Source organism: Mycobacterium sp. 1245111.1, assembly GCF_001673405.1.
GTDB lineage: Bacteria > Actinomycetota > Actinomycetes > Mycobacteriales > Mycobacteriaceae > Mycobacterium.
The window spans coordinates 1-86,335 of record NZ_LZLV01000093.1 but is presented as its reverse complement, the minus strand read 5'-3'; the positions used below and the strand labels follow the sequence as shown (position 1 = coordinate 86,335).

Annotated in this window: 84 protein-coding genes and 3 pseudogenes; 41 read left to right on the top strand and 46 right to left on the bottom strand. The window is 65.2% G+C overall.

Features of this window, described 5'->3' with window-relative positions:
- Window positions 1-272 precede the first annotated feature (272 nt).
- The 3 genes from A5658_RS13250 to A5658_RS29200 all read right to left on the bottom strand — a co-directional run bounded on the left by A5658_RS13250 (window position 273) and on the right by A5658_RS29200 (window position 4,160).
- Window positions 273-1,136, bottom strand: a complete 864-nt coding sequence (locus tag A5658_RS13250) for a hypothetical protein (protein ID WP_156751450.1) — start codon at window positions 1,134-1,136, stop codon at window positions 273-275.
- A gap of 256 nt (window positions 1,137-1,392) precedes the next feature.
- Window positions 1,393-2,160, bottom strand: a complete 768-nt coding sequence (locus A5658_RS13245) for a class I SAM-dependent methyltransferase (RefSeq protein WP_067335379.1) — start codon at window positions 2,158-2,160, stop codon at window positions 1,393-1,395.
- A 56-nt stretch (window positions 2,161-2,216) separates the two neighbouring features.
- Window positions 2,217-4,160 (bottom strand): serine/threonine-protein kinase, encoded by a 1,944-nt coding sequence (locus A5658_RS29200; protein WP_067335339.1) that lies wholly within the window; start codon window positions 4,158-4,160, stop codon window positions 2,217-2,219.
- Window positions 4,161-4,585: 425 nt separating this feature from the next.
- On the opposite strand from A5658_RS29200, the gene A5658_RS13235 reads away from it, so the two are divergent.
- Window positions 4,586-5,683, top strand: coding sequence for an FHA domain-containing protein (locus tag A5658_RS13235; protein WP_082993148.1), 1,098 nt, complete (start codon window positions 4,586-4,588; stop codon window positions 5,681-5,683).
- A 55-nt stretch (window positions 5,684-5,738) separates the two neighbouring features.
- The gene (locus A5658_RS13230) at window positions 5,739-6,296 is read left to right on the top strand and encodes a hypothetical protein (RefSeq protein WP_067335338.1); all 558 of its coding nucleotides are present in this window, start codon (window positions 5,739-5,741) and stop codon (window positions 6,294-6,296) included.
- 88 nt (window positions 6,297-6,384) lie between these two features.
- Here the strand turns inward: A5658_RS13230 and A5658_RS13225 are convergent, their stop codons facing one another.
- Entirely contained in the window at window positions 6,385-6,891 is a 507-nt protein-coding gene (locus A5658_RS13225) for a DinB family protein (protein ID WP_067335372.1), read from the bottom strand.
- A 609-nt stretch (window positions 6,892-7,500) separates the two neighbouring features.
- Between A5658_RS13225 and A5658_RS13220 the strand changes: the two genes are divergently transcribed.
- Window positions 7,501-7,911, top strand: a complete 411-nt coding sequence (locus A5658_RS13220) for a hypothetical protein (RefSeq protein ID WP_156751449.1) — start codon at window positions 7,501-7,503, stop codon at window positions 7,909-7,911.
- A 134-nt stretch (window positions 7,912-8,045) separates the two neighbouring features.
- Here the strand turns inward: A5658_RS13220 and A5658_RS28780 are convergent, their stop codons facing one another.
- Window positions 8,046-9,212, bottom strand: coding sequence for a S1 family peptidase (locus A5658_RS28780; protein WP_231997311.1), 1,167 nt, complete (start codon window positions 9,210-9,212; stop codon window positions 8,046-8,048).
- A 43-nt stretch (window positions 9,213-9,255) separates the two neighbouring features.
- Here A5658_RS28780 and A5658_RS28105 point away from each other — a divergent pair, with 43 nt between their 5' ends.
- Together A5658_RS28105 and A5658_RS13205 are read left to right on the top strand one after the other, a co-directional pair.
- On the top strand, window positions 9,256-11,874 hold the full coding sequence (locus A5658_RS28105; protein ID WP_156751448.1) for a hypothetical protein: 2,619 nt from the start codon (window positions 9,256-9,258) through the stop codon (window positions 11,872-11,874).
- Window positions 11,875-12,069: 195 nt separating this feature from the next.
- On the top strand, window positions 12,070-12,513 hold the full coding sequence (locus A5658_RS13205; RefSeq protein ID WP_156751447.1) for a hypothetical protein: 444 nt from the start codon (window positions 12,070-12,072) through the stop codon (window positions 12,511-12,513).
- Between the two features lie 21 nt (window positions 12,514-12,534).
- On the opposite strand, the gene A5658_RS13200 is transcribed toward A5658_RS13205, so the two are convergent.
- Window positions 12,535-12,834 (bottom strand): DUF6247 family protein, encoded by a 300-nt coding sequence (locus A5658_RS13200; RefSeq protein ID WP_067335326.1) that lies wholly within the window; start codon window positions 12,832-12,834, stop codon window positions 12,535-12,537.
- Window positions 12,835-12,913: 79 nt separating this feature from the next.
- Between A5658_RS13200 and A5658_RS13195 the strand changes: the two genes are divergently transcribed.
- The 3 genes from A5658_RS13195 to A5658_RS13185 all read left to right on the top strand — a co-directional run bounded on the left by A5658_RS13195 (window position 12,914) and on the right by A5658_RS13185 (window position 14,264).
- A complete protein-coding gene (locus tag A5658_RS13195; RefSeq protein WP_231997310.1) occupies window positions 12,914-13,234 on the top strand; it encodes a helix-turn-helix transcriptional regulator in 321 nt (106 codons plus the stop codon).
- On the top strand, window positions 13,231-13,734 hold the full coding sequence (locus A5658_RS13190) for a hypothetical protein (protein WP_067335320.1): 504 nt from the start codon (window positions 13,231-13,233) through the stop codon (window positions 13,732-13,734). The genes A5658_RS13195 and A5658_RS13190 overlap by 4 nt, the downstream gene beginning before the upstream one ends.
- A gap of 170 nt (window positions 13,735-13,904) precedes the next feature.
- Window positions 13,905-14,264, top strand: a complete 360-nt coding sequence (locus A5658_RS13185; RefSeq protein ID WP_156751446.1) for a hypothetical protein — start codon at window positions 13,905-13,907, stop codon at window positions 14,262-14,264.
- Window positions 14,265-14,410: 146 nt separating this feature from the next.
- On the opposite strand, the gene A5658_RS13180 is transcribed toward A5658_RS13185, so the two are convergent.
- The 5 genes from A5658_RS13180 to A5658_RS13160 form a co-directional block, all read right to left on the bottom strand.
- Complete coding sequence (locus tag A5658_RS13180; protein ID WP_067335315.1) at window positions 14,411-14,767, bottom strand: hypothetical protein; 357 nt, start codon at window positions 14,765-14,767, stop codon at window positions 14,411-14,413.
- A 28-nt stretch (window positions 14,768-14,795) separates the two neighbouring features.
- Complete coding sequence (locus tag A5658_RS13175) at window positions 14,796-15,131, bottom strand: hypothetical protein (RefSeq protein WP_067335312.1); 336 nt, start codon at window positions 15,129-15,131, stop codon at window positions 14,796-14,798.
- Between the two features lie 59 nt (window positions 15,132-15,190).
- Window positions 15,191-16,408: a PPE domain-containing protein gene (locus A5658_RS13170; protein WP_231997309.1), complete on the bottom strand. Its 1,218-nt coding sequence runs from the start codon at window positions 16,406-16,408 to the stop codon at window positions 15,191-15,193.
- Window positions 16,409-16,493: 85 nt separating this feature from the next.
- Entirely contained in the window at window positions 16,494-16,760 is a 267-nt protein-coding gene (locus A5658_RS13165; RefSeq protein ID WP_067335304.1) for a hypothetical protein, read from the bottom strand.
- 171 nt (window positions 16,761-16,931) lie between these two features.
- Window positions 16,932-17,849 carry an ESX secretion-associated protein EspG gene (locus tag A5658_RS13160; protein WP_067335301.1) on the bottom strand — a complete coding sequence of 306 codons (918 nt, stop codon included), beginning with the start codon at window positions 17,847-17,849 and terminating at the stop codon, window positions 16,932-16,934.
- 128 nt (window positions 17,850-17,977) lie between these two features.
- On the opposite strand from A5658_RS13160, the gene A5658_RS13155 reads away from it, so the two are divergent.
- Window positions 17,978-18,712 carry a hypothetical protein gene (locus A5658_RS13155; RefSeq protein ID WP_231997308.1) on the top strand — a complete coding sequence of 245 codons (735 nt, stop codon included), beginning with the start codon at window positions 17,978-17,980 and terminating at the stop codon, window positions 18,710-18,712.
- A 282-nt stretch (window positions 18,713-18,994) separates the two neighbouring features.
- Here the strand turns inward: A5658_RS13155 and eccE are convergent, their stop codons facing one another.
- The 9 genes from eccE to A5658_RS13110 all read right to left on the bottom strand — a co-directional run bounded on the left by eccE (window position 18,995) and on the right by A5658_RS13110 (window position 31,677).
- On the bottom strand, window positions 18,995-20,830 hold the full coding sequence (gene eccE / locus A5658_RS13150; protein WP_067335295.1) for a type VII secretion protein EccE: 1,836 nt from the start codon (window positions 20,828-20,830) through the stop codon (window positions 18,995-18,997).
- Between the two features lie 64 nt (window positions 20,831-20,894).
- On the bottom strand, window positions 20,895-22,283 hold the full coding sequence (gene mycP, locus A5658_RS13145; protein WP_197503112.1) for a type VII secretion-associated serine protease mycosin: 1,389 nt from the start codon (window positions 22,281-22,283) through the stop codon (window positions 20,895-20,897).
- Window positions 22,283-23,767 (bottom strand): type VII secretion integral membrane protein EccD, encoded by a 1,485-nt coding sequence (eccD, locus tag A5658_RS13140; protein WP_082993143.1) that lies wholly within the window; start codon window positions 23,765-23,767, stop codon window positions 22,283-22,285. The genes mycP and eccD overlap by 1 nt, the downstream gene beginning before the upstream one ends.
- A gap of 36 nt (window positions 23,768-23,803) precedes the next feature.
- Window positions 23,804-24,127, bottom strand: a complete 324-nt coding sequence (locus tag A5658_RS13135; protein WP_067335289.1) for a hypothetical protein — start codon at window positions 24,125-24,127, stop codon at window positions 23,804-23,806.
- A gap of 44 nt (window positions 24,128-24,171) precedes the next feature.
- Window positions 24,172-25,950 (bottom strand): AAA family ATPase, encoded by a 1,779-nt coding sequence (locus A5658_RS13130; protein ID WP_067335284.1) that lies wholly within the window; start codon window positions 25,948-25,950, stop codon window positions 24,172-24,174.
- Between the two features lie 70 nt (window positions 25,951-26,020).
- Entirely contained in the window at window positions 26,021-28,207 is a 2,187-nt protein-coding gene (locus A5658_RS13125) for a hypothetical protein (RefSeq protein ID WP_067335281.1), read from the bottom strand.
- Window positions 28,204-31,008 (bottom strand): hypothetical protein, encoded by a 2,805-nt coding sequence (locus A5658_RS13120; protein ID WP_067335276.1) that lies wholly within the window; start codon window positions 31,006-31,008, stop codon window positions 28,204-28,206. The genes A5658_RS13125 and A5658_RS13120 overlap by 4 nt, the downstream gene beginning before the upstream one ends.
- 7 nt (window positions 31,009-31,015) lie before the next feature.
- On the bottom strand, window positions 31,016-31,324 hold the full coding sequence (locus A5658_RS13115; RefSeq protein WP_067335274.1) for a hypothetical protein: 309 nt from the start codon (window positions 31,322-31,324) through the stop codon (window positions 31,016-31,018).
- Between the two features lie 32 nt (window positions 31,325-31,356).
- Window positions 31,357-31,677, bottom strand: a complete 321-nt coding sequence (locus tag A5658_RS13110) for a hypothetical protein (RefSeq protein WP_067335271.1) — start codon at window positions 31,675-31,677, stop codon at window positions 31,357-31,359.
- Window positions 31,678-32,718: 1,041 nt separating this feature from the next.
- Between A5658_RS13110 and A5658_RS13105 the strand changes: the two genes are divergently transcribed.
- Window positions 32,719-33,348, top strand: a complete 630-nt coding sequence (locus A5658_RS13105) for a hypothetical protein (RefSeq protein WP_231997307.1) — start codon at window positions 32,719-32,721, stop codon at window positions 33,346-33,348.
- Between the two features lie 92 nt (window positions 33,349-33,440).
- Here A5658_RS13105 and A5658_RS13100 read toward each other — a convergent pair whose 3' ends face one another.
- The 4 genes from A5658_RS13100 to A5658_RS13085 form a co-directional block, all read right to left on the bottom strand.
- Window positions 33,441-37,646, bottom strand: a complete 4,206-nt coding sequence (locus A5658_RS13100) for an FtsK/SpoIIIE domain-containing protein (protein WP_067335263.1) — start codon at window positions 37,644-37,646, stop codon at window positions 33,441-33,443.
- Between the two features lie 56 nt (window positions 37,647-37,702).
- The gene (eccB, locus tag A5658_RS13095; RefSeq protein WP_067335259.1) at window positions 37,703-39,220 is read right to left on the bottom strand and encodes a type VII secretion protein EccB; all 1,518 of its coding nucleotides are present in this window, start codon (window positions 39,218-39,220) and stop codon (window positions 37,703-37,705) included.
- Window positions 39,221-39,305: 85 nt separating this feature from the next.
- A complete protein-coding gene (locus A5658_RS13090) occupies window positions 39,306-41,168 on the bottom strand; it encodes an AAA family ATPase (RefSeq protein WP_067335256.1) in 1,863 nt (620 codons plus the stop codon).
- 327 nt (window positions 41,169-41,495) lie between these two features.
- Window positions 41,496-42,758: a hypothetical protein gene (locus A5658_RS13085; protein ID WP_067335253.1), complete on the bottom strand. Its 1,263-nt coding sequence runs from the start codon at window positions 42,756-42,758 to the stop codon at window positions 41,496-41,498.
- A gap of 54 nt (window positions 42,759-42,812) precedes the next feature.
- On the opposite strand from A5658_RS13085, the gene A5658_RS13080 reads away from it, so the two are divergent.
- Window positions 42,813-43,742, top strand: coding sequence for a conjugal transfer protein (locus A5658_RS13080; RefSeq protein WP_067335249.1), 930 nt, complete (start codon window positions 42,813-42,815; stop codon window positions 43,740-43,742).
- 377 nt (window positions 43,743-44,119) lie between these two features.
- Here the strand turns inward: A5658_RS13080 and A5658_RS13075 are convergent, their stop codons facing one another.
- The 5 genes from A5658_RS13075 to A5658_RS13055 form a co-directional block, all read right to left on the bottom strand.
- Window positions 44,120-44,896, bottom strand: coding sequence for a hypothetical protein (locus A5658_RS13075; protein WP_067335246.1), 777 nt, complete (start codon window positions 44,894-44,896; stop codon window positions 44,120-44,122).
- A 65-nt stretch (window positions 44,897-44,961) separates the two neighbouring features.
- Window positions 44,962-45,975, bottom strand: a complete 1,014-nt coding sequence (locus tag A5658_RS13070; RefSeq protein ID WP_067335243.1) for a transglycosylase SLT domain-containing protein — start codon at window positions 45,973-45,975, stop codon at window positions 44,962-44,964.
- 37 nt (window positions 45,976-46,012) lie between these two features.
- Window positions 46,013-48,424, bottom strand: coding sequence for a hypothetical protein (locus A5658_RS13065; protein ID WP_231997306.1), 2,412 nt, complete (start codon window positions 48,422-48,424; stop codon window positions 46,013-46,015).
- A 19-nt stretch (window positions 48,425-48,443) separates the two neighbouring features.
- A complete protein-coding gene (locus A5658_RS13060) occupies window positions 48,444-49,430 on the bottom strand; it encodes a hypothetical protein (RefSeq protein ID WP_067335236.1) in 987 nt (328 codons plus the stop codon).
- Complete coding sequence (locus tag A5658_RS13055; RefSeq protein WP_067335233.1) at window positions 49,420-49,734, bottom strand: hypothetical protein; 315 nt, start codon at window positions 49,732-49,734, stop codon at window positions 49,420-49,422. Before A5658_RS13055 ends, A5658_RS13060 begins: the two co-directional genes overlap by 11 nt.
- A 306-nt stretch (window positions 49,735-50,040) precedes the next feature.
- Here A5658_RS13055 and A5658_RS13050 point away from each other — a divergent pair, with 306 nt between their 5' ends.
- The 3 genes from A5658_RS13050 (at window position 50,041) to A5658_RS13040 (ending at window position 51,396) form a co-directional block, all read left to right on the top strand.
- Complete coding sequence (locus A5658_RS13050; protein ID WP_067335229.1) at window positions 50,041-50,352, top strand: hypothetical protein; 312 nt, start codon at window positions 50,041-50,043, stop codon at window positions 50,350-50,352.
- 37 nt (window positions 50,353-50,389) lie between these two features.
- Window positions 50,390-50,680: a hypothetical protein gene (locus A5658_RS13045; protein WP_067335227.1), complete on the top strand. Its 291-nt coding sequence runs from the start codon at window positions 50,390-50,392 to the stop codon at window positions 50,678-50,680.
- 338 nt (window positions 50,681-51,018) lie between these two features.
- Complete coding sequence (locus tag A5658_RS13040; RefSeq protein ID WP_082993141.1) at window positions 51,019-51,396, top strand: hypothetical protein; 378 nt, start codon at window positions 51,019-51,021, stop codon at window positions 51,394-51,396.
- Window positions 51,397-51,686: 290 nt separating this feature from the next.
- Here A5658_RS13040 and A5658_RS13035 read toward each other — a convergent pair whose 3' ends face one another.
- The 5 genes from A5658_RS13035 to A5658_RS13015 form a co-directional block, all read right to left on the bottom strand.
- Window positions 51,687-52,562, bottom strand: a complete 876-nt coding sequence (locus tag A5658_RS13035; RefSeq protein ID WP_067335222.1) for a DUF2637 domain-containing protein — start codon at window positions 52,560-52,562, stop codon at window positions 51,687-51,689.
- 128 nt (window positions 52,563-52,690) lie between these two features.
- The gene (locus A5658_RS13030) at window positions 52,691-53,065 is read right to left on the bottom strand and encodes a hypothetical protein (RefSeq protein WP_067335219.1); all 375 of its coding nucleotides are present in this window, start codon (window positions 53,063-53,065) and stop codon (window positions 52,691-52,693) included.
- A 16-nt stretch (window positions 53,066-53,081) separates the two neighbouring features.
- Complete coding sequence (locus A5658_RS13025) at window positions 53,082-53,864, bottom strand: ParA family protein (protein WP_067335216.1); 783 nt, start codon at window positions 53,862-53,864, stop codon at window positions 53,082-53,084.
- Between the two features lie 975 nt (window positions 53,865-54,839).
- Window positions 54,840-55,700 carry a helix-turn-helix domain-containing protein gene (locus A5658_RS13020; RefSeq protein WP_067335214.1) on the bottom strand — a complete coding sequence of 287 codons (861 nt, stop codon included), beginning with the start codon at window positions 55,698-55,700 and terminating at the stop codon, window positions 54,840-54,842.
- Window positions 55,697-56,968: a helix-turn-helix transcriptional regulator gene (locus A5658_RS13015; RefSeq protein WP_231997304.1), complete on the bottom strand. Its 1,272-nt coding sequence runs from the start codon at window positions 56,966-56,968 to the stop codon at window positions 55,697-55,699. Before A5658_RS13015 ends, A5658_RS13020 begins: the two co-directional genes overlap by 4 nt.
- A 576-nt stretch (window positions 56,969-57,544) precedes the next feature.
- Here A5658_RS13015 and A5658_RS13010 point away from each other — a divergent pair.
- The 11 genes from A5658_RS13010 to dnaB all read left to right on the top strand — a co-directional run bounded on the left by A5658_RS13010 (window position 57,545) and on the right by dnaB (window position 65,464).
- Window positions 57,545-57,808 carry a WhiB family transcriptional regulator gene (locus A5658_RS13010; protein ID WP_067335357.1) on the top strand — a complete coding sequence of 88 codons (264 nt, stop codon included), beginning with the start codon at window positions 57,545-57,547 and terminating at the stop codon, window positions 57,806-57,808.
- A complete protein-coding gene (locus A5658_RS13005) occupies window positions 57,805-58,149 on the top strand; it encodes a hypothetical protein (protein ID WP_067335210.1) in 345 nt (114 codons plus the stop codon). Before A5658_RS13010 ends, A5658_RS13005 begins: the two co-directional genes overlap by 4 nt.
- 247 nt (window positions 58,150-58,396) lie before the next feature.
- Window positions 58,397-58,942, top strand: coding sequence for a helix-turn-helix domain-containing protein (locus tag A5658_RS13000; RefSeq protein ID WP_156751445.1), 546 nt, complete (start codon window positions 58,397-58,399; stop codon window positions 58,940-58,942).
- 153 nt (window positions 58,943-59,095) lie between these two features.
- Complete coding sequence (locus A5658_RS12995; protein WP_067335205.1) at window positions 59,096-59,341, top strand: hypothetical protein; 246 nt, start codon at window positions 59,096-59,098, stop codon at window positions 59,339-59,341.
- Window positions 59,338-59,697: a hypothetical protein gene (locus A5658_RS12990; RefSeq protein ID WP_067335202.1), complete on the top strand. Its 360-nt coding sequence runs from the start codon at window positions 59,338-59,340 to the stop codon at window positions 59,695-59,697. Before A5658_RS12995 ends, A5658_RS12990 begins: the two co-directional genes overlap by 4 nt.
- Before the next feature lie 15 nt (window positions 59,698-59,712).
- The gene (locus A5658_RS12985) at window positions 59,713-60,339 is read left to right on the top strand and encodes a DUF1643 domain-containing protein (RefSeq protein ID WP_067335199.1); all 627 of its coding nucleotides are present in this window, start codon (window positions 59,713-59,715) and stop codon (window positions 60,337-60,339) included.
- Window positions 60,336-61,256 (top strand): DUF5131 family protein, encoded by a 921-nt coding sequence (locus A5658_RS12980; protein ID WP_067335196.1) that lies wholly within the window; start codon window positions 60,336-60,338, stop codon window positions 61,254-61,256. Before A5658_RS12985 ends, A5658_RS12980 begins: the two co-directional genes overlap by 4 nt.
- Window positions 61,253-61,864: a hypothetical protein gene (locus A5658_RS12975; RefSeq protein WP_156751444.1), complete on the top strand. Its 612-nt coding sequence runs from the start codon at window positions 61,253-61,255 to the stop codon at window positions 61,862-61,864. Before A5658_RS12980 ends, A5658_RS12975 begins: the two co-directional genes overlap by 4 nt.
- Window positions 61,861-62,328, top strand: coding sequence for a hypothetical protein (locus tag A5658_RS12970; protein ID WP_067335190.1), 468 nt, complete (start codon window positions 61,861-61,863; stop codon window positions 62,326-62,328). Before A5658_RS12975 ends, A5658_RS12970 begins: the two co-directional genes overlap by 4 nt.
- A gap of 437 nt (window positions 62,329-62,765) precedes the next feature.
- Window positions 62,766-63,623, top strand: coding sequence for a hypothetical protein (locus tag A5658_RS28100; RefSeq protein WP_156751443.1), 858 nt, complete (start codon window positions 62,766-62,768; stop codon window positions 63,621-63,623).
- Entirely contained in the window at window positions 63,620-65,464 is a 1,845-nt protein-coding gene (gene dnaB / locus A5658_RS12965; protein ID WP_082993138.1) for a replicative DNA helicase, read from the top strand. The genes A5658_RS28100 and dnaB overlap by 4 nt, the downstream gene beginning before the upstream one ends.
- Before the next feature lie 218 nt (window positions 65,465-65,682).
- Here dnaB and A5658_RS27550 read toward each other — a convergent pair whose 3' ends face one another.
- On the bottom strand, window positions 65,683-65,970 hold the full coding sequence (locus A5658_RS27550; RefSeq protein WP_082993137.1) for a hypothetical protein: 288 nt from the start codon (window positions 65,968-65,970) through the stop codon (window positions 65,683-65,685).
- Between the two features lie 131 nt (window positions 65,971-66,101).
- On the opposite strand from A5658_RS27550, the gene A5658_RS27545 reads away from it, so the two are divergent.
- Both A5658_RS27545 and A5658_RS12955 read left to right on the top strand, forming a co-directional pair.
- Entirely contained in the window at window positions 66,102-66,461 is a 360-nt protein-coding gene (locus A5658_RS27545) for a hypothetical protein (protein ID WP_156751442.1), read from the top strand.
- Window positions 66,461-66,688 (top strand): hypothetical protein, encoded by a 228-nt coding sequence (locus tag A5658_RS12955; RefSeq protein WP_067335184.1) that lies wholly within the window; start codon window positions 66,461-66,463, stop codon window positions 66,686-66,688. The genes A5658_RS27545 and A5658_RS12955 overlap by 1 nt, the downstream gene beginning before the upstream one ends.
- A 55-nt stretch (window positions 66,689-66,743) precedes the next feature.
- Here A5658_RS12955 and A5658_RS28440 read toward each other — a convergent pair whose 3' ends face one another.
- Window positions 66,744-66,905 (bottom strand): hypothetical protein, encoded by a 162-nt coding sequence (locus tag A5658_RS28440; RefSeq protein ID WP_197503111.1) that lies wholly within the window; start codon window positions 66,903-66,905, stop codon window positions 66,744-66,746.
- Between the two features lie 130 nt (window positions 66,906-67,035).
- Window positions 67,036-67,479, bottom strand: coding sequence for a hypothetical protein (locus tag A5658_RS12950; RefSeq protein WP_082993151.1), 444 nt, complete (start codon window positions 67,477-67,479; stop codon window positions 67,036-67,038).
- Window positions 67,480-67,815: 336 nt separating this feature from the next.
- Between A5658_RS12950 and A5658_RS12945 the strand changes: the two genes are divergently transcribed.
- The 5 genes from A5658_RS12945 (at window position 67,816) to A5658_RS12925 (ending at window position 71,011) form a co-directional block, all read left to right on the top strand.
- The gene (locus tag A5658_RS12945; protein ID WP_067335181.1) at window positions 67,816-68,046 is read left to right on the top strand and encodes a hypothetical protein; all 231 of its coding nucleotides are present in this window, start codon (window positions 67,816-67,818) and stop codon (window positions 68,044-68,046) included.
- 232 nt (window positions 68,047-68,278) lie between these two features.
- Complete coding sequence (locus tag A5658_RS12940; RefSeq protein WP_067335177.1) at window positions 68,279-68,527, top strand: hypothetical protein; 249 nt, start codon at window positions 68,279-68,281, stop codon at window positions 68,525-68,527.
- A gap of 93 nt (window positions 68,528-68,620) precedes the next feature.
- Window positions 68,621-68,968 carry a hypothetical protein gene (locus A5658_RS12935; RefSeq protein WP_231997303.1) on the top strand — a complete coding sequence of 116 codons (348 nt, stop codon included), beginning with the start codon at window positions 68,621-68,623 and terminating at the stop codon, window positions 68,966-68,968.
- Between the two features lie 128 nt (window positions 68,969-69,096).
- Window positions 69,097-69,327, top strand: a complete 231-nt coding sequence (locus tag A5658_RS12930; RefSeq protein ID WP_067335171.1) for a hypothetical protein — start codon at window positions 69,097-69,099, stop codon at window positions 69,325-69,327.
- Window positions 69,314-71,011 carry a DEAD/DEAH box helicase gene (locus tag A5658_RS12925; RefSeq protein WP_067335168.1) on the top strand — a complete coding sequence of 566 codons (1,698 nt, stop codon included), beginning with the start codon at window positions 69,314-69,316 and terminating at the stop codon, window positions 71,009-71,011. The genes A5658_RS12930 and A5658_RS12925 overlap by 14 nt, the downstream gene beginning before the upstream one ends.
- 5 nt (window positions 71,012-71,016) lie before the next feature.
- Here A5658_RS12925 and A5658_RS12920 read toward each other — a convergent pair whose 3' ends face one another.
- Entirely contained in the window at window positions 71,017-71,220 is a 204-nt protein-coding gene (locus A5658_RS12920; RefSeq protein ID WP_067335165.1) for a hypothetical protein, read from the bottom strand.
- A 140-nt stretch (window positions 71,221-71,360) separates the two neighbouring features.
- The gene (locus A5658_RS12915; protein ID WP_156751440.1) at window positions 71,361-72,239 is read right to left on the bottom strand and encodes a GNAT family N-acetyltransferase; all 879 of its coding nucleotides are present in this window, start codon (window positions 72,237-72,239) and stop codon (window positions 71,361-71,363) included.
- 216 nt (window positions 72,240-72,455) lie between these two features.
- Between A5658_RS12915 and A5658_RS12910 the strand changes: the two genes are divergently transcribed.
- The 5 genes from A5658_RS12910 (at window position 72,456) to A5658_RS12885 (ending at window position 76,364) form a co-directional block, all read left to right on the top strand.
- Window positions 72,456-72,668 carry a hypothetical protein gene (locus A5658_RS12910; protein WP_067335158.1) on the top strand — a complete coding sequence of 71 codons (213 nt, stop codon included), beginning with the start codon at window positions 72,456-72,458 and terminating at the stop codon, window positions 72,666-72,668.
- A 259-nt stretch (window positions 72,669-72,927) separates the two neighbouring features.
- A complete protein-coding gene (locus A5658_RS12905; RefSeq protein ID WP_082993150.1) occupies window positions 72,928-73,281 on the top strand; it encodes a hypothetical protein in 354 nt (117 codons plus the stop codon).
- Between the two features lie 42 nt (window positions 73,282-73,323).
- A complete protein-coding gene (locus tag A5658_RS12900; RefSeq protein ID WP_067335152.1) occupies window positions 73,324-73,668 on the top strand; it encodes a hypothetical protein in 345 nt (114 codons plus the stop codon).
- A gap of 722 nt (window positions 73,669-74,390) precedes the next feature.
- Window positions 74,391-74,789, top strand: coding sequence for a metalloregulator ArsR/SmtB family transcription factor (locus A5658_RS12890; RefSeq protein WP_067335145.1), 399 nt, complete (start codon window positions 74,391-74,393; stop codon window positions 74,787-74,789).
- Window positions 74,790-74,966: 177 nt separating this feature from the next.
- Complete coding sequence (locus tag A5658_RS12885) at window positions 74,967-76,364, top strand: MFS transporter (protein ID WP_067335142.1); 1,398 nt, start codon at window positions 74,967-74,969, stop codon at window positions 76,362-76,364.
- A gap of 229 nt (window positions 76,365-76,593) precedes the next feature.
- On the opposite strand, the gene A5658_RS12880 is transcribed toward A5658_RS12885, so the two are convergent.
- A complete protein-coding gene (locus tag A5658_RS12880) occupies window positions 76,594-78,597 on the bottom strand; it encodes a heavy metal translocating P-type ATPase (protein WP_067335139.1) in 2,004 nt (667 codons plus the stop codon).
- Window positions 78,598-78,698: 101 nt separating this feature from the next.
- Here A5658_RS12880 and A5658_RS12875 point away from each other — a divergent pair.
- A pseudogene (locus A5658_RS12875) lies at window positions 78,699-79,008 on the top strand (ArsR/SmtB family transcription factor).
- Window positions 79,009-79,411: 403 nt separating this feature from the next.
- On the opposite strand, the pseudogene A5658_RS12870 reads toward A5658_RS12875, so the two are convergent.
- Window positions 79,412-79,684 (bottom strand): annotated as a pseudogene (locus A5658_RS12870) (DUF1490 family protein); the annotation flags it as partial.
- A 229-nt stretch (window positions 79,685-79,913) separates the two neighbouring features.
- Between A5658_RS12870 and A5658_RS12865 the strand changes: the two are divergent.
- On the top strand, window positions 79,914-80,243 hold the full coding sequence (locus A5658_RS12865; RefSeq protein ID WP_082993134.1) for a zf-TFIIB domain-containing protein: 330 nt from the start codon (window positions 79,914-79,916) through the stop codon (window positions 80,241-80,243).
- 303 nt (window positions 80,244-80,546) lie between these two features.
- Here A5658_RS12865 and A5658_RS28095 read toward each other — a convergent pair.
- Window positions 80,547-80,667, bottom strand: a pseudogene (locus A5658_RS28095) (IS481 family transposase); the annotation flags it as partial.
- Window positions 80,609-80,758: a hypothetical protein gene (locus tag A5658_RS28435; protein ID WP_197503113.1), complete on the bottom strand. Its 150-nt coding sequence runs from the start codon at window positions 80,756-80,758 to the stop codon at window positions 80,609-80,611. The gene A5658_RS28435 and the pseudogene A5658_RS28095, both read right to left, overlap by 59 nt.
- A gap of 583 nt (window positions 80,759-81,341) precedes the next feature.
- On the opposite strand from A5658_RS28435, the gene A5658_RS12855 reads away from it, so the two are divergent.
- The gene (locus tag A5658_RS12855; RefSeq protein WP_067335133.1) at window positions 81,342-81,704 is read left to right on the top strand and encodes a metalloregulator ArsR/SmtB family transcription factor; all 363 of its coding nucleotides are present in this window, start codon (window positions 81,342-81,344) and stop codon (window positions 81,702-81,704) included.
- A gap of 432 nt (window positions 81,705-82,136) precedes the next feature.
- Here the strand turns inward: A5658_RS12855 and A5658_RS28775 are convergent, their stop codons facing one another.
- The 3 genes from A5658_RS28775 to A5658_RS12845 all read right to left on the bottom strand — a co-directional run bounded on the left by A5658_RS28775 (window position 82,137) and on the right by A5658_RS12845 (window position 85,265).
- Window positions 82,137-82,409, bottom strand: coding sequence for a DUF732 domain-containing protein (locus tag A5658_RS28775; protein WP_255361335.1), 273 nt, complete (start codon window positions 82,407-82,409; stop codon window positions 82,137-82,139).
- A 352-nt stretch (window positions 82,410-82,761) separates the two neighbouring features.
- Complete coding sequence (locus tag A5658_RS12850; protein WP_067335128.1) at window positions 82,762-84,981, bottom strand: cation-translocating P-type ATPase; 2,220 nt, start codon at window positions 84,979-84,981, stop codon at window positions 82,762-82,764.
- An 8-nt stretch (window positions 84,982-84,989) separates the two neighbouring features.
- Window positions 84,990-85,265, bottom strand: a complete 276-nt coding sequence (locus tag A5658_RS12845; RefSeq protein WP_067335125.1) for a DUF1490 family protein — start codon at window positions 85,263-85,265, stop codon at window positions 84,990-84,992.
- Window positions 85,266-85,670: 405 nt separating this feature from the next.
- Between A5658_RS12845 and A5658_RS12840 the strand changes: the two genes are divergently transcribed.
- On the top strand, window positions 85,671-86,096 hold the full coding sequence (locus tag A5658_RS12840; protein ID WP_067335122.1) for a metalloregulator ArsR/SmtB family transcription factor: 426 nt from the start codon (window positions 85,671-85,673) through the stop codon (window positions 86,094-86,096).
- Window positions 86,097-86,335 lie beyond the last annotated feature (239 nt).

The window sequence follows — 86,335 nt, the reverse complement described above, 5'->3', positions numbered from 1 at the left end:
CGGTCATCAGGCGACCTTTCCGGCCCCGACACACCGGGGCCGATCAGGCCGTTTACACCCTTATTGCGACAGTCCCCGCCCAGATGGCGTAGAGCGCAAAGTTGATGCCTCTGGTCGTCAGTTGAGCTGCGAAGGCGTTGTAATGAGCCCGGCGCCGGCCAACCTCGACCTGTCCCTAGAAGAAAACTCAACGGCCGCCTTGCAGCGCAGCTGATTTAGGTGTGCGCAAGTCGTGAGCGGCTGGTGATCGACCAGCCGGCGAGCTGATGCTGCTACTTGCCGGCCCCCGGCTTTTCACCGTGAGGGTCGTCAGGTGCGCTCCAGCAGTGTTTCCGGGCGATCAGGATGGCGAGTTCTTCGAACTCCTTGCAGAAATAAGGATCGTATGGGGTCGCGTTTTCGCGTTGATACTGCACAAAGGTATGCATCATTGCCCAGTAGTCCCAGATGACGAAGCCCCACACTTTGCTCACGACCTCGAACGTCAACGCGTCTTGTTTCCTGAGCACCGCAACTGTTTCGAAGAAGTTGAGCGCTTCCATACACAACCAGTAATTGTGCTTGTTGCTCTGGTGCAAAAGACCTAGCAGGTAATCCTTTACGGCGTCGGGGTTTTTGGTGGGGCAGTACACATCGCGGATCTCGATCCGCGTGTTGCGGAACTGGTCGTTGTTCCAGCGTTGCGAGACCTCAAGGAACGTCTGGCTGCGCTGGACCTTTCGCGTCAGCATTACCTGGCCTCTAGCGACAAAGGCCGCGATGATCGCGATGCCACACAACCCGAGCGTGGCGTAGGCCGTCCACCACTCCGCCCAGTGGGAGCTGTCAGGCGTCAGGCTCTTCGTAATCAGGGCAAGGTGGTCTGGGAAGCTGCCGGGTAACCAATGCGCTTCGTAGATACCGAACACCGCCAGCGCCGCGGATGCCAGACCGGTTTTGACGATAAACCGCATCAACGGGGACCAGGGACGCATGAGCCAAGCCCTGAATATCTTTGCGTGTGAGGGCTTTTCCGGCTTTTTGGACGTATCGCGCGCGAGATTACTCGGCGAGGAGTCCAAGGTGCCTGCGGCGGCGAGCAACGTCACGAGGAGCAGCCATATCGCACGCATACAGCGCGCAGGCGCGTCGGCCATTCAGTTTTCCTCTTCTACAGGCCCATTTGCCGGCGGCGTCGACCCAGCGGGCGTTTGCTGGACGACGGGTTGGCGGGACCCCACGGAATTTAACTGGTTGACCGATAGCGGGTGCGCTAATTCGCGCATGTCCGCCGAACGGGCGACATCTGAAGCTCGTGGCCTGCAGTGTTCGCCACCACTGCATACAGCAGCGTCAGCGCCGTGGTTGCTGGCGGCTAATTCACCCAGCCCGAAACGCGAGCCTGTCTGAGACTCAGTGTGGTTTGCGTGCGTCGACAAGAAGTCGCGAGCTGTGGGTGATGAAGCTGCCGTCGGCGCCGATCTGGTCGTGCAGTTCGCGAAGTTTGTCGCGGTACTTGGCGACGCTGAAATCGGGGACCACCCAGCTGAGTTTGCGCAAGAAGTACACGATTGCGCCGATGTCGAAGAATTCCTCTTTGATCTCTTCGTGGCGCAGGTCGACGAGTTCGAGGCCTGCGGCAGCGATGTCCGCGCCGACTGTGTCGACGTTCAGCTGGCCGCGGATCTGTCGATCCTTGGGTTGCGGGCCCAGGAAGAATTCGCGCAGCGTGCGTAGGTAGATGATGCCGACGTGCTGGGCGAAGTAGGAGCCGCCCGGCTTGAGGACGCGGGCGAATTCGTCCCACCACACATGCGAGGGGTGGCGGCTGGTAACAAGGTCAAATGCGTTGTCCCCGAACGGCAGTGGCGGCTCTTCGGTGGTGGCCACCAGGACCGCGCCGAGGGGATGCAGCAGCTGGGTGGCTGGGTTGATGTTCGGCGGCCACGGCTCGGTGGCCACCATGGTCGGCGGGAACGGTTGAGCACCGGCGAGCACTTCCCCACCGCCGGTGTACAGGTCGAGCGCAGAATGCACCTGCGGGAGCCGCTCTTTCAGCAGCCGCTGATATCCCCAGGATGGACGTTGCTCGGTGGCTCGGCCGTCGAGCCACGAGAAGTCCCACCCTGAGACATCGACCGCGTCTGCTTCGGCGACCAGCTCGTCAAATGTGCGTTCCACACCGTCAATCATGCCGAACGGCTCCTCTCATTGGTGTTCTCGGTCCCCGTGGCCCATTAGTGTGCAGGCTCGATGACCGACATGGTGTTGTTGCTGTTAGCGGTGTAGCCGGTGTGCGTTCTCGGGTCGATGGCGATGTCCCACAGACGATTTCCGATTTTGATGTCAGTTGTGACAGCGCGCGACGTGGTGTCGATCGCCGCGACGGTGCCGTCGCTGCTGTTGGTGACGTAGGCGGTGTGGGCACTCGGGTCGACGGCGATGCCCCAGGGGTTGGTGCCAGCCCGGATAGTTGCTGTCACGGCGCGGGCTGTGACGTCGACGACCGCGATGGTGTTGTCGGCGTAGTTGGCGACGTAGGCAATGTGCGCGGCGGGATCGACGGCGACACCGAGCGGTCCGTTACCGACGCTGATCGTGCTCGTCGTGACCGCGCCGCCGTTGGCGTCGATTACTGAGAGCGTGCCGTCGCTGTTATTGGTGACATAAGCGGTATGGGTGAACGAGTCGACAGCGACCATTTCGGGGTGCTTGCCGACCTGAACGGTCGACGTCACGGTGTGATTTTCGGTGCTGATGACCGCGACGGTGTTGTCCCAGTTGTTGGCCACGTAGGCGGTATGGGTGGCCGGGTCGACAGCGATGCCCCACGGGTTGGTGCCGACGTCGATCGAGGCGGTAACGGACCCGGCCACCGGGTCGATAACCGACACGCTGTCGTCGCGATTGTTGGCGGTGTAAACCGTGTGGGCGACCGGGTCGACGGCGATGCCGATCGGCCCACGGCCGACCGGGATCTTGGCGGCAACCGTGTGGGTGGCGGTGTCGATAACCGACACCGCGTTGTCGCCGTAGTCAGCGGTGTAAGCGCGATGCAGGGCCGGATCTACCGCTACCCCCTCGGGGTGCTTGCCGACCGGGATGGTGGCGCCGATGCGGGCGAAAACCGTACTCGCGGCTGGGGCTGGCGGGCTGGGACGCTGCCCCTTCCAGAACGGAATCGACGCGACCCCCGCGACCACGACCAGCAGCGCGGCGCCAGCAACGAACACTGCGCGGCGCCGCCGGGATCGCGGTACCGCCCGCTTGGACTCCTCCACGGAATCCGCGACCCGAGACGACTGCGGTGCGCCGGTCAGCACTTCGCGTGCGGCGGCGGCCAGGTCGCCGGCGCTGACGTAGCGCTGGTCGGGCTGTTTGGCCATGCCGCAGGCGATGACCGCGTCGAAGCCAGCCGGCACACCCTCGTGGAGGCTTGGCTGCGGAATAGGGGTGGCCAGATGGGCGGCGATGAGGCCGACGTTGTCGGATGCTTGATAGGGCTGCGCCCCGGTCAGACACTCGTGCAGAACACAGGCCAGAGCGTAAATGTCGACGCGGTAGTCGACTTCGAGCCCGCCGAATCGCTCGGGAGCCATATAGGCGAACGTGCCCAGGGTCGCACCGGCGCTGGTGAGTTTCGCGTCGGTTGCGGCGTTGGCCAAGCCGAAATCGACCAGACAGGCGTAATCGTCGGGGGCGAGCAAGATGTTCGCGGGTTTCACGTCGCGGTGCACAATCTGCTCGGCGTGTGCGGCGTCAAGGGCTGAGGCGATCTGACTGGTAATCGATACGGCGCGGTCGACACCAAGTGGACCGCTACCGGCCAGCACGGCTCGCAGGTCGGTGCCGGGGATCAGGCGCATGTCGATGTAGAGCTGGCCGTCGATTTCGCCGTAATCGTGGATGGGCACCACATGGGATTCGTTGAGCCGGCCGGCGGTCGATGCCTCACGGAACAGGCGCTGCCGGAAACTCGGATTCGCGGTACAGGATGGCGGCAGCACCTTTAGCGCGACCGTTCGGTTCTTGCTGTTGTCGACGGCTTCGTAGACTTCACCGAACCCGCCGCTGCCCAAGAGTCTTTTCAGCAGGTAGGGGCCGAATTGCGAGCCGGTGCGCCACTCAGCGGTCTCACCGCCACGCGGCGGCGCCTCGTCCCCGGACAACAGCAGTCCCATCTCTCATTCGTCAACGAAAGTTTAAACCGTAAACGCGAGACGCCTCCGTCCTGTACTCACGTAATCGAAGTTGTGTGTACGCCACACCCAGGCGATACTTCGTCGCCGACTGAGCATGCCATTAAGCGCCGCGGCGAAGCCCTGCTACACATTTAGTTAAGTACAGGTATGGCACGCCAAGGGGCATGTGACGGCAGAGACGGCAACCTGACCGGCGAGCCGATCCTCACCGTCACGCACCACCATTTCAGCAGGTTGAATTACTGATTTGCGGCCGGTAGGGCAGCTCGGCAACGCCGATCTCTGCAGAACTCACTCCGACCTGTCCCTGGATAGAGTGAAGCAGCCTGGATGACCCGCGCTAGGTTACGCACTCCCTTAGTTGTAGCATTAGGCGGCGAGGCAACCCCGGGAGCGTGATCACTATGCAAGCCATTCAGGGACCGTCACCTTCCCCGGAGACGGCGGCGATGCGCACCACCGCCGCTCTCAAGATCCGCGCCGGGACCCAATCCCGCACGTTCGAACCCTCCGACGCCCCGATCATCATCGGCCGCGACCAACCGGCCCACATCATCGTCGGCGACGAGCACATCTCCCGAACCCACGTACACATCGACCACGATCCCGTGAGTGGATGGGTCGCGCACGATCGCAGCAGAAACGGAATCTTCGTCGACGGAGAACGCCAATCCACCATCACCATCCGCGACAAACTCGCCCTCAACCTGGGCAGCCCCACCGGGGTCGCGGTGACCATCGAGCCCGCCCTCGACGCCAACAGCGCCGAGGATGTTGAGGTCACCGACCCCGGAGTCGCATTCGCCGGCGCGGCAGTCGCCGCACGCCGCGACGAACTCAACGTCTCACAACGCAGCCTGGCGCGCGCCGGCATCGTCAACGCCGGCGGCCTGGCCGCGTTCGAGAAAGGCCGCCGATGGCCGCGGCCCGCGACGCGCACACAACTCGAACACGCGCTCCAGTGGCCGCAAGGCCACATCAGCGACTTGCGGCGGCAAGGTACCGAAAATGCGACCGCCCGAATCGAATCCGACAACGGCGCGTCCGCGGACAGCAGCACGGTGCGAACTTCTCTGCTGACTGACGCCGCCGAATTGGCCCTGGGCACAATCAAATCAGCAATCGCCACACTGCCTGAGCCCAACGATCCCGCGTTCAAAGACCGCGTTGCGACTCTGCTGGGCGACCTGCGCCGGCTCGAAGCTGTCGCCGCCAACGCTGCGCAAAGCGCCAAAGGCGCTCCCGACGTCACCCTCACCCTCAGCGCAGTCCGCAAGACCTACCGCGAACTCATGCTGCGCGCTGCGCGAGCCCCCAGCGCCACACTCGGCCAGCAGCTATATGCGGCCAGGCAACGCCACGAGCTGAGCACGGAAGACGCCGCGAACGCGGCCGGCGTGCCGACGAGCGCAATCGAGGCTGTCGAATCCGAGATCGGGGTCGACGCCAACACCCGTGACGCAATCAAAGCGGCCCTTGCCGCACTCAACCGCCGCCGATAGCCGGACAATTCGGCAACGCTCATCAACGCCGGGCCCCTGCGGTTAGCGTTGACCTATGCGCCTGTGTCTGACCATCCCGCTGGCCTTGGTGACGCTCGTAGCCGCAGCGTGCTTGTCGACCCCGACGGGTGTCGCGGATCCAGAGAAGCCGCCCTTCCCCGTCGGCCAGATCGGCAAACCGGTGCACGCCAAATCAGCCAACGGCGCCACGGCCGACATCACACTCGACAGCGCGTCCTGGTTTCCCGCTGGCTGCGCGGGTGGATGGTCGTGCAATGTCATCGAACTGACGATCATCGGGACATCGCCGAAGCCGTTCGACTACAACGCCATTGACATCGTCGCCGGTTACGGCGGCGGTGACCAACCCTTCACCCACCCGAACGACGCTCACTGGCTGGGCGCCGATTTCAACGTCGACTACACCAAGATCAACAAGCTGCCGCCGTTGCGCCAGGGCAGTGTCACCACCGGCCAGACCGCCCACGGGTTCATCGGGTATGGCCTGCAGAGCCAAGGCGATGTCTACGTGAAGTTCATCGACCCGGCCACGGACAGTCCCAACTCCACTTCGCCGGCGCTGACCGTCGCCGGCTGGAAAGTTCACACCTGACGGCCGGCGCAGACCACCCCGCCTAGCCGATGACTCGCCTGTCGACCGCGACATCTGGCAAACCACTGTAATGGCTTGCCAGCGCGAGTCATTCGGACCTCGCAAACGAACGGAGCTGCTCGGCGAGGATGTCGGCGTGGCCAGCGTGGCGGGCAACTTCCCCGATCATGCCGAGGTAGATGAAGCGAAGGCTCACCTGGCCGACGAGTGGATGCACAGCGGTGTCGTCAAGGCCGTGTTCTGCAGCGATCGCATCGGACCGCGCGCATGCCGCGGTGTACTCGGCGATGACATCGCGCAAAGTTTCATCCGCGGCGACATGAAAGCTGCCGTCGCCGCCCACGGCGTGGCCATCGCATTCGCCGACGGGTATGCCGGCCATCGTGCGTTGAAACCAAATCCTCTCCGCGGCAGCGCAATGCTTGATCAACGAGATCGGGGTGGTCAACGAGGGCACCAGTCGCCGGCGCGCCTGCTCATCGGACAAACGGTCCACAGTGGCCACGAGTTCGTCGCGGTGGAGCTGCAAGGTGTTCTCCAATATTTGGCGCTCGGATCCGGTAAACGGTCTTCCCGGGTTCAGTGCAGCGGTCATCGAGATCTCCATTCGCATCAAAGGGGTTGTGGGTTAGCGCTTTTGGATGCCAGCGCCTGCAATCAGGTTGGCTGTTGCCGACTACGCGCGCGATGTCCCCGGGCGGTGCTGGGAGAGGTTTGCGCGGTTCTCGAGGCCAACCTATGGGCAGGTTGCCGTATTTCGCACTCGAGGAAAGGCTCGCGGAGACCGAGAAGGTCAATCCTGAGCCGTGTCGGTGACGCTACCACGCAGAAGAAGGGCTCGACGTGCGCCGAGATGAGCCGCAGAAGGCAATCTCTCAACGAGTCAACTCACGTCCGGATGATGATGGTGATGGTGGTGGTGGTGGCGGCGCTGCTGCTGCTCCTCCTCGTTCTTCTTCTTCTTCGTCGTCGTCGTCGGTGGTCCGTACTACGGCACTGCTACAACTTGGACCAAGCTGTATCGCGGCCCGGCAGGTATCAATCATTCCTCAGTACGAGGGCTGTCATTTTCGATTACTGCATGTCAGAGCTGTATTCGCGGCTGCGAACAGGCGAGTGTCCAAAAATGGTCGAAGTAGTTGCACTGCTACATATTGATATGCTTTGATGTGTAGCACCTACTGATGGATGAGAGGTGCGGCACATGACGACGAATCGGACGCATGACGCCAACCCGGCGAATCAGGTCAGCGACACCGAACGCGCCGCCGCAGACCCCGCACCGAACAACAGCGGGCCAGACATTCAGGTTCATATGAAATGTGAACTGTCCCAAGAAAATCCAGAGCAACCATTCGAAGCCACGCTGATCCGCGAAGAGACCCGGTACTGGGACGACGACCCGAAACCCGAGATCGTCGAGACGATCATCGCCGAAACTGAACTCGACTCACCGCTACCCGCCGTCTTCGCAGCAGTCGATCTATGGCTCACCGCGAGCCACCACTTGCGCATGGTGCCCTCGTCTTGGCGGCCTGGCATCACCGGCCCCAGCACCGGCTACGTCGTCCTCCTCGAAGGTCAGGCAGCACCCACCGACGCCATCCCCGCCTGACCGTGTAACCAACCTCATGAGACAGCACACCTAACCGGCAATTCGCTTGTCTCAGCACTACACGCGCGAAACGACCGGGCCTGAACACCAGTCCGACCCGGCCGTTTCTACCGCCGCGTTTGGAGGTTAGGGGCTTACCGACCGAATGCGGCGCGCTGTGCCGTGGGCGATGGCCTCGTGTCAAGCGTCAGCCGCATATCCCTCAGCCACGGCTCGATCAGCTCCGCTGCGGAAATCTCGCTGTCGCCACGAACGGTGACGCCCACCGCGACTGCGTTCCCGTCGGGCCGGATGAGGTACACCGGACCACCGGAGTCGCCGCCTTCGCCAGCGGTGGCGAACACGACTTCAGAAGGCGTCACTTCGGTGACAGGGCCACAACGTCTCTGCGTCAGGCTGCCGTACTTGCACAGAACGTCTCCCACCGCCACCTTGCTCGTCGCTCCGACAACGGGGCGACGATCCAAGATGCGAGTGTCGACTGGAATGGCGCTGTCCAGAGCAATCACGCCGAAGTCGCGATCTGCGCCGAAAGCACCTTCATTCACAGCAGATGAGAAGGCGCCGATCTTTTCGTATGCGCCCGTCACTGAATACTTGATCGAGACAGCGCCGCCACGGGTGCAGTGGCCCGCGGAAAGCATGACCTCGCGGCCAGCACTGTCGCGCGCCAACCAGCCAGCGGTGCAGGTCGTGCCTTCACTTCCTGCGGCGTTGGTTGACACCAGTCCCGCGCCGGGCGTGATAGCGGGCGAGGCCGGCAGCGGCGGCGTGGCCGCGGCCAGAGGCGCGACGGCGACAGCAATGGTCGCCAGCAGCGCGGAGAACGCTCCGCCGGTCATGGTCTTCTTCATCGTTGTCACCTCCGTCTGGTAGTGGCTATAAGTCAACCTAATTGTATCCGCCGCCGAGGCCGGTCGGAAGGCGTGCGGACGCGCAAGAAGCGTTATTCGCGTGCAGATGGCCACGCCACGCACCAGTTCGCGCGTCGTCGACTCCGAATCGAAGAAATTCGGTTCGCTCGATCGCCGAGAGGCAAACCAGTTCTTCGCCCAGCTCAATTGCGCGTCTCTGTTTGCCAGCTCGGCGTCTCGTTTTTCAAATCCTTCGCAAAGAACGGTATTTCCCGCGTTGGGCCAGGTCATAGCCATTTGCTGGCGATAGGATTGGGGCGAATCGAAGCAGATGATTACGCCGGGGGTAATGATGGCGATCGACAAGTCAACTGGGGACTGCGCGTCTGAGGTGATCGGCGATAGCTGGCCGACCGAGAGCGAGGATTCGTATTCGAACCTTGCCAAGGACCTTTTGCAGAACGCGGGGAAGGCGCAGAAGGCTGCGCAGGTGCATCGCGATGGGCAGCAGTACGCGGAGTCGGAGACCGACAGCAAGACGACCGAGGAGCTGCAGAGGCAGTCGGGGTTGCATATCACCAAGCATTTGCAGCAGGCTGAGGATTTCGCGAAAGCGTCTGGCTGGGCGAAGTATTCGGCTGAGGCCGTCAAGACGGCTAAGTCCGCGATGAACGCCGCGGTTGAGGCCCATGAGTTGATTCATAGCTTGCCGACGATCACTGAGCAGCAGGAGGCGAAGGGGGCGGCCGGGGCGACCCAGAAGGCCAAGGATGCTGATCTTCAATCGAGCAAGGACATGGTCAGTACCGCAAAGCGCACGCTGGATTCCGCGCTCTCGGCGGCCGATCGCGCGGTGACCTCCGATTCCATTCCCGCGCCCTTCGCCGGCACTCCGGAAATCCCTGATGCGGATGCTCCGAAGCAGGACGACTTCGACGGCTCAGGGGCCGCCACCGACGGCGTCCCGGAACTCTCACCTCCGCTACAGCTCCCCTCAGAGATGAGCGACGGAGCCGCTGACTCCCCTTACCTCGGATCCGGGTCCGGCTTGGACGGGACCACCACTATCGGCGACGGCTTCCGCGATCCAGGCATCTTCGGTTCCGGCAGCTTCTCCGAAGACGGCGTCCCGTCCCTTTCCGGCGAGGTGCCGCCCCAGGTTTCATCCGGTGGCCTTCCAACGGACTTCGCGCCGCCTGGAACGTACTCGCCGGGGAACATGAACCCGGGTTTGACGCCGCCGGCGCCTGGTATGCCGGCGGCGCCTGCGGCTCCGGCCGCCCCTGCTGCGCCGGCGCCGCCGGCGTCCACTCCCTCGTCCGCTCCCTCGTCGTCGTCGATGCCGAAGTTCTCCGCTCCGGACCCTGCGGGTGCGGGTGCTGATGGCGGTGGTGGGCAGAAGCCGGGCGGTCTGCCGGCGAGCGGACAGGGGCTGGGTTCTGCGATGCCTGCGGGAATGGGTCAGCAGCAGATGCCGATGCAGCCGCCGCAGGCCCCGCAAGCGCCAGGCGGCGGCAGCGGCCTCGGTGAGATGACCAAGCCGTTTACGGATGCTATGGGCAAGATGGGCGGCGGGGGCGAGCATGGCGGCGACCACGGTGGTGGTGTGCCGGTGTCGGAGCACCAGATGGACAAGTTGCTGGCCGCGCAGAACGCGGACAACGGGAGCGGTAACGGCGGCCAGGGCCCCGATGGCGGAAACGGCAACGGCGACAACGGGACTGGGAACGGCAACGGGCCCGATGGTGGTGGTGACGGTAAGCACGATGGTCATGATGGTGACAGCAAGGACGGTAAGCACGATGGCGTCCACACGCAGTTCGATGGGCCGCGGCACATGGATCCGTATTCGTCGGCCAACACCAACCCGGGCCTGAACAATCCGTCGTCGTCGTTTAGTGGGGCTCCGTCGCCGGCGGCGCCGGTGACGACTGGGGCGCCGGCGGTGTCGGCTCCGGTTACTGAGTTGTCGGCCGACCCGGCCCCGCCGGGCGCTCCGGTTTCGCAGCAGGCCGGCCTGGTGCAGCCAGCGACTGTTGAACAGCCTGCTGCGCACGGGCATAACGGTGCGGCGGCGAATTCGCTTGCCCCGTCCCCGGTTGCGGGTCAGCCGCCAGCTGGTGGGGCGCTTGCTGAGTATCCGACTGGCGGGCCGGCACCCGCGGGGGGTATGGGCGGTATGCCGATGATGCCTCCGATGAGTGGCGGGGGTGCTGTGGGTGGTGGCGCGGGTTCGGTGTCGCCGGTGCTGGCTGCCGTGCCGGCGACGGTGGGTGGGGCGATCGTTGCCCGCGAGGTGTCGTCATCGAAGGGCCGTACGGTGCCCAATGATTCTGCGGTGGAACGGATTCTGGGTCTGCCACCCGAGTATGCGGCGGCGGAGAATCAGCTCGCCGGTTTAGTGAAGGTGTTCCGGCAGCGCGGCTGGGAGTCGACGCGGCTTGCGGTTGGCGTGTTCGCGGTTGGTGATGTGCTGCAGCCGCGGTTGCGGTACATCTTGGCGACCAGTGACGCGTTGTCGTTGCTGCCGTTGGGCATGTCGGCGCCGGCCGGGATGGAGTTGTTGTCCGCGCAGCCCGTGCGGGACACGTTCGCGGCGGACTGGAACGGTAACCAGCATGCGGGCCGGAAGTTGGCGGCGTTGGCCAATAAGTACGAGAGCGTCGCGGGCCGGTTGGTGTATCTGGTGTCGAATGATCCGGATGCGATCTTGTTCCCGGGGCAGAGCGGGGACGTGAAAGAGGTTGTGCAGGGTACGGATGAGACGTCGGCGTTGATTGCGCAGCATCGGGCGGCGCCGGCGGTGTCGCCGCGGGTGGAGATCGCCCGGAATCTTCCAATTCGGGAGGACGATGCGGTCGCGGCGTTGACGTCGTTTGGTGAGCTGTGGGGCTTTCGGGACGCGACGGCTGATGACTTGAGTCAGGCGACCGCGATGTTGTGGGCGATGCGGTGGGGTCGCGGCCGTGACCGTAAGGACGAGCTTCCGGCGGTCACCGCCACGTATCTGTATGTCGAAGGGTTGCAGGCGATTCGAGACAATCGTCCCGCTGATGTCGCCTACGCGGCGTCGGCGATGCTCAGTGTGCGACCTGACAGCTGGCGCTGAATGCGGCACTCATCGTGGGATGCCCTGACCCTGTTCTGCTTTGAGCAGGCGACGCTGGATCGACCCGACGCGGCGATGGCGCGCGGAGTTGGTGCGCGCTGCTATTTGTGGTTGACGACGTTGTGGGCGGCCCGCACGGGTGAGTTGCGTAGTGGGTGGCGCCACGACCTACCGGCCGCTGGCGAGACGAGTTGTGTGGCGATCGCTGCAGCGGCAATGGATTTGGCTGGTATCGAGATTCAGCCGTGGGAGCATTCTGCTGGCGGCGCCGGCGGCGTTCAGGAATCGGTCAATTCTTGGTACCAGGCAACCACCGTGATGCTCTTCGACGTAAGTTTTATGCTGCGCGACGCTATCGCTGAGGGCCGCTGCGAGAACGACGACTGGCACCGGTACACGCTGCCCAATGCGTTGCAGCAGGCGGTGTACAGCACGCAAATGTCGTTCAATGCAGCCATTTTCGATGAGCCTGCACGTCTGGCTTTTGTTCGGGACTGTGGTGCGTTGGGGTGGCCCGCTGACGCGCCGTTGCTGGCGGCCGCGCCGGAGAGTTGGCGGCGGCGAGCGGTGGCCGACGTCCCGCCCGGGGTGCGGCCGGCGTTCGTCGAGGCGCTGCGTACACGCCTCACTGACTGCTGAAAGCCGCTACTCGCCAACTGATTAGAGCTTCACCCAGTTTCCGTCGTCATCTTTTGACCACAGGCCCGTGTAGTCGCCGGCTCGGACTCGGGTGACCGTTTCGCGTTCCTCTTCGGTCAGCGGGTGCAGCCTCAGATACGCGATCGGCCACCACTTGTCGATGACGGCTTGCGCTGGGCGCAGGTCGAAATTGTCGTCGGCGGTGGCCAAGGCGATGCGGAACTGCGCGGCGAAGTCGGCGAGCTGCTCGGGGGCGTGCTGCGCCAGGACCGCGCGAATGGCAGGGCCCGTGCGTTCGATTCCGGTCGGCGCCGACAACATGGGGTCGAGTGTCGCATGCGCCCGGCTACGGGTTACCGCACCAGCGTCGGTGATATACCAGATCAGGTATACTGCGCTTGTGACGTCGTACGGCGGGGATTTGATACGGGAAGCTCGCCTCCGTGCCGGTCTCACCCAGGCCGAGCTGGCGGCGCGCGCTGAAACTGGCCAGCCTTCCATTGCCCGTTGGGAATCAGGGACGACTGCGGTCAGCCTGAACGACGTGATCCGGTTGGTGCGGCTCTGCGGGCTGGACCTCGAGCTGCACCTGGTGCCGCGTGACGACAGCGACATGGCCCAGGCCGCTCGCCTGGTGGAGCTGTCCGGTGAAGAGCGGCTGGACCGGCATGCCCGGGTGGCGCGTCAGTTCCGTGCGTTGCGCGGGGCGGGTGAGCCGTGATCGAGCTCGACCTGCCTCGACTGTTGGCAGCTCTACACGCCGGCGGGGTGGACTATGTCGTGATTGGCGGGATCGCGGCGGTTTTTCACGGATCACCCTTTCCGACAGAGGATCTCGACATCACACCGGAGGCTGACCAGGACAATCTTGAGCGCCTGGCGGGCGCTCTTCGCGGGCTCAACGCCCGCATCCGTACTGAGGGCGTTCCGGAAGGGGTGCCGTTACCGTGTGACGGGGCGTCGCTTGCTGCGGCCGAGACGTGGAATCTGGTGACCGACGCCGGCGATGTTGATCTGTCGTTGCGGCCGTCGGGGACAGCTGGCTATCCGGATTTGTTGCGGGCGGCTGTAGCGACGGACCTGTATGACAGCCCGGTGCTGATCGCCTCGCTCGGCGACGTGATTCGCTCCAAGCAAGCCGCGAATCGACCCAAGGACCAGCGGATTTTGCCGACGCTACGTGAGCTTCTCGCGCAACGTCCTCCCCCGCGGCCGCGTTGAAGTCTGCGCGGTTGCTATCCAGGCTGTTCGATCCGGCCCACTGCCGTAGCCGCCGGGGCTAGCATTCGGGAATGATCTCCAGGCCCGCAGGCAGCGTCGACGGAGGCCTACGCTTGGCGAGGCTTGGGCTCGCTGCTGTCGCGGCGCTAGTCGCTGGTTGCCCGATTGCGGTGGCTGATCCGTCGAATGCTCAGCCGTCGCAGCTCTTTCCCGGTGTACGCGTGCCTGCCGGCGCGAAGCTCGAGCCGGCCGACGATACGGCGGCGGGGGCCGAGCGGTGGGACACCCACCTGTCTTTTAACGACGCCGTAGCTCAGGAGTCCGCGCTGCTGCCGCTTGAGAAATCGTTGAGCGGATTGCCTTGGTGCAGAACGCAATCCAACGATCACAACATCAGTTGGATCTGGGGTCGGGGAGCCAAAACGATCATTGTGCTCGTCGACGGCGATATCAGTGGGATGTCGGCGATCGTCATTCGGGGCGGCGAGAACGTCGGCGGGTCCGCCTACGCCTACGACTGCCCGTCGTAGACCGGTCCCGACGCCCGCACCCGCGTTCCGTCACTGTGACGCACCGTGGGGGCGTTGCACGGCGTTTATGCAGCCGACCCGGCCGAGCGTTACATGCTATACGCGCTATGTTCGCTAGTCATGCAATCGCCGCTTTACAGCTGAGGTCAGGTGGTGACGATGCCGGCGATCTGCGCGCCGTGGGAGTGGTCGGTCCCCTCCATGTCGTCGGCGAGTTTCTTGAGCGCGGCGGCGTCACCGGAGACGTTGGCGTGGAGCTGGCCCACGTTGTCGCCGACCTTCTTGGTGACGCTGGATAGCGATGCCAGCAGTGGGGAGAAGATCGGTGACACGCTGCCGTCAACTGTGTTGGCGGCAGCGCTTTTTCGTGCGGCGGCTTCGATCTCTTTGAGTTCGGGTAGCAGTGCTGCGAGGTCGTCGGCGACGCCGCCGAGGCGGGTTGAGACGTCGCGCAGGGTTGGGACGTTCGCGGCGATGTGGCCGTTTTTACCTGTGTCGGTCATGGTGTTCTCCCCCGGTTGGTGGTGGTGGTCAGGGCCGCGGTGGCGGTGGTGTGAGTGTGGTCGGGAGTTCTGGCGTGAGGGCTGGGGCCGGCGGGGTGTGGCGCTCGAGGTAGCTGATCCAGCGGGTGGCGGCGGCGACCATGATGAGGATGCCGGCCAGTGAGCACAGGGTGTGGCCGTCGATCCCGACGGCGGGATAGTCGTAGGGGAATGCGGCCAAGTGGGGTTGGCCGGCGGGGGTGATGAGGTTCAGTTCAACCCACAGGTTGGCCACCGGGGGTAGGTAGGCGCCGATGAGCCAGGCAAGCAAGGTCGCGGCGGCTGTGATCAGCCACCAGATGCGTCCTCGTTGCGCGGTCTCCATAGCTGCAATTCTAAAAGTCGATCCAGTGTTTCCTGGTGACCAAATGCTTTTGGGGGCGGTTAAATTCGCTCTTCTTCTTCGGCGGGCCTGTCGGGTACCGCGTAGACCGTGTCGCCGGTGCGGCCTTTGGAGGACGATGATCCGCCGGCGCCGTGCATCATGGGCGACATTCCCCCGCCGCCGCCGGCGCCGCCTGGTCCTGGGCCGCTGGCCGCGACGGTTTCGACCATGCTGGGTTTGGCGCTGACACCGTTGAAGACCGGTTGGCTGCGGGCGGGCCCGCCAGATGCGCCCATGTAGTTCTGGCCGAGCATTCCGCCGCCGAGGCCACCGCCGATCGGCACTCCCCCGCCTCCCATGCCGGATCCGCCTCCGGCGCCGTCGCCGGCTCCGCCGGTGAATGAGGCGAGGGTGCTGCCGGGGCCCATGCCGAATCCTGCTGCGTCCGAGGTGTTTCCACCCATACCGCTCATCATCGACATGAAAGGTGACATCAGCGAGTTCATCGGCTCGGTGAGAGTACTCCCGAGGCTGCCGACCGAACTGAAAGCTGATGAGGGTGCACTGAGCAGGCTTCCAGCCGAGCCCATGACGCTACCCATCGAGTCGGATGCTCCGGCGCCATCGGTGGCCGCAGAAACGGTGTCCCCCATAGCATTTGTGGTCGCCTGGGTGCTGGCGCCGAGGGCGGCCTGGGCCGCGGCTTGCGCGGTGGCGTCGCCGATCTGTCCGGCGGCGCCGGCGGCACTGGCCAGCGGGGGTGGCGGCATCGCGGGCGTGGGCATAGTGGCGGCCTGGACCGCGTCGTCGTAGGTTTCCATGACGGCGCCGTTGTTGCCCCAGAAGTCGCCGTACTGGGCGTTCAGCGCGAGGATGATCCCGGAGTTCACGCCGAGGAAATTCGTTGCCTCCGCGATGGCTTCGCTGAGGCGGTTGGTGGTGACGGCGGGCAGCGGGATCATGCTGCCGGTGGCGATCGCGAATGCCTCGGCGACAGCGAAGCAGGCTAGTGCGTTGGTCGCGGCGGTGGCCTCCATTGTTGCCAGCCATGCCATGAAGGGTCCGACGGCGGCGGTCATCGCGGTCGGGGCAAGGCCTTGCCAGTTGATACCGAGCGCGGCCAGCTCGGCGGTCATCACGCCCATGGCTTGACTGACCAGGGCGGCGAACTCTGTCCACATCGCGCCGGAGGCCAGCCATGTCGAGGGGCCGGCGCCTGTTTCTTGGCGGCCGGCATTGATTTCCGGCATGTAGCCGCCCCACGGTTCAGTCGCCAAAGTCGTTCACCTCCAGTGTTTTTGGCGTGCGCCGTTACCAGATCGGCCGGGGTGACCGGCCGCGCTGGTTGGGTAGTCGGCTGGTTTAGAAGGCTGCAGCGCTGCCGACGTCGGTGATGACGTGGGCCACCGACGCCGCCTGGATGGTGGTGCTGAGTTCGATCATCTGCTCGATGCCCGCTCCGAACTGAGCGGCGAAGTCCGCGGCCGTGGCGTGGTGCTTGGCCATCGCGAGGGTGGAAGCCCCTTCGTTGCCGGCCGGCAGCACAGCCATCGCGGCTCCACTGTTGGCGGCCGTGGCCGCGCCGAGCTCGGCCTGGATGCCCTGCAAGACTCCGACCGTGCCTCCCATGGCTGGGACGCTGTTAATTCCGACGATTCCCGACATTTCTCTTTCCTTCCCCCGGATGGGCAGCAAACTTGCCATTCAGAATAGACGACTCGGGGTGTTGGTTCGACGCCAATCTTTGCGCGTTCGGCGTTTCGGTTTTATTTGTCGGCGTCTCGTTTTTTCGGTGCTTTTCTATTTAACAGTGACGCTTGCGGGCGGCGCGCTGGCCAGGCCCCTGTGTAGCTTGCCGATGGCTCGGCCCAGTGCGGTCGGCGTTGCCGACTCGTAGGTGATCCACTGTCGGCCGTCGAGTCCGCGGGTCGGGTAGCTGACCACGACACCGGTGTGTTTGCCGGTGAAGAACATCAGGCCCGCCGCGTTGTTGCTGGCCGTTTTCTTCCCCTGCGGGGTGCGCTGCGTGAGCGTGATCTGCGCCAGCGCCACGTTGTCCTCTTTGAGCAGCTCAGACAGTGCCCGAACTGTGGTACGGGCCATACCGGCGTCGCAGAGGCCTTCCTGGGTCTCCTCGGCGACGTCGTCAGGGTTGGCGCTGCGGTCGCGCTTGAGTGCATCGGCGGTCGCGGCCGGAATGGAGAACTCCTCGAGCGGATACGGCTCCCACCCCTGCTTGGGGTCGACGATCGCGGAGATAATCGATCCCGCCGTGGTGTTCAGGTAGTCGGGATCGGTGCCGCGCGCCCGGTCGCTGGCGATCGACAGATGGCCGCCGGCCATTGTCGCGGTCGTGAAAGTCCCTTGCCGATAGCCGATAAGGAACGTGACACGGGGAATGTCACGGAGCGCGTATTGGACGCCGTATTGGAGAAATTCTTCAGGCAGATCAACATCAATGGGTGTGCGTTCGTTGTAAAGCAACACGATGCCCCACACGGCCCATTCGTAGTTCGTCACTCCCCCGAGAAGCTCGCTCGCGGGCTCGCTGAGCTGGCCGGTCTTGGCGTCGATGACGTTCCACCGTTGCAGGTCGGCGCCGATCGACGGGCCGAGGTCGAAGATGGGCATCGGTCCGAGCTCAAGCGGGAGTTCGTTGATTAGTCCGCGTTTGTACAGCTCGATGAGGTGGCGCTGATCGAAAGCGTTGCCGCCCACCTTGCTCTCCCCTTCTATGTTGCTGCTGAGCCGCCCTGTGGCCGTATTGCGTTCGGCGCGTACAGGAAACGCGGTCCGTCAACGCGCTGGTAGCCGTGTTGATGTACGGCGAAGTTTACCGTTGGGGCATGCAACGAACACTTATGCGAGCCGTTCGCGGCGGTGTTTCTGCGGCGACAGGCGGCGTACCCGGTGTCGCGGTCGGTATGGCCGCCGGCATGGTGCGCCGCGGGCGCCGAAAATTTGCCGTCATCGGAATCTGCGCGCTGATCGCGATGGCGTTCATGAGCGTTGCGGCCGTGGCGCAATTCCCGATCACCATCGCAGATACCGCTGTGGCGTGGATCTTCGGCGGGCGCGGCGGTCAACCCGGGACGGCGACTGTTCCGGATATCTGCGCCGCACCGTCACCGACGCATTCAGCACCGGTGACCCCGCAGCCCGATTCCAGCAAGACTGCCACGCCCGGGCCCGCGTCATTGCCGGCCGCGCTGGGTGGCGACGGGAGGCCGACCGAGCAGGCCCGCGCGGCGCTCGCCGCGATCCCCGCCGGGACTGACCTCAACGTCGCGCAGGGATGGGTCCTCTACGACCTCTCCCACCCACGCGACGGCGGCGCAGACTTCTTCGCCAAGTTCTCGGCGGCCTTTGAGGCGACCGCGGGCCGGCTGACCAGTCAAGCCACCGCGCTCGACGTCGTCTCAACGATGGATCCGCGCGCCGACTACTCCCCCTACCTGTTGTTCGCGCAGGCCGGTGGCTACCAGATGATGCGGCAGGGCGCAGTCACCGCCACCGACATCCAACGTGAAAAGCTCGTCGAGGCGCTGGCAGCGACGTGCGAGGGTGCCGTAGCCCGATGATTACAAGGCGCGGTTTCGGTTGCACGACTGATGATTTGGGCTATTTCGCCCGGTAGTTTGTCGGCTGCAGGTACGACAGGTCTATCTCTTGCCCGGTGATTGGTCGAAACGGTTCATAGGTGACGTGCTGCAATTCGCAGGTTGGGTCGGTGCAGAACCGCCAGTGCGGGCCTTTCGCGTAAACCTTGCTGCCCGGTTCCGGATGTAAACGCCACATGCGAAAAACCTCTCTCGACCAGCCGATAGGCGGTGGTCTGTGCTCTCGACGTTTTCAGTCGCTGCTCATGGCCGGCGGGGCTGCGCGGAGTGCCGGCCGCCGGAGGAGGGCGGTTCCGGGGTTGCGGGCGTGGCTGGGCGGCGGATCGTTGCCGGGCGCTTGGGCTGCTGGCCGCTGGTGGGCTGCTGGCCGCTGGCCGGAGGTTCGGGGGTGGCTGGTGCTGCCGCGCGGCGGCGGCCGGTGACCCGCGCCGGCGCCGGTGGCGTGCGCTGGGCGCCGGACTGCCCGTTGCCTGGTTGTGGTTGTGCTGCAGCGGTGTTCGGCGCGGGTGTGGCGGTGCGTCGGGTGCGGCCGAGGGTGAAGAACGCCTCTTCGGCGCTGGACACTGACCAGCGGTAGCGGATCTGCCGTGTGGGTGTGTGCAGGGTGCATTCGTCGGGGCCGGCGATAAGTGCGTAGGCCGGTGGGGTGTCTGGGGCTGTGGTGGTCCAGACGAGGCGCACTTGGTTCGGGTGGGCGGCGGTGGGCAGCCCTTGTGGTGTGGTGATCACGATGTCGGCGTCGCTGTTGCTGGAGTGGGTGACGCCGAGGCGGGTGGCGAATTCTTTCCATTCGTCGCCGGGTAGCGCGATGTCGATGCTGCGGCCGCTGGTGGACAGCCATACGAAAAGTTGTTGGCACATGGCTGCGGGGCCGAAGATGTAGAACGGTTCGGCGCCGACGGTGAAGTTGACGAACACCTGGGAGCGGTTGGCGGTTTGTCCGATGTAGGTGCCGATTCCGCCTGGTACCAGTGGAATTGGGAACGGGCTGGCTTCGGGGAGTGCTTTGCCGTGGATCGCGGTGGGGCGGACGGTGCGGGCCAGTGGCAGCGCGGCGGTGAGGATGTCGCCTTGCTGGCCGTGTTCGCGGCGCAGGCCTAGCGCTGTCACGGTGTTCAGGGCGCGGGGGTCGGAGGTCAGTAGGCCGATGAACATTTCGGCGTGGTCGGCGCCCTGGCGGCGTTCGAGGCGCGCGATGTGGATTTGGCGGTGCGGGTTGAGTCGGCACCATTCGCGGTAGTTCTCGGTGGTCCATGCGCCCGGGCCCGGGGTGTAGGCGATCGCTTGCATCGATTTAGGTCCGCAGGCGCTCCAATGCTCCTGTGTCAGCGCAGGGTTCAGCTGTGCGGCGATCGCGGCATGGAGTTCTTCGAGGTTCGATTTGGTCAGGAGTTGAGTTTTCCAGCCGTCGTGGGCGACGCGGCGGCGGATGCGTTCGGCGGCGATCGTGACGGTGCGGCTTATGCCGGCGGGTACATCGTCGGTGCCGGTGCGGGCGTAGATGCTGTCGAGGGATTCTGAGAGGGTGATGCCCACCTCGATGAAGGTTCGGCCGTAGAGCAGTGCGGTGGTAGGGCCGATGCTGGCTTGGTAGGCGGTTGCGGCCTTGTTGGGGCGGTCGTAGTTGTGGCCGATGGTGACGAAGGTGACTGCGTCGCAGTGGATGTCGAATTGGACGAGTTCTTCGCGGATGTCGTCGATCGGCAGAGCGGCGATGACGGAGTCGCGGGTGCCGGTGAGGATGGTCGTGGCGTAGGGCTGCGGTAGTACTTCGATGTAGGTGCAGGCTCGGTGGCCGTCCCAGGTGATGCCTGCGCCTTCGGCTTCGTAGACGGCGATGGTGTCGCGGGAGCTGCGGCGGTAGGTCATTCGGCGGTGCATCCAGCCGGCCAGGGTGCGGCTCCGGTAGGTCAGGACACCGATCGTGATGGCCGCGACGGCGGCGGCGGCCCAGGCCTCCCATTCGATGGGCGGCTGGACGCCGAGTAGCGCGGTGGTCAGGGCGGTCGCGATAGCGACAATGACCAGGAACATCAGGTTTGGCAGTCGTAGCGCTAGCCCGAGGCGGCCGTCGTTCATCAGTGATCTCCTGTTGCGGTTCGGGGTTAGGTTGTCGCCGTAGGCGATTCAGGCGAGGGAGGTGTCACGCGACGGTCTTCCTCCGGAAAGCGAAGAGGGTCAGGAACACTGCTGCCAGCACGGAGGCTCCGACGCCCAAGCTGATCAAGGCGATGTTGCGGCCGGTGTTGTCCGCCGGTGGCGCCGGCTGCGGGGTCGGCGCGTACACGCTGGGCACGCCGGGGGCGAATGGTTCACCGGCGGGAACGCGTGCGGTGAGGGCGGCTACCGGGTCGACGACGCCGGCGCCGAGGGTGTTGTTCATTCCGACGGCGGGCTGGTGGGCGGTGGCCATGATGCGGTTAATGACTTGGTGCGCAGTGAGGTTTGGGTATTTCTCCCGGATCAATGCGGCCAGCCCGGACACGTAGGCAGCGGAGAAGGATGTGCCGTTTTCGGGGACGGGCACGCCTTTGACGAGGGCAGCGTTGGTGAGCGCTCCGGGTGTGGGTTGGGTGGGGTCGAGGGACACGATGTTCATCGCGGGGCCTGCGACACCGACCCAGGGGCCCGGCATGGTGTTGACGTAGGGGTCGCCGGTCAGTTCGGTGCCGCCGACGGAGAGCACCATGTTGGAAAAGTAGGACGGCAGGGAGATGCTGCGCACCCCATCCCAGTTCCGGGTGTCGGAGGCGTTGGCGGGGTCGAATCCTGGGTTGGAGTGGCAGGTTTGGTGGCCGATGTTGCCGGCGGCGGCGATGATGGCCACATTTTTGACGGTAGACGCGTAGTAGATGGCGCCGGCTAGTGCGCGCAGGTCGACGGGGCTGCCGGCGTCGACGCAGGCGGTGACCGACAGGTTGATGACGGTGGCGCCGAGGTTGGCGGCGTGAACGATAGATTTAGCGAGGGAGGAGAGGTTGGCCGCTGACTTGTCGGCGTCTGACCACCCTGGGGGCGGGTTGTCCTCATGGAAGGCGGCGCTGGTTTGGCGGATCGAGATGATGTCCGCGCCGGGTGCCACTCCAATGAATCCATCTGTGGGTTGTGGTGCGCCAGCGACGATTCCGGCGACCAGGGTCCCGTGGTGATCGCAGTCGGACAGTCCATCACCGGGCATGATGTAGTCGCCGCCACCGCGCAGGCGAGGCAGCCGGACGTTGGGCTGAACACCGGAATCGATGACGGCGACCGTTTGGCCGTCTCCGCGCGCGAAGTTGTGCAGGTCATCGACTTGGAAGACCGCGTTGGCGGGGATAGTGCGGAATTGGGAGTCCGCCAGCACAGCTGACGTGGCGCACACCGAGCCTTGCTTCATCGGTACCGCGGGGGCGGGATCACCGTCGGGTGGCGGGATGTCAACGGCGGGATCGATCTGCGGCTGGGTAATAGCGGCCGCGGTGGGCGGCGGGCTGATCGGCACGGCGAGGAGCAGGGTGGCGGCCAGCGCGCCGATCCGTTCGAGGGCGCGCATCAGCGGGCCCTCGCTTTTTGGTAGAGGTCCATGGCGAGCACGACGTAGACCAGCGGTGAGGCGTAGAGGACGCGTTCGAACAGTTCGAGTCCTTTGGTGACGATCGGGCTCACGATGCGCCGTTGCTGGATGGAGTAGATCGCGGCCAGGATCGTGGAGAAGACCAGTAGTCCGATGACTATCGCTGCGCGGGTTTGGTTTTCGGCGTAGGCGGGTGAGGCGATGAGGCCTCCGGCGAAGGTGGCGACGAGGATGGTTGTGGCCACCAGAGTGATGCCTTGCAGGCGCGCATCGTCGTAGCTTTTGCCTCGGTACACCAGGGCCAGGGCGATGGTCAGCATGAACAGGAAGATCAGCCAGTTGTGGTTGTCGAGGCTGCGGCCGGTGAACCATCCGGAGGCGCAGATGATGGTGAGTGCGCCGGTGAGGATGCCGACGAGGCATTCGTAGGCGGTGAGGGTTTGTTCTTCTTGGTTGAGGATGGAGTCGTTGGCGTGGCCGTCGCGGGGCAGTTTGCCGGCGTCGAGGTCGCCGGGGCGGTCGTTGCCGCCGATGTAACTTTCGCCGGTGGCGGGCACGTAGGGCAGCGAGATCCGTGCCAGCGCAAGCGATATGCGCGAGCTGCCGAGCATGACGAAAAAGCACAGGGTGATCAGCTGGACTCCGAGGACGGCGGTGGGGCTGCGATACATCATGTTCAGGGCTGCGATGGCGGTGACCGCGGCCGACGCTGCGGCTACCCCGTAGTGCAGGCGTGCGTTGGCGCGGGTGACCACGGCCAGGCAGACCGAGAGCGTGAACAGAGTTGCGCCGGCGGCGACGAGCTGGTGGATGCCCAGTGGTCGTGGCGTGACGAGCAGTGAAGCGGTGCCGGCCAGTAGGTAGGTCATGGTCAGAAACGGCACGACGAGGGGGCCGTATTGGTCTTGGTCTGTGCGGGAGACGACGAGCGCGATCGCGGTGACCAGGATCGCGCCGGCGCCCATGATGCCGCACACAGTGAGCCGTGTCGCCAGGCCGGGCTGAGTCTGGGCGGCCCAGAAGGTGCTCAGTGCACAGACGAATGCGATGACGGCGGGTAGCAGTACGAGGCTGATGCGCCGGGAGATCCGGCCGTCCCAGGACGGGAAGTGTTCTTTGAGCCAGTAGGTGATGGCTTCGGCGACGTCGTCGATGAGCGGCGGATACTTCTCTCCGGGGTCCTTTTTCACCAGGAGGAGCCGGGAGCCGTCGCGGACTTTCTCGTCCTCGAGGGTCTTCTCGGGGTCCAGCGGCTGACTCTGGAAGGGTCGGCGAAGTGTCCAGTGGGCGCTGGGATCGTTAAGCCAACTGGAGTCTTTTCCGGCGCGGTCGAGCTCGCGGGTGAGGAACGGGATGAGTTCGGCGAGGCAGTCGCCGATCAGTGCGTAGTTCGACATGGGCACGTCGATGACGTGTCCGGGCACGGTGATCTGCACGCGTGCTTCAGCTTGTGTGGTTGCCACGATCAGCTTTCTTTTCGCTCGTCAACGGGCCTGTGGTCAGCGCTCGTGGTCGGGGTTGTCCGTTGAATCCTGTTCTCCGTGCTCGCTGTTGGCGGCCCGCTTGGCGCGGGTGCTGGCGCGCTTCTTAGGTACTTCATGCCCCTGGGCGGCCAGGCCCGCCGGTGTGGCCCAGCCGGTGGCGAGGACCTCGTTGATCTTGTCGGTATAGATCTCGGCGGCCTGCGCTTCGGCGGTCTGGGCGACAGCGACCTGCTCCTGGGCCTGTCGGTAGTTGCCGGCGAGCTGGTCGAGTTCCTGGAGGCCGGCGGTCACGGCGTCGGCGATGGCGTGGCGGTCGGTGATGACGTTGGTGTCGGACATGGTGTTCCCCCTTGTGGTTGTTGGTGTGTGGTAGCGGTGGTGGTTTAGCCGGATGGCAGGCTGTCGACGAGCAGGGCGGCGACGTTGACGAACGCGCGTCGGGTCGCTTTGTTGAGTAGGTCGAGGTTGATCGGACCGGCCTCGGCGAGGTGCTCGTCCCAGTGGATTTCGCGGACCTCGTGTTCCTCGGTGTTACGGAAGTGCGACACGGTCGCGTCGAGGTCGAGGTGCGGCTTGGCCGGGGACTGGTGGTTGATCAGAATTACTGTGCGCGTGGACAATTCCGTGAGTCCGCGAGCGCGGATCCAATCCATCATGTCTTGGCTGGCCTCGGCACTGTCCAGTGACGTGGCGGTCACCACGACGAGGGCGTCGAGGCTGCGCATGATCGTCTCGTAGGCCGGGGTGGCCGCCGAGGTGTCCATGTCGACGATGGTGAACAGATGCCCGGCCTGCAGGACCTGCAGCGCGTCAAGGTACTCGTCGGCCGTCAGCGGCGTCTCGAGCGGCTCGCGGCTGGAACCCAGCACAGACAACCGGTGATGGTTGCTCTGCATGTGTGCCTTGACGTCGTTGGTCGAGTTCAGGTTCACGTCTTCGACGAACCGTTTGATGCTGCTGATCTGATCGCCGCGCACCCGGCGGGCCAGCGATCCGTTGTGGTCGGTGTCGACCGCCACGACTTCACCCTTCTGCCGGTGAGCGGCGATGGTGGAGGCGATCGCCATGGCCGACACCGTTTTACCGACGCCGCCTTTGGGTGAGGCGAAGCCGATCACCTTCGGGTAGCGGATGATCTTGTTGATCCGGGCGATGTCGAGATCGAAGTCAATTTCGCTTTGCCCCTTGCCGATCGGGACATGCATGCGGTGCAGCGCCCCGCGCCATCCCTGCTGGGGTCCTTCGCGGCGCTGATTCTGCAGCGTGAACGACCGGTCCCCGCCGGGGTCGGAGAAGCCGGCGCGGCGCGAGCTCGGACCGAACCTCACCTCCTGGGCCGGTTGGCCGTAGTCTTCCGGCGCCGGCGGGCGGGTGGGTGCCCACTGGTTGAAGGCGTGGGGCCGCGAGTCGTCTGCGGGGTCGTAGGGCCGCTGCGAAGGCTGCGCGGCGGCGGGCGGCCAGTCGCTGCGTGGCCGGCGGGGCGCCGGCGGGTAGGGGTTGTCGGTGTGTCGTTGCGGCACAGCGGGTCCCGTCAGCGGGTTGTGTTGCGGACCGCTGACCGGCGCGGCGGGCCGCGGCGGCTCGGGTGCGGCTGGGGGCTGGCGGCGCACTGCGGGGGCGCTGGGCTCGTAGGGCGGCTGGGCGATGTGCCGGCGGGGTGCCTCGGTGGGCGGGCGCGGCGGAATCGACAGGTCGCCGAGTTGGAGTTCGGTGGTGTGAGAGGTGTATTCGCTTGCGGCGGCGGGCTCGGGGGTGGCGCTGCGGTCGCGGTATAGCGGGTTGTCGTCAGACACTGTGGGTGGGTTCCTTCGGTGCGTAGTGACAGACGGCGGCGTCTGGCTGGACTCAGGCGGTGCGGTAGGGCTGGCGTGATGGGGCGTCGGTTCGGCGGGTGGGCGCAGCGGGGTGTGAGCGGTCCGCTCGGGGTCGTCGGCGGCGGGCGGCGGCGGTGATGTCGGTGCGTGTTCAGCGGCCGATTCCTCAACGTGAGTTGGCTCGGCGGCGGCGGCGTTATCTCCGACGTCGTGGGTTGGCGGAGTGGGTGCTTTCCCTGCGGGCGAGTCGGTTTGGGCGCCGCCCGCTGCGTCGCCGCCAGACGGGTTGAACTGGTTGTACGCCTTGCGCAGGGCGTCGTTGTCCATGTCGCTGCTGCTGAATTTCATGTGAGTGCCCCCTGTGGCGCGGTGCCGACCATTATTACGGCGAAGTTTAATGTTGATAGGTGGTTGATCATCAGATCCAGTCCCCGAAACCACGATCATTTTTGGCGTCGACACGGATCTGACCGGACGGGTCGGTGGCCAGGACGATGTGCTCGTTGTCCTCCTCGTCGGCCGGAAGTTGCGGGATCGCTTCAAAGCCGCGAGCCAGCAACATATTTCGGTGGTGGTTGAACTTCTGAGTCCATTGCGCCGCGGTGAGTACCGAGCGCAGGTCCGGTGGTGCGCTGCGGCGCGCGGCCCGGTGCGGCGGCGAGTTGTCTGCGGTGTACCCGCGGTAGGTCCGGGTCGATCTCTCGATGACGTCGTCGACGGTGGGCGTGGGGTTCGGTGTGTTGTACAGGCTGGGCGCCTGGGCGCGGGCCAGCTCGAAATAGCGCGGCCCCGCGGGTGCAGATGGCGCCTCGGTGATCGGGGCGATATCGGTGGCCCCCGCCGGCAGCTGAGGCACGACCGGCGGGGCGCTGAATTGTGCTGCCGGGGGGGCGAATTGCGGTATCCCTGAACGGAACCACACGTACGGCGGCACGCCTGCAGGCGGTTCGGGGAATGACGCCGCTGAGGCCGGCGCCGATATCGCTGGTGTCATCGTGCCGTCGGCGGTGGGCGCGGCCAGCACGCTGGCTGGGATGACGTCGGGTCCGGCGTTGGCCGTGGCGGGCAGGGTGTCAGCGCCGGTGATGGTGACGCGTTCGACGGGCTTGTCGTAGAGCTTGACCCGAGTCGTCGCGGCTTGAAATTGCGGGGTGTCGGCGATGATGTCGGTTGCCACGTTGTCACTTCCGTCCTGGGTGCGCGACCAGGTGCCGGCGCTGTCGCGGAATTTGTTCCAGGTATCTGTCGAGCTGGTGATGGCTTGCTGGTAGCGGTCTTTCACCCATGTGGTGGGCTGGCTGACCATGCCGCCGAACGCTGTCGAGGCCACGGTCGTCGGAGCGTTGGGGGGGTACAGGTTGGTCCAGGTCTTGGACTGTTTGATTTTGTCGCGGAACAGGGAGAGCAGCGAGGTGTGGTTCTCCATCACCTTGAGGATGACTTTGCCGGAGATGTAGTAGCCGGCGGCGGAAAGGATGACCTGAATCAGGGTGGGCAGGAATGTCAGTACCGAGGTGATGAGATGCAGGAAAAGGGTTGGGCCGGCTGCGGATACGAAGAGAACGATGCTGGCCTGGAAGAAGTGCACTCCCCCGCGGGCGGCGGCTTCGGCGAGCGGGTCGTAGGGGCGGCGCTTAGCCAGGGTCAGCGCCGCGATCCAGGTGGCGCCGATGAAGTAGGCGATCGTCAAGGACAGGTGCTTGACGAATTCCATGGCCACAATGACGGCGAAGCTCAGTACCGCCCAGGCGATGAACACCGCGGCCAAGGCAAGGGCCACCGTCCACAGGTCGGGGTCTGTTGCTGAGAGTTGGGCGCCGGTCAGGCAGTGCGGGTTGGCGCCGCCGATGTTGATCGACGCCGACCATTGGTGTGCGCAGGCCGGATTGAGGAACTCGCGGTAGTTCACCAAGAACGTGATCGAGCGGATCATGTCGGTGGTCGCCGCGGTCTGCACATGCGCGGGACCGCTGGCGCCGCCGCTCATGGATAGCCAGCCGGCGCCGGCTAGCAGTGCGTCGATGACGTTGCGGATGATCGCGAACGGGTTGTTCGCCAGCACCAGGACGACCGCCATCATCGTCAAGCCCGATCCCAGGCGATCCCAGTGCGCCTTACCGATTTTGGAATGCGTCGGCATCCACTGCGAAAACGTCGACGGCGGTGCGGAGGCGGCGATCCGGGCTTGCGGTGAGCCGGCGGCCGATGTGCCGCTGCGCACCACGAAGACGCTGAGCATCAGGATGCCGAAGGTGCCGAGCATGATCACCGTCGGCGGGACGCGCGAATACACCTGGGCTGTGATGCCGTTGTAGAAGTCGGTGATCGGATTCAGCCACTGGTTGGGGTCGAGGACGAGCCGGATAAGTGCTGTGGCATAGGACGATCCGAGCAGGTAGCCCAGGGAGTACAGGAAGTCGGCGAGGCCGGAGTAGAACACGCGGTGCAAGATGTCGAACGTTCCCGGTTGGAGCATCAGCCGGTAGTGGGCGATCAAGCCGCCGTCGCTGTCGGTCAGGTGCAACCAATCCAGGAACGGGTTGCCTGCGCGGGTCGTCAGCGCCGGCGCGACGGGGGCCGGGGTGGCGGGTAGCAACCAGGTCACGGCGACACCTCGACCGCGTGCGCGGGGTGGCCGTTGGTCGACTGTGCGGAGACCAGATCGCGGACACGGACACGGGTTGAGGAGCGGGTGTCGCTGTAGCGTCGGCGCGCGGCGATGAGGTGTCCGAGGGTGCGGACGCGGCCGATGTTGCCGCTGTCGTTGTACCAGCCTTCGCCGGCGCGGCCTGGGATCGGCAAGCTGGTTTCGGGGTCAAGCGGCGAGGTGTCTTCCACGTGGCGGGTCACGAGCCGCTCGGTCGGCGGAATGTCCGCTGAGCGCAACGCGTCAGCTGCGTTCTCGCGAACCTTCTGGGCCAGTACGAGTTTGCGTTCGACCATGGCGGTGTGTTCGTCGGCGGCCGGGTCGCGCTGGTGGGCGATCACGACGAAGTTCTTGGCTTTGCGGCCCATGCGGTCGGGTTTCTCGACGAGCTGCTCGAGCACTTTGGAGCCTTTGAGGAGTTTGAGTTCGTCGGCGATGAACGCGCACGGCGCGGTGATGGCCGCGAAGCGTTCGGCGGTGAGGTGGGCGATCGCGGTGTAGGCCATCGCAGCGAAGTTCTGCGAGTCATCAGCAACGGATGTCTCGCCGTGGCGCGGACGGTGCACCGTGAGCTTGTGGGTACGGAACACCACGGTTCGCGCGCGCGGCGTGAACGCCGGGTATTCGATCGTCTGACCGTTGACGACCGGGTCGATGAAGGTGTGGGTGTAGGGCAGTCGGGCCCAAGAGGACAGCGCGAGATTCAGCGCGCGGGCGGCGGGGCTGGCGACGGTGAGTAGGTGGTCGATGAGGGCGCGGGTGGAGTGGATGCGGGCGGCCTGCCGGTAATCGGGTGCCACGAACTGGGCCAGCATGGCGGCCTCCTCGGAGCGGCGATCGAATCCCAGCAGCGGCAGCCACAGGTCGAGGAAGACGCGGGCGGCGGTGGCGGGGTCGAAGCATTTGAGGATGTCCAGCGAGCTGCCGCCGCCGACGGCCGCGGTCGGGTCGAAGACATCGACGATGTCGGGACGGGTGAGTGATTGTGCGAACACCGCGTATTCACCGTCGGGGTCCTGATCGAAGATGTGGTCGTAGAGGTGAAGGTCGTTCATCCATCCGATGACGCTCTTGATGAACTCGGACTTGCCGGCGTTCTGGCGGCCGGTGGCCGAGATGGACGCGTTGCCTTTGTCGGTGGCGTGCAGGATGTCCCAGTGCACGATCTGGCCGAGCGCGTTTTCTTCGTTGATCATGAGCGGGATGCCGACGGGGTCGCCGAGCACGGTGCGCCGGATCGGCATGAAGCCACTGAACAGTGCGGTGGTGGTGGTCCCTTTGAGGTCGTCGACGACTGCGGGGCACGGTGATCCCGGGAACATCGCTTGCCACAGTTCGAATTGGCCGCCGACAGGAGTGATCGGCGTGAAGTCGTGGTCGGTGAGGTGTTGTTCGAGGGCGCTGACGCGATCGGCGAGGATGTCGCGGTTTTGGTGGGCGAACGAGAAGATCGCTGCGACGCGCATTCCGCGCGGGGCGGGTTCATCTTTGACGTGCGCCCGGAATTCGCGTTGGTCTTCGCGGCGGTCGGCATAGTCTTCGGCGTCGAGTTCGTCTTGGGTGTTGGCCGCGTCTTCGGCGTTGAGTTCTTGTCGGGCGTGACGCATTCCGGTCTTGCTCACCAGTTCTTGGGAGAAGTCGAACCGCAAGGCGAAGTCGGCGTCGACACCGATCTCCTGGTCGACGAGATAGGTGAAGGTGTTGATGTCGAAGCTGGCGGTCGAGGGGTAGCGGGCAACCGCGATTTGCGTTTGGTAGCTGGTGTAGCCGTCGGGAAATTCTGGGGAGCGGGTATCGACGTTGTGGACGCTGAGCTGTTGGGCCCAGCGGGTCGATTTGAAGTTGCGCAACAACGTGTTACGGCCTGACAGGGTTGATCGTTTCACCGCGACGCTCCCGGCGGCGATCGCGGCGATGGCGAGCACGGTCAGCGCGATGCTGATCCAGCGGTAGGTGGTGAAGGCGGCCGCCGCGGCGCCGGCCAAGCAGGCGGCGCTCAGTGCGGCGGCGGGTAGCCCGCTGCCGCGCTCGGTCATCGCAGGGTTGTCATCTTTGACCTTGGCGATGAAGTCGTCGAGTAGGGCGTCGGTGTCGGCGTTTTTGTTGATGTGCACTTCGGGGAAGCTGCGTGGGCCGCGGCGCACCGTGCGGGTGGTGGATGCCTCGGGGAAGTCTGGCACCGAGATCGCGCGCAGCCGGGCGCGGTCGAATACCCAGTCGATGTGTTCTTCGGTGGCGCGGATGGGTGTGTACTCGCGTGGCAGCGCGCGGAAGTACCGGTTTTCCAGATCGGTGATGGCGCGGCGAGACACGTTGCGGTGCGGGTCGGTAACGGCGACCGAGGAGAGCAGGGATTCGATGATGGAGCTGGCGACGGGGAATCCGATGGCGAGGAAGTAGACGCGTTGGTACTCGGCGAGTTCGCGGGTGATCGCGACTTTGCGGTACAGCGCGTTGAATTGCGCGTGCAGTTCCGGATAGTTCTGCGGGGTGAAGTCGTCGATGCCGGCGCAGCAGCGGGCCATGATCGTTTGCGCGGGAGTCTGAGCCTTTGCTCCCAGGAGTAGGAACTCGGTGGCGTCGAGTTTCGACAGCTGGGTGAACAGTCGCTCGTGGGAGCTTTGGCAGGCGTCGATCTTGTTGACGTCGTAGGGGTTGGTGTTGATTCCCCGGAGTAGGTAGGTCGCCCAGACGGTGCCGTCGCCGGTGTAGATGACGTTGCCTTCTTGCTTTTTGATCTCGGGAAAGTAGTCGCCCATAGGAAAGTCAGATCCTTGTGGTGTTGGTGATGTAGGGCCGGCGGGCAGTGCGCCACAACAAAGCGAGCTGGGTGATTTCGCCGAGGGCGCCGGCCTGGTCCATTTGGTTGAGGCGCCAGTTGGCGTAGATGACGGCGGCCGCGGCGGGTGCGGCGACCGCTGCGCCGAGCCATGCGGAGCTGACGGTGGCGATCGCGACACCGGCCAGCAGAGCGCCGACCATGAGGGTCATCGACGGCAGTCGATAGCGTTGGCCGAGGATGGTCCACTCGACGTCGATTCGCTCGACGCCGTTGAAGATCCGGGATAGCCGCATGAGTTTTGCCTTGAGTCAGTGAGTGGACTGGGTCAGCTCGCGGCGCCGCCGAAGACGTTGGCCGCGACTTCGGCGATCACCCAGACGACGGCCATGAGGCCTTCGAAGAGGGCGAAGGACTTCGCTTCCTCCATCAGGTTTTTGGTCTTGCCGGGTTCCTTGGCCATCTGGACACGCAGGGCGTGGATGCCGAACCCTCCGCCGCCGATGACGGCGACTGCCGCCACGACCTTGCGCACGATTGAGATGATCGATCCGTTGGACGTTCCGTCGCTGGAGATGTCAGCCAGGATTCGTACGGTGTCGGCGTGCAGCGTCATCGCGGTCACCGCGGAATCGATGATGTGGATCATGTGGGACGCTCCCCCGTTGCTCTTCCTCGCGGTGCGCGGTGCGCGCTTGGCCCCCGGTGTTGGGGGTGAACGGTGCCGGCTGGCGGCTGTTCACGCGGGGAACGTAACAACGGCGGGTGAGCGGTTTGCGATCCGACACTTTTAAGTGCCACAAAGTTTTTCGACGATCCGCCCACTTTCGGCGTCTCGTTTTTTGGGTGCGTGGAGGTGCAATCGTGGCGCGTCAACGTCGGCGCTCAGCACTCCCGGACGGGCCGGCCCACGCCGCCAGGAGAGCCTTCACCCGACCCCGAGGAGTCGGTGCCGGCCGGCGAGTCAGGGCGGGAGCGCGGTCGGTGCGCCCGGGCGGTTATGCCATCGACCGGGTGAGTGCGTCAGCAAAGGCAGCGCCGGTGTCGCAGCGCTTCGAGCGCGAGTGGTGTCGGTGGCCGGCGCTATCGTCTACTCCCTGTCCCAGGGACTGCGAAGTTCTCGAGCTGCCGGGCCTGGATGCGGCGGCGGCGCGACGGACGGCACATTGGCCGCGGGTTAGGCCTGGCGCGCGCGCCCTGTTCGGGTGTCGCAGCGCCGCTCCCCACAGCGACCCCATGTGTCACATATGTCCCACCAGGGCGACCCTGAGCACGTCGACGGGGCGCCCTAATGGCTGTGGCGCCGGCGGCGCTTTCGTGTAAAGCGCTCCTTCCCATGACACACACGTTTTCCCTGGTGCCGTGTGTGTCCAAGTGTGTGTTGCTGGGCTTGCACCGGGTGCTGTGCACCCGCGTATAGCAGTGCTTAGCTCGCCGCGTTCGGCCCTCCTGCGTCCCCGATTCGCAGCCAGCCACCCCAATCCCTCCCCTGCCTACGCCCCACCACTGCCACAAACTGGCCCTAACACGCCCCTAATGCGGCCCTGGAGCGGTCAACGGCGCTAATTTGCGTTTCATGAAGGCTTACATCTACGCCAGCCCTGCAGGGGCGGAAGCGCACGTCCTGGCCCAGAGCTTCAGCGATTTCGCCAAGTTGTACCGACACGGCGTCCTCAATGACGACTCCGTCGTGTGGGCTAACGCCGAGGCGCCGGACGCCAGTTTTTGGGCGCTCACCGGCCGCAGTCAGTACGTCTACGTTCATCACGCGACTGTTCCGGGCTACGTCCGGCTAACTAACGGTCGCATGCGCTGGGGCCGCAGTTTCGACGGCACATTGGAGAAAGCGGAGGTTGATCTCAACTCCTCCGACATAGCCGGCGAGCCCGACAAACACCTGACGCTGATCGTCAAACACCGTGTCCCGGGGCGCACCGTCAAGGTGATCGAAGGCTCGCGCCTCGTGGATTTCAACGACGGGCATTACACACGGCCACAGGCGACGGTGATCGATTTAACGGCTTACAAGCCCCCCGCAGAGGCTGTCGCCGCCAGTGAATTCGAGGTCAATCACGCCCGGTATCACGGTGTCAATCACATGATGTCGAGTTTGAATCCCGCCAATGCCGACTTGATTCGTAATCACCTCGGGCTGTTCGCATTTGACATCACCCGTGAACAGATCGCGTCGATCAATGAGCATCTGGAAGTGGTGGAGACGTTCGCCGACGGATTCGCCGAGACGCTGTATGAGCGTCTGCGGCACGCGCACGCCAATCAGGGCATCGCTGCGGCCCCGCACCCGGATTCGGTCGACTAGCCGGATACGGCACCGCCCGCCGCTGCAGCTGTCGCGACCCCTGCCCGTTTCGGGGTGCAACTGCTGTGGCGGCGGGCGGTGTGGTGTGGGTGTCAGCCCCGGGCCGGTTCGTCCCACGGTCGAGCGTGGGCCGTCTGAATGACCTCGGGGACCATCGTTTCGGCGTCGATGAGAGCCGCTTGGCCGGCGCGTCGCTGTGCGAATTTGATACCCGTTCCCGGCCATAGGGTGCCTTCGGCGACGGGACCGGAGAACAGCAGCGTCGTGGTGAGCGCGTTCGCGAGTGCCTTGTGCATTCGCGACATCTGCCGTGTCGTGGCGAAGCCGTTCGCGGGCCCGGTGACGTAGACGTGCAGGCCCAAATCGTTGCGGCCTTCCATCAGTTCAGCGATCGGGTCGACCGGGTTGGCCGCACCGTATCCGGTGGAGACGAACGACTGGATGCCGTCGATGATGACGAAGACCTGCGGTCCCGTGTACCAGGACCGATCGCGGATCATGGCGGCGGTGAGGTTCTGATCCATGCTGGGTTTGCGGCGCTCAATCTCTGCTTTCACCTTCGCCACCACAGGCCCAACAGAGGTTGTGTCGCTGGCGTAGCCCATCAGATAGCCCCGCTTGGCGAGTTCTTCCTGCTCGGTCAGCAGCGCGTATTTGCTTTCCAGCACCACGATTTGGGCTTGCTCGGGGGTGTACTGCTGGACGATGGAATTGATCAGGCCGCGCAGCAGTGAGGTCGCTCCCTTGCCTTTCTCGCCGACTGCGAGCAGGTGCGGAGACGTCGCGTCGGTGAGGGTCACGATCCGCAGATCTTCGGTGCTAACACCGATCGGCAGGTGCTTGTCGCGGGGGCTTCGGGTCGCCCACCAGGTGGAGAACTCTGTGCCCGTGGGGGTATGGCCGATGGCGCGTTCGCACAGCTGCTGGCGGTAGCGGTCGTAGACCTCCCAGATGGTGTTGTAGTCGATCAGCGGCGGGGCGGGGTCGACGCGCGGCGCGCGCAGCTGCTCGCCGGCGGGGTCAGTGTGGAGTTGCTGCATCGCGGTGACGAACGCCTGGATGCCGGCGCTGTAATCAGCGTGGGCGTCATAAACGGGGTTGCCCTCCTGGATGCCGATCGGCTCGATGCGATCGAAGATCGGCATGACCAGGCGGGCGGCCAGACCGCGTTCGAGGTCGACGCAGCGGCCGGGCTGCCCGTCGGGCATCGTTTTCAGCAGCGCCTTTTGGCGTTGGCCGAGCCCAGACACCGAGTTGGGGTCTTCCACAGCCAGCTGAATCGTGGTGCCGAAGGAGTCACCCATTTTCAGCGGAATCTTCGCCTGGGATTCCGCGGAGACGATCAAGTGCACGCCCAGGCGGCCACCGTCGTTGAGGAGCCGGTGGAAGGTTTCCTTGGCGCGTTCGTTTTCCTCGATATAGCTCGGGAAGCCGTCGATCACGAGGAAGAAATGCCCATAGGGGTCATCGGCGACGGGCTCGGCCGCCCGCGAGGCGAAGTACTGATCCAGCGAGGTGACGGCCTTTCGTGTTCCGAATTCACGCTCGCGAATGTCGATGAGCCGGAACGCTTCACCGACGAGGCGCGCGACTTTGTCGGCGTCGGTCTTGCGTGCGTAACCGCCGACGTTGGGCATGTCTTCCATCTCGCCGAGCTTCGCGCCGGCGAAGTCGACGAGGTAGAACGAGCAGAACGAGGCCGTGTAGGCCCGCGCGGCGCCGGCGATGATCGCTTCGATCGCGGTGGTGCGCCCGGAGTGTCCGCGGCCCACGACGCGGATGTGCGCCTTGGCTCCTTCGGGGGTGATGGCGTAAGGCAGCCGGCGGTGCAGGCGGGGTGCGTCGCTGTCGCCGAGCCGAATCTCCAGGCGCGCCGACGTCGCCGGTTCGATGTCGACGTCGGCGTAGGTGATCGGTGCGCGCAGTGTGGGCTTCCACAGCTCGAGGGCTTTCACGTCGTCAAACTTCGCGAGCCGCTGCAGCAGCGCGTCGCGCATCTTGACCTGATCTGCCCGGCGCGCTTCTGGTTTCTGTTCAACAGCAGCGACTTCGGTGTCCACGTCGAAGGTGTTGGCCAGGTTGAAGCGGTGCAGTCGCAGCGCGGAGGGTTCGTCGGCCGTCGGTGCCGCGGCGGCCGCCGCGGTTCGGGAGGTGACGTAGGGCGCCTCGACGTCGAAGCTGATGAAGTTGGTGAGGCGTTCACCGGTGTTGCGGCGCACGATGGCCGCACCTTTGCCCATGGGCAGATCTTTGGCGGCCTCGGTGTCTTTGAGGACCGCGCGGGAGCTTTGACCGGTCTGCGTGGTCAACGAGATACCGAATGTCAGGTGCTCCATGAGGTCCTGCAGCAGTGACTGGTCGATGTACTGCGAGCACGGGATGATGTGCATTCCGAGGCTTCGTCCGACCGCGCCGGTGCGGGTGAGCAGTTTCAGGTAGCCCTTTTCCTTGTGGGTTTCCATGAACTCGCGGAATTCGTCGACGATGATGAACAGGTCGGGCAGCGGCGGGTATTTGTCCGGGTTGGCGGCGCGCATTTTGCGGTAGGCGACGACGTCTTTGGCTTTGATTTCACGCAGATACGTTTCGCGGCGGATGATTTCACCTTCGATGACCTCGCCGGCGCGTTCGACAAGTTCTTCTTCTTGAACGAGGTTGGTGATGTTGGCGACCACGTGGGGCAGGTGTTCGTAGTCGGCGAAGGTCGCTCCGCCCTTGAAGTCCATCAGGATCAGGTTGACCTTGTCGGGGCCAAACATGGTGCACAGCGACAGCACGATTCCGTTGAGTAGATAGCTCTTACCCGAGCCAGTGACGCCCTGGATCGCGCCGTGTAGACCGGTGCCTTGGACCGATGCTTCACCGAAGTCGAGGGTGACGAGATCTTTGGTGGGCTCGTAATTTTCGGTGGAGCGGAAACCGATCGGCACCTCGAAGTGCGAGTCGACGGAGTTTCGCTGCCAGCGGGTGCGCGGATCGTAGGAGTCGAGATCGCCGGTGATTCCGACCGCCTCGAGGAAGTTCAGCGCGGCTGCTTCGACCGTGGTTTCTGTTTCGGCGCCGTCCCAGTTGGGTGGGCGGTAGCGGCTCATCTTCTGCGCGATCAGGCGGGCGGTCATGACGCTGACCTGATCGGCGTGGGCGAAGTTCTTTTTCGCCGGTGTCGAGAGCTGCCGGGATGCGGTGACGCGCAGCCGGCCGGCGGTCTCGGTGAGCGATTCGCTGATCGAGCGCAGCACCACGAAGGTGGTGTCGTCGGCGGAAAACCCTGCGGGCAGGGCGACTTCGGAGTCTGGGGTGTCGATGAAGACGACGGTGTGGCTGGCTCCGCCCCACACGTATTCGGTGGCGAACTCGGAGACTGACCGCCACGCCAGGCGGGCGGTGCCCGAGCGGTCGGCGCGGGCCCGGGACTGGGCGTGCGGCACCCATTTGAGCCAGTCCCATTCCTGCCGGTTGGGGTTGTCACAGATCAGGCCGATGGCAAGGTCTTTGGGTGAGGAGTTGTAGATCAGCGACACGATGACGGCGCGGGCCAGGCCCAGCACGGCGGCGGCGTCGCCGCGGAAACCGTAGGCGGGCAGCTCCCGAAGGCTCAGTCCCAGTGGGGAGTTGGTGACGAACTTCTGGGTGCGCAGGAAGCGGCGGTAGGCCGCGGCGGTGAAGGGTTCGAGCTGCTCGTCGATGGGCTGGCGGTTCTCGTCCATGCCTTTGACCGCAGGGAGGACGCGGGTGATGCCGACCCCGATGCGGGCGGTCAGCCACGGGCGGGCGGCTTCGGGCACGTCGTCGTCGTTGTCGCCTTGCTGGGCCGGTTCTGGGCGCACGGTCCACATAGAGGGGGTGCCGCCGCGGGCGCCGGGTGCTGAGCGCATGCCGACCCGCGACAACAAGGTGTCGGGGTGGGGGTAGACCCGCGACTGCAGCGCGTGGATCTGGCGGCCGTGTTGGTGAGCGAGCTTGCGGCGCTCACGCAGCTGCAGTTGGTAGTTCTTGCGTTTGATGTTCAGCTCGCTCATCGAGCCGCCGCCGGCGCCTCCGACACCGAGGTAGCCCAGGGCGCCGACGACGGCCATCATCGGCATCATCAGCATGTAGGGCGACATGACGCGCATCCCGGTCATAACCATCATCACCACGAAGCTGACCATCACCAGGCCGATGAGGGCGGGCACCAGGCGCATGAGCAGCGGGCCTGAGGCTTGTTCCTCGAGGGTTTCCGGGTCGGGTACGACCACGGTCTGGGTGTCCAGTTGAGGCATGGTCAGCGGTGGCGCGGTGAACGGTTCGGTGGCCATCGGAAGTGTTCTCCCCCTGCGTTGTTCGGTCTGAGGTCGGTTCGGGTGCTGGGTGGCTAGCTGGGCGGCGCTGCGGCCTGGTCAGGGTTGAGCGGGATCGCTTTTTGGCTGAAGTCGTCGGGTAGCAGCCCGTGCACGGTCAGCGCGGCTTGTCGCGACAGCGTGGATCCGGGCGCATACAGCTTGGCGATCGCCCACGGGATCAGCATTGGGTCGCGGGTGCCCAGGCCGAGGGCCTTGACGGCGTCGTCGTATTTGCCTTGGCTGTCGGGGCCGATGGCGTAGCGCACACCGGTGTCGTCGATGTACATCAGTTGTTCGGCGGCGCGGGAGTCGGGCGAGCTGCCGGTGACGCGGATGAACCATCCTTTGCCGGGCGCGGTGTAGGCGGCGTTAGCGGTCTCGGAGGGAACGGTCGATTTCAGCAGCGGCACAACCTTGCTGACGTTGTCGGCGGAGATGGGCAGCGCTTCCCCAGTGAGGATCGTGGTGTCGGCGTGTTGGGCGCGTGCGCCTTTGATCCAGGACCAGCACAGCACGTGGGGTTGCCGGAATGTCGGCGCCCGGTCGGGGTAGTTGGCGACGTTGATGTCGCTGGCGAGTTTCTGCTTGGCCAACTCGGACGGGTCGATCGTGGTGACCTGCTTGCTGCCGGTGTTGATGAGCAGTTGCGCAACGAATTCGGGAACCTGCTGGACTCCTGATTGCAGTGCGACGCGGTATTCGCGGTCACCGGCGGCGTTGCTGGTCATGATGACGTCGCCGTTGCTGACGGTCGGCATGCCGGGGTTCACCTGGCGGCGGTCGGCGATGTAGGGGGTGGTCAGGCTGGGTGCGGCGGGGATGGCGTTGAACAGTCCCAGCGAGATCGGGATGGCGTGTTCCGCGCTCTTGGGTTCGAGGCCGAGAGCTGATTTGGTGGCCAGGTCCTGGGGGCCGATGAGGGTGCGCTCCCCCTTGTAGACCATCCATAGCTGGTTGGGTTCGGATTCGAGTTTGACCAGGATCGCGTCGTCGTGGCGCAGCGGTTCGACCGCCGAGGTGAGTGTGTCTGTGCCGGCGATCAGGGTGGTGGACAGTGCATCGGTTTTGGTCAGCGACAGATCTGAGGTGTCGCTGTGCTTGTCGCAGGCGGTCCACTGGGCGGTGTCATCGGTGCGCTGGGCCAGATTGTTCGGCGCGGACGGGATGCCCATCAGTTGGCCGCGGGGTTGGCCGGCGAGGGTGTCGTCCTTGACAACCTTGGGGATGTCGGCGCTGTTGACGATCAACCGCGCCGAGGCCAGGTTGGTGACCGGGTGCAGACTGTGGTCGAACATCACATACATGCCACCGGATTTCGTGATCACGATACTGGCGCCGTTGCGGTCGGCGCGCGAGGAGAATACCGACATCAAGAAGCCGGCGCCCACGATGATCGCCGCCAGGAAGATCCCGACGGAGAACGCGACGGTCTGCGGTGAGAAGGGGCTGGTGTTGAGGCTGGTGTCGCGGCGGGTGACGCCTTGTTCGATGCGGCGCACCCCAAGTCGGTAGCCCGAGAGTTGGACTTTGGTGGTCAGTTGGCGTGCCATCAGCAGCTCCCCCGGTCGGCAGCGCGGTGGGCTGCGTGGATGGATACTCGCGCGGCGGCGCGGGCAATGTCGTTGCGGTTGACCATCACTGGTCTTCTCCGGACGGGTAGTGGGCGGGTTGCGCGGCGGCGGTCGGGGCGCTGGATCGCCTGCCCAACAGGGGGTCGATCGTGTCGCGCAGCGCGAGCTCGATGTCTTCGGGCATCAGCGCGAAGAACTCCTCGTCGGACAGGGCCTGCAGGTTGACGCCTTCGTGGCGGGTGCTGCGGTACTCGGCGGCGGACTCGAGAATGTTGCGCACGAATCGGCCGTTGCCGGCGACGTCGAGCAGCCGGCGGCCGGCGTGGTCGGCGACCATCAGCAGCGAGCGGGTTTCGTTGACGATGAGGTCGCGGGAGGCCTGTGGCAGCTTCCCATCGACGTGCGGGGCAAGCACTTCGGCGATCGCGCCGATCTCTTCTGGGCTGTAGGAGGAGAAGTTGATGTGGCGGGTGAATCGCGAACTGAGCCCGTCGTTGACGGCGAGCAGCGCTTTGATGTCGTCGGGGTAGCCGGCGATGATCACGACCAGGCGGTCACGTTCGTTTTCCATGCGCGCCAGGATCTCGTTGAGGGCGACCTTGCCGAAGTCGTTCTTGCTGTCGGCCACCGACAACGCGTAGGCCTCGTCGATGAACAGCACACCGTCGAGGGCGCTGTCGATGACCGCGTTGGTTTTCGCTTCGGTTTCACCGATGACTTGGCCGACGAGGTGGGCGCGACGCACTTCGACGAGGCGATCACTCTTGATCAGGCCCAGCCCGCACAGGATCTTGGCCACGACACGCGCGATGGTGGTTTTCCCGGTTCCTGGGGGGCCGGTAAACGCCATGTGCATGGATTTCGCGTAGCCGCCGCGGCCGCGGCGGGTCGCTTCGATCGCGTATGCCACATCGGATTTGAAGCGGTGGACCTGTGCTTTGACGTCGGTCATGCCGATCTGTCGGGCGAGCTCGGCGTCAGCTTCGGCGAGAAGGGCGTTCTTAGATTCTTCGCGTTGGGCTTCGCGGATCTCGGACAGGTCGGACTCGGTGTTGACATCCCAGAAGGAGCCGCGTTGTTTGATGAGTTCGGGGGTGGTTTGACGTAGCACGATGTTCGGGTTATCCAGTGCGGCAACGAGTTTGTCGGTGCGTGCGTAGGCCATTCCGCTGTTCCAGATGATCGCGGCGGCGTCTTCGTCACCTTTGGCGCGCTCGATCAGGCCCAGGTAGTAGCAGGCTTCGGCGCCGATGTTGATGTATTTCAACGACTCTGCGCTCTTGAGACGTTCCTCAGCGGCGGCGAAGTTGCCCAGGTGGGCGTAGCTGATGCCGCTGAGCAGGTATGCGGCGGCTTGGATGAGTGCGTCGATCTGGTCGGTGGTGCGGCCATGGGCGTCAACGATGTGCGGCGACTGGATGGGCGTCACCAGGTCGATCACGTCGTGCCAGCGTTGGGCTTTGAAGTGCGCGTACGCCTTGAGTAGATCGAGTATCGGCAGCGGCGGGGCGGCCGCGTCGATGACCGAGATGGCATCGGCGAATCGGGATTGCTCGATCAGCACGCTGGCGTAGCCGATGTCGGCGATGGTCGGGGTGCGTAGCGAGAACGTGATGTCGAGTTCGGGGATGACGTTCACTTTGGTTGCCAGCGCGTCTTTTTGGAGGCGCTGGCCGCCTTCAGTTACGGCGGTCAGCAGCCGGCCCCAGGTGTTGCGGGTGCGGTAGATGTCCTCGACGAGGACGGGTTTGGCGGGTTCGGGTTCGTCGAGTTGGGCCAGCGCCCGGTAGATGTCGCACTGGCTGCTGTCGAGCTGCTCTTTGCACCACATGAAGTGCTCGCGCGCAGAGGGCGCGTTGTGCTGCGCGAACCAGGCCTTGAGGCCGGTAGTGAAGTAGTGGATCAGGTCTTCGGTGAGCTCGGGCATGTTTGTGAATTCCCCCGGGGTAATGGTCTTGTCGGTCGCTGAGCGTGGAAGTCTGCGGCTAGCGAATATCGGCGATGTCGGTTCGGGTACACAACTGGTAGTTCGGGCTGTGCAGCTGCTGATAGGTGTTGACGATGCGTTGAACACGGGCCGTGGCGCCCATCAGCGCTGTTCCTTCCGTAGAGCCTGTTTGTCGGCGCGGCGATTGGATCGTGTTGCGTGCTTGCGATTTTGGTCCGCGTGGACTCCAGCGTTTTTAGGCCGTTGCTCCTCGTGGATGCGGCGAGCGTCGTTCGGTGGCACTGCAATCTCGTTTGGGGTCATGGCTTACGTGGCTCCGCCGGCGGGTCGGCCCACGATGGTGATGTGGCCGATCGCGAAGGATTGGTCGACCTTTGTGGCGTCGGGGCCGCCCAGGATTCCTGGTATCAGGCCGCCGTCTTTGTTGGGGACCGCGGGCGGGCGTTGGGTTTTCTGAATGGTCGCGGTGATCACCTGAGTGGCGATGTTGGGCAACGTGAGTGTCGCCCCTCCCCGGGTGGGATTGATTTTCTGGACGATCTGTCCCGGGAAGCGCCACAGGATTTGGGTGACGACCCGGTGCTCGTTCCAGTGGTCGGCGCCGCTGGGTTCGACGTAGTCGAAGCCGGCGACGACCGTGATCGAGGAGACGATGACGGGCTGGTTGAAGGAGATCGTCAGGACGCCGCTGTCGACGCCGTACACGCGGGTGCAGATCCAGGCCTGGCTCTTGTCGCTTCCGAAGATCAGGCCCGGGTTCGGCGAGCTGCCCGCGGGGCATTCCGATTTGACGTCGGAGGGCATCAGCGGGGCTGCTGCCGGGCTGAGCGCGGTGGTGGCTGGCGCTTCGGCGGTGGGGCGGGGCCCATCGATAGGTGTGGTGTCGTGGTGGCCGGTCAGCGCCAGCGCGGCGACCAGTGCGATGGCCATGCCGGCGGCGGCCGGGGTGGCGATGCGCAGCCAGCTCGGCGCGGTCTTCCATCGCTGCGACGCCGAGGCCAGCAGCCGGCGGGCAGTCGCGGGCGCCATTGAGCCGGGCAGCGGGATGGGATCGGTGGCCGGCTCAGGTGGTGTGGCCGGGGGTTGGTCATGGACGGGTTCGATGTCGGCGACATCGTCGGGAACGACGACCGTCGCCGGCTTCGGCGGGGACCACAACGCGTAGCGGTCCTCGTAGTCGTCGTCGTTGTCGGCGTACAGGTCGTCGGTGTCGGCAGGCGCTGCGGGGGTGAAGACGTCGGCGACTTTGCCGCCGCCGCCGCCGGTGGTTGGCGAGTGCGCGCCCCACGGCGCCGCTGCCGGTTGGTCAGGGGGGGACGGTGTGCGTGGTGCGGGCTGATCGTCGCGCGCCCAGTCGTCCAGCGGGGCATCGACATGGGGCCGCGGCGCCGGCACCGGTGCCGCCGGGGGCGGGAGGACCTCGTTGAGCAGCGAATTCATTGCGGCCAGTTCCGCGTTCGGGGACATGGTGTCGTCGGTGAGGAACTCATCGACCAGCGCGTGGATGCGCTGTTTTTGGTTCTGGCCGAAGTTCGCCGGATCGAGGATCGCGCCGTATTTTTCCGTCATGTCGGTTGGCGCCTCCGCTCCGATTCTTAAACTGAAGTTTATGCTTGCGGCGAGTTGCCCACCGCGTGGAAAGACACCTTCATCATGCCGTCGAAGCCCGAAATTCAGCTGACCGCAAGCGCGACACGACGTCTTTTTTTGGCCACCGCAGCGGCCGCGTGGACCGCGATTGTGGCGGTGATTGCGCTGTCGTTTTGGTTGATCCGGATCGAGACATCACAGCGTCCCGTCAACGTTCTCAACGAGATCAACGGCTATGTCGGCGCGGAGTTTTTCGCCCACAATTTCTTGTTGGTGTGGCTGGCCGGCGGCGCGCACGAGGCAGAGAAACTGGCCGCGATGGCAGCGATGCCCGGCCAGCCGCAACTCAGTGCCGACCCGTTCACGGTGCTCGACATCAATGCTGTTCCACCAGTCACCCGCACGAGTGCAGGCAAGGAAACCGAGTGGGGTTTGACGTTGGCGGCCACTGTGATTCCGCCCGGTTCCAACGGCAGCACCCGCAGCTATTTCCACGTCACGTTCCTTGAAGCAGGCGGAACATACAAGGCGTTGATGTGGCCGCGGCCAGTCAACAACAACGCGCGCGCCGTGCAGATCGGGGCCTATTACACCGACGGAATCGGCGTGAACAGCCCGCTGGGAACTCAGGTCGGGTCGTTTCTGACCGCGTTCTACACGGCCAACAGCGCGGGCTCGCTGGGCAGTTATGTGTCCTCGCAGTTCACTGATTCCGCGGTGAAAACCTCTCCCTACACAGGGGTTTCGCTGACCGCCATCAACGCGGCCAAAGGATCGGAGGACACCGCGTCGGCCAAGCCCGGCACCACCGTTCATGTCCTGGCAACGGCGAAGGCGTCGGTCAGTACCGACACGTTCAGCACGATCGACGTGCCGCTGCGACTGACGCTGAGCAACAACAAGCAGTGGCTCGTCGACGGTTTCGACGAGCCGGTGCACTTCGGCTCGGTTTCCTACAAGTAGTGCCGCCGCGGGATTCTGCGCCCTCAGCTGCCCTGCTGGCGCACCGCAACGCGGGCGCCTGGCGCGAGCCCGCGCAGCGCGTGTTGTTGCCACAGCGTGGGCGTGTGGGCCGCCAGGGCGCGGCTGAGGGTTCACACACTTTCGGTGATCGAGCAAGTCACTGGTCACCTTGACGAGCAGGGTCAGGACCGCGGGCAGCAGGGCTAAGACGGCTTCTCCAAGAATGTGATTCGACGCGCGGACGACCGTGTGAGTGATTGTGCCGGCGGTGTCGATGTAGGTGTCGGCCTGGTCGAAGGCGGCCGCCTTCGGCGTGAACTCACGACTCATCATGCTTGCGATGCACGCGGCCCTATGCGTGCTATACGTGCTTGGGGCTATGGGGTGGGTGGTGCTGGCGGCGGGGGTCCGGGCGGAAGCTGCCACGAGCCTGACGCCGATCTGGTCGGCACCGCCCCGGGGCCGTGCCCTGCGCCTAATTGGACTGCGGTGGCGGTGATCTCGGCGGCTGTCCCGGGTGTGATGTCAACGCTGACACCGTTGATGTTGTAGTGCGAGATGTCTTTTCCGTTGTTGAGGGTCGCGGAGTTGGCGCCGACGGTGTAGGTGTTGCCGTCGATTGTCGCGGCCGGTGTGGGCAGCAGGGCTGCGGTCCAGGTGGTAGGTGAGTAGAAGAGCTTGCCTTGCAGGAGATCTCCGGCCACTACCCAGTAGGGCGGGGACGGGACGGGCCCTGAGATGCCCAGGGCTGCCAGGAACTCGTCGTCGCCGCGGATGAAGACGACGCCGTGATCAAGGAGGGCGTCGCCGCGGGTATGCCCGGCGGTGATCGTGCCGGAGCCGGCGGCGTCGTCGTCGGTGAACGCGGTTTGTACGCCGAACTTGTGGCCGTTGACGGTGATGGTGCCAGCGGAGCGGTGAGCGCCGGTGCGCTGCAGACCGAGCAGCGAATTGATCGCCGTGGTCTCAAGCGGCGTGAGCGCGCGGGCGGTCGGCACGGCTTGCGGGGCTGGGGTTGCCGGCGGGTCCGGGCGGGTCAGGAACGCGGTCACTAGGGCGGTGACGGCGATCAGGGCCACGATCGTCACGGGGACTGTTACGCGGCGCCAGTTGAACGGTTTGGGTGCTCGCCAGTTGTAGTTCGCGGTCGGCATCAGTTGGCTCCCAGGTAATTTCGTGGTTGGTGGGTGGACGGGGTTGTATGTTGCGGCCGCTCAGGTCAGTAGGCTCCGTAGCCCGCGGCGCGGCGGGCTTCGTGGAATCGTTGAAGTCCGGCGCCATCAGGCGAGATCTTGTATTCGGCCATCATGTAAGCCACGCCGGCGGAGCCGCTGGCCTCGGGGTCGAACATGTTATTTGAGGTGCCGCCCACGTGGTAAGTGGCGAAGGTGCCGGGTTTGCACTGCGCGATACCGCGGGCGGCGTCGCCGGCGGCGCCGTCGCTGCGGGCGGCTCCGGTGTTGCCGGCGTCACGGTTGACCGCATCGGGGTCGAAGCTGCTCTCGTGGAACCACTGATTGGTCAGGATGTCTCGCCACGTCGCCCTGACTTGCGGGTCTGTGCTGATCCCGTTGTTGTCCAGACACCGGTCGATCAGGCCGGCGACTTGCGACTTGTTTAACGTCAAACCGGTTGGATGGAAGGCGATTTGACTGTCGTGGAGTGGCTGACGGCCTCCTGGGGCGCGGGCGGCGGCCGTGGAGGCGTTGGGAGTGCCGGAGCTGTCGGCGCCGGCGAGAAGTTTGGCCAGGGCCGCGGGGGCGACGTTGAAGACGCCGGGGGCGGGGGCAGGCATCGACATCTGTGGCGGTGACGGCATGGCAGGCATGGCCGGTGGTGCGGGCATGGGCATGGGTTCGGGGGCAGCCATCGTGGGCGCGCCGGATGTGAACGGGCTGGCGGGCCCGGCCGGTTTCGACAGGGCGTCGCGCAGTGCGCTCACTCCCCCGGGATCGGCGTCGCGGTTGGTGCGCTCGGCGCTGGCGGCGTCGGTGTCGGAAAGCCCTGCTGCAGCGTCTTTTCCATGATCGAGAGACTTATCGGTGGCGTCGATGTTGTCTTTGGTTTTGTCGTTGTGGTCGTGCAGCGCCTTGCTGATGGTCGGATCTTCGAGCCCGTGGTGGTCGGGGTCGGGGATGCCGTCTCGGTGGCCGCGCAGCGCCTCCTGGCTGGAGGTGTAGGTCTGCTGCGCGGTTGGTTGGTCGACGGCGATGTCGCCGGCGGTGTCGGTCATCGCGGGGTCCTTTTACGCATGGCAGCTGCGGGCTGCGTCAGTTGTTGGGCGGCACCTGGCCGGGGTTGAGTCCGGGTGTGCCGGTGTTTTGGCCGGGTAGAACGCCCGGCTCGGCGGCAGCTGGTGCCGGTGCAATCGGCGGCGGCGGTGCCGGTGCGGCGACGGATGCGGTCTGAACGGGCGCGGCCCCGGCCGGTGGTGCCCCGTCGTCGGCCAGGCGGAAGAACCCTTGGTGGGGGCCGTCGAACTGGGCCACCTCGGAGAGGGGTTTGACCTCGCCGGACTCGGTCAGCGCCATCGCTTGTCCGTCAACGACGCCGAGGAAGACGCCGTTGTGGTTGTTCGAGCCCATGATCACGTCACCGGGTTTGATCTGGTCGACGGGCACGTTTTCGCCGACGTCCTGTCCAGGCGGGGGCAGCTTGAAGCCTGCTTCTGAGGCGGCTTGCGCCACGCTCTTGTGCCCGGCGCCGTCGGTGCCGGTGAGGTTGTGCGCCAGGGCCGCCAGCTTGGGGTTGTCGAACGTCCACTTGCGGCCACCGATGTCGGTGGTGTTGGACGCCGGGTTGCCCGCTGGGGTGGCCTCAGCTGGTTGACCTTTGTTGTCCGCAGGCGCAGCGGGCCCGCCGATCGGCGGTGCCTGGTTGGGCAGCACAGGATCTCCCGGCGCTTTCTTCGCGTCGTCGTTGGGCTTGTTCTTGTCATCGATCGCTTTCTGGAGCGCGTCCTTGTCGATGGGCTTGTCATCCCCCAGCCCCTTGGGGCCGCCGAGGCCGCCCGGGATTTGCGGCATGCCGCCCAGACCGGGGATCTGCGGCATGCCGCCGGGCATACCTCCACCAGGGAATCCGCCTTGCGGGAGCCCGCCGTTGCGCAGCAGTGAGGCCAGGTCCTTAGCGGGGTCGGCCGCGTTGGGATCCGGCGCGGCCGCAGGCAGCGCGCCGGGCCCGCCCGGCGCCGGCGCGGGCAGCGGGTCTGCTGGTGGTGCGGCCGGAGTGGGCTGATCAGGCTCCACCGACGACGTCGTGTCCGCGTTGGTGCGGTTGGGCTTGATCGTGAAGACATCGGCCGCCGACGCCAGCGTCGAGGCCACCCGGCCCATGTCGTCGACGGCGCTCTTGAGCTCGCCCGTGGAGTCGGACATGTTGCCTTCGTTGACGTGGTTGGCCATGAACGGGATCAGGCCTGAGGTCGAGTTGTTGATTTCCTGACGGTTCTTGAGGTTGACGTCACGGAATGCCTGGTAGGCGTTGTTAGCGCTGGTCGCACCCGACATCAGCTGAGTGCCGATCGCGGGTAGCTGCGATGACTGGAATTCCGCCAGCGCGTCGACACCGGGCTTGGTATTAGCCCAGGAGTGCACGACGTACTGCTCGTCGGGTGCGGACTGGTAGGCGTTCGTCAGGTCCTCGACAACCTGTGTCAGTTTGCTGTTGAAAGCGTTGACGCGGTGCGCGACGTCGGCGAAGTCGCTGGTTGTCTGCACCGCCGGGTCAGCCGTCGGCCACACGTCGTCGGGGTTGTAACCGAACGCGGCGGTGTTGGTGCGGTACATCCCGTGGTCTTTTTTCTCGATGACTGAGTCGCGGTTGCCGTCGTGGGTCAACGGCAGAAAGTGGGTGCGTGGCGGCTCCGGCGCGGCGTCGATCGCAGGTGCCTCGCTGCCGCCGCCGATCACCGAGGCGATGAGGTTGTTGAACGCCTTGCGGCCGTCGGTGTCGATGAACCACAACGCCACGGTGATTCCGGTTCCCAAACCCGGTACCGACAGGGCGCCCAGGCGCAGCAACGTGCTCGCCGCCAGTCGTGAACCCAGCGCGGCTCCCCGTTTAGCGGCCAGGACCCCGCCCTCGCGGGCAGCGGCTTTCAGGCCGTCCTCGGCGAAGATGCGGCCCATGCTGCGTTTGGCGTCGCGGGCAGCTTCCTCGCCGGCCGCCGAGCTCGCCTCAGGTGGAGCAGCGGCCCCCGGTACCGGTGTTGGCTTCGTGGCCGGGTCAGGCGTCGCAGCCGGATCCGGTGTTGTGACGGCCGGCTGGGTCGCCGGGTCGGGTGTCGCAGCCGGGTCAGGCGTGTTCGCCGGGTCAGGCGTCGCGGCCGGGTCGGGCTGACCGGAGGCCGGCGCTTGCACGGTCGTGTTGTCGTCCATGGGACTGCCGGCGGAACCGTCCAGCGACGTCTGCGGCGTGGTCTGGGGCGCCGCCGCCTCCGGTGTGCGGCCGGCCAGTCGGCCCAGTGTGTCGTTGATCGTGGTGTTGCCGACCACGCGGTGCAGCGCGAACGCGCTACCGAACGCGCCGGCGGGATCCAGGCCCGCCTGCAGGACGTCGCCGAACACGTCTGACTGCCCGCCGGAGACCGGAGGTAGGGACGTGAGTTCGGCAGGGTTCAGTGTTGCTGTCCCCGCGCCGTTGCCCGGCACCGGAGACGGTGTTGGTGTCGCGTGTGTCATGGTCGTGTTCCCCCCATTGCTAGCGGCGCCCCTCGCCGCGGCCGACAACCCCGCTGGTGGCGACATCGTGATCGATGTCGCCGCCTGTGAAGTCACTGTCTTCTCGAATGATTCGCTCGCCCTTGCCCTTTGCTGATGCGCCGCCTCGCCCACCCATCGGCGCCATCGGCGCCATCGGTGCCATCGGCGCACCGCCTGCGGGTCCAGAGGCCCCGCCTTCGGCTGGTAGTGGCGTCACGGTGAATGGGTTGGCGGATCGGCCCGATACGTCGGCGCCTGTCTGGGCTCCTGCGATGGTTGGCATGGCCGGCAGGACATCGGACGACACGTGGGTCTGGCCCTCGCCGGGCTGCCAGCTCGGGTCGGTCAATCCCGGTGCTGGCGGGTCGTCGTCACCGGACTGCAATTGATCGAGCATGTCGGCGAGGTCACCGTCAGGGCTGGTGGCACCTGCCAACGTGGCCGGGGCTTGCGGGGCGCCGGCGGGCGCACCGGTGGGTTCCAGTTTCTGCAGCGTGCCCAGGATCGCGCTGAGCGGGCTCATTCCGCCCAGTGGTGAACCTGCGCCGTCGGGCAGATCGGATGTTACCGAGTCCAGATCACCTGCGGATTTGGCTTCGCCGTTGTCGAATTTGTCTTGTGCGGCCTTTTTCTGGGCGAGCAGGTCAGAGAGGCGATCGGTGGCCGTGCGGACGTCGTCGGGGCTCCCCGCGCCGGCGGAGGCGTTCGCGGCAGCGACGATGACAGCTTCTTGAGCGGCGCGGATCTGCTCGTCGGAGGGCATTTCGACGTCGCGTTGGGCGACGAGGCGCTCACGGTCGGCGGCAGCTTTGGCGGCCGCGTTGGCGGCGTCAGCGATCGCATCCAGGGCGGCGCCGTGTTGGGTCAATGCCCGGCGGACAGCGTCGGCAGCGTCGCCTTGGGCGCTGTCGTCAAGCCCGATCCCGGCGAGCGTTTCCCGGATCGCGGCGATGTCGCCGGCTACTCGATCTGGATCAGGAGGCATGCAGCATCGGTCCTGTCGCGGGCGAGGAGGCCAATCGGCGGGCGTAGTCCTGGTGCCAGACGTTGAACGCATTGATCAGAACGGCGTTGATCAATGCCGCGGCGTCGGCCGGGGCCAGCTGACACACCGAGTCGGCGATTTTCAGGTCGCCGAGGCGGCCCCGCCAAACCAGCGCCATCACCGTGGGTGCGACCGGGTCGTTGGCGTAGATGCCGATCGCATCGTTGAACGCCGCGGTGTTGTGTGCCTCGATCTGCTCGAGCGCAGCGATGCAGGCCCGGATCTCGTCCAGTTCCTGGTACATGGGTGCGCCCTCCCCTGCTGATGGCTATTCATTGCGATTGGTTCAAAGCGTAGGCGTGGCGGCGCGCGCGCAACACGTCCCGCGCCCATTCTCGGCGTCTCGTTTTATCTAATTGGGCGTCTCGTTTTTAGCCATTCGGCGTCTTGTTTGCTGTGTTTGCCAACACGCACGAAAATAGTGTGCCGCGACGCGTTTCTAACCTTTGCCGGTGCGTAATGATCGGCTTACACTGGCGCACACAAAGGGGGCGTCGGGGTTACAGAAGGAACCCCACCCGTCGGATCACACAATGAAGGGGTTCCAACCATGCCACAGGGCGTCATCAAGCAGACCAACGAAGACATGCTGCACATCGCGACCAGCGGACAGTCGCTGTGCGATGACTACAGCGCTCAGACCCGCGCACTGGTCAACGTCGCCAACGAGTTGGCCGTCACGCACATGCGCGGCGCCGCGGGCACCGCGGTGCTCAACAAGACCACCGAGCTCCAGGCCACCGTGGATCGCATGACCCACACCGCCTCGGAGAAGTACCAGGGCATCGGACAGTTCGCGCACGCCGGCCAGAACTCGGCGCACGAGGCCTCGTCTCGAATCATGGCGATCCAGTCGGCCTGACCCCACGACAACGACCTAGAAGAAAGGGCAACACACCATGGGAGACATCAACTACGACCTCGCCGGCATCGAGGGACATCTCGCTGCCGTCATGGGAATTCACCAGTCCAAGCAGGACCTCGGCCAGCAGATGGTCGGCCACTACACCAACCTGGACCAGGTCGCCTCGGGACGGGCCACCGACGCCGGCATGGACTTCTCGAACATGGCCAGCCACGCACGCAACCAAGAGGCGGAGGTCATCCAGGCCCTGCACCAGGGTGTCCACTCGGCTTCCGAAGACCTGCAGAGTGTCGACCAGGGCTTCATGGGCCAGATGGGCGTCTAAGCAGCGCGCAGGCCGCCGGTAACCGGCGGTAGGCAACAAATCAGCCCCCGGGATCAGGACTCCCGGGGGCTGATTTGTATGTCCGGCCACCGTCGCCAGCCCGCCGCGGGGCCTCCACTGGCCCGACGCGGCGCAACGCGCGGAGGTAGACGCAGCACCACGCACAGTGAGAGCGCGCATACACGCGGCCGACATGTCGGTAATGGTGGGTGCACACCTGTTCCAGCAATGTTCCGCAAGTTGTTGCTCATTAAAAGTGTCGCCAACCGAAGCGCTGATAAGCCGCTGCTAGCCTTCAATCTGCGTTTAATAATTTGACTTTGCTGGAGGGAAACGCCATGGCAACCCCTGTGTTGTTCACCGTCGAACTGTTCCCGTGGAACAGTCTGAAAGGATCGCTTTTCGAAGATTCGGTACGCGAGTTCAACGACGAGCTGCGCACATTCTTCGACGACAAAGTAGAGCTCGTCGACATTCCGCACGACTCGTCGAATCTGACCGAGACCGACACGGTGTACGGAACGGGCACCGAACAGGAGCCCTATGTCGCCGCGACAGTGGTCATCGGCTTCAAGGGCACCAACTTCGACGAGGCCCAGGCGCTGGCGGACCAGTTCACCGAGACGAAGTTCAACCACGTCTCGGCAGAAGTGGTGCGCGAGCCCGTGACCGCCAGTCCGGCCACCAGCTCCACTCCCCCGCCTCAGGAGGCCTGAGCGCGGCCGGGCAACACACGCCCGTCGAACAACGAACGCGGCACTCGCGAGTCCAAGTCCCTCGCCAGTGCCGCGTTCTGCATTTCAATGCCATGTTTACGACGCCCAGGCGCCGCGCAGCGGGTTCGGATCGCCGGCCGGGCCGGGGAGGTGCCGCGCCGGCCTGGGTGCGGGCCGTTGCAGCCGATTTGAGGCCGTCGCGGCGGGCCGTGGGCCAGCGGGCGGCGGGCCGGCGCGATCACGGCTTGTTCGCGCTGCTCATCGCCCATCCAGGGAGCCCTAAGGCCTGGCTAGGCGATATGGGCGTCGGTCAGTTCGTCACTGTGACGCACGCGGGGTTGATCCGGCGCGCATGACGGGCAGAAATCGCGTCGCGCGGCGCCAAGTTCGCTGTTCGATACCCAACCGCGGCGGCGGCGAGCTTCAGCGCTGCGGCCGGGATGGCTCTCGTCGGCTAGTTCGGTCGCGTCGCAGCCGTCGCAGTTGACGACATTGATTTCGTCGTCGAGCTCGCGGCCGGTGTCCGGGGTGTTGGTCGATCGGATGGCGCGTAGGCCCGGTGGCTGGATTTCCACATTGACGCGATCGTGTGCGGCGACGACGCGAGGATGCTCTCGGTGAGAACGGGGCTCTGCAGGCGGCGGGCCGGCCTGGTGGTCGGCGTTCGGCAGCGGGTGCGGGTGTGAGGTGCCCGACGGTGGAGCGGCTGCGGGTTGACCGGGCAGGCCGAAAAGTTCCAATGTCGCGTACGCGATCGACAGATCCAGCATGAGAGGCCAGATCCAGGTCAGCGAGGGACGTATTCCGCCGGCCAGCGCGAGGCCCCGTAACGCGTCGAAAGACAGGGCGAATGCGCCGGCACCGAGCAGGACGGCGATAACGCGGGCAGCCCAGTACCTGAATCCCCCGCCGCCGGCGACGCGCGATCGCAGCCCGGCGCCGTGGGTGGTTGCCAGGAGGACAGCCGGCGGCGCGATCGCGATGCCGGCGGCGATCAGCGCGGGCAGTCGGCACGCCGGATTCAGGACTGCGTGCGCGACATTGCCTGCGCATGAAGCGGCTGTGGCCAGCATCAGCAGTGTCCAAAAGAAGCGCCGGATCTTCCGCACGGTGGGTTCCGGGGATTCTTCTGCTCGCGGCGGTGTGTTCGCGGCGATCGTGGTCATGGTGGTACTCCCCCGTTTTTCGGTCGAGTTGGTTGCGCGCTGGACGTGGCCCCGACGGTGGGTGGACGCGCAGCTTCGCTAGGGCGCTGACAGCAGGGCTCTCAACGCGCGGGTGAAGAGGCCGGTTCTCAGATCTCCCAAGGCCCGTTGTTATCGAGCCACTCCCTGACCGCTGTCTCGACGATCTGGTTTTGGCTGATCTGGCGGCGCTGCCGGAAGCTGTGGACGATGCTGGCCTGCTTCAGGTCTTCGATCAGAACCGGGTCCAGGCGGTAGTTGACCTGCTTTTTCGCGGTCGCACCGGCGCCCGCATCGGGGTGCGCCGGCGCGGGTGCGGGACGCGCGGCGGCGGTAGGCGCCGGGGCGGGCCGGGGTGCGGCGGTCGGGGCCGGAGCCTGGGTGGAGGCGGCGCGTCCTTCTGCCTGATCGATCAGGCCGCTGACAGGGTGTCCCTCGTCGGCCCTGGTCAGAACTTTCTGCCGGGTGATTCTGCCGTTACTCATGACGGGCACTGCTCCTTCAGTTGAGGGTGTCGATGATGGGAAGTTCGATGAACAGATCGGCGTATGCGGAGCTCAAAGCCCTTGCTCCGCTTCCTTTCATGGCGTGGATCGGCATGGCTAGCCCGTTGGCGTCTTTCCAAGCCGCGCGCTTCGGGATGACCGTTTTGGCGACCAGGCCTGGGTAGAACTCGCGGATTTCGGTTTCGCGGAAGTCCTCTTCGCCGTTGTTTTCCTTGCGGGTGATGACGATTCCGGCGACGTCGAGTTTCTCGTTGACACGCTTTTTGACGAAGGAGGTCGTGTCGTGGACGTTTTTGATGCCTCCGAGGCTGTCGACGCTAGCCTCGGTGACGTAGACGACCTGGTCAGCGGCGACGAGAGCCCCGACTAGCAGGCGGCCCACGCTGGGTGGGCAGTCGAATAGGACTGCGTCGTAGTCGCTGAGGTCGCAGCCCTCAAAGGCCTCACGCAGCCGGAAGATGACGTCGTTGGCGCCGTCGAGGTCGCGGTTGGCGAGATCGAGCGTGCCGGGAATGAGATCGATTCCGGGCCAGGGTGTTTCGACGACTGCATCCAGGGCGGTGCTCTCTTGGAGCTCAAGGAGGAGTTCGTTGGCGGTGGCTGTGCCCTCCTCGAGGTTGTTGATGTCGACGCCCAGGCCGCGGGTGAGGTTGCCCTGCGGGTCGAGGTCGACGGCGAGGATCTTGTGGCCCAGAACGCCGGCGGCGCTGCATAAGCCGAGAACGGTGGCGGTCTTTCCGACGCCGCCCTTCTGATTGGCGATCGCGGTTTTCTTCATCTCCCCTAGCTCCTGTGTCTAGTGGCGGTTGCGGTGCTCCCACCGCTACCCGTCCTTGCTGCGGTTGCGGTGCTCCCACCGCTCCCGTGTGTCGCAGCGAGTGCAGCGCTCCCGCCGCTCCCTCTGCTGTCAGTCCTTGCTCCACTTTGCGTGCTTGCGGTGCTATACATGCGGTGTAAAGCATCGCTATTGTTGCGTAGCAGGTTATAGTTTGACATTGCAACGTGGTTGACCGCTACATACTGCGGCGTGTCGCAATTCTTTTTACCGCACCCACCCGCTATGGGGTGTACCGCTGCCGACTGTGGCGCACCGCTGGTTAGTGCAGTGCACACGGCCGCACCGCACGTCATTGCTGCGTACTGTGGTCGACCACGCTGCATCACTCTGCAGCGTTTAGCGGAGTAGTTGTTTTCTGCTACCTGCATTGCGGGTTTATGCAGAGCGCTGCGTCGTATTACCTGCACCGCACCGCATGCATATGACCTGCGATGCGGTGTGCCGCGTTGCGCTGCATCCGCAAGCAGTACCTTACGGTCCATTGCGGCGTAGCGCGGAGTAGGCGATAGCGGCGACCAGCAGCGTGTCTGACTGCAACGCAATGGGGTGGGGGCAGGCACAGCGCAGTCCTTTCATGGTCGAGGGGCGCTGTCGACAGCATTACGCCGCTTGCGGCATTTCACTGACGCGACACCGTTGCGACATGGACTTTTCCGTAGGCCCGCTCAGATCGGAGGCGTGCTGCTAGGGGTGCTTGCAGCAAAAGCACGTCAAGCACTGCGGCGCGATGACGCCGCCGCGCAAAGCGGGGGAGCGGGCCCGAGGCTGCATTAGCAACGGAGCGGCACGACGGTGCGCACCGAGGCTTGAAGTGGTTGCAGAACTTGCGATCCTTGCGGTGCTATACATGCGGCCACAGCGAGCGCTGCTTTACCCGCGATCAGCGGCTTTTAGCGGTCTGCGCTGCAGACGCCGTCAGGCCCCTGATCCCCAACTTCCCAGTTCTGGCAGGCGCAACGCCGGCCTGGGTTGAATGTTGTCTTCCACGAGGCCCTCGAACACCTGTCTCGACATCGCCTCGTCGCGCGCGAACGCACACCACCCCGAGATGACCGTGTTGTTGGCCGCGACGCCGGTCCAGCGGCCGTAAAGGTAGTCACTGCTCGCCGGCAACCACAGAAATACCGACTGGCGGCTTCGCGTCGTGCGGCCTGGGGGGCGGTACCAGCCGATCAGGTTCTCGTTGTCGAAAATTTGCAGGTGGCCGCGCCAGTAGTTGTCCAAGAGCAGGAAGTCGCCGACGCGCAGCGCGTTGACCGTGTGCAGGTCCGCGACGTCGCGATGCTCGAGGCCTCCTTGCCAGATGGCAAACCACTGACCGTTGAAGTCCACCGGTCGAGGTTTGACGCCGGCAAGCTGGGCCAGGCTGATGTCGAGAGCCGCGCATACCGCGGCCGCAGCCGCCAGGGTTGGTTCCTGCTCTCCGGACTCAAAGCGCTGGTAGACGTCCAAAGTGAGGCCGGCGGTGTTGGCCGCGCGGGTTTGTGTCAGGCCGAGCTCGCGGCGGCGGGACTGCATGATCTCGCCGACCACTGAAAGCCCCGGGGTTGCGGCCTTCTCGGAGCTGGCCGGCACCTGGCCGGACAGCTCCGCAAGAGTCACGTCGAGCGCCTCGGCGATCGAGCGGGCCGCCGTCAGTGGAGGTTCGCGATCGCCGCTTTCATAGCGCTGGAACGTGCCCTTGGGGATGTTCGCGGCGCGGGCCAATTCTGCTTGCGACATGCCCAGGCGCTCACGCGTGGATTTGATCACGGTCGCCCACGGCGCATCAGTCATGCCGAAACCGCCGTCAGTGTCGAGTTCCAGGTGATCAGCCGCTGGTCAAGGGCGTGCACAGCCGGGGTGTTGTCCCAGTCGCCGAGCATTGCGCGCACCGCTGTCACGCGGGTACCGACCACGGCGTAGGTCTCGTCGGCGAGCTGGTCGAGCGCGCTGTTGATCAGCGTGCAGGCTTGCTTGGGGTCGTGGGTTAGCGCGGCCACGGCCGCCAGGTCGCAGTAGGTCAAGGCTCGCAGTTTCGTCTCGTTGGCGGGCAGGTCGTTGAGGGCGCGCTCCAGGGCGAGCCGGGCATCGTTGAGGCGGCCGGAGGCAAGCAGCGTGTTGGCTTTAGCGGTGGTGAGGCGGTGTGCGCTGAACCAGTCCAGCCAGTCCGGTTTGGCTCCGTCGGCCTGCCGGTACATCTGTTCGGCGTGCGCGATGAGGGTCGACGCCTGGCTCTGATGGCCTGCGCGAGCCTGGATTTCCGATTCGACGATGTCGAGCCAGGCCACCAGCATCGCCGATTCAGGCGCGCGGTCGGCGAATGCGCGGGCGGCGCGCAGCATCTCCGGTCCTCTTGTCCTGGTGTTGGGGGTGCGGGTTGCTTCCATGGCGAGGTGGCCCAGGGCTGCGGCGGCGAGGCCGTCGTCGCCGGCGGCGCGGGCGCATTCCAGCGATTCGGTGAGGCATGCGCGGGCGGCGGCCGGGTCTTGTAGGTCGAATAGCAGTAGGCGGCCGGCGAGTAGCCATGCCTCGGATGCGGGGGTCCCCAATCGCGCCGCGAGGTCCTCGGATGCAGCGTGCAGAAGCGTTGAGCCCAGTTCTGCATGCCGAAACACGGAGTGCTGCAGCATGTTCGCTGGAACCGACCAGTACAGCTGGCGGTAGGCCGCGGTCAGTTCTGCGAAGTGGGTTGCGGCGGCCGCAGGGATGGTGTCGCGGAATCGAGTGGGTGTGCGGGGGCGTGGCGCTGATGGCGGCAGAAGGCTTTCGGGGGTGGCCGGTTCAGTGGGGGAGGGGAGTGGTTGGCCGCCCTTGCGGGTGAAGCCGAGTTCGGCGATCGGCCGGCCGAACAGCGCTTCGAGCGTCTCGATGTGCGGGCGGTGGGGCCAGCCGGGTGCGTCTGACTCCCATCGGCGGATAGTGCGGGTCGTGACCGAGAGTTCGCCGACGCCGATCTGAGCGGCCGTGGCGGTAAGTGCGTCCACGAAGTCGCGTTGGGAGGCCAGGCCCTGTTCCTTACGGGCGGCGCGAAGCCGGACATTTCCGTCTTCCGTTGTGACCACAGATCGGATGATACGTCCCTGATCAGGGCAGAGCCAAGCACACGCAGCGGTCAAACCTCAACTCGTTATGTCCGCTTCAGGTTCTTTCACCCGAAAGGCTTAGAGCCATTCGGCGGATGAAGGCTCAAAAAATCTTCGAAAAGACACGAAGTTTGGTGTTGACGGCGTCTCTGTTTGGGGTCTACTGTCGGCATCCATACGGCGACGCCTTCGAATCACCGTTCGGGGCCGACCCAGAACCGACAGCATCACCGACCCCGCTAGGAGGTGCCTCCGCTGCCACCAAGTAGCGACCGGGCCACCACGAACTGTCAAACGTGCGGATCCGGATCGCGACCCCAGAAAGCGACAAGCCCTCGGAAACCGGGGGGAGTTGCCGAGGGCCTGCCATGTCCTTCATCTCCGACCAGCTGCGAACTGGATCGGAATCCCACCACCAAGGGGGAGATTGTCTTGCCAGACTCAACGAACACTAGCGGATCAGTGCTTGAGCGCGACCCATTCACGATCAGGCGCGCCACCACTCTCGACGAGTTTTTGAATACTCCGGAGATCGTCGCCGATGACTATCTCGGGATCGTGCTCGACGACGACGGCGTCAATGTTGCCGACGACGAAGACGAGGAGAACTGGCGCGATAGGGCGCTGTGCGCCCAGACCGACCCCGAAGCGTTCTTCCCGGAAAAAGGCGGATCAACCCGCGAAGCCAAGAAGACATGCCTGGGCTGCCAGGTGAGGTCGGAATGCCTCGAGTACGCCCTGGCCCACGACGAGCGCTACGGAATCTGGGGCGGTCTCAGTGAGCGCGAACGCCGGCGCCTCAAGCGGGACGCCGCGTGAGCGCGCCAACGGTGATGTCGCCGAACTTGATTCGCGGTGTCGCCAACGTTCTTGATGGCGGGCGCAGGACCGCGCTGCGGTCCTGGGAGAAAAACCGCTGCGACATCTACCACTGCGCCGAGCGCGCATGGCGCGCACAGGGAATGGTGGTTCCGCTCACGGCCGTCATCGCCCAGCTGCGCCGCGTGGTCCCCGAGGGCCGCATCCTGCCGTACCAGGACGTCGAGGGCATTACCCGAGCCGACGTCGCCGCGAAATTCACCGAGGCCCGCGAGGCTCTGCTCGCCGACGCGGATGCGCTGGACGGTCCGCACCTCATGTCGATCGGGGTGGCTCAATGACGAGCGCGCTTCGAGCGGGGACGTCGCCGGCGGCGGGGGGACATCCCGCCGGCGACGTCCCAACCACTGGCGTTACGCCGGTCTCAGTTTGTGAAGGTCACCGGGCGAGGGGTGCGGTGACCGCCGGTCGAGTGGTCCGCCGGCGAAGGGGGGGCCTGGAGCAGGTCGCCGGCGGCCACTCGCACGGTGCTCATCAGTCCGCCGCGGCGCTGGCCGGGGGGACGGCGCCGCGAGGGAGGTGGTTCTGATGCCTCATCGCCGCGAGAGCTCTGCCGAGCCGACTTGGCGTAACAAGGCCGTGTTCCGCACTACCAACCAGCACCGATGCCTCACCGCGGCCGCCAAGCAGTCCGAGCGCGCCCAGGAGGCGCTGCGGATTCTCGCCGAGCGCGACTTGTCCGGCACGCCGGTGTGGCGCAAGCGGTGGAGGGATGTGTTGGAGAGCCGAGCCGGCGACCCTGAGTCCTCACTTGCTGAGCTAGCCGCCGCGATCTCGCCTCCGATGACCAAGAGCGCGTACTCCTGCCAGCTCGACCGGGCGATTCGTTTTGCGCAAAAAGTTGCTGATACAGCAAACAGCGAATCCGACGACAGTGAGGCGTCGCCGCTTGTCGGAACCGCCTCTTACGATTCCAAGCCAGCTCCAGCAATGTCATCTCTTGGCGGGGATGTCGGGGCTGCGCGTACACCCGAACTCACCGTGCACAGGGGGATCCCGATGAACACAGCACCACGTCATGACACCGGGTTTCGGCCCGTTGAGCGCAGCGAGGTCCGCCATGGCATCGCCTGACGCGACTTCCAGCACCGGATCGACTGTGGCCGCGTTCGTTCCGCGGCCTGCGGGACGGTGCGCCATCTGCAACCACGCCGCCCCTAAAGGGGTCGAGACGTGCACCCAATGCCTGTCCGACTACGGGTTGCCGACGCGGGGGGTGGCCTAGCCATGGCCTCACGCAGCGGAAACGGCGTGGATCCATCCGGCTGGTTGGTCGTTGACCCCTCCGGGCAGCCCTATTCCTGGTATGGCTTCGACCTGGCCAGCGACGACCAAGCCGCCTGGCACAAGTTCGAGTCCGACGCCGGTCTCCGCGCGCAGCTGGCGGCCGCGGGCTGGACAATACGGGCGGGCTCTGGCGTCGAGCTCGCCTTGGGTCATAACCGCGGCGTGAGCGTGAGGGTGTCCGCGTGAGCGCGGTGAGCGGGGCGGGCTATGTCGTGCCTGTCCTGCGGCGCCCCGACAGCGGCCGCGATGACCGGGACTTGTTCGAAGATGTCTTCGCCCGCCGCGTTGCCCAGGTGGCAAACGGATCGATTCGCGTTGTCTCCGTTGATCGTTCATCAGGTAGCGACGTGGTCGTGACGGTTCACTCGGCGACCCCGGGAGTCGACGCCGCGGCGATCTGCGTCGGCGTCGACGGCACCCGGCTACGCGACGTGCAAGCCTGGTTTCCCGGACAGCGCATCACCGTGGTTAACGGAGTCGTGGGCCTGGCAACGCCGATCCCAGTGGGCGGCGTCGCTCCTGCGATCCCGGCCGCGTCCTGAAGGCGCGGCGATGTCATGACCTTGATGCTGGATTTAGCTGTTCCCGACAGCGATAGCGCGCCGCAACGGCGATACATCGACTCCGGCGCGGATCTCTCCGACGACGGACGGTATCGCTGGCGGCTGTGGCGCCGTTGGGCCGAGGGCCCGGCGCTGATGATTGTCGGGCTCAATCCCTCGACGGCCGCCGCCGACGTCGATGACGCCACGATCGTCCGAGAAGTCAATTTCGCCAACGGTTTCCACTACTCGGCATTGATGAAGCTGAACCTCTACGCCGGCCGCGCAACCGACCCGCGTGACTTGGCCGGCATGGATGACCCGGTCGGGCCGGACAACGACGCGTATCTGGACCGCGAAGCCGCACGCCACGATCTGATCGTCCTGGCGTGGGGGAGTAACGCCGATCGAGTGCGCGCCCAGAGCGTCGCCCGCCGCATCTGGCGCAATGACTGCCTAGTCACCGGGACCAGCCTGGCGGTTCTGGGGTGGACACGTGGCAACCAACCCCGACACCCGCTGTATTTGAAGTCCTCGACACCGCTGCAGCACTGGCAACCGGGTACGCGCGCCGACGCCGGTGGGTCTGATTCGCGCTGGCGGTCGCTGCTCGGCGAATCTGGCCCGGGGGGAATGCGATGACTGCCACCTCCATCGAGTGGACCGATGTCACGTGGAATCCGACGACGGGCTGCGACCGCATCTCTCCGGGGTGTGACCACTGCTTCGCGTTGACGTTGGCCAAGCGTCTTAAGGCGATGGGATCGCCGAAGTATCGAGTCGACGGTGATCCACGTACCAGCGGTCCTGGCTTCGGCGTCACCGTGCACCCCAGCGTGATCGAAGAGCCGCTGCGGTGGCGCACGCCGCGAAAAGTATTCGTTAACAGCATGTCTGATATCGCGCACGCGCGCGTCGGGCGTGAGGCGGTGGCGCGGATCTGGGCGGTGATGGCCCTCACCGGGCGGCACCGGTATCAGGTTTTGACCAAGCGCCCTAAGCGGCTCGCGTTGATGCTCACCGATCCTGCGTTCCGCGACCTGGTCGCCGAGCAAGCCAGCGACATCATCGGCCGCACCCCGCCGCACCGGGGTCGCTGGCGCCTGGACCTGGCCGGGGAACGCCTGGCCGGTGACTCCGGGCGTGGCGCCGAATGGACCGTTACTCGCTCCCCAAAGGGCAACCTGTGGTCACCACCGTGGCCGCTACCCAATGTCGGCGTCGGGAGCTCGATCGAGTCCGACGACTACAGCTGGCGCGCCAACGTTCTCCGATCCCTACCGGCCGCGACGCGGTTTGTTTCCTGCGAGCCGCTGCTGGGTCCGCTACCCAGCCTCGATCTGGATGGGATCGACTGGGTGATCGTCGGCGGCGAGAGCGGGCCGCATTGCCGGCCAATCGAATTGAGCTGGGTACGCGATCTTCGGGACCGCCGCGGCGGCGCCGCGTTTTTCTTCAAGCAGGTCGGTGGACGCACGCCCAAGGCCGGGGGACGAGTGCTGGACGGCCGGATCTGGGCGGAGTTTCCAGCCGCCATGCAATTGGAGTCCGCCGCATGACTGGATACGAGCGAGCACTGGAAGGGGGTTTGGTGATGCCTGTCTGGACGCGAGTGATCAATGCTGGCAACGAATCCGGGCGCGGCGATGCCCGCAGCGAATATGCGCCGACGGAATTCGCCTATCGGGTGATCCAGCAGTGGGATAACGACGGCCCTGTCCTGGGATGGATCTTGCCCGCGCCACCGCGGAGAGCGGGGTGGCGCGCCACGCCGCCGTGGCGGCACTGCGCGGCGATCGCGCGCGGGCTGGGCTACGGAGGCATCGATATCGGCTTTCTGAGCGCTGGCGGCCGGGATGACAACGCGGCCGATCCACGCTTGTGCGCGATCGCTCACGACCGGGATTTGGTTGTCCTGGCGTGGGGTTCATCGATCAGCCGCGCGCGCACGCGCAGTGCTGCGGCGCTGCTCTGGCGTGAGCTTGCCGCCCACGATGGCTCCCTGGCGGTCTTGGGGTGGACACCTGAAGGGCAGCCCGCCGCAGTGGACAGCGCACCCAAACACCCTGTGTTGACGTGCCTTTGCTGTGCCCCCGCGGTGGCCGGAGACCCGCTTTTTGAGCACGACCGGCGGTTCGATCAATTGCTCTCGGGAGTGGCCGCATGAAATTGAGATCACGCGAGACGAAAGTGGCCGCGCCGGCGGTGGCGGACTTGGCTGCGTATCGGCGACGCAAAGGCTGCCCCCGGACCAAGGCGGCGCTCGGTGCTGTTTCCGCGCCGCTGGCTGCTGCGGTGTGCGATAACGAGTTGCACGGTGACGCAAAGCTATTGGTCGTCTGCTGGACTGCGCTGCAGGAGGCGGCCGGGCCTGAGGCGGCCAGCATGCTTGATGCCGTCACGTTAGCTACCGGGCTGCGTGGGTACGCGGCGCTGCGTTGGACGGCCAGCGTGATTATCGGGGCCCGCAAGGCGGGTCACGAGGCTGCCCTGGCCAGCTACATCAGTGTCGATTGGCCGCGGCTGCAGAGGTGGGCTGTGTCATTTAGCGCTGACTATGACCAGGGCCGGGCCGGCGCCACGGGCCGGGCGGAGAACGACGCAGCCGTGTCGGTCCACGGATATCCCTAAATGTCGTGATGCGATGAACCCGCAACGCGGGTACCCGCGCGCGATTTGTGTCCCGATTCGTAGCTGAGAAAGGAGTCCTCACACCAGATCTTTGGTACCCGAGCGGCCCGTGGCGGGCGTTTGGGCTCCTCGACAACTACATCAGTGGGGCACACGGCAATCCCCCCAGGAGGGGGAGTTGGACGCGAAATGCATGCCACCGGAGGAGATAACTCCGGGCCGTTGAGATAGAAGTTGGCGCTTCAATCTCGTGCCCCTCGCTAAGCGAAGGGACTTTCACCGTGCCAGGTGAGTTCCAGGGTAGAGCATGCCCTGATAGCAGTGCAAGCACTCCAAGCACTTCGACACAACGTATTTGCCACGCCACCTCGCCGCGGTACCGGCGGCGCCCGACACGGCGCCAGGAATTCGCCGAGTGGGTGGCAGAACGCGGTCCGATGCCGGCCTCAGTCCCGGTATGGACATCGCGGCGCGGCTGGATAGGCGTGGTGGCGCAGTGGGCCGACACCGAGGAAGGACAGCAGGCGTTGCGAGCTGTCCATCTGAGTGTGCGCAGATTCGCCGCGGTGGTGCGCGCCCTGGCGGTATTCGCCGACGGTTCCACGGGCCGCAACGTCGCAGTCACCAACGCCCGAGTTGCCCGCCTGGCCGGCGTCTCTGAGCGGTTGGTCACCACCGTACGAAAAGTGCTCGCAGAGGCTGATTTAGCTGTAGAGGCCCAGCGCGGATACGGGATGAGACACGGTCGGCGCAACCGGCCGTCCATCTGGCATCTGGTCAGCCGGCGGCGCGCAGTTTGCGACCTTCCCCGCTCTACTAGACCTACCGACTTATCTCCTGTTTCGAAGAACTCTCCAAACGCGCGAGCGCGTCGGCGAAAGCTGACACACAAAAAACCACCCGTCCAACCCCGGCCTCTGCATGTACAGCGCCTCGCCGCGCACCTGGCCGAGAACTGCGTCGGACTGCGCACCGCCCACCCTGGGCGCTGGGCTGGAGTTCTCGAGCGCAGCCACCTGCGTACCGCCGAATGGTCCGGCAAGCAGCTGGTCGCCGCACTGAATGCCACGATGAAGGAGCGTGGCTGGCACTGGCCCGATCGTCCCGTAAACCCGGTGGGATTCTTGACATTCCGTATTTCTCAGCTGCCCGAGGTCCCGCCAACCCCCGAGCAGGCCCCCGCGCGTTCCACGTACGAGCGAGACGATATCCAGGTTCCGGCGAGCGCCGAGGTGCGCGCCACACAATTGGCCCGGATCCGCGCGGTCCTCTCCGCAAGCCGGAGGAACGCATGAGCGCCCCGGCCCGCCGTGACGCCGGCAACGGCCCCCGACAGATCCACACCGCGGTCGCGGACGAGGTGCCACCTAGTGAGGATTACGGCCGCCAGCCGCCGCAGGATCTCACCGCTGAGCAGTCGGTGCTGGGCGGGATGCTGCTAAGCAAGGACGCGATCGCCGACGTCGTCGACAAGATTGGGCCCGGCGACTTCTACCGCCCAGCCCACCAGCTGGTCTACGACGCGATCCTGGACCTTTACGGCCGCGGCGAACCCGCTGATCCGGTGACGGTCGCCGCCCTGCTCGACCGGCGGGGTCTGCTGCGACGCGTCGGGGGCGCGCCGTACCTGCACACGCTGATCTCGACAGTGCCGACCGCCGCGAACGCCGGCTACTACGCCGGCATCGTCTCAGAGAAGGCGCTGCTGCGCCGCCTGGTCGAGGCCGGTACCCGGGTGGTGCAGTACGGCTACGCCGGCGCGGAGGGCGCCGATGTCGCCCAGGTCGTCGACCGGGCGCAGGCCGAGATGTACGAGGTCACCGAGCGGCGTACCGCCGAGGACTTCGTTCCGTTGGAGCAGCTGCTGCAGCCGATGATGGGTGAGCTGGACACCATCGCCTGCAATGGGGGGATAACCCGCGGCGTGCCAACAGGTTTCGCCGAGCTTGACGAGGTGACCAACGGCCTGCACCCCGGGCAGATGATCATCGTCGCGGCCAGGCCCGGCGTCGGGAAGGCGCTGGCGTTAGACACGCCGCTGCCGACGCCGACAGGGTGGACGACTATGGGGCAGGTCGCGGTCGGCGACCAGTTGATCGGCGCAGACGGCAGGCCAACGTGCGTGGTCGCCGCCACGGACATCATGTGGGGCCGGCCGTGCTACGAAGTCGAATTCTCCGACGGCACTGTGATCGTCGCTGACGCGCAGCACCAGTGGCCGACGCGCCGCGGTATCCGCACCACCGTCCAACTTCGGTGCGGCCGCGACACTGTGGCACCCGCCGAATCCGTCGAGCGCTACCAAGCCCACCGCGGAACCACCGTCCTGCTGGCGCCCGTGCTGCATGTCGTCGCGGTCCGCCCGGTGCGTAGCGTGGCGGTGCGCTGCGTACAGGTCGACAACGCCGCACACCTGTATCTGGCCGGCGAGGGCATGATCCCTACCCACAACTCCACGCTGGGGCTCGATTTCATGAGGTCGTGCTCGATCAAGAACCAGCTGGCCAGCGTCATCTTCTCGCTGGAAATGAGCAAGTCCGAGATAGTCATGCGACTGCTGTCTGCCGAAGCGAAGATCAAGCTCGGCGACATGCGCTCGGGTCGGATGAGTGACGACGACTGGACTCGGCTGGCGCGGCGGATGGGCGAAATCACCGAAGCGCCACTGTATATCGATGACTCGCCGAACCTGACGATGATGGAGATCCGCGCCAAAGCGCGCCGGCTCAAACAAAAAGCCGACCTGAAGCTGGTCGTGGTCGACTACCTGCAGCTGATGACGTCCGGCAAGCGAGTCGAATCGCGGCAGATCGAGGTGTCCGAATTCTCCAGGCAGCTCAAGCTTCTGGCTAAAGAGCTCGAGGTCCCCGTGGTGGCGATCAGCCAGCTCAACCGTGGACCCGAGCAGCGCACCGACAAGAAGCCGATGCTGTCCGACCTCCGTGAGTCCGGATCGCTGGAACAAGATAGCGACATGGTCATCCTGCTCAACCGACCAGATGCGTTCGAGCGCGACGACCCACGGGCCGGCGAAGCGGACCTGATTCTGGCCAAACATCGCAACGGGCCGACTAAGACGATCACCGTCGCCCACCAACTACATTTATCCCGGTTCACCAACATGGCTCGCGTATGAAGATGATTTCTCGATCCTGCACGCACCAACCGGCGGTGCGGACGGACAGGGTAACTAGCAGCGACAGCACAGCGCTCACGTATAGCAATGCAAGCAGTACAAGGGGTGTGGTCCCATGCCAGATAAATTCGCCGGTCGTCACGATGACGAACGTCAGGATGACGGACCGGCGCGCTCACTGTCATGTCACAGAGGTAGTGAAAAGCGCGGGCGTGAATTCAGCCGCTTATAGCTCGCTGATGGAGCTCGGCGGCGGCGGCGATCGCGGAATCCACTGACGTCGCGTGGTGGAACTGCTTACCTCCCCCGGCAGCGATGATGGCTGAAACATTGGGCGACGCTGGAAAATACTTTGTGCGGCTGCCGTTGTGCTCGGGTGTTCCGGTCAGCTCCCAGAGGTAGCGGCATGGCTCGGGTTCCGGGAAATCGTCCGGGAGGTCCAGCGGGCTCAGCTTCAGCCATACGCCATCAGCGATGCGAACGGGTTTGTGTTCTGGTGCGCGCATTCGTGCTCCACGTCTCGGTCTGTTGGCTGCAAATTCCGCGGCGTCAGGCTAAGCAGATTGTGCAACCAATTTGGGGCACTGCTTTCGTGTCGGTCGTGTTTTTGCGTCTCACCCCGACTGACGATGGCGACGTGGAAAGTGTCGACAGCTCGCACTGCCGGTGGTGTGGTCAGGGACTTGATGGCGCGCGGTTGTATTGCGGTCGCGCGCATCGCCGCGCCCAGCAGCGGCACCGACAGCGGTTGATCGGTGAGCCACTGAAGCGCTGCCCGACCCAGGCCAAGACCAGCTATTACTACCGCGGAACTGCGCTGCGCTACGCCGCCTGGTATCGGCAGAGTCCTTATCGGTGCGCGTGCGGGGTGTTCCACCTAACAAGCCGTCGATTGCCCTATGCGGCAGGGGACATCGCGGTCCTTGCCCGAAAGCTGCACCAGCGCAGCATTTCTGATTCCGCCGAGGCCATCAACACCGAGAAGAGGTCAGCCTGATGTCGCTGGATGAAACACTGAGGGAGCATTTCGCCGGGGTGTCTACCGCCGAGATCATCCGCCGGATCAACCGCGCGCCTGATTTCGGCTACGACGACGAAGAATACGAGCTGAACCGGCGCCTCACAGAGCAGAGCCTGACGTGGAAGTGGGTGCGTGGGGACTCCGGCCACCAGGTTGTCGAGGTATTCAATCCCCAAACCGGACAACCAGCCGCATTCCGGTGAATTGCGCCGACTGAGAATGTTGCTGGCCTGATATCCCGGCGGAGAAGCCCGCGAGTTAGGCCGTGTTGCGAAGGGACGCGCTGTCTGCTCGATCGAGCAGTTCCTGCGCAGCTCCGGCGAGCAGAGACGCTTCGTAATCTCGATTACCGGAGGCGCTTTGGAAGTTTCTGAGTTCACGCTTGAGGTCGACCAGGGCTTCGTCGTCAACTTGAGCCATTACAAAAACCTCCTTGCCCTGGACGAGAGTGTGCGCGTCGAGGCCACCTGGCCGGAGCTTGCGCGGATTTGCTGAACACTTCGGTAATCGAGGCTATCGATACGGCTGGGCGGTGTCCACCCGGAGATGGTCAATCAGGCCCGCTGCCGAGCGAACTCAAGTCATCAGGCGTGGTGTGCTGGCCGATGATGTCGCGATAGTTTCCGATCACTGTTGCAAATTTGTCCGCCGAGTCACGGAACCGCTCCGCCGCGTCGTGGTGCCGGCCCGACAGTTCCCGGTACTCATTGGCGATCGCGACCGCCTCCTCGGTGGCCTGCTGATATTGGCCCAGTGCGTCCATCAGGAGGTCCTGACTTGCCAGCAGCAGCCGGTTTGTTTCTTGGGTCGCTAACTTTTCCGCCGTGGCGCGCGCCACCGCGGCCCGAAGGTCCTCGACCTCCGACGCATAAGGAGTCGGGGTAGGCGGTCTGCCAGGTCGGGTAGGCGCGGCGATCTGGTCGGAGTAGACGAACCACCGGGTGCGCTCATTGAGGACCTGACAGCCGCCCTCGAGCTCGCCGTCGCGAATCATGCGTCGCACGGTGCGCGGATCGCGACGCAACAACTTGGCGGCCTGGCGGGTCGAGATTGTGGGACGTCCGGGTTGCGGCCGGCTGGGATCCACCGTCACCACCGCCCCGTGGCAGTCCCGAAATTCATCGGGTAATCCTAGCGTGGCGAGCGTCGCCCGGGGTAGTTTGACGTATGAGTTGACATGCGGCGATGACTCAAAATAATGCTTGCGGGTACCCGCGACACGCTGTCGATGTACCGCGTCTCGTTCGGTGTCTCGTTTAAGATCAACGTGTTGCTCCAATTAGAAACATAACCAAACCAAGAAGCCGGTTATCTGACGAGGAGGTTGATCATGACCGCCGCCCTGCAGATCGATATCACCGACGACGTAGCAGCGCCTCCCCGTAAGAGTCGCCGCGGGTCGGAAACGCGGCAGCGCACCGAGCAGGTCAAGATGAGCTTCCTGCCCGCCGAGCGCGCAGTCCTCGAGCAGATCGCCGCCGATCACGGATTTACCGGCAACGGCGCGGTGCAGCAGCTGATTCTGCTTCGCTTGGCCGAAGACCTCGTCCCGTCCGCGTAGTTGATCGCGGCGCGGTTGACTGCCCGCGAAAATAGATCCGAAAAAGAACGCCCCAGCTAGACGCCTATTTAGCCGTCGCCCGGTCGTGACCTCTGAAACAAACGGGACCTCTCTCTGGCTGCGGGCCGGCGTGAGAAAGTGCCGCGACACAACCCTTGAATCGCCGTTAAGCCGTTCGTGCCGCTGACGATGGACGGCAGCACTGCGCGGTACCGGGGGAGGGGAGCTACACGTGACCGATTTCGTGAGCTGGATGCAGACGTTCGTTTCAGAGAAGGGCTTGGACCTCGACCATCGTTTCGAGATGGACGGGCCCGGCGGCATACTCAACAGCATCCCGCTGAGCAACGTGGTGGCCGCAACCTTCCAGACCTGCCAAAGCGAACAGGAGATCATCCGAAAGCACCTGATATTGCTGGACTTTCGCAATAGCAATGTCATGGAGTACTTCGAGAAACTCGCCGGCGCGCTCGCGATCTGAACGCGACGGCCACGGATGAAAAAGAGCATGATGCCAAGCCGACACCACCTCCGCGATCCCCGTGACCGCGAACTGCTCAACGAAGTGAGTCTCGTGTCAGCATCGCCGTCCGACACACCCGAGCAATTCCAATGCCGCTGGGCGGCCAGCGCGCACCTGGCCGCCGACGAACCCTCGATCCGGCTGGCACTGACGCTTGCAGAATCGGTGGCCTACGACGCCGGCGATCTGGCCCGGGCTGCAGCCCTAGCCCAAGCAGTCGTCGACCCCGCTGACCGCCACGTCACCATCACCTTCGAGCTGAACTCTTGCGCGGGCAGCAGAGAACTCGCCTTCGACGCGCTGCGCAGCCACCTCGGACAGTCGGCCCGCGACCTCGACAACCGCAACTGGGCCCGATACGCCGAGATCATGCGCACTGTCTCCGCGGCCGCGCGGTAAGGCCTCAAGAAGTCCGTCCCTAATCGCGTCGGTCCGCCGCCACTCGCTTTCCCCGCTCTAGGGTCGGGAGAAGGTGCTGCCTTTTTGTGTGAAACGCAGCCCAAAACCGTTGCCGTCGTGGGGGAATCATGTCCGACAGTTACATCGGCGCCGATGCGCACGACGCGCTCTTCCAAGCGCTGGGGCGCGCTGAAGCGGCCGCGTCTTGGCACACCGACATGGTGTCGGCAAGCCACGCACTGGGACTGTTCAACGTCGGCGGTGACGGACTCATCGTGCAAGGAACCCCGGAGCAGATCCTCTGGTACGTCGACCTCCTGCACGCCCACGCTCACAGCGTCCTCGATGGCGCCCAATAGCCTCGCCAGGCCCCGAGAAGGTCGCGGGCTACGCGACTGGCAGCGCCGCGCGCTGGTCAAGTACCTCACCGCGAAACCTCGCGATTTTTTGGCCGTAGCGACGCCCGGGGCGGGGAAGACCTCCTTCGCGTTGCGCATCGCCGCTGAACTCCTCGCCGACCGAATCGTCGACAAGATCACCGTTGTCGTTCCCACCGAGCACCTGAAAAGCCAGTGGGCACAGGCAGCTTCAGAGATCGGTATTGCCCTGGACCCCCAGTTCAGCAACAGCGTCGGCGTCAACTCTCCGGACTATCACGGCGTGGTGGTCACCTATGCCCAGGTGGCCAGTCGGCCCGGAGTGCACCGCGTCCGGACCGAACGTGACAGGACGCTGGTGGTCTTCGACGAGATTCACCACGGCGGCGATGCCAAGAGCTGGGGAGCGGCGATCCAGGAGGCCTTCGACGAAGCCACCCGCAGAGTCGCACTGACAGGAACCCCGTTTCGAAGTGACGACACCCCAATACCTTTCGTGCGTTATGCCCCCGACCGGGCCGGGGTGATGCGCTCGCAGGCCGATCACTCCTACGGATACGGCGACGCTCTGCGCGACGGCGTCGTACGGCCCGTGGTGTTCTTGGCCTACAGCGGCGAAGCCCGATGGCGCGATCACGCCGGCCAAGATCACTGCGCCCGCCTAGGCGACACCGAGACCGCGGAGTACGCCACGCGCGCCTGGCGCACCGCGCTGGACCCGGCCGGCCAATGGATGCCGGCGGTTCTGACCGCCGCCGACACCCGGCTGCAGCAGGTCCGCGAACAGTCACCGGACGCCGGCGCGATGGTCATCGCCTCCGACCAGGAGTCCGCGCGGGCCTACGCCGAGCTCCTGACGCGTATCAGCGGTCAAGCGCCGACGGTGGTGCTCTCCGATGACAAGGGTGCGTCGTCGTCGATCGCCCGCTACGCCGCCGGCGATAGCGCGTGGCTGGTCGCGGTGCGGATGGTGTCCGAGGGAGTCGACATACCGCGGCTCGCGGTTGGCGTGTACGCAACCAGCGCCTCCACTCCGCTGTTCTTTGCTCAGGCCGTGGGCCGCTTCGTGCGGTCGCGCCGACCCGGTGAAACCGCCAGCATCTTCTTGCCGTCCGTACCGACCCTGCTGGAGCTGGCGAGCCAGATCGAGGCTGAGCGTGACCACGCCCTTGGCCGGCCGCACCGAGACACCGGCGAAGCCGAACCCGTGAAGCGCACGCGTGATGCCGACGTTGATGACCCGCCGATGTTCGAATCGTTGGGCGCCGACGCTGAGCTCGATCAACTCATTTTTGATGGCGCGTCATTCACCACGTCGGTGGCTGGCGCTGAGGATGTCGACGAATTCTTTGGTATCCCTGGGCTTCTCGACGCGGGCCAGATCCGAGCTCTGCAAGACAAGCGCGCCGCCACGGCACGGCAGCCCGCGGTCGCTGCCGTGCCGGCAGCTGCGGGACCTTCCACCACGCATGGTCAACTCAGCGCGCTACGCCGGGAACTGGGGGCGCTCGTCTCCGCCGCGCATCACCGCACGGGGCGACCCCACGGCTGGATTCACAGCGAGTTGCGGCGGCGCTGTGGCGGACCGCCGGTTGCCGCAGCCAGCCGCGACCAACTCAGGGCGCGGATTGACACAGTCAAGACGCTTTCGCGCGAACTGGCCTGAGCGCGTCAGTAGAGGCCGTAGCCCGGGGCGGGCTCGTCGACGCGCTCGAGTATTTCGGCGACTTCGTCGAGCCCCAAGTCATGGGTCTCAGAGCTTCCCAGCCAGCAGAACGCCTCGAGGTCGGCTCTCCACTGCGCGTATCGGTGGGTACGCGGTGATTGCAGAATGATCGAGTACCACTGCCCGTCGCTCAGCTCGCTGGTCTGCACACCCGCATTGTTACCGACGCTGCCGAATCCTGCGCGGACCGCTGCGGTCCCGAGAGTGTGTTTCTCCGCGCTACAAGGGATCTCAGTGATGTGGCGCACCGCCGCAGAGACGTAACCGAGACGCCCACCTGAACGGGTGGTTACGTGAATGACTGCTGTACGCAGGCTGCGATCGCGGCGAAACCCAGACGTCGATACAAAGCGTTGGAGGTGCGGTTGTTCACATCGGTCTGGAGAACGATGTCCGCGGCGCCGTCGCGGCGGGCCCGGTCGATGGCCGCCGCGGTGACGGCGCTCGCCCATCCTCGGCCCCGCTGGTCGCACGGCGTGAACACTGGTCCGATCCGTGCAACGCCCTGCGCGGCGGGAAGCACTCGGGCGCAGCTGACCGGGAATCCGTCGACTTGCCACAGGACGAACTGTCCTATCGCGCCGACGATCTGGGCGTACAGCGCCGCCGAGGGAGCGGAGTTGTCCGGGCTCCCGAACACCTCGGCGCGGAAGGCGGTCAGCCAGTCGCAGAGCAACGCGACGTCGGAAGCGCCGGCGCGCCGGGGCTCGCCGTCGACCGGATCGGGCGGGGCGAGCGCCTGCAGTTGGTATACGGTCTCATCGGCGCGCGCCGCCGGCGTCGCCCCGCTCAGCGACATCCACCTGTCGGCGAAGACGTCCGCGCTGGGCTGCAGGCCCAATATCGCTGGCACTGTGATCTTTTCGCGGTGTAGATAATTCGCGACCGCCGGCACGGCTTCAATACTGATGCCGCTGGTGAGCAGGGGATAGGCCAGCGGTCGCAGCGCGGCAGCCACTAGCGTGTCGCCGGCGTGCGCAGTCAGGAACAGGGCCGGGCGCGGCGCGGCCGCGAGCTCGGCGAGAACTCCGGACTCGGTGCTGAACGCGACTGGATCCGAACGGTACAGATCTCGCGCGCACAGCATGAAGTCCACCAACGACGGGTGCCGGCGCACCTCGACCACGGAAATCGCCGGCATCGACCCGGCCGTGTTGCCGCTCTTCATCAGTTCACGGTAGGTGCGCTGCCCAAACGGTTGCGGCGCCGACACATTACGGGCCGCACATTTCGCAACGCGAATGTCCGCGCATGACCGCAGCCCTTCGCTGGCCTGGAAATCCGTCGTCGACACACCCCAGGTCGCCTGCCGGCGCGAGAACAGCGGACACAATCCCCTCACCGGAGCGACGCTGCGCACCGACAACCCCCATGGAGGAGCTCAGTGACCGCGAAAACTATTGTCAGGCAGGCCAACCAGCTCAGCGAAGGTGACGTCATCATCGCGCCTGACCAGACACGCCACGTCGTTACCCGGATCGTTATCCACGGCCTCTCCGCCGCGTGGCTGACCATCAGCACCGACACCGGCCTCTCGATCGACAAAACCCAAGTCGCCGCGAAGCTCGACACCTACGACGTCCTGGCCGCTGAATAACATGCCGCACCGGCCGAAGACGTGGCCCAGCTCTGCGCGGGCGCCGAGGGCGCCACGATCGGGCTCGAACCAGGTCGACGACGGTGACGGAAAGCTGATGGAGCGCTGGGGCATTCTTGAACCTCGAAAGTTGTTCCGGCGGAACGGATCAAACAGAGACGCCCCGGTGGGCGACTGACACGTGCAAAGCCAGCGAATTCGGTGCCGCGAAAACGTGTCGGTCGCCGCCCGGGCGCCGCGTCGCGCACAGCATGACCGCATGAGCACTAGCAACAGCAGCAGCTGGCCTGTCCCCGACGGGCTGTGCCCGCTCGGCCAGACCGCCGCCGCCACACTCTGGGAATTCTTCGTCCACCAGGGCATCGAATATCACGGCGGCGGCGGCAAGTTCTACACACCGGCGCAATGGGCCGAACGGGGGGAGACCGGAGGCCGCTCCTCAGTTCTGGTCGTCACCCATGATGGAGGTGAGCACGCAGGGGCATTCAACCTCGACTATGAGCAGTACGAGCTGAATAACGCACTGAACGAATGCCTTTCGAGTGTCGGTCTCTACGCCGAGCAGTGCACCTCATGGTATTCCGCGATTTACCCACGCGCTGCCGTCGGATAGCCACCAACCCGAACATCGAGCCGCGCAGAAGGGACACCGTCCATGTCGTTATATCGCTGCACCATCGCCCACGACGGCGACCGGCGCCAAATCATCGTGCACTGGGATGACGACAACCCGAACCGGGCTATCTGCTCCCCGGTCACCGTGCCAGCCGCCGAGCTCGACGAGGCGCGGCTGATCCACGAGCTCGGCCGCAGCGGATTCCGCTTGGTCTCCGCCGACTCAGACAACATTGGCCGCGGCTGGGCTATCGTCGCCCGCAGCCAGACCGACCGCCCCTTCTATAACCCGATCGATCAGACCTGGCACACCTACCTCACCGATGACGCCAAGCGCGACATCGCCGCAACCTGGCCCGACGCGGCCGTCCCCGGAGCGCGTTGAATCATGGAAAAGACATGGGCTGTAGGTGATCTCGTCCAACTCGACTACGAATACAAGATTCAGAACAACCCGGCCCTGTTCCGGATTCGGAGCATCGTCCACGGAATCGCCACCCTTGGGCAACTCAGCACTGACAGCGATGAATACCTAGGCGTCGACACCACTGTCGCCGTCGACGATCCCGACGATTGTAGGTTCTCAAACAAAGTGGCCACTTCTCATTCAATTGGCCACTCCGTGGCCAACTGGCCAATTTGGTGAGACGAGTAGCGCCGAAGCCCGCCAGATCCATGGCTCGGAGACCTCCTATTTGCCGTAGCCGCTTTTGGCGGCCCAGAGGGGCCTGTGAAACTAAGTCCCCCTTCCGCAGGGAGAGCAGCTCTACGACCTGATCGGCAAAAGTCACGAACTCGAAAAGTGTCCGCGACTCTTATGTTTCACCACTTTGGGAGCGCGTATGGAGGGGGACAGTGTCAATGGAGTCAGCGCGATGGGTCTCGCGATCATCAGGTCTACGGGTTGAGTTCAGGGCCCGTGCTGTGGTTTCACGGCGGTTCGCGATCGCCGTGATTGGTTGACTCGAATCGCTTGCGTGGTTGAACGACGACTCATAGGCCGGACTGGGCAGCACGACGTGAAGTGCTCCGCCGCGGCTTAGAACGCTTGAGCTATGCAATTCACGCGCCAGCTATCTCTCCGTCTGCGTGAGTTATTGTCTGCGTATGCACGCAGGTAGTCGGGAACCGGATCCTTTGGAGGATGATCAGGTAAGCCTGATCGTGGAAGTCTTTCGGATGTTGGCCGATTCGACCCGTATCCAACTGCTGTGGGCTTTAACTGGCGCGGAATTGTCGGTGACGGAGTTGGCTGAGCGGGTGGGCAAGCCGGCGCCGTCGGTGTCGCAGCACCTGGCCAAGCTGCGGATGGCGCGGCTGGTGCGTACCCGCAGGTCGGGCACCACGATTTTCTACAGGCTGGAAAACGAGCATGTGCGCCAGTTGGTGACCGATGCGGTGTTCAACGCCGAGCACGCCGGGCAGGGCATCCCACCTCATCACCGCCCCGATGCGCGGCTGCTATCCCTCGGTGAACAGCCTGCTCGATCGAATTTGCAGCGGTGAGCGCACAGCCGCATGCGCGAGCTGCTCGGTGAGACGAACGGAGCGACGCCATCCGGGTGTGGGGCTCAGGCGGCTGTCGTATGGAGGCAATTCCACTGCGCGAGCGTGCAACAGCAACGCAGTGCGATCCGTTCTCCGCCGAACATATGGACTACAAAGTTAGGAAAGGGGTCGGGTATGTCTTTGTTCGGCTACCGCGATTATCGGCATCTGTTCGCAGCTCAGGTGGTTGCTCTGTTCGGGACCGGTCTTACGACCGTGGCTCTGGGGCTGTTGGCCTATCAGCTGGCGGGCTCGCATGCCGCAGCTGTGCTCGGGACGGCGTTGACGATCAAAATGGTCGCCTACGTGGCGGTCGCGCCAGTCGCCGCGGCCCATGCCGATCGGTTTCCGCGACGGCTGGTCCTGGTGGGTCTCGATCTCATCCGGGCCGCGGTGGTGCTGGCGTTGCCTTTCATCGACCAGGTGTGGCAGATCTACGTCCTCATCGCGGTGCTGCAGTCGGCGTCAGCCGCGTTCACGCCGACGTTTCAGGCGGTCATTCCCGATGTGGTCTGCGACGAATCCGACTACACCAAAGCGCTGTCAGCTTCCCAGCTCGCCTCCACGATGGAGAGCCTGCTGAGCCCGGTGCTGGCCGCGCTGCTTTTGACGGTGATGAGTTTCCACTGGCTGTTTGTCGGCACCGTTGTCGGGTTCCTGCTCTCGGCGGCCTTGGTCGTCAGTACTCGTATCCCTGACGCCCCGCCCAACTCACGAGAGAGCGCGTGGCAGCGGACCGCCGCAGGCGTACGGATCTTCGCCGCGACCCCACGGCTGCGTGGTGTGCTGGCCCTCGACCTGGTAGTGGCCGGGTGCGGGTCGATCGTCATAGTGAACACCGTCAACTACGTCCGTGACGTTCTAGGTCGCACCCAAGCCGACGTCGCCTGGCTGCTAGCCGCCTCCGGCACCGGCACGATGCTCGTCGCGCTGGTCCTGCCGCAGCTACTGCGCCGAGCGCCCGAGCGAACCATCATGTTGACCGGAGGGGCGCTGCTGCTGATCGGAGCCATCAGCGCGATCGCGATGTCGACCACGAGCGACGATTCGCGGTGGGCCATCGCCCTGGCGATTTGGGCGCTGATCGGCGCCGGGATGAGCCTGGTACAGACCCCGGTGGGTCGGGTGGTGCGCCGTTCGTCGACTCCTGCTGATCGGCCCGCGGTGTTTGCCGCGCAGTTTTCGCTCTCACACCTGTGTTGGCTGCTGACCTATCCCATCGCAGGATGGGGCGCCACGCTGGCCGGCTTCACCGCAACCTGGACCATGCTGGGGATGATCGCCGCTGCTGGCGCGATCACCGCGGTGCTGATTTGGCCGCGCCACGACCCCGAAGCGCTGACCCATACCCACGACGTCGCCTCCACCGACCGCGTGCATCTCGACGACGCCACCGCCGTGGATGGGAAGCTCATGGAGCACACTCACCCCTTCGTCATCGACAAGGATCACGTCCGCTGGCCACAACCCGCCAGCCAGCCGGATCACCCGGCGGCCACCCGCAGGTGTGTCTGCACTTGCGGACAGCTCTAGTGTCGTGGGACCCGGCGCAGCGAGCAGCGGCATAACCTCACGCCGGTCGGTTTACCGAGCCGCCGACGGCCGACCCTCGAGGGGGTTGCGAACGGTGGGTCATCGGCTTCGGTGAAACCAGGCGGTCGCGGTCACCAGCACGACGGTGGCCAGGATGATTACGGTGCCGACAGTGACTGCTGTGTGACTGTATTGGGGCACGTGTGCTCGGTCGATGGCCAGCCACAGATCAGGCCGACTGATCACCGCGACGTGCAGTTCGAGGTGTGGGCGTCCAGGCGCGGCGGGCTAGCAGCCGCATTCCGTTGAGGCCGACCAGGACGGTGGAGCCTTCGTGGCCGGCCACGCCCAGGGGTAGGGGTAGGTGTCCGAGAAGGTCCCACAGCACCAGCACGGTGATGAAGGTGGATGCGATGACAAGGTTGGTGATCACCACCCGCCGGGCGTGCCGCGACAGTGCGATGACCTTCGGGATGCTGGCTAGTTCGTCGCGGACGACGACGGCGTCAGCGGTTTCTAGGGCGAGGTCAGATCCGGTGCGGCCCATGGCCATTCCGGTGTGCGCGGCGGCCAACGCGGGGGCGTCGTTGACGCCGTCGCCGACCAGCAGCACCTGACGGCCGGTACCGGCGAGTTCGCGGACGGCGTCGACTTTGTCCTGGGGCAGCAACCCGGCGCGTACGTCGTTGATCGCGACGCGGGCCGCCAGCGCGGCGGCCGCGCGTGTGTTGTCGCCGGTCAACAGCACCGGGGTCGCGCCGGTCAGGGCTCTCAGCGCGTGGACGGTGTCCGCTGCATCGGGGCGCAGCTGGTCCTCGAGCCCTAGTACGCCGGCCACCGTGCCGTCGAGGGTGACGATGACCGCGGTTTTGCCGTCGGCTTCCAGCCCGGCCACCACGGCGCCGACCCTCGCGGTGCCAGCGTGACCGGGGGTCGAGTCGGCGGGAAGCAGCTGGGTGGGGCTACCGACGGCGACTTGGCGGCCGTCGACTGTGGCGCGCACGCCGCGCCCGGGCGCGGAGTCGAATTGCTCGACCGTCGGCAGAACGAGACCGCGGGCGCTGGCAGCGGCCACGATGGCGGCGGCCAGGGGATGCTCGCTGGGGTGTTCGGCGGCGGCGGCCAGGGTGAGCAGGTCGTCGGTGCCCAGGCCGCTACCGGTGAAGGGCCGGACGTCGGTGAGTGTCGGGGTGCCCCGGGTCAGGGTGCCGGTTTTGTCGAACGCCACAGTGGTGACCCGCCCGAGTTGTTCCATCACCACCGCGGATTTGACCAGTACCCCGTGGCGGCCGGCGTTGGCCATCGCTGCCAGCAGCGGCGGCATGGTCGCCAGCACCACCGCGCAGGGGGAGGCCACGATCATGAACGTCATCGCTCGCAGCAGCGACGGCTGGACCGCGGCGTGCAGGGCCAGCGGAATGAAGAACACCGCCACGGTGGCGGCCACAACGGTGACCGAGTAGTACTGCTCGACCTTCTCGATGAACAGCTGGGCCTTGGCTTTGGTGGCCGAGGCTTCTTCGACCATGGTCACGATGCGGGCGATCACGGTGTCCGCGGCGGCCCGGTCCACCCGCACCCGCAGCGCCCCGGTGCCGTTCAGGGTGCCGGCGAAAACCTCGTCGCCGGGTTGCCGGACGACCGGCAGTGGTTCACCGGTGATCGAGGCCTGATCGACATCGCTGGCACCAGAGAGGACGTGCCCATCAGCGCCGATGCGTTCGCCGGGGCGCACCACGATCACATCGCCGACCGTCAGATCCGCCGCATCCACACTCTGCTCACCGCCGGCAGTGAGCAGAGTAGCGCGCTCAGGTGCGAGGTTGAGCAGGCTGCGCACCGAGTCGGCGGTGCGTTGGGTCAAAAATGCTTCCAGCGCACCGGAAGTGGCGAAGATGACGATCAACAATCCGCCGTCGAGGACCTGCCCGATCGCGGCCGCGCCGATCGCCGCCACGATCATCAGAAGATCGACGTCCAGGTTCTTGTCCCGCAACGCCTGCACACCAGCCAGGCCCGGTTCCCATCCGCCAGTGACGTAGCAGGCCAGATACAGCGCCCACCACACCCAGGCCGGTGCGCCGCCGTACTGCGTGGCCAAGCCGAGCACGAACAACCCCGTCGCCACCGCCGCCCAGCGCACCTCGGGCAGCGCGAAGGGCCGCGTGCGGATCGACGCCGCCCGAGCATCGGCGGTCGGTTTTGCAGCGCGGTCGACCAGCTGAGACGACATGCGGTCTCCTCCGAAGGAAAGTGGGGCAGGGGAACACGGCACACCATACAGGAACAAATGAAGGTGTGTTCATGTCTACGGGGTTGATACGATGCCGAAGCATGGGCCACGGCGTGCTAGTCCGGGTCACCCCACCTGCGCAACTCGACGCCGAGCCGGCAGCGGCGGCAATCCCTGGCCACCCCGAGTCGGCTGCGGATCTTGACCCGGCTGCGATACGGCGCGTGCTCGGTTACCGAGCTCACCGCCGCCGTAGAGATGGAGCAGTCCGCGGCTTCGCATCAACTACGTCTGCTGCGGGCGCTGGGTCTGGTCACCGGCACTCGTGAGGGCCGCACCGTGGTCTACCGCCTGTACGACAACCACGTCGCGATGCTGCTCGACGAGTGCCGCCGCTACGCGAAGGCTTAACCGCGCGCATAAGCTTCAGCGAAGACGTTCCCTCCTCACTCAGGATGTAGGTCGCTTCGCCACCGGGCACGAACGATCCGATACCTGAATAGACAACGGCGGGGACTGCGGCGCTGCACCCGCCGACCAAGGACCGAGGCCCCCGAACTAGCCGGGATGCGTGCGTGCTCGCGATCACCTGAGGGCATCAAAAAGCGTTAATCGTCAAGGACGAGACGAGCCTCGCCATGGCTGTCGGCGGATCGGCGTCTATGGCGGCCGGAGCATCGCGACCATCGCGCGGCGATCGCGAAGTAAGTATCGGCGCTAACCACTGCCAAACCCCAGCGTGTCACCCATGGTGATCGCTGGTGGAATAGCGGTCGCTTAGCGCTCCTTCTTTACCGGCGGCGGTTGCCTTGGTGTCGCTCGTGGTGTGCTCGGCGGTCGTTGGGGCAGTGTCATTGCCGATTCGTTCGCGAGCTTCGGAGACGACGCCAGCCAGTTTCACGCGAGCCGACTCCGCGGCAACTTCAGCGCGCCGGCCGCCGCGCAAACCTAATTCTGTGACGCCAACGCTGGCGCGATGTACCGGAGCCGAGCCGACCGCTTTTCGGACGACCTCGTAGGCGCTGACCCCGACGAGCCCGGAGAACACCGTTTGGGCCGCTTTGATCAAAAGTCCATGCGGAAACATGTACCCACTCCTCTGTCGGTGAGCCGTCCAGGCCTAGTACGAACAGCGTTTACCTATTACATAAGCGTATCGCAATATGTTAATGTGACAAAGTCCGCGGGGCGCTGGCCGACTTAGTTGTGGGAGGGCCAGGCCGATGCGGATACCAGCAACATCTGATATGCATGCATTAATTCCTATGTATGCATGGGTGGGTGCGGGGTCGTCCCAACAGGAAAGGAAGATTGGTATGTCGGTGTCTGATCACACAAGACCGGAGCCCAAGGCGCCTATCGCATGCCCGAAGTGTGTGGCGCAGATGTTGCCGGTACATCGCTTCGGGGTCGAGATTGATCAATGCACCGGATGCGGTGGCATCTTTCTCGACCGCGGTGAACTGGAGGTACTGGCGCAGGCCGAAGCGAATTTCTATGGATCTGGCCCACAGCCAGCTCCGCCTCAGCAGTATTCAGCGCAGCCGCAGCAGTACATGCCGCCCCAGCACTATCCGCAGCAGCGGGGAGGCTTTCTTGGTGGACTGTTCGGCGGCGGTTATCACGGCCGGTACGAGCACCACTAAACGGGCGTTCACAGACCCCGGTCGATTGGCGCGCGCGGTTCATCTTTTTCATGATCGCAGGCGCCTGATGAGCCGGGTGCAGGCGCTTCGGGGGTAGTTGGGCACAAATAATAGGTATCTGAACGTCTTCTCCATCGACGCTGCAGTTCCTCATTCCCCGCGTCGAGGGCGGTTCAGTTGCTGGCGGACCGGCCACGGCGACAGGCGGTGTTGCGGAGCAGTCGCAGGCTGTCGAGGCGACGATCACGGTTGTGTCGTCGTGGGCGGCGACACGGATTGAGAGTGGGCAGGCTTTCCGCGGTCGGATGGATGGATCCCGAGTAGGTAGCCGATCGCGCTGGCCCCAGCGCCGCAGCACCCGGACTTTAATGATGCGCCCCTCGGTGCGCGTCGGCGTGCGCCAAGGACTGTTGTGTGGGCGCGCGTGCGGGTTCACCGTGCGAAAGGTCGGGCAGGAATCCGCCCTGATCGCGGGTGATGATGGCGGGCGGCGTGTCCGCGGTTTTCCCGCTCATCAGGCCGCATCGCGACGACATCACCGACCGCTCGATCAACGGCTATCACGGGTTGCTCCTCACCTTCGGACGAGACTTGTGTCGCTGTCTCAGGGTTAGGTCGAGCAGTCCGCGTACGAGGCCCCGGTGCGCGGTCTTGGGTGCGCGCGGTCGCCGGCGCCTCTGGCCCACAGAGGTCGCGAAGATCACGATGAGCAATGGCACTGTCAGTAATTTGCCTGATCGCCGCCGCCGCGATCGCGGCAGCACCATCAACAGGTCCATTTCGGGGGTCTTTCCGGGCGTGCGCGCCCGGCCCGTTAGTCCGGGTTCCAACCCACGAGTCAGGTTAAGTTCCCACTACACCCGCACCGGCCCCTGAAATTTGTGAGATCAACGACCATCATCAGCGTCAATTCCGTTGCCGCCCAGCACATCTCGTTAAGGACGTACGCTGCGACGACGCTGGTAGCTGTACCAGGGGCTCGTGAACATCGCAGACACTGCCATGCGGTCACTTCGAAAATGGGTGGGCAAGGAGCCGGCCGGACGCTATCGAATGTATGAACCATTCTTCAGCTGGGCGTCGCAGTAGACTGAGAATGTGGGACACGGTGTGCAAGGGCGTGACCGCCCGGTCGGACGTCTGGATTCCGATGCGCTCGCTCATGTCGCGACCACGCTGCAGGCGTTGGCGACTCCGAGCCGGCTGATGATTCTGACCGAGCTACGCCAAGGCTCCTGTTCGGTTACTGAACTAGCCGAGGCGATCGGCCTGGAGCAGTCGCTGGTCTCTCACCAGTTGCGGCTGCTTCGCAACCTCGGTCTGGTCACCGGCACCCGCTCTGGGCGTAGCATCGTGTACAGCCTCTATGACCGTCACGTAGCCCAACTTCTCGACGAGGCTGTGTATCACAGCGAGCATCTGCGTTTAGGCCTTCGCGACCGCAGCCACGACGCCGTATAGCTCCGCGCCGACCCCCTAGGCCGCGATCGTTGATGTCGGCGCGTGATAGCCCGAGTGGCGTCCGTTCATCGCCGGCGGTCTGATGAGCCGAGTAATGGTCGTGCATTGGGCGATGGGCTGATGCGGCTGCTGGACATGAGCGCCGCGCAGGACGGAAACCCCAGCACGGTGCCTAAGAACCGTTAGTAGCAACTCATCACTGTCAGCGACAGAGCGGCAGGTGAGCGTCGACGAGCGTTGAAGTCTGCCGTCAAAGCCGTGGCACGCACTTGTGGTCGCGATGAGCATTAGTCAAGATCGCCGCGGCTTCCGTAATCTGTTGGGTAGGCATCGCTAGGACAGCGATCTGTCGGGCGACGTTAGCCCCTATGCGCTTCGCATCCGGGCGTGGGCGCTGCGACAGTTTCACGCAGCGGTACGCGGGTGCATCTGTTAGGACGCCGAAGTATCGACGTCGCTGCTGTATTGCGAGCAGTAAGACGTCACCGCGGCGCCGAAGAAGTATGCGGCGGTATGCGCAGAAAGATCCGTCCGTTTGCGGACTGTCAGAATAATGACTGCCGGAGACAGACCTTGGTCTAGCCAGTCGCAGACCCCTCGGCCCGCGGCTGTAGTCGCATCGCGATTCATATAGGCAATGCCGTGCTGCTGCAGCGCGGCGATGAATGCATCGTCGGCTGCATCGGCTGATGCCGGCGCAGGCAACAGCAGTGCCGCAACCGTCCCTAGCGCGACGCCGCGTGTCGCGCGTATCCTGTTCCGGTGGCCGCGCCTTGTGCCGTTCAAGACGTCCTCTGCGCCGCTCCACTGGCTGCGGTCAATTACGACGGTGAACCCTTGGAGGTCGTGAGATGGCGGATGCTCTGCGAGCAGCGCGGCGCACCCGCGGCGGCCGCACGTCCGAATGTCACACTGCCGGGTCTACACCAGCATTGGCCTGAAGCCCTTCGGCTGGCCGCGCCCGCAATCCGGCGCTTGTACCACCCGCGTCGATGCTGCCCGACCGGAGTATCAGCGGTCAGCAGCGTTGGGGTCAGACCTGCGCCCTGAGGCGTTGTCACGGGCTTTCCACTTGCGCGGCGAGCTCCGAGGCAGTGGCCGAGTGACTATTTGCGGCGGCGTGTTTGCCGTTACTGAGTTGATATCGGATGAGTCGGGAACTGTTGGTCACTACGGCCACCGATGAGGCGTTGTGCAGGATCGCGGCCAATACCGGTGACAGTGCGCCGCCGGCACCCATGAGCAGGCCGATGGAGTTGACGGCTATAGACATGCCGTAGTTCTGCCGTATCACTCGGACAGCGTGTGTGCCCAGGTCAGGCACGTCGAGGAGACGCTCAAGGTTGTCATTGGCCAGCGCGACGTCTGCAGTTTCGACGGCGACGTCAGTGCCGGCCAGGCCCATGGCGATGCCGATATCGGCGGTGGCCAGCGCGGGTGCGTCGTTGACGCCGTCGCCGACCATGCCCACGATGTAGCCCTCGTCTTGCAGTTCGCGGACGACCTGTAATTTGTCTTCGGGTAGTACTTCGGCGCGCCATTCGTCGATGCCGAGATCGCGGGACACCACCTCGGCAGTGTCGGGGTGGTCACCGGTGAGCATGACAATGCGCCGGATTCCGTTGTCGCGCAGCTTGTTCAGCACTGCTGGTGCCTCGGTGCGGACTTCGTCACGCAAACTGATCAGACCAACCAGTGTGCCGTCGACCGCCAGCAGCAGCGGGGTCTCGGCTTCTTTGCGCAGATCCTCAACCCACTGGGTGGCTTTTTTGGAGACCCGGACGTTTTCGGCGCCCAACAGCGAGGGGCTGCCCAACAGCAGCACCCGGCCATCGGCCCAGGTCCGCATCCCGAGCCCAACGAGAACCTCGCACTCTTCATGCGGGGGGATGATGATCCGTCGTTCCTCGGTGGAACGGATTACTGCCTCAGCGAGCGGGTGGCGGGAGTGGATTTCTGAGCTCGCCGCGTAGGCGAGTACCTGTTCGGGCTGCCAATCCTTATGGAGCGCGATGACATTGGTGACGACCGGGCGGCCCACGGTCAGCGTGCCCGTCTTGTCGAAGACGATCGCATCGATCCGGCCGGCCTGCTCGAGGTGCGATCCGCCCTTGATCAGGATGCCGCGGCGTGCACCGTTGCCGATCGCCGCGCTGATCGCGGTGGGCGTCGACAACCCCACCGCGCAGGGGCAAGCGATCAACAGCATCGTCATAGCCCGGCGCACGTCACCGGTGAGCACCAAGGTGAGCGCGGACACCAGGAACGAGATGGGCACGAAGCGGCGGGAGAAGTTCTCACCCACGGTCTGGATGGGGGCCCGGTCGTTTTGGGCTTCCTCCACGCGGCTGATGATGCGACCGATCGTGGTATCACTGCCCACGGCGCTGGCGCGGACCACGAGCCGGCCGCGCACCACGACCGACCCGCCGTGGACAACGGCGCCGGCGCTGAGGCTGACCGGCATGGTTTCCCCAGTAATTGCAGACTGGTCGACCACCGCCTCCCCGTCGACGACCTCACCGTCGACGGGGATAGCGACGTGGTCGTGCACAATGACCTCGTCACCGATGGCCAGCGTGTCAATGGGTACCTGCACCTCGCTGCCGTCAACGGCGCGGATCCAAGCGGTGTCCGCGGTGCCGCGCAGCAGGTCCGCGATCGCGCGGCGGGTGCGGCGCAACGTTAGTTCTTGCAGATATTCCCCGATGTTGAGTAGCCACAGCACCGTGAGTGCCACGACGTTTTCGCGGAGCACCATGCTGGCGACGGTGGCTACCGTGACCAGGGTGTCGGTGCCGGCTCGCCCGCTGCGCAGGGAACGCAAGGCCCCCCTGAAGAACGGATAACCCATGAAGACGGTGGCGCCGGTGGCCACCAGTTGGCCGTTGCGGCCTAGCAGTGGGGGACGGCGGAATCCGTAGCGGCGCACCCCGAGTAACACCAGCGCGGCACCGCCGATCGCGATGCGCAGAACCTCCGCGTTGTTCACGTCGGCTGAGCGCGGGGTGCGGGCGGGGATCAATTCGGCGGCAAAGTTTTTCGCGGCTTCGATCGCCGCCAGGATGGCCGAGCGGTCACAACGTCTGGGCGAATACCACACCACCACCGACCCGGTATGAGGGTAGGCGTGCACCGCGCGGACACCGACCTCGTTATCAACCGCCTCCTCAACAGCCACCGCCCGACGCGAATTCGACCGCACCCAAGGCACATGAACTCGCATGCGCCCCGCCGCATCGGATAGGACCGCCGTTGTCGCGTCGTCAACGCTCATGGCGGCGATCAGTGGTCGTGGGCGGCCGCGGCGGCTGGGGGAGAGGCTTCCTCACCGAGACGTTCGCGCGCCTCGGCCACTACATCGGCGACACGTAACCGCGCCGACTCCGCGGCAACCTCGGCGCGCCGGGTGCCGCGCAGGCCGAGCTCCGCTGCAGCGATCGACGCGCGGCGCAGCGGCGCCTTGCCGACCGCCTTGCGGACCAGTTCGTAGGCGCCGACTCCGACCATCCCGGTGACCACGGTTCCGGCCGCTTTCCCAGCGAGCCCACTCCACAACATTGTTTCGTTCCTCCTCCAAGAACAGGCACCATGCCTGATCCATCAGCGTATCGCTATATGACAATGAGTCAAGAAGGCGGGCAGACGCGTTCTCCGCTGTCTACCACCGGTGACCGGGCGGCCGCAGAGCAGCGCCGCTTCTGCTTGGGGATGCGGGAACGGTTTAAGCTAACTAATCGGCACTCGCACACACGACGTTTTAGCCGTCACGGACCTGACTGAAGGCACTCAGAACTGCCGAACGTGAGTCCGGTCGGGATGTAGTTCAGCGCCGACAACAGTGGCCGCAGCGCCCCTGGGTAAAAAGCCGTCGTCACAACGGCCGTGTTCGACACGAATTGTAGCGGCGGTGGTGCGCATACCCGTACAGCTTTAGATTCCGATGAGCTCGGCTACGGTTCAGCAATGGAAGGGTCGGCGGCGAGGGCTAATCCGTTGCGGGGCGTCGAGCGTGGGCGCGCAGAGGAAATTCGGTCGGCAGTCAGCGACCGCGCCGCGATCGCGTCGGCGGCCCAGGCCGCGCAGACGTTGGCCGATCCGACGCGGCTGACGATCGCGGCGTCGCTGTTGGCCGGCAGCGAGCTGTGCGTGACCGATCTCGCCTGGATCGTCGGTAAGCGGCAGAATCTGGTGTCGCATCATCTGCGGCTGCTCAAGAACGCCGCGCTTGTCGCGTCGCATCGACAGGGACGGCTGCTGGTGTTTGGGCTCACGGCGCGCGGCGTGACGCTGGTGAATACCGTGCTCGCGCCATCGCCGCTGGCGTTGGCGTTGGTATCTGAGACTGCCGACGCGGCGGCGATCATCGGCGGTGCAGTGACGACGCCTTAATTGTCGGCCGGTGACGCCGCTGGGCACGCTGCCGATCCGCAGGAGCAGACACCAGGGTGTTTGAACGAGCGTTCCAGCAGCTGATGTTTGCGATCGTAGTATTCGGCGTCGCTAAGTATTCCTGCGTCGCGCTGGCGGGCGATGTCTCGGATCGCGGCCACTACACCGGTCAGAACCGGCCGCGGCCCGGATGCGGTGTGGAGAACGTCATCTGTCGGTGCGCCGGTCGGTGTGGGCCG

Coding starts and splice junctions, on each gene's coding strand:
- A5658_RS13250 (WP_156751450.1), bottom strand. CDS start 1,136: ATGGCCGACGCGCCTGCGCGCTGTATGCGTGCGATATGGCTGCTCCTC.
- A5658_RS29200 (WP_067335339.1), bottom strand. CDS start 4,160: ATGGGACTGCTGTTGTCCGGGGACGAGGCGCCGCCGCGTGGCGGTGAG.
- A5658_RS13235 (WP_082993148.1), top strand. CDS start 4,586: ATGCAAGCCATTCAGGGACCGTCACCTTCCCCGGAGACGGCGGCGATG.
- A5658_RS13230 (WP_067335338.1), top strand. CDS start 5,739: ATGCGCCTGTGTCTGACCATCCCGCTGGCCTTGGTGACGCTCGTAGCC.
- A5658_RS13225 (WP_067335372.1), bottom strand. CDS start 6,891: ATGACCGCTGCACTGAACCCGGGAAGACCGTTTACCGGATCCGAGCGC.
- A5658_RS13220 (WP_156751449.1), top strand. CDS start 7,501: ATGACGACGAATCGGACGCATGACGCCAACCCGGCGAATCAGGTCAGC.
- A5658_RS13200 (WP_067335326.1), bottom strand. CDS start 12,834: ATGTTGTCGGCGCCGACCGGAATCGAACGCACGGGCCCTGCCATTCGC.
- A5658_RS13180 (WP_067335315.1), bottom strand. CDS start 14,767: ATGACCGACACAGGTAAAAACGGCCACATCGCCGCGAACGTCCCAACC.
- A5658_RS13175 (WP_067335312.1), bottom strand. CDS start 15,131: ATGGAGACCGCGCAACGAGGACGCATCTGGTGGCTGATCACAGCCGCC.
- A5658_RS13165 (WP_067335304.1), bottom strand. CDS start 16,760: ATGGGAGGCACGGTCGGAGTCTTGCAGGGCATCCAGGCCGAGCTCGGC.
- A5658_RS13155 (WP_231997308.1), top strand. CDS start 17,978: ATGCAACGAACACTTATGCGAGCCGTTCGCGGCGGTGTTTCTGCGGCG.
- eccE (WP_067335295.1), bottom strand. CDS start 20,830: ATGAACGACGGCCGCCTCGGGCTAGCGCTACGACTGCCAAACCTGATG.
- mycP (WP_197503112.1), bottom strand. CDS start 22,283: ATGCGCGCCCTCGAACGGATCGGCGCGCTGGCCGCCACCCTGCTCCTC.
- A5658_RS13135 (WP_067335289.1), bottom strand. CDS start 24,127: ATGTCCGACACCAACGTCATCACCGACCGCCACGCCATCGCCGACGCC.
- A5658_RS13130 (WP_067335284.1), bottom strand. CDS start 25,950: ATGAAATTCAGCAGCAGCGACATGGACAACGACGCCCTGCGCAAGGCG.
- A5658_RS13120 (WP_067335276.1), bottom strand. CDS start 31,008: ATGGGCGACTACTTTCCCGAGATCAAAAAGCAAGAAGGCAACGTCATC.
- A5658_RS13115 (WP_067335274.1), bottom strand. CDS start 31,324: ATGCGGCTATCCCGGATCTTCAACGGCGTCGAGCGAATCGACGTCGAG.
- A5658_RS13110 (WP_067335271.1), bottom strand. CDS start 31,677: ATGATCCACATCATCGATTCCGCGGTGACCGCGATGACGCTGCACGCC.
- A5658_RS13100 (WP_067335263.1), bottom strand. CDS start 37,646: ATGGCCACCGAACCGTTCACCGCGCCACCGCTGACCATGCCTCAACTG.
- eccB (WP_067335259.1), bottom strand. CDS start 39,220: ATGGCACGCCAACTGACCACCAAAGTCCAACTCTCGGGCTACCGACTT.
- A5658_RS13090 (WP_067335256.1), bottom strand. CDS start 41,168: ATGCCCGAGCTCACCGAAGACCTGATCCACTACTTCACTACCGGCCTC.
- A5658_RS13085 (WP_067335253.1), bottom strand. CDS start 42,758: ATGACGGAAAAATACGGCGCGATCCTCGATCCGGCGAACTTCGGCCAG.
- A5658_RS13075 (WP_067335246.1), bottom strand. CDS start 44,896: ATGCCGACCGCGAACTACAACTGGCGAGCACCCAAACCGTTCAACTGG.
- A5658_RS13070 (WP_067335243.1), bottom strand. CDS start 45,975: ATGACCGACACCGCCGGCGACATCGCCGTCGACCAACCAACCGCGCAG.
- A5658_RS13065 (WP_231997306.1), bottom strand. CDS start 48,424: ATGACACACGCGACACCAACACCGTCTCCGGTGCCGGGCAACGGCGCG.
- A5658_RS13060 (WP_067335236.1), bottom strand. CDS start 49,430: ATGCCTCCTGATCCAGATCGAGTAGCCGGCGACATCGCCGCGATCCGG.
- A5658_RS13055 (WP_067335233.1), bottom strand. CDS start 49,734: ATGTACCAGGAACTGGACGAGATCCGGGCCTGCATCGCTGCGCTCGAG.
- A5658_RS13050 (WP_067335229.1), top strand. CDS start 50,041: ATGCCACAGGGCGTCATCAAGCAGACCAACGAAGACATGCTGCACATC.
- A5658_RS13045 (WP_067335227.1), top strand. CDS start 50,390: ATGGGAGACATCAACTACGACCTCGCCGGCATCGAGGGACATCTCGCT.
- A5658_RS13040 (WP_082993141.1), top strand. CDS start 51,019: ATGGCAACCCCTGTGTTGTTCACCGTCGAACTGTTCCCGTGGAACAGT.
- A5658_RS13035 (WP_067335222.1), bottom strand. CDS start 52,562: ATGACCACGATCGCCGCGAACACACCGCCGCGAGCAGAAGAATCCCCG.
- A5658_RS13030 (WP_067335219.1), bottom strand. CDS start 53,065: ATGAGTAACGGCAGAATCACCCGGCAGAAAGTTCTGACCAGGGCCGAC.
- A5658_RS13025 (WP_067335216.1), bottom strand. CDS start 53,864: ATGAAGAAAACCGCGATCGCCAATCAGAAGGGCGGCGTCGGAAAGACC.
- A5658_RS13020 (WP_067335214.1), bottom strand. CDS start 55,700: ATGACTGATGCGCCGTGGGCGACCGTGATCAAATCCACGCGTGAGCGC.
- A5658_RS13000 (WP_156751445.1), top strand. CDS start 58,397: ATGCCTCATCGCCGCGAGAGCTCTGCCGAGCCGACTTGGCGTAACAAG.
- A5658_RS12995 (WP_067335205.1), top strand. CDS start 59,096: ATGGCCTCACGCAGCGGAAACGGCGTGGATCCATCCGGCTGGTTGGTC.
- A5658_RS12985 (WP_067335199.1), top strand. CDS start 59,713: ATGACCTTGATGCTGGATTTAGCTGTTCCCGACAGCGATAGCGCGCCG.
- A5658_RS12980 (WP_067335196.1), top strand. CDS start 60,336: ATGACTGCCACCTCCATCGAGTGGACCGATGTCACGTGGAATCCGACG.
- A5658_RS12975 (WP_156751444.1), top strand. CDS start 61,253: ATGACTGGATACGAGCGAGCACTGGAAGGGGGTTTGGTGATGCCTGTC.
- A5658_RS12970 (WP_067335190.1), top strand. CDS start 61,861: ATGAAATTGAGATCACGCGAGACGAAAGTGGCCGCGCCGGCGGTGGCG.
- A5658_RS28100 (WP_156751443.1), top strand. CDS start 62,766: ATGCCGGCCTCAGTCCCGGTATGGACATCGCGGCGCGGCTGGATAGGC.
- dnaB (WP_082993138.1), top strand. CDS start 63,620: ATGAGCGCCCCGGCCCGCCGTGACGCCGGCAACGGCCCCCGACAGATC.
- A5658_RS27550 (WP_082993137.1), bottom strand. CDS start 65,970: ATGCGCGCACCAGAACACAAACCCGTTCGCATCGCTGATGGCGTATGG.
- A5658_RS12955 (WP_067335184.1), top strand. CDS start 66,461: ATGTCGCTGGATGAAACACTGAGGGAGCATTTCGCCGGGGTGTCTACC.
- A5658_RS28440 (WP_197503111.1), bottom strand. CDS start 66,905: ATGGCTCAAGTTGACGACGAAGCCCTGGTCGACCTCAAGCGTGAACTC.
- A5658_RS12950 (WP_082993151.1), bottom strand. CDS start 67,479: ATGATTCGCGACGGCGAGCTCGAGGGCGGCTGTCAGGTCCTCAATGAG.
- A5658_RS12945 (WP_067335181.1), top strand. CDS start 67,816: ATGACCGCCGCCCTGCAGATCGATATCACCGACGACGTAGCAGCGCCT.
- A5658_RS12930 (WP_067335171.1), top strand. CDS start 69,097: ATGTCCGACAGTTACATCGGCGCCGATGCGCACGACGCGCTCTTCCAA.
- A5658_RS12925 (WP_067335168.1), top strand. CDS start 69,314: ATGGCGCCCAATAGCCTCGCCAGGCCCCGAGAAGGTCGCGGGCTACGC.
- A5658_RS12915 (WP_156751440.1), bottom strand. CDS start 72,239: ATGAAGAGCGGCAACACGGCCGGGTCGATGCCGGCGATTTCCGTGGTC.
- A5658_RS12905 (WP_082993150.1), top strand. CDS start 72,928: ATGAGCACTAGCAACAGCAGCAGCTGGCCTGTCCCCGACGGGCTGTGC.
- A5658_RS12900 (WP_067335152.1), top strand. CDS start 73,324: ATGTCGTTATATCGCTGCACCATCGCCCACGACGGCGACCGGCGCCAA.
- A5658_RS12890 (WP_067335145.1), top strand. CDS start 74,391: ATGCACGCAGGTAGTCGGGAACCGGATCCTTTGGAGGATGATCAGGTA.
- A5658_RS12885 (WP_067335142.1), top strand. CDS start 74,967: ATGTCTTTGTTCGGCTACCGCGATTATCGGCATCTGTTCGCAGCTCAG.
- A5658_RS12880 (WP_067335139.1), bottom strand. CDS start 78,597: ATGTCGTCTCAGCTGGTCGACCGCGCTGCAAAACCGACCGCCGATGCT.
- A5658_RS12865 (WP_082993134.1), top strand. CDS start 79,914: ATGTCGGTGTCTGATCACACAAGACCGGAGCCCAAGGCGCCTATCGCA.
- A5658_RS28435 (WP_197503113.1), bottom strand. CDS start 80,758: ATGAGCGGGAAAACCGCGGACACGCCGCCCGCCATCATCACCCGCGAT.
- A5658_RS12850 (WP_067335128.1), bottom strand. CDS start 84,981: ATGAGCGTTGACGACGCGACAACGGCGGTCCTATCCGATGCGGCGGGG.
- A5658_RS12845 (WP_067335125.1), bottom strand. CDS start 85,265: ATGTTGTGGAGTGGGCTCGCTGGGAAAGCGGCCGGAACCGTGGTCACC.
- A5658_RS12840 (WP_067335122.1), top strand. CDS start 85,671: ATGGAAGGGTCGGCGGCGAGGGCTAATCCGTTGCGGGGCGTCGAGCGT.